This is a genomic window from Streptomyces galbus, from assembly GCF_005280195.1.
In the GTDB taxonomy this organism is placed as follows: domain Bacteria; phylum Actinomycetota; class Actinomycetes; order Streptomycetales; family Streptomycetaceae; genus Streptomyces; species Streptomyces galbus.
Genome location: NZ_SZPR01000018.1, coordinates 56,443 through 155,486, shown reverse-complemented (window position 1 = coordinate 155,486; position 99,044 = coordinate 56,443). Strand labels below are relative to the sequence as shown.

Here is a 99,044-nt window from a genome sequence, read left to right as displayed (position 1 = left end):
CGCGCTTCCCGCGGGAAGCGCGCCCCTCGGCGTGTCCGGGGACCGGGCGTCGCTCAGAGCGCGACGCCCAGCAGGGCGTCCACGGCACGGGAGACGACGCCGGGGGCGGCGGTGTCGGTGCCGCCCCGCTCGTCCTGGAGGTCCGTCCAGCGGTCCACCGCGGCCAGCGCGGCCGGGGCGTCCAGGTCGGTGGCCAGGGCGTCGCGGATCTCCTCCACCAGGGCGTCGGCGGACGGCCCGTCGGGCCGGGACACCGCCGCCCGCCAGCGGCCGAGGCGGGCCTGGGCGTCGGCGAGCACCTGGTCGGTCCACTCCCAGTCGGCCCGGTAGTGGTGGGCGAGCAGGGCGAGCCGGATGGCGGCCGGGTCGACGCCGTCGCGGCGGAGCTGCGAGACGAAGACCAGGTTGCCCTTGGACTTGGACATCTTCTCGCCGTGCAGGGCGACCATGCCGGCGTGGACGTACGCCTTGGCCATGGGGAACTCGCCGGTGAGCACCTGGGCGTGCGAGGCGCCCATCTCGTGGTGCGGGAAGGCCAGGTCGGAGCCGCCGCCCTGGACGTCGAATCCCATGCCGAGGTGGTCCAGGGCGATGGCGACGCACTCGATGTGCCAGCCGGGGCGGCCGCGGCCGAGCGAGCCGCCGTCCCAGCTCGGCTCGCCCTCGCGGGCGGCCATCCACAGCATCGGGTCGAGCGGGTTCTTCTTGCCGGGCCGGTCGGGGTCGCCGCCGCGCTCGGCGGACAGCAGCCGCATGGCGGCGGCGTCGAGGCGCGAGACCTGGCCGAAGTGGGGGTCGGACTCGACGGAGAAGTAGACGTCGCCCTCGAGCTCGTAGGCGGCGCCGAGCTCCCGCAGGCGCTCCACCAGCGGCACGATGCCGGGTATCGCCTCGACGGCGCCGATGTAGTGGCGCGGCGGGAGCATCCGCAGGGCGGTCATGTCCTCGCGGAAGAGGGCGGTCTCCTTCTCGGCGAGGGCGACCCAGTCGATGTCGTCCCGCTGGGCGCGCTCCAGCAGCGGGTCGTCGACGTCGGTGACGTTCTGGACGTAGTGGACCTGCCGCTTGGTGTCGAGCCACACGCGCTGGACGAGGTCGAACGCGTTGTACGTCGCCGCGTGCCCCATGTGGGTGGCGTCGTACGGCGTGATGCCGCAGACGTAGATGCGGGCGACGGGACCGGGGTCGAGGGTGACCAGGCCGCCGGTCGCGGTGTCGTGGATCCTCAGGTCGCGGCCCTGACCAGGCAGGGCGGGGACCTCGGAAGCGGGCCAGGCATGCATGTCATGAGCCTAACCGGACCGGAGTTCGGTATACGAACCGGTGCGGTCCGGATGACCGGGAAGGCGTTCTTGTGGATTCCTGGCGGATGTGCAGGCGGGGCAGCTGTACGGCGGTACGCACCGGTTCGGGGCGGAGGATCCCGGCTCGGGAGCTTCTGTCCGCTGGTGCGGCTATACGGGTGGCCAGGGGATCGCGGGCCACTCCCCGCCGGGCTCCGGGTGGCGGCCGGAGGACAGCAGGGCCTCGACCCGGGCGCGGGTGGCGTCGACCTCGGCGGGCGTGAGGAGGCCGGCGAGGGACGCGGTGAGGTGCCCGTCGGGCTCCAGGGCGCCCCTGAGGCCCTTGAGGACGTCCAGGGCCTCGCCGGTCAGGGGCTCCCCCGCCCAGCCCCACAGGAGGGTGCGCAGCTTGTCCTCGACGTGGAAGGTGACGCCGTGGTCGATGCCGTAGAGCCGCCCGGCGGCGGTGGGCAGCAGGTGGCCGCCCTTGCGGTCGGCGTTGTTGATCACCGCGTCGAGCACGGCGAGCCGGCGCAGCCGCTCGTCGTCGGCGTGCACGAGCAGCGCGGTGCGCCCCTCGCCGACCTCGGCGAAGCCGATGGCCTTCCAGCCCGGCCCGGGCTCCTCGGCGTCCACCAGCGCCAGCAGGTCGGAAGCCTCGTCCTCGCCGGCCACCTCGATCCAGAGCTGGCACATGCCCTCGCCGTACGGTCCGTCGCGCAGCACGGTGGGCGGCACGAGGCCCCAGCCGGTCGCCTCGGAGACGAGGTGGGCGGCGACCTCGCGGCGGGCGAGGTTGCCGTCGGGGAAGTCCCACAGGGGCCGCTCGCCGGCGACGGGCTTGTAGATGCAGTTGGCCTCGCGGCCGTCGTGGGCGACGGTGCAGTACAGGGCCGCGTTGGAGGCGTCGCTGATGCGGCCGCGCACGGTGAGCTCCCCGCGCGCGAGGAGGTCGGCGGCGGCCGGGTCGGTGGTCGTCACGCCCCGCGGCGGTATCCGTTCTGGCGCGGACATACGTGTCCTTCCGGGTCGAGCGGCAGGCTGCACAGCGGGCACGGCGGCCGGCCGGCGTTGACGACGTCGAGGGCGCGCTTGGCGAACGCCCGGGCCTGGGCGCCGGTGAGCCGGACCCGCAGCATCGGGGGCCCGTTCTCCTCGTCCTGCAGGAGCCGCTCCTCGGCCTCGGCGAGGTCCTCCTCGGACTCGGCGTCGAGCTCCACGAGGGCCTGTGCCTCGACGATCATGCGCTGTTCCTCGCCGTCCCAGGCGAGGGCCATGGTGCCGACCCGGAACTCCTCCTCGACGGGCGTCTCGAGGGGAGCGGTGTCGGGGTTCTCGGCGGGCGCCACCGCGGGGACGGCGGCGCTGCCGCCGCTACGGCGTACGACCTCGTCCAGCAGCTCGTCCATGCGCTCGGCGAGCGCTGCGACCTGGGTCTTCTCCAGGGCCACGCTGGTCACACGGGTGCCGGCGGTCGCCTGGAGGAAGAAGGTACGGCGCCCGGGCAGTCCGACCGTACCGGCCACGAAGCGGTCCGGGGGGTCGTAGAGGAACACCTGACGGGACACGTCCTGTCTCCATGGGAATCGTGAATACGTGAACGTCCATGCGTGAACGCGCGCGTGCGGACCGCTTCACCCTACTGCGGCGGACGATCACCGTGCGCCCGCGTCGCCCCCGACCGTGGCGTCCTCGGCGGGCGGCTCCTGCCGAGGCACGAGCGAGGCGAAGTCGCCGGTGTCTCCGAGGCGCACCAGGAAGGGGCGCAGCCGGGTGTAGCGGATCACGGTGACGGAGCACGGTTCCACCGAGATCCGCTGGAAGAGGTCCAGGTGGAGTCCGAGCGCCTCGGCGACGAGCGACTTGATGATGTCGCCGTGGGAGCACATCAGGTAGACGGCGTCGGCGCCGTGGTCGCGCTCCACGCGCGCGTTCCACTCGCGTACGGCCTCGGCGGCGCGGCTCTGCATGCCGCGCATGGACTCGCCGCCGGGAAAGGCGGCGGCGGAGGGGTGGGCCTGGACGACCTGCATGAGGGGTTCGTCCGTCAGTTCGGCCAGCTTGCGGCCGCTCCAGTCGCCGTAGTCGCACTCGTTGATGCGCTCCTCGGTGTGCACGGGCAGGCCCGGGCGGGCGTCGAGGAGCGGCTGGAGGGTTTCCCGGCAGCGCTGCAGGGGGCTGGTGACGACCTCGGCGATCGGGAGGTCCGCGAGCCGTCCGGGCAGCGCGGCGGCCTGTTCGAGGCCGCGTTCGTCGAGGGCGACACCGGGGGTCCGGCCGGCGAGCACGGCCGAGGTGTTGGCGGTGGACCGTCCGTGCCGGACGAGGATCAGCGTGGGCATGCCGCCCAGGGTAGGCGCACGCGGGTGTGCGCCGGCGGACCGGGGAAAGACGGACCGGGTAGGCGGACGGGAAGGAACAGCACTTCGTGATCGTGGACTGCGCCATCTACCGTGACGGGCGCCGCAGGGAGGGGCCCGGGGACTTCTCCGACGCGCTCGACGAGGCGCGGGCGGCGGGCGGCTTCGTGTGGATCGGGCTGCATGAGCCCACGGGGGGCGAGTTCGACACGGTCGCGGAGGAGTTCGGCCTGCACCCGCTGGCCGTGGAGGACGCCCTCAACGCCCACCAGCGGCCCAAGCTGGAGGTGTACGACGACTCCCTGTTCGTGGTGTTCAAGCCGGTGGTGTACGAGCCGAAGAGCGACGCGGTGTCCACCGGCGAGGTGATGGTCTTCCTCGGCGACGGCTTCGTGGTGACCGTCCGGCACGGCGAGGGCGCGCCGCTGGCGGCGGTGCGGCGCCGTCTGGAGCACGAGCCGCATCTGCTGGCCAAGGGCCCGACGGCGGTGCTGTACGCCATCGCCGACGCCACCGTGGACCACTACCTGGACGTGGCGACCGAGCTGCAGAACGACCTGGAGGAGCTGGAGGCGGAGGTGTTCTCGCCCGCCTCGGGCGGCTCGCGCAACACCGCGTCGCGGATCTACACGTTCAAGCGGCAGGTGCTGGAGTTCCGCCGGGCGACGGTCCCGCTGGCCCCGCCGCTGAGCCGGCTGGCGGGCACCGCATCGGCCAACGGCGGGGTGCCGTTCGTGAACGACAAGGCCCGCCCCTTCTTCCGCGACGTCAGCGACCACCTCACGCGCGTGAACGAGTCCGTGGAGGGCCTGGACCGCCTGGTCTCCGACGTCCTGTCGGCGCACCTGGCGCAGATGAGCGTCCGCCAGAACGACGACATGCGGAAGATCTCCGCGTGGGCGGCCATGGCCGCGGTCCCCACGATGATCGCGGGCATCTACGGCATGAACTTCGACCACATGCCGGAACTGCACTGGGTGTGGTCCTACCCGGCGGTGATCGCCCTGATGGCGGGCCTGGTGGGCTTCCTGTACCGACTGTTCAAACGCCGGGGATGGCTGTGACGGGCGTCAGGCCGTCTCGGGTACCGGGCTCGGTGGGGTGCCCAGGGCGTTCTTGATCGAGGGGGGCGTGAGGGTGGTCATGCGGCGCCAGCCCGCCAGGCGTTCCCAGGCGTGGACGGCGTGGATGCCGAGGGCGAGGAGTGCCGCCTTGGGGCGGGGCCAGTGGAGGATGCGGCCCATGTGGGACATGACGGCGAGGCTGACGTCGCGGTAGACGCGGATCTCGGCGAGGGCGCACGTGCGCAGGGTGCGCTGGATGGTGCGGCCGTGGCCGGCGCGGGCCAGGCGGAGCAGTTCCTCGTGGCAGTAGGCGAGGTGGTTGTCCTCGTCCTGGGAGATCTGCCGCACCGCGCGGCCGAGGTCGGGGTGGTCGGCGAAGTGCTTGCGCAGCAGCCGCATCTGCTCGGAGGCGCGCTGTTCGGTGACCCGGCTGTGGGCGAGGTAGGTGACGACGTCCTCGACCGTGAGCGGCTGTTCGGCCTTGAGCCTGTCGTGCGGCAGGCCGATGCCGTGGCGCTCCAGGAGCATCGTGTAGTCGGTCTCGGGCGGCACGGGGACCGGCTGCAGGCCCCGCTTGCGCAGCAGGGCGGTGAAGATGCGCCCGTGCTTGTCCTCGTCCGCGCCGTGGCGGGCGATCTTGAGGGCGAGGGCGCGCTCCGCGGGCGGGGCCAGCGCGGCGATCCGGGCGTTCTCCCAGCCGCCCTGGGCCTCGCCGCCGGCGGCGATGGAGCAGAACAGCGCGTAGGACTCGTCGTGGTCGAGGATCTCCTGGAACAGACTCTTGGCCGAAAGCATCGTCGGGGCACCTCTCCGCGTTCCGCACGGTTGCGTGGGACTCCGCGAACAACGAGTCAAGTGCGACCCGCCGCGGCCCGCAACAGCAGTGCCGGTTCGGCTGCGCCGAACGGGCGACCCGTGGGCCCCGTCCGCGGCGTAACCGCCCGCGGTCCGGCGCGTTAGGAGGGTGACGGCCGTGGCGGGGAAGACCCCCGAGCCCCCACCACGGCCGCTGAAAGCCTCCTCCCGAGGCGCCGGTCCGGGCCCGTCAGGCGAGTCCGGCCCGCTCCAGCGCCTCGACGCCCGCCCGCAGCGAGGCCAGCCGCTCGTCGAGCGTGAAGCCCGCCGGGGCCAGGGTGAGCGTGGTGACGCCGACGGCGGCGTAGGCCTTCATCCGGTCGGCGATCCGGTCCACCGAGCCCAGCAGCGTCGTGCGGTCGATCAGCTCGTGCGGCACGGCCGCCGCGGCGCCCTCCTTGTCGCCGGAGAGGTACTTCTCCTGGACCTCGGCGGCGGCCTGCTCGTAGCCCATGCGCCGGGCGAGCTGGTTGTAGAAGTTCTGCTTGGCGCTGCCCATGCCGCCGACGTACAGCGCGGTGTAGGGGCGGAAGGTGTCGGCGAGCCGGGTCACGTCCTGGTCGTCGCCGACCGCGAGCGGCACCGTCGGGCAGACGTCGAAGCCCTCCATCGTCAGGCCCGCCTTCTCGCGGCCCGCGCGCAGGTGCTTCAGCGCCGTGTCCTCCAGGTGCTCGGCGGAGGGGAAGATCAGCAGGGCGCCGTCGGCGATCTCGCCGGTCTGCTCCAGGTTCTTCGGGCCGATGGCCGCGATGTACAGCGGGATGTGCTCGCGCTGCGGGTGCACGGTCAGCTTGATGGGCTTGCCGGGGCCACCGGGCAGCGGCAGCGTCCAGTGCTCGCCGTCGTACGTCAGCCGCTCGCGGCTCATCGCGCGGCGGACGATCTCGACGTACTCGCGCGTGCGGGCCAGCGGCTTGTCGAACTTGACGCCGTACCAGCCCTCGGAGACCTGCGGCCCGGAGACGCCGAGGCCGAGGCGGAAGCGGCCGCCGGACAGGGAGTCGAGGGTGGCCGCGGTCATCGCGGTCATCGCGGGCTGGCGGGCCGGGATCTGGAAGATGGCCGAGCCGACGTCGATCCGCTCGGTCTGCGCGGCGACCCAGCTCAGCACGGTGGCCGCGTCCGAGCCGTACGCCTCGGCCGCCCAGCACACGGCGTACCCGAGCCGGTCGGCCTCGCGGGCCACGGCGAGATTGTCCGCGTCCATTCCGGCACCCCAGTAGCCGAGGTTGATCCCGAGCTGCATGGCCGCATCCCCTTACCGATCAGTAACGACGCTGTCGCGGAGACCTTAGCGCGGGGGCCCGGCGACGGGCAGACGATGTGGCGAGCGTCGCGCCCGCCGGAGGTCGCCCCACCTGCGCGGAACCGGCCCGGTCCGGCCGCGGATCCGGTTGTCCACAGGCAACCCACGGCGCACCCCTGGCCAGTAATCTCGGCGTCCATGGAGCAGAGGCATCTCGGCCGTACCGGCCTGCGCGTGTCCCGCATCGGGCTCGGCACCCTGACGTGGGGCCGCGACACGGACGAGCACGACGCCGCGGACCTCTTGAAGACGTTCTGGGAGGCCGGCGGCACCCTCGTCGACACGGCGGACGTGTACGGCGACGGGGAGGCGGAGTACCTGCTCGGGCGGCTCGTGGAGGGGCTGGTGCCGCGCCGGGACCTGGTCATCTCCACCAAGGCGGGCAGCGTGCCCGACCCCGACCGCCGCTTCGACGGCTCCCGCGGCCACCTGCTGTCGGCGCTGGACGCCTCCCTGGCCCGGCTCGGCACCGACCACGTCGACGTCTGGCACGTGCACGCCTACGACCCGTCGACCCCGCTGGAGGAGACCCTCCAGGCCCTCGACATCGCGGTCGCAAGCGGCCGGGCCCGCTACGCCGGGGTGTCCAACTTCTGCGGCTGGCAGCTCGCCAAGGCGGCCACCTGGCAGCTCGCCCAGCCGGGCACGCGCACCCGGCTGGCCAGCACGCAGATGGAGTACTCCCTCCTCCAGCGCGGCATCGAGCGCGAGGTGCTGCCGGCCGCGCTCGACCTCGGCATCGGGCTGCTGCCCTCCTCCCCGCTGGGGCGCGGGGTGCTCACCGGCAAGTACCGCGCCGACGCCCTGCCGCCCGACTCGCGCGGTGCCTCCGACCACTTCGCGCCCTTCGTGGAGCCCTACCTCGACGACACGGCCGGCCGGATCGTGGACGCCGTGTCCACCGCGGCGGACGGGCTCGCGGTGACCCCGCTCCAGGTCGCCCTCGCCTGGGTCCGCGACCGGCCCGGGGTGGCCGCCCCGATCGTCGGCGCGCGCACCGCGCAGCAGCTCACGGCGGCGTTGTCAGTGGAGGCGCTTAGTCTTCCTGACGAGATCTGCCGGGCGCTCGACGACGTGTCGGCGCCGGTGCACCGCTATCCCGATCACGACTGGAGCACGCTGTGAGCACGGAGCCGGAGACCACGGAGAGCGCCGAGCCGGGGAAGCCGGAGGACGCCGTGCGGAGCGGCACGCCGACGGACGGCGCGGGCGCGGGCGCGGCGGAAGCGGGCGGGGCGGGCGCGACGGAAGCGGACGGGGCGGACGCGGGCGCGGCGGAAGCGGGCGGGGCGGACGCGGGCGCGGCGGAAGCGGGCGGGGCGGACGCCGAGGGCTCCCCCCAGCTCAGTGAGGCCGAGGCCGAGTTGCTGGCGCAGAAGCTCGAGCGGGAGCGGATCGAGCAGCGCAAGGCCGAGAAGAAGGGTCCCATCGCCAGCGGGACCAAGCTGAGCGGCCAGGCCGCCGACCTGCTCGCCGCCGTACGGGCCGTGGAGAGCGGCGAGAAGCCCGTGGCCGCCGTGTTCGCCGAGCCGCGGCCCGCCCCGCGCCGCCCCGCGCCGGAACCGGTACGACGACCGCAGCCCGTGCCGGCCGCGCCCGCGGCGCCCGACGCCCCCGCGCCGCACACCGTGGACGGCGTGCGCCGGGTGCTGGCGGACGGGAGCGCGCCCGAGGCGCTCGCCCCGCAGGTGGCCGCCGCGCTCGGCGAGGGCGCGGAGGACCTGCTGCGCGAGGACCCCTGGCAGCTCCTGCGGGTCGCCGGGGTGCGTCCGGAGCAGGCCGACGGGTTCGCGCGGGCCCTGCTGGGCGCCGAGTGCCGGCCGGACGACGAGCGCCGGGCCCGGGCGGTGACGGTGTGGCTGCTGGAGCAGGCCGCCCTGGCCGGGCACACCGCGCTGGAGCTGTCGGCGCTCGCCACCGCGCTGGCCCGCCAGGGCGTGCCCGACGCCGACACCGCCGTGCAGAGCACGCTGGCCGAGGGCGACGCGCTGGTCTTCCAGGACGCCCTGGACGAGCCGGGCGCCCGTCCCGGCACCGCCCCGTCGGCCGCCGCCCCCTCCGCGCCGCCGGCCGCGGCGGACGACGCCGAGGGCGAGCCGGAGGACGCCGAGGAGGAGCGGCCGGTCCGGGTCCTGGTGGGGCTCGAGCGGTACGCGCTCGCGGAGGAGAGCCTGGCCGACGGCCTGGCCCGCATCGTCAACTCCCTGGCCCCTGTGTCCACGGAGCCCTCCGCCGAGTGGGAGGCGGCCGCGGCGGCGGCCTCCGGCAGCACGGCCGAGCTGATCCGCGCCGTCGCCGGGCACGGCCTGGTGCTGCACACCGGCGGCGAGGCCGCCCGCGCCGAGCCGGCCGCGCTGCTCACCGTCGCCCGCGGCCTCGGCCTGCGCGCGGTCGCCGCCTGCCACACCCCGGACGGCCGGCGCCGGTTCGCGGCCCTGCTGGGCGCCGAGGACCCTGTGGTCACCGTCCCGGGCCTGCTCGCCGGCACCGAGGGCCCCGGCCGCGACGCGGAGGGCGCCCTCGACCTCGACGTGCTGGTCGTGCTGGACGCGCCGCAGCTCGACGTGGAGAGCGCCGCGATGGTCGTGGAGTCGCTGCCCGACGGGGCGCGCCTGGTGCTCAGCGGCGACCCGGCCGTGCTGGGGTCGGCCGGGCCGGGCCGCGTCTTCGCCGACCTCCTCGCGGCGCGCACCTGCCCCCAGGTCGCCTCCCGCACCCCGGACCCCGGCCCCCTCGGCGAGCTGGTCTCGGGCGTCGGGATCGGCGAGCTGAACCAGGTCGACGCGCCCGGCAAGGAGATCGTGATCGTCCCGGTCCGGGACGCGGGCGAGGCCGTGCACCGCACGGTGCAGCTCGTCGCCGACTCGGTGCCGCGGGCCCTCGGGGTGCCCCCCGAGGACACGGTGGTGATCACCCCGGGCCACGGCGGCGCGGCCGGCACCCGCGTGCTGAACGCGGCCCTGAAGGAACGGCTGAATCCCGGTCCCGGCCGCTTCGGCGGCTTCGACCCCGGTGACCGCGTGGCCTACTCCCCCGCCCCGGGCCGTACGGTGCCGGGTCAGGTCGTGGGGGCCGACGCCGAGGGACTGCACCTGTCCTGCGCGGACGGCGCCGTCGTCGTACCGAAGGAGCGGGTCGAGCAGGCCGTGCGGCACGGGTGGGCGCTGACCGCGCACCAGGCCGTGGGCAGCCGCTGGCCGGCGGCGGTCGTCGTGCTGCCGGGAGACGCCGCGCAGGCCCTGTCCCGGCCGTGGGTGTACACGGCCTTCGGCCGGGGCGAGCGGCACCTGTCCGTGGTCCACGGGGTCGAGCAGGCCCTGCCGAGGGCGGTCGCCGAGGTCACCGCGAAGCCCCGCACGACCCGCCTGCCGGTGCTGCTGCGGACCCAGGTCCCGGCGGCGCAGTAGCCGCCGGTCCCCCGGCGGGGACGGACAGGCGAACGGCGCCGGTCACGGGGAGACCCGTGCTGACCGGCGCCGTCCACCCGGCGGCGAGGACCGCGGGACCGCTCGGCTCAGCGGTCCGCGTCCAGCGGCTCCAGGTCCTCGTCCCCCTCCAGTCCCAGCTCGCGCTCGATGTCGTCGTCCTCCTCGTCGTCCGGGCCGTCGAGCTCGTCGTCGAAGACGGCGCTGACGTCGAAGCGGCACACCACCTGCTGCGGGTCCGGCTCCTCGAACGGCGACTCGAGCCACTCACCGGGCTCGGCCGGCTCGTCCGCGGCGACCACCCAGAGCGTGGAGTCGCCCTCCTCCAGGCCGAACTCCTTGTGCCGGGAGGCGATCTCGTCCGGCTCGAACTCGCCGAACAGCAGTCCCAGCGCCCCGTGCACCGTGCGCGAGGCGCCCGCTCCCGCGCCGGGGAGCTCCTCGTCCGCGGCCTCGATGCGCTGTGCCTGGGCCAGCAGACGCTGGGGCTCGGCCACCGAGTAGTCGCGGCGGATCAGCACGCTGAGCGCGCTCGGCTCCTCCGGCCCCGCGTACGGCGGCAGGCTGTCCTCCGCGCCGGGGATCTCGAAGGGCGTGACCTCGTCGTACCGGTCGTAGAGCAGCTCGTCGTACGTTTCCGCGGCCGCGGCCAGCTCGTTGAACGCCTCGTAGACGGCGGGGTCGTCCTCCCCCGACCGGCGTTCGACCGCGGCCAGGTGGCGGTCGAGCGCGGCCTTGACCGCCTCGGCGGCGGCGCGTACCTCGGCAGCGGTGGGCTGCACAGCATCAGACATAGTGCAGACGCTATCCGTACCGGGCCCCAGACCGCACAATAGATGCGATGCCGGAATACGAATTCGTCGACGTGTACGTGCCGCGCGGGGTCTCCCGCAAGGAGGCGGCGCGTCTGCTGACCGACCACGCCGAGTACGGACACTGGGAGCTGCACCGTCTGAGCCTGATGCGGGACGGCAGCCGCAAGGTGCGGCTGCGCCGGCGGATCATCCGCCAGGTACGCGCCACGTGGTGAGCTGAGACGGCGACCGGGCCACGCACGACGGAGCGGGCCCCACCCGGGTGGTGGGGCCCGCTCCGTCGTGCCTGCGCGGGCGGCTACGCCGAGGCGCGGGCCCTGCGGTAGAGGACCGCGCCCGCGAGCAGCGCCCCCGCGCCGGCCGGCAGGGCCAGCCCCAGCGGGACGTCGCCGCCGGTGTGGGCGAGCTGGGCGCCGACGTCGCCGCGTCCGGCCGCCTGCGCGGCGGAGCCGGCCGGGGTGAGGTGCCCGGAGGGCCCGCCCTGGGACTCGACCCCGCCGCCCGGCTTGCCCGGGTGGTGCGGGTGGCCGGGCTTGCCCGGGTGGTGCGGGCCGCGGTCGCCGGGGTGCGCGGCGTCGGCGCAGTCGTTGCCCAGGACCGCGTTGCCGACGCCGATGACGCTGACGCTGTTGCCGCACACGTTGACCGGCACGTCGACCGGGACCTGGACCTGGTTGCCGGAGCCCACACCGGGCGAGCCGCCCGTGTGTCCGCCGGCCTGCGCGCCGCCGGAGCCGCCGTGCGCGCCGGAGCCGCCGCCCGTGTGGCTGCCGCCGTGACTGCCGCCTTGGTGGCTGCCGCCGTGACCGCGCGGCTTCCCGTCCGGCTGCCCGGTGTTGGTGCAGGCGTTGCCGACCGACGGGTTGAGGGCGCCGACCACGTTGACGGTGTTGCCGCAGACGTTGACCGGCACGTGCACGGGCACCTGCACGGTGTTGCCCGACAGGACGCCGGGCGAGTGGGACGTGGAGCCGGTGGCTCCCGAGTCGGCGTGGGCGTAACCGCCGGCGGCGGCGATCACCCCCGTCGCCGCCGCCATCGTCATGAGACCCTTGCGGGTGACCTGTCGCACTGCTGCATCCCTGCCTTCCCCCTGGAGAAGAATCCTGGAAAAACGCCGGTCCCGGAGCGCAGGGCGCACGCTCCGGGACCGACCGTGTGGACGAGCCCTCAGCGGGCGTGCGTCACTTGTTGAAGCAGGTGTTGCCGAAAGCGGGGTTCAGGAGCCCGATCACGTTGACCGTGTTGCCGCAGACGTTCACCGGCACGTGCACGGGCACCTGGATGACGTTGCCGGACACGACGCCCGGGGACTGCACGGCGGCACCCTGGGCACCCGAGTCGGCGACGGCCAGGCCGGCGCCCGCGAGCACCAGACCACCGGTGGCAGCCGCGGCAGCGACGATCTTCTTGATCATTGTTCCTCCTACGTCGGTAATGCGATCCCAAGTGCGGATCACGTCACCTGTAACGAGGAGGGCGTAATCGGGCTACGAGCTTATCGTCGGATTCACTCTTCCCGGCCGGTCTCGCACGGGCGCCCGATTACCTGATCATCTGTGTCCCGGACGGGGTCAGGGCGTCACGACGCGTCGATGAAGCGGTCGAGGACCCGCACGCCGAACTGCAGTCCGTCGACCGGCACGCGCTCGTCCACGCCGTGGAACATGCCCGCGAAGTCCAGCTCCGGGGGCAGCTTCAGCGGGGCGAAGCCGAAGCCGCGGATGCCGAGGTCGTCGAAGGACTTGGCGTCGGTGCCGCCGGAGAGCATGTAGGGCACGGCCTTGGCGATCGGGTCCTCGGCGAGCAGCGCCGCCTGCATGGCCTCCACCAGGGCGCCGTCGAAGGACGTCTCCAGCGCCTTGTCGGAGTGGACGTCCTCGCGGCGGACGTTCGGGCCGAGGAGCCGGTCGAGGTCGGCGAGGAACTCCTCCTCGTGGCCCGGCAGGAACCGTCCGTCCACGTGGGCGGTGGCCTCGCCCGGGATGACGTTGACCTTGTAGCCGGCGTTGAGCTGGGTGGGGTTGGCGGTGTTGCCGAGGGTCGCCCCGATGAGCTTGGCGATGCCGCCCAGCTTGGCCAGGGTCGACTCCATGTCCTCCGGGTCGAGCTCGGTGCCGAGGGCGTCGCCGAGCTCGTCGAGGAAGGCGCGGGTGGTCTTGGTGACCCGGACCGGGAACTTGTGCCGGCCGACGCGGGCGACGGCCTCGGACAGCTCGGTGATGGCGTTGTCGCGGTGGATCATCGACCCGTGGCCTGCGGTCCCGGCGACGGTGAGCTTCATCCAGTGCATGCCCTTCTCGGCCGTCTGGATGAGGTAGAGCCGCCGCTGCTCGCTGACCGTGAACGAGAAGCCGCCGACCTCGCTGATCGCCTCGGTGACGCCCTCGAACAGGTCGGGGTGGTGGTCGACGAGGTACCGGGCGCCGTAGGTGCCGCCCGCCTCCTCGTCGGCGAGGAAGGCGAGGACGATGTCGCGCGGCGGGCGGCGGCCGCTGCGCAGCCGGTCGCGCACGACCGCGAGGGTCATCGCGTCCATGTCCTTCATGTCGACGGCGCCGCGCCCCCACACGCACCCGTCGGCGACCTCGCCGGAGAAGGGGTCGTGGGTCCAGTCGGCCGCGTTGGCCGGTACGACGTCCAGGTGGCCGTGGATCAGGAGGGCGGGCCGGGACGGGTCCTCGCCCTCGATGCGGGCCACCGTGGAGGCGCGTCCCGGGTGGGACTCGAAGATCCGCGGTTCGAGGCCCACCTCGGCGAGCTTCTCGGCCACGTACTCGGCGGCGGCGCGCTCACCCGGTCCCGAGTGGTCTCCGTAGTTGCTGGTGTCGAACCTGATCAGCTCGCGGCAGAGGTCGACGACCTCGTCCTCGCCGGTGACCGTCTGGGCCGGGTCCGTGTCGCTCACGCTGCTTCCTCCCGCTGTCACTGCTGTGGGTCCCCCTCATCCTCCCTCTCCCGCACGCCGGGGCCCAAGGCCGGTCCCGGCCCGTCACACCGCGTTCACGCGGGCGGGCCGCCCGGGCGCGTCCGGCCCGTGATCGGCCACCCCGGAAAGCCTGGTAATGTTTACGTCGTCGCCGCAGGGGAAACCCCGGCCGACAGACACCTTGTCCGGGTGGCGGAATGGCAGACGCGCTAGCTTGAGGTGCTAGTGCCCTTTATCGGGCGTGGGGGTTCAAGTCCCCCCTCGGACACCAGCAGGGGCCCGACCAGTGAGACTGGTCGGGCCCTTCGTCGTCGGATGTGGGCGATCTCTCGCCGGCCGCGCGAACGGCGAGGTCAGCGGCGGGTGCCACGGCTCGACAGTCCCCCGAACGGCCGCCCTCCGGTGGCCGGTTGAACGGGCCGAAGCCACCCTCGTACTAAAATTTCCGGCTTGTTGTGAAGCTGGAGCCGGACAACCCCAGGCAGACCTGCGGGCCCCGCCAGCGCCCCGGAGGATCCCGGGTGACAGACGCGAGGACCCGATGGCCGCGATACACGGGAGCAGTGCGCTCGGCCTGCTCGACGAGGAACCGCCCGATCCCTTCCCCGGCACGGCCCGCTACACCGGGGGTCCGGCCGCCTCCCCGCGCACGCTGGTCGACGTGTTCGACGCGTCCGTGCGCGCCCACCCGGAGGAACCCGCCCTGGACGACGGCACCGGCCGGCTCACCTACCGCGCGCTGGCCGCCGAGGTCGAGCGGCTGCGGCGCCGGCTCGCGGCGGCGGGCGTCGGGCGCGGGGACCGGGTGGGGGTGCGGGTGCCGTCGGGCACCAACGCGCTCTACGTCACGATCCTCGCCGTGCTGGCCGTGGGCGCCGCCTACGTGCCGGTCGACGCGGAGGACCCCGACGAGCGGGCCGAGCTGGTGTTCGGCGAGGCGGGCGTACGGGCCGTCGTGACCGCCGGTCCCACGGTCACCGTCGTCGGCACCGGCACCGGCCCCGGGACCGGTGCCGCCCGGCCCGGCGCCGAGGACGACGCCTGGATCATCTTCACCTCCGGCTCCACCGGGAAGCCGAAGGGCGTCGCCGTGCGGCACCGCAGCGCCGCCGCGTTCGTGGACGCCGAGGCCGCGCTGTTCCTCACCGAGGAGCCGATCGGGCCCGGGGACCGGGTGATGGCCGGGCTGTCGGTGGCGTTCGACGCGTCCTGCGAGGAGATGTGGCTGGCCTGGCGGTACGGCGCCTGTCTGGTGCCGGTGCCGCGCGACCGGGTGCGCAGCGGCGCCGACCTCGGGCCGTGGCTGGTCGAGCAGGAGATCACCGTGGTGTCCACGGTGCCGACCCTGGCCGCGCTGTGGGAGCCGGACACCCTCAACGACGTTCGCCTGCTGATCTTCGGCGGGGAGGCGTGCCCGCCCGAGCTGGCGCAGCGGCTGGTGACCGAGGGACGCGAGGTGTGGAACACCTACGGGCCGACCGAGGCCACCGTGGTGGCGTGCGCCGCGCTGATGACCGGCGAGGAGCCGGTGCGGATCGGGCTGCCGCTGCGCGGCTGGGAGCTGGCCGTCGTCGACGGGGCCGGGGAGCCGGTGCCGCCGGGCGGCAGCGGCGAGCTGGTGATCGGCGGGGTGGGGCTCGCCCGGTACCTGGACCCCGCGAAGGACGCCGAGAAGTACGCGCCGCTGCCGGCGCTCGGCTGGGAGCGGGCGTACCGCAGCGGCGACCTGGTGCGGGCCGACCCGGAGGGCCTGGTGTTCCTCGGGCGGGCCGACGAGCAGATCAAGCTCGGCGGGCGGCGCATCGAGCTGGGCGAGGTGGACGCCGCCCTGCAGGCGCTGCCCGGGGTCGCGGGCGCGGCCGCGGCGGTGCGCACCGCGCGCGGCGGCAACCAGCTCCTCGTCGGGTACGTCGTCCCGCAGGACGGCTGGGACCCGGCGGTGGCCGTGGCGAAACTGCGCGCGGAACTGCCCGCCGCGCTGGTGCCGCTGCTGGCGCCCGTCGACGCGCTGCCGACGCGCACCTCGGGCAAGGTGGACCGTGCCGCCCTGCCCTGGCCGCTGGAGGGGCTGGGGAGCGGCGGCCCGGCCGAGGAGCTGTACGGCACCGAGGCGTGGCTCGCCGAGCAGTGGCACGAGGTGCTCGGCGTCCCCGTGAGCGGTGCCTCGGACGACTTCTTCGCGATCGGCGGCGGCAGCCTGGCCGCCGCCCGGCTCACCACCCGGCTGCGGACCCGCTATCCGAGCGCGGCCGTCCTGGACGTCTACCAGCACCCGACCCTGCGCAAGCTGGCCCGCCGGCTGGAGCGGTCCGCGCAGGACGACACCGCCGGCCGGACGGTCGTGCCGGTGCCGAGGCGGGCGCAGGCGGTCCAGCTGGCGCTGCTGCTCCCCCTGTTCACCCTGCTGGGCCTGCGCTGGACGCTGGCGCTCGCCGCGCTGGGCGCGCTGCTGCCGGGCTACGGGTGGCTGCCGTCGGCGCCCTGGTGGCTCCTGGCCGCCGGTGCGCTGGCGCTGTTCAGCCCGCCGGGCCGGATCGCCCTGGCCGCGGGCGGGGCACGGCTGCTGCTCCGGGGCGTGGGACCGGGCAGGTACCCGCGCGGCGGCGCGGTCCACCTGCGGCTGTGGACGGCCGAGCGGCTGGCCGAGGTCACCGGCGCGACCGCGCTGACCGGCGCCTGGCTGCAGCGCTACGCGCGGGCCCTGGGCGCGAAGGTGGGGCCGGACGTGGACCTGCACGCGCTGCCGCCGGTCACCGGCCTGCTCAAGCTGGGCCGGGGCGCGGCCGTGGAGTCGGAGGTCGACCTGTGCGGGTACTGGCTGGACGGCGACCGGCTGGAGATCGGCGCGGTGAAGGTGGGCGCGCACGCCGTGGTCGGCACCCGCAGCACGCTGCTGCCGGGTGCCCGGGTCGGCAAGCGGGCCCAGGTGGCGCCGGGTTCGGCGGTCACCGGGCAGGTCCCGACCGGGCAGCGCTGGGCGGGCGCGCCCGCGGTGGAGCTGGGGCGGGCCAAGCGCGCCTGGCCGCAGGAGCGTCCGCCGCGCCGCCGGGTCTGGGGGGCGCTGTACGGCCTGTCCGGGGCGGGTCTGGCGCTGCTGCCGGTCGTGTCGGGCGCCATGGCGCTGCTGGTGGTGAGCCGGTTCGTGGACGCCGGTGACCCGTTGCCGGGCGCGGCGCTCGCCCTGGTCCCGGCGACGTCGGCCTACGGCCTGACGTACGCGCTGCTGATCCTGGTGGCCGTACGCCTGCTCAGCCTCGGGCTGCGGGAGGGGACGCACCCCACGCACAGCCGGACCGGGTGGCAGGCGTGGACGGTGACGCAGCTCATGGACCGCTCCCGCGAGACGCTGTTCCCGCTGTACGCCGGGCTGGTGACGCCGGTGTGGCTGCGGCTGCTGGGCATGCGGATCGGGCGGGGGGCCGAGGTGTCGACGGTGCTGGCGCTGCCCAGCCTGACCACGGTGGGCGAGGGCGCGTTCCTCGCCGACGACACGCTGACCGCGCCGTACGAGCTGGGCGGCGGCTGGATGCGGGTGGGGCGGGCGCGCATCGGGCGGCGGGCGTTCCTCGGGAACTCCGGGATGACCGCGCCGGGCCGCCGGGTGCCGGACGGCGGGCTGGTCGGGGTGCTGTCGGCGACGCCGAAGAAGGCCAAGAAGGGCAGCTCCTACCTGGGGCTGCCGCCGGTGCGGCTGCCGCGCAGTGCCGCGGGCGGCGACCAGAGCCGCACCTACGAGCCGCCGGCACGGCTGCTGTGGGCGCGCGGGCTGGTGGAGCTGTGCCGGATCGTGCCGGTGTTCTGCTCGGCCGGGATCGCCCTGCTGACCGTGGCGGCCCTGTGCGCGCTCGGGGCGTGGGCGCCGTTGCTGTGCGGCGTGGTCCTGCTCGGGGCGGGTGTCGCGGCGGGCGGGTGCTCGGTCGTCGCGAAGTGGCTGCTGGTGGGGCGGCACCGGCGGGGCGAACACCCGCTGTGGAGCGGCTTCGTGTGGCGCAACGAGCTGGCGGACACCTTCGTCGAGGTGCTGGCCGTGCCGTGGCTGGCCGGTGCCGTGCCGGGCACGCCGGTGATGACGGCCTGGCTGCGCGCGCTGGGTGCGCGCATCGGGCGGGGCGTGTGGGTGGAGAGCTACTGGCTGCCGGAGAGCGACCTGGTGACCCTGGAGGACGGGGCGACCGTGAACCGGGGCTGTGTGCTGCAGACGCACCTCTTCCACGACCGGATCTTGCGGACGGATACTGTGGTCCTCCGTGAGGGTGCCACGCTGGGCCCTGGCGGGATCGTGCTGCCCGGCAGCACGGTGGGGGCCCGCGCGACGCTGGGTCCCGCGTCGCTCGTCATGGCCGCGGAGTCCGTCCCCGACGGCACCCGCTGGCTGGGCAACCCGATCGAGGCGTGGCGCCCGTGAGCGCGGGCCACTCGGTGCCGGAGGGCGGTGGACCGGCGGCACAGGGCAGCGGCACGGCGCAGGGAGCGGCAACGGCAGTGGCAGTCCAGCAGTCAGCGGGTCCGGACCCGTACTTCCCGGCGAACGGCGACGCGCGCTACCGCGTGCACCGCTACGAGCTCACGCTGGACTACCGGCCGGGCCCGAACCGGCTCGGCGGGTCGGCGCGGATCAACGCCATCGCGGGGCGAGCGCCGTTGACCGAGTTCCAGCTCAACCTGGCCGACTTCCGGATCGGCCGGGTGCGGGTGGACGGACGGCCGGCGCACTACGCGCACCGGGGCGGGCGGCTGCGGGTCCGCCCGGCCAAGCCGGTGCGGCCCGGGGCGGCGTTCACCGTCGAGGTGCACTGGTCGGGCAATCCGCGGCCGGTGAACAGCCCGTGGGGCGGGCTCGGTTGGGAGGAGCTGGGCGACGGGGCGCTGGTGGCGAGCCAGCCGGTCGGGGCGCCCTCGTGGTACCCGTGCAACGACCGGCCGGCCGACAAGGCGTCGTACCTGATCTCGGTGACGACGCCGTCGGCGTACTCCGTGGTGACGGGCGGGCGGCTGCTGACGCGGACCACCAAGGCGTCCACCACGACCTGGGTGTACGAGCAGGCGGCGCCCACGTCGAGCTACCTGGTGGGGCTGGCGATCGGGCGCTACCAGACGGTGCTGCTGGGTGACCCGGGGCCGGGCGGGGTGCCGCAGCACGCGCACATCCCGGCGCAGCTGCTGGCCGACGTCTCGCGGGACTTCGCCCGGCAGCCGGCGATGATGGAGCTGTTCCAGGAGCTGTTCGGGCCCTACCCGTTCGACGAGTACGCGGTGGTGGTGACCGAGGAGGATCTCGACGTGCCCGTCGAGGCGCAGGGGTTGTCGCTGTTCGGCGCCAACCACGTGGACGGAGCACGGGGTTCGGAGCGGCTGGTGGCGCACGAGCTGGCGCACCAGTGGTTCGGCAACAGCGTCTCGGTCGCCGACTGGCGGCACATCTGGCTCAACGAGGGGCTCGCCAAGTACGCGGAGTGGCTGTGGGCGGAGCGTTCCGGCGGCCGTCCGGCGCGTCAACCGGCTACCGCGGCGCACCGGTTGCTGTCGTCCTTGCCGCAGGACCTGCGGCTGGCCGACCCGGGCCGCAAGGCGATGTTCGACGACCGGCTCTACGAACGCGGCGGGCTGGCGGTGCACGCGCTGCGCCGCGCGCTGGGCGACGACGCCTTCTTCCGGATGCTGCGCGGCTGGACGTCCCTGCACCGGGGCGGGGCGGTGACGACGCAGACGTTCGCCGCGCACGTGGCGCGCTTCGCGCCCGAGCCGGTGGAGGAGCTGTTCGACGCGTGGGTGTACGGCACGGCGCTGCCGCCGCTGCCCGAGGACTGAGCGGGCCGGGGCCGGGGCCGGGGACGGCCGCGGTCAAGGCCGGTTCAGGGCCGGTTCGGTCAGGGCCCGTCCGGTTCGTCGGGGACAATGGTGACCATGGCCCGTCGCCCCGCCCGTACGTCCCGTCCCGCCGCCGGGCCCGCCGGCTGTCCGTGCGGGCTGCCCGAGTCCTACGACGCCTGCTGCGGGCGCTTCCACCGCGGTGAGGCCCAAGCGCCGACCGCGGAGCGGCTGATGCGGTCGCGGTACAGCGCGTTCGTGCGGGGCGAGGCGGACTACCTGCTGCGGACCTGGCACCCGGGGACCCGGCCCGCCCGCCTCGACCTCGACCCGGGGATGCGCTGGACGGGCCTGGAGATCCTGGCGACCGAGGACGGGACCGCGTTCCACTCCACCGGGGTGGTGGAGTTCCGGGCCTCCTACCGGGGCGGCGCGCTGCACGAGCGCAGCCGGTTCGAGCGGGTGGAGGGGGCCTGGGCGTACGTCGACGGGGACTTCCCCGGCGTCTGACCGCGCCGCACGCCGCCGGCCCCGCGTCCGCTACGGCGCCAGGATGTCCAGTTCCTGCAGCGCGCCGACGGTGATCTCGCGGGTGAGTTCCTCCGCGCGGGCGGCGTCGCCCTCGCGGACCGCCTCGGCGACCTGCACGTGCAGGGTGACCGCGGCCGGGTCGGGGTCCTCGAACATCACCTCGTGGTGGGTGCGGCCCGCCAGCACCTCGGCGACGACGTCCCCGAGCCGGGCGAACATCTCGTTGCCGGAGGCGGTGAGGATCACCCGGTGGAAGGCCGTGTCGTGCACCAGGTAGTCCTCCAGCCGGTGGCCGCGTGACGTGGCCACCATGCCGAGCGCGCACTCGGTCAGCGCGGCGCACTGCTCGGCCGTGGCGTTGCGGGCCGCGAGGCCGGCGGCGACCGGCTCCACCGCCGAGCGCAGCACGGTGAGCGAGCGGAGCTGGCGCGGGCGGTCGGCGCCGGCCAGGCGCCAGCGGATGACCTGCGGGTCGTAGACGTTCCACTCGGCCGGCGGGAGCACCGTCACGCCCACGCGGCGGCGGGAGGCGACGAGGTGCATGGACTCCAGGACCCGGACGGCCTCGCGCATCACGGACCGGGAGACGTCGAAGCGCTGGGCGAGTTCGTCGGTGCGCAGGACGCTGCCGGGCGGGTACCCGCCCGCCGTGATCTCGGGACCGAGGGTGTCCAGTACGCGGCCGTGCAGCCCCCTGCCCGATGTGCTCATGCACTCAGCGTACGGGGTGGATCACGGAGCCAAAAAGTCAGACTTATTCGTCACAAACTCTTGAATTCGTCGTACCTAGTGGGTTTCATCGTGGCCGACGCCGGAGGTCGGTGTCGGAGGTCGAAGAAGACAGCGAGGCACTGATGCGTACCCCCCACGTCGTCGTGGTGATGGGCGTCGCCGGCACGGGCAAGACCACCATCGGTCCCCTGCTCGCGGCCCGGCTGGGCGTTCCCTACGCCGAGGGCGACGACTTCCATCCGCAGGCCAACATCGCCAAGATGGCGGCCGGGGTGCCGCTCGACGACGCGGACCGGTGGCCGTGGCTGGACGCCATCGGCGCCTGGGCCCACGAGCGGGCCGGGCGGGGCGGGGTGGTGAGCTGCTCGGCGCTGAAGCGGTCGTACCGCGACCGGCTCAGGGCCGCCGCTCCCGGCGTGGTGTTCGTGCACCTCACCGGTGACCGGGCTCTGATCGAGGACCGGATGTCCCACCGGCGGGGCCACTTCATGCCGACCGCGCTGCTCGACTCCCAGTTCGCCACGCTCCAGCCGCTCCAGGCGGACGAGGCGGGCGTCGCCGTCGACGTCGGCGGCGGCCCCGAGGGGATCACCGAGCGCGCCGTCACCGCGCTGGACCGGCTCCCCGACCCGGCCCCGTAGGGCCGACCGGCCCGACCCCGTCGCACTCCCCCGTCGGCTCCCCTCTCTGCAAGGAAACCCGTGACCACACTCAGCGTCGAGCTGCTGGCAGCGGACCCCGTCGAGCCCCTCACCTCGGCCGGACACGCCCAGCTCGGCACAGCCGTCCTGGTGGGCATCGCCGTCATCGTCCTGCTCATCACCCGGTTCAAGCTGCACGCCTTCCTGGCCCTGACCATCGGCTCGCTCGCGCTGGGCGCGGTCGCCGGGGCACCGCTGGACAAGGTGATCACCAGCTTCACCACCGGCCTCGGCGCCACGGTCGCCAGCGTGGGCGTGCTGATCGCCCTCGGGGCGATCCTCGGCAGGATGCTGGCCGACTCCGGCGGCGCCGACCAGATCGTCGACACGATCCTCGCCAAGGCGGGCGGCCGCTCGCTGCCGTGGGCGATGGTGCTGATCGCCTCGGTGATCGGCCTGCCGCTGTTCTTCGAGGTCGGCGTCGTCCTGCTGATCCCGGTGGTGCTGATGGTCGCCAAGCGCGGCAACTACTCCCTGATGCGGATCGGCATCCCCGCGCTGGCCGGCCTGTCCGTGATGCACGGCCTGGTGCCGCCGCACCCCGGCCCGCTGGTCGCCATCGACGCGGTCGGCGCCAACCTGGGGGTGACGCTGGCGCTCGGCGTGCTGGTCGCCGTCCCGACGGTGATCGTCGCCGGTCCGCTGTTCTCCAAGGTCGCGGCCCGCTGGGTGGACGTCCCGGCACCCGACCGGATGATCCCGCAGCGCCCCTCGGAGGAGCTGGAGCGGCGCCCCGGCTTCGGCGCGACGCTGGCCACGATCCTGCTGCCGGTCGTGCTGATGCTGGCCAAGGCGCTGGTCGACATCGTCGTGGACGACCCCGGGCACACCGTGCAGCGCGTCTTCGACGTGATCGGCTCGCCGCTGATCGCCCTGCTCGCCGCCGTGCTCGTCGGCATCTTCACGCTGGCCCGGCCCGCCGGGTTCGGCAGGGAGAAGATCTCGGGACTGGTCGACAAGGGCCTCATGCCCATCGCGGGCATCCTGCTGATCGTGGGCGCGGGCGGCGGCTTCAAGCAGACGCTGATCGACTGCGGCGTGGGCCAGATGGTGCTGGAGATCTCGAAGGACTGGTCGATCCCGGCACTGCTGCTGGCCTGGCTGATCGCGGTGGCGATCCGGCTGGCGACCGGTTCGGCGACCGTGGCGACGGTGTCCGCGGCCGGCCTGGTGGCCCCGCTCGCGGCCGACATGTCCACGACCCACACCGCCCTGCTGGTCCTGGCCATCGGCACCGGCTCGCTGTTCTTCAGCCACGTCAACGACGCCGGTTTCTGGCTGGTGAAGGAGTACTTCGGGCTGAGCGTCGGCCAGACCGTGAAGACCTGGTCGATCATGGAGACCATCATCTCGGTGGTCGGGGGCGGCCTGGTGCTGCTCCTGTCGCTGATCCTCTAGCCGGTGCCGGGGCCGGCCGGGTCACTCCCGCCACAGGGGGTGCTCCCGGTCGGCCCACTCCCGGCTCACCGAGCCGGTGCGCAGACCGCGGCGGGCCTCGGGGTCGCCCAGGGCCATGCCGATGTGACCGGCGAGGACGATGCCGAGCGTCAGGGCCAGCCAGTCGTGGACGAAGGTCGCGCTGGTGCGCCACTGGACCGGGGTGAGGTGGGTGAACCACATCAGCAGTCCGGTGCCGAGCATCACCAGCGTGGCTCCGGCGGCCCAGGAGGCGTAGAGCTTCTGGCCGGCGTTGAACTTGCCCGCCGGACGGGCCTCCCGGCGCCTGTCCCGGCGCAGGGCGGCCCGCAGCCAGGTCCGGTCGTGCGCGCCGAAGCGGTTGAGCCGCCCCAGGTCGGCGCGGAACGCGCGGGAGGCCAGCCCGGCGAGGACGGGCACCGGCAGCGCCAGCCCGGCCCACTCGTGGATCCGGACGACGAGGTCACGGCGGCCGACGAGCTCGGCGAGCTGGGGGACGTACAGGCACGCGGCGGTGCCCACGCACACGCCCATGAGCAGGGCGGTGGCGCGGTGGACCCGGCGCTGGGCCGGACCGAAGCGCGGGACGCGGGTGGCGGCCGCCGGGGCGGGGTCAGCTCGTAGGGTCATCGTCGCGTCCGTTCGACCGGCCGACCCAGGCGTCGACGTCGTAGCCGCGGTCCTCCCAGTAGCCCGGCCGCACGTCCTCGGTGACGGTGATGCCGGAGAGCCACTTGGCGGACTTGTAGAAGTACATCGGGGCCACGTAGAGGCGCACCGGGCCGCCGTGGTCGTGGCCGAGGTCCTCGTCCTTCATGCGCAGGGCGACCAGGACGTCCGGCCGGCGGGCCTGCTCCAGGGTCAGGCTCTCCGAGTACGCCCCGTCGAAGCAGGTGAAGCGGACCGCGCCCGCCGTGGCCCGCACCCCGGCCGCGTCGAGCAGCGCGGACAGCCGCACGCCCTCGAAGGGGGTGCCCGGGACCCGCCAGCCGGTGACGCACTGCACGTCCCTGACCAGCCGGGTCTGGGGCAGGGCCCGCAGGTCGGCGAGGGTGTAGCGGCGCGGGCGGTCGACGAGGCCGTCGACGCTGAGGCGGTACGTCGCGGCGTTCCGGTGCGGGACCGAGGAGGTCACCGAGTAGTAGCGGAAGCCGCCGCCGTTGGGGAGCAGTCCGGTCAGGCCCGTGGGGTCCTTGTCGGCGGCGCTGCCGAGGAACGCCTCCAGGCCGCGCTGCAGCGGGGGCGCGGCGACGACGCCGAGTGCGCCGAGGCCCAGGGTGGCGAGGAAGACGCGCCGGCCGACGGGGGCGCCGCGCTCCTCGGGATGTTCGGGGTCCACGGGGTTCACGGGGTCCATTCGAGCACCCGGGGCGGGGCGGGGCCAGGGACGCGGGGTGCCCGTCAGACTTTCGTCACCGTTTCCCACCCGTCCCCCACCGGTGCGTGTGGCGTGCGCCATGGCGGTGCGGCGCCGGACACCGCAGCATGGAGCGACTGCCCGGAATGCGCCGTTGCGGGCCTCCCCCGGGCCGGTGCGGGCACGAGGACGCTACAGTCGGCCACTACGACCCGTGGCCCGGCCGGATTGATCGAGGTGCGCAGCGTGTCGGTTCTGGTTCTCGCTCTCGCCGTGAGCGCCGCGTGCTGCCTGGGTTTCGGGTTCGTCCTCCAGCAGGCCGCCGCGCAGCGGGCGCCCCTCGGTGACTTCCTGTCGCCGCGTCTGCTGCTCGACCTGATGCGGGTGCCGACCTGGCTGGGCGGCATCGCCCTGATGGTGGCCGGCATGGTGCTCGGCGCCCTCGCGCTCGGCCGGGGCGAGGTCTCCCTGGTGGAGCCGCTGCTGGCGACCAACCTGCTGTTCGCGCTCGCGCTGTCCCGGCGCCGCACCCGGCAGCCCCTCGGCCGCCAGGGCTGGACGGGCCTGTCGCTGCTGGCCGGCGGGGTGACGGCGTTCATCGTGGCGGGCGAGCCACGCGGCGGCACCGCGGTCACCAACCCGCTGCGGCACTGGCTGATCATCGGGGTGATGGTGGGGCTGGCGCTGCTGCTGACCACGTACGCCAAGCGCTCACGGCTCAGCGCGGGACCGGTGCTGCTGGCCCTCGCGGCCGGGCTGCTCTACGGCGTGCAGGACGCGCTGACCCGGGTCAGCGGGGAGCGCTTCGCGGACGGCGGGTTCACGGAACTGCTGACCGGGTGGCAGCCGTACGGCGTCCTGGTGCTCGGCGTGACCGGTCTGGTGCTGGTGCAGAGCGCGTTCGAGACGGCCCCGCTGCGCATGTCGCTGCCCGCGCTGACCGCGGCCCAGCCGCTGGCCGGGATCGCCTGCGGGGTGGGCTTCCTGGGCGACCGGCTGCACACCGACACCGGCGCCCTGGCCTGGGAGGCGGCGGGTCTCGCGGCGATCGTCGCGGGCATCGTGCTGCTCGGCCTGCACCCGGCGATGCCCCGGGGCACGGCCCCGCGCGAGCAGGTGCCCGACCTCCAGCCGCGCTGAGCGCGCGTGCTTGGATGGCCCGTATGAGCGCTGCTGACGAGATCCTCGACATCGTCGACGAGCAGGACCGGGTCGTCGCGCAGGCGCCGCGCGGACGGGCGTACGCCGAGGGCCTGCGCCACCGGTGCGTGTTCGTGCGGGCCCGGGACGCCGACGGCCGGGTCTTCGTCCACCGGCGCACCCCGACGAAGCTCGTCTTCCCGTCGCTGTACGACATGTTCGTCGGCGGGGTGGTCGGCGCGGGCGAGTCCTACGACGACGCGGCGCTGCGCGAGGCCGAGGAGGAGCTGGGGGTGAGCGGCCTGCCCCGGCCGGAGTTCCTGTTCAAGTTCCTCTACGACGACGGCGCGGGCCACACCTGGTGGTCGGCGGTCTACGAGGTCCGCTGCACCCTCCCGGTGCACCCCCAGGCGGAGGAGGTGGCCTGGCACGACTTCCTCCCCGAGGAGGAGGTCGAGCGGCGCCTGGCCTCCTGGGAGTGGGTGCCCGACGGACTGGCCGCGTACGACCGGCTCAGGGAGTTCCGGGCGGCCCGCTGACGGCACGCGGTCCGTGCGGGGCGCCCGGTAATGTCCTGGGCGTGATCGACTTCGTGCGGAACGTCCGCCTGTGGTTCGCGCCCGAGCAGGTGCGCGAGGAGGGCAGCACGCCCGACTACCGCTTCTCGCTGGCGAACGAGCGCACGTTCCTGGCCTGGCTGCGCACCGCCCTGGCTCTGATCGGCGGCGGTTTCGCGGTCGACCAGTTCCTGCCCGACCTGCGCTGGGGCTGGCGCGTGGGGCTGGCGCTCGCCCTGCTGGCGGCCGGGGTGCTGTGCTCGCTGCGCGCGGTGAACCACTGGGTGCGCTGCGAGCGGGCGATGCGGCGCGGCGAGGACCTGCCGACGTCGCGGTTCCCGGCCCTGCTCGGGGTGGTCGTCGCGGTGGTGGCCGTGGCGATGGTGGTCGTGGTGCTCGCCGGGTGGGAGGGGTGAGCCGGGGGGAGGCCGGAGCGGGGGCAGGCGGAGCGCACGGCCGCCCGACGGCCGCGGACCGGGACCCCGGGCTCCAGCCGGAGCGGACCCGCCTCGCCTGGCGGCGTACGACGCTGGCCGGCACCGTCGCCGCCGTGCTCGCGGTGCGGGCGGCGCTGCACGGCGGGGCCTCGCCGGGCACGGTCGTGGCGTGCGCCGTGTGCTGCGCGCTGTGGGTGGCCTTCCTGCTCGTGGCCCAGCGCAGGATCGTGGCCCTCGCGCGGTCGGCCCGCCCGGCGCCCCTGTCCGCCCGGCAGGCCACCGCGGCCGTGCTGTGCGCGGTGGCGCTGGCGGTGTGCGCGGCGGCGCTGGTGGTGTGAGGTCCCAGGGGGTGCCTTGTCGATCAGGGCGGATCAGGGAGCGTCCGCGCCCGCCTCAGTACCCCGTCGCTTTGGTGGGCCCCGGGTCCGGTGCCGGGTCCTCCCAGGGGACCGTGACGACGATCTTGCCGCGGGCGTGGCCCTCCTCGCTCAGGCGGTACGCGTCCGCCGCGCGCTCCAGCGGGAACGTCTGCGCCACGGGCACCGTGACCACACCCCGGTCGGCCAGTTCGGACAGGTGGGCGAGGTCGTCGGCGTCCGGGCGGACCCAGACGTAGCGGCCGCCGTAGCCGGTGACGTCGCCGTCGGCGATCGAGGCCAGCCGGCCCTCCGGGGTGAGGAGGTTCACGGACGCCTTCAGCGCGTCGCCGCCCACTGTGTCGAAGGCCGCGTCGACCCCCTCGGGGGCCAGCCCCCGCACCCGGTCGGCCAGTCCGTCGCCGTAGGCCACGGGCTCGCCGCCCAGGGAGCGCACGAAGTCGTGGTTGCGCTCGCCGGCCGTGCCGATCACGCGGGCGCCGAGGTGGCGCGCGATCTGGACGGCCATCGAGCCGACGCCGCCGGCCGCCGCGTGCACGAGGACCGTGTCGCCGCGCCCGACCTGGAGCGCCTTGGTGAGCACCTGGTAGGCGGTGAGCCCGGCCAGGGGCAGTCCCGCGGCCTCCTCGAAGGAGAGGGAGCGCGGCTTGCGGGCCAGGGTGCGCACCGGGGCGGCGACGTACTCGGCGAAGGTGCCGCGGGACAGGAAGTCCTCGCGGACGTAGCCGATGACCTCGTCGCCGGCCGCGTACTCGGTCACGGAGACACCGGGCTGGACGACGACGCCGGAGACGTCCCAGCCGGGGACGACCGGGAAGACGGCCTCCAGCATGCCGTCGAGGTAGCCCGCGCGGGCCTTCCAGTCGACCGGGTTGACCGCCGCGGCCCGGACCTTGACCAGGACGGCGTCGGGTCCGACCTTCGGGTCGCGGACCTCGCCGTACTCGAGGACCTCCGGTCCGCCGTACCGGCTGTAGCTGATGCCCTTCATGCCACCGACCCTCCGGGGTGCGCCCGTGCCGCGCAAGCCGGGCACCCGGGGGCGCGCCGTCCGCGCGGCGACCTGTCCGCCGACGCGTCCACCCGCGCCGGCCCCGTTGCAGTACCCCTCCGGGGGCGGTCCCTGCCCCCGCGGGGCCGAAAAACATAAGGTGGCCCCGATCACGTTGGGCCTGGCCACTGGACGACATACCGACCGGTCGGCATCATGAGTCGAGTTCCGTTGACCCCGCCCGTAGGAGCCCGCATGAGCCCCGATCACCCGCCCGGCCTCGACCTGGACCGGCTGCGCGCCCTGCTCGACCGCGAGCGGCCCGGTCTGGTGGGGGGTCCTCTCACCGGCCGGCTGATCGAGGGCGGACGCTCGAACCTCACGTACGCCGTCGGCGACGGCACCGCCCGCTGGGTCGTACGGCGGCCGCCGCTCGGCCACGTCCTCGCGACCGCGCACGACATGCGGCGCGAGCACCGGGTGATCAGCGCCCTGCACCCCACGAGCGTGCCGGTGCCGGAGCCGGTGCTGCTGTGCGAGGACGAGGAGGTGCTCGGCGCCCCCTTCTACGTCATGGAGTTCGTCGAGGGCACCCCGTACCGCACCGCCGACCAGCTCGCCCCGCTCGGCCCCGGGCGCACCCGCGACGCGGTGCTGTCCCTGGTGGACACCCTGGTCGAGCTGCACGCCGTGGACCCGGCCGAGGTCGGCCTCGCGGACTTCGGCCGGCCCGAGGGGTTCCTGGACCGCCAGCTCCGCCGCTGGGGCAAGCAACTCGACGCCTCGCGCAGCCGCGACCTGGCCGGCATCGACGAGCTGCACGCCGCGCTCGGCCGGGAGCTGCCCCGCTCCCCCGCGCCGGCCGTGGTGCACGGCGACTACCGGCTGGACAACGTCCTCATCGGGGACGACGACCGGATCAGGGCCGTCCTCGACTGGGAGATGTCCACCCTCGGCGACCCGCTCACCGACCTGGGCCTGCTGGTGATGTACAGCACGCCGCTGGGCCTGCCCGACTCGCCCGTGTCCACCACGGCGACGGCACCGGGACACCCCTCCCCCGAGGAGCTGGTCGAGCGGTACGCCGCGCGCTCGGGGCGGGACGTCTCCGCCGTCTCCTGGTACACGGCGTTCGCCTGGTTCAAGCTCGCCGTGATCCTGGAGGGCATCCACTACCGGTACACGCTGGGGCAGACGGTCGGGCGCGGCTTCGACCGCATCGGCGACCTCGTCCCCGTCTTCATCGACCACGGACTGACCACTCTTCAGGAAGGCTGACCGGTCATGGACTTCGCGTTCGACGCGCGCACCGAGGAGCTGCGCGCCAAGCTGCTCGCCTTCATGGACGAGTACGTGTACCCCGCCGAGGCGGTGGCCGAGGAGCAGCGCGCCCTGCTGTCCTCGCCGTGGGACACCCCGGCGGTGGTGGAGGAGCTGAAGGCCGAGGCGCGCCGCCAGGGCCTGTGGAACCTCTTCCTGCCGGACGAGGAGTACGGCGCCGGACTCACCAACCTCCAGTACGCGCCGCTCGCCGAGATCACCGGCCGCTCCCCGCAGCTCGCGCCGACCGCGCTGAACTGCGCGGCCCCGGACACCGGGAACATGGAGGTGCTGGCCCAGTTCGCCGACGAGCAGCAGAAGAAGCAGTGGCTGGAGCCGCTGCTGGCCGGTGAGATCCGCTCGGCGTTCGCCATGACCGAGCCGGAGGTGGCCTCCTCGGACGCCACCAACATCACCACGCACATCGAGCGCGACGGCGACGAGTACGTGATCACCGGTCGCAAGTGGTACATCTCCGGGGCGATGAACCCCGACTGCAGGATCTTCATCGTGATGGGCAAGACGGACCCCGACGGCGCGGACGTGCGCCGCCAGCAGTCCATGGTGCTGGTCCCCCGCGACACCCCGGGCGTCACGGTGCAGCGCGCCATGAAGGTCTTCGGCTACGAGGACCACTACCACGGCGGCCACGCCGAGGTGGTCTTCGACCACGCGCGCGTGCCGGTCACGAACCTCATCGGCGAGGAGGGCGGCGGCTTCGCCATCGCCCAGGCCCGGCTCGGCCCCGGCCGCATCCACCACTGCATGCGGCTGATCGGCATGGCCGAGCGGGCGATCGAGCTGATGTGCCGGCGGGCGGTGTCCCGGACGGCGTTCGGCAAGGCGCTGGCCCAGCAGGGCGTGGTGCACAACTGGATCGCCGACGCCCGGGTGACCGTGGAACAGCTGCGGCTGCTGGTGCTGAAGACCGCGTGGATGATGGACACCGTCGGCAACCGCGGTGCCCACACCGAGATCCAGGCCATCAAGATCGCCACGCCGCGCGCGGTCGTGGGCATCATCGACCGGGCGATCCAGCTCCACGGCGCGGGCGGGGTGAGCCAGGACGTCCCGCTGGCCGAGCTGTACGCAGGGGCCCGCACGCTGATGATCGCCGACGGGCCCGACGAGGTGCACCAGCGGTCGCTGGCGCGCCGGGAGCTGAAGAAGTACCTGTGACGGACCGGCCGGCCGGGGCCACGGGCGCCCCGGCCGGCCGTCGTCGCGTCACGGACGGTTCAGGACGGTCACGGGCGCAGCGCGCGCAGCAGCAGGTCGGCCAGGTGGTCGGCGAGGTCCTGCGGGCTGAGCGGGCCGTCGGGGCGGTACCAGGTCGACAGGTGGTGGACCGAGCCGAAGTGGTAGTCGACCACGAGGTCCGCCGGGTTGGCCGTGGAGAAGACGCCCTCGCGCTGGCCCTCCTCGATCAGCGCGCGGAAGCGTTCGTGGTAGCGGCGGCGCTCGGCGCGCACCTGCTTGTTCTTCTCGGGGCTGAGGTGGTGCATCGACCGGAAGAAGATCGAGGCGTCGTCGAGGTTGTCGATGGTGGTCACCACGACGTCCGCCGCCGCGTCGCGCAGCCGCTTCTCGACGGGCTCGTCGGCGCCGGCGAACGCGTCCAGGCGCTCCTGCTGGACGCGCAGCACGCGCGCGTAGACCTCGTGCAGGAGGTCGTCCTTGGAGCCGAAGTAGTGGTACAGCGCCCCCTTGGTGACGCCGGCGGCCTCGACGATCTCCTGCACCGAGGTGCGGTCGTAGCCCTGCTCGGCGAAGAGCCGGGTGGCGGCGGCCAGCAGCCGCTGCGGCACGGGTGTCCCGTCACCGTCCGTCGTCCTTGGCACTGCCGCCACCTGCCTTTCCGTTCGCCTTACCGGCCGTCGTGCGTGCGGGAACGCAGTTCCCGCCGGAGGATCTTCCCACTCGCCGTCTTGGGCAGGTCGGGGAGGATCTCGACCTGCCGCGGGTACTTGTAGGCGGCCAGTCTCTCCTTGCAGTACACCGCGAGTTCATCCGGGTCGGTGTCGACACCCGGGCGCAGGCTGATGTACGCCTTGACGGTCTCGCCGCGGTAGCCGTCGGGCACCCCGACGACGGCCGCCTCCCGTACCGCCGGATGGGTGTAGAGCACGTCCTCCACCTCGCGCGGCCACACCTTGAAGCCGGAGGCGTTGATCATGTCCTTCTTGCGGTCGACGACGTACAGCCAGCCCTGCTCGTCCATGAAGCCGATGTCCCCGGTGCGCAGTTCGCCGTCGGGGAAGGTCTCGGCGGTGGCGTCGGGCCGCCGCCAGTAGCCGGGGACGACCTGGGGGCCGCGGACGACGATCTCGCCCTGCTCCCCGAAGGGCACCTCCTCGCCCGTGTCGTCCACGATCCGCACGACCGTGTCCGGGCCCGGCACGCCCACGGCGAGCGTCCCGGAGACGGGGTCGACGGGTGCCTCCCGGTGGGGCGGGACGGACGCGCAGGGCGCCGTGCACTCGGTGAGTCCGTAGCCGTTGCGGATGTACGGCCCGAAGCCGGCCCGGAACTTCTCCACCAGGGCCGGCGGCAGGGGCGCGCCGCCCGAGGAGATGTTCACGAAGGACGCGAAGTGCTCGCGGGTGACGGCCGGGTGGGCGGCCAGCGCCATGAAGGCGGTGGAGGGGCCGACGGTGTAGTGCGGGCGGTGCTCGGCGAAGGCGTCGAGGACGACGCCGGCCTCGAAGCGGTACGTCAGCACCAGGGTGCCGGCGCTGTTCAGGCAGGCGCCGAGCTGGCAGACCATGCCGGTGATGTGGAACAGCGGCGCGAGCGCGTAGTAGACGGGCGCCTCGGGCAGCCGCAGGCCGGTGCGCTGGCGCTCCGCGTTGACCATGATGTTGCGGTGGGTGTTGGTGGCGCCCTTGGGTGTGCCGCTGGTGCCGGAGGTGTAGCTGATGAGCGCGATGTCGTCGGGGGCCGGGTCGCGTCCCTCGGGCGCGGGGCGCCCGGCGCGGGCGACGGCGGCGAGGTCGTCGGCGTCCCCGGCCTGCGGGAGCCGTTCGAAGGTCAGCACGCGCGGGTCGTCGCGGGTCTGGAAGTCCAGCTCGCAGGCGGTGAGCACGATCCGCACGGGCGAGTCGGCGGCGGTGGCGCGCAGGTACGACTTCCAGGCGCGGTCGGCGCAGACCAGCGCGGCCACCTCGCCGTCCCGCAGGACGTGGCCGACCTCGGCCGACTTGTACATCGGGTTGACCGGCACGACGGTCGCGCCCGCCTTCCAGGCGCCCAGCAGGGCGAGCACGAAGTGCGGGGAGTTCTGCAGCAGGACGGCCACCCGGTCGCCGCGCCCCAGCCCGCGGGCGGCCAGGTGCCCGGCGACGGAGTCGCTGAGCCGGTCCACCTCGCGGTAGGTCAGCCGTCCGTCGAAGTAAGCCAGGAAGGGCCGTTCGGGTGCCTCGGCGGCGGCCCGGCGCAGGGCGTGCACCAGGGAGTCGGCCGGGTCGATCGGGGCCCGCTGGGCGTCGTCGAGGAGGGCGAGCCAGGGCCGGGCCGCGTAGCGGGAGGCGGTCACCGGGTGGCCTCCCACTTCTGCTGGAGGTGGTTCATGCTGGTCAGCCAGCGGTCCGGCTCGGCGGCGCGGGCCTGGTAGTAGGCGGCGACCTCGGGGTGGGGCAGGATCAGGAACCGGTCCTCCGCCATGCCCTTGAGCAGCGCGTCGGCGACGTCCTGCGGTTCGATGGCGGTGGGCTTGAGCACCAGGTCGCCGGCGGTGCCGGTGGCGGAGAGCATGTCGGTGCGCACGCCCTGCGGGCAGATGGCGTGCACCTTGAGGCCCCGGTGGCGGTAGGTCAGCGACAGCCACTCGGCGAAGGCGTAGGCGCCGTGCTTGGTGACGCTGTACGGCGCGGCCCCGATCATGGTGAGCAGTCCCGCGGCGGACACGGTCGACACGAACCGCCCGTGCCCGCGCTCCAGCCAGCCGGGGAGCAGGGCGTGGGCGGCGCGGACGTGCGCCATCACGTTGACGTCCCAGGCCCGGGCCCACACGTCCTCGCCGGCGGCCTCGCTCCCGGCGGAGCCGACCCCGGCATTGGCGCAGTACACGTCGACGGTGCCGCCCAGGGCGTCGCGGGCGGCGTCGACGACCGCGGAGGCGTCGCCCGGCACGGCGGTCCCGCCGATCTCCGCGGCGACGGCCTCCGCCTTGTCCGCGTCCAGGTCGTTGACCACGACCCGGGCCCCCTCGGCGGCGAACCGGCGGGCGAGCGCCGCCCCGATCCCCCCTCCGGCTCCGGTGACGACGACTCCGGCGTTGTGCAGGGCTTCCACCATCGGTCTCCTTCGACACGACTTGCGCGCGGGCGCGGCTGTGCCGGGACAGACTAACCGGTCGGTATGTGTGAGGGAAGGGGAAGTGACCGAACCTGGGGGGTGTCCGCGATGTCGCGTCGTCCGCCCGGAGGGCGGGCCCTGCGGCGTCCGGTGCGTGCTCTCGGCGTGCCGGGCGGACGCCCGCGTACTGGCCGTACTCGGGTGTTCGCCCGGTGCGGCGAGAGTGCGTGCCGGGCGTTGCGGGGCAGGCGCGACTTCGCGGACACCCCCTCGGGGGAACAGCGCCCGTCCGGCCGGCATGCGACGACCCATCGGAGGATCCATGCACCTGTCCCGAAGAAGCCTGCTCGCCTCCACCTCGCTGGCGGCGGTCCCGGCGGCACCCCGGCACCGCGAACGCCCGCGCACCGGCTTCGAACGGCTCGCGGCGGACGGCTACGCGCTGCTCGCCGGGCAGAAGGTGGGGGTCGTCACCAACCCCACCGGCGTCACCCGGGACGCCGAGCACATCGTCGACGTGATGCACCGCGACCCCCGTGTCGGGCTGACGGCGGTCTTCGGCCCGGAGCACGGCTTCCGGGGGACCGCCCAGGCCGGCGGCTCGGAGGGCCGCTACGACGACCCGGCGACCGGCCTCCCGGTCTACGACACCTACCTCAAGAGCGGCCGGCCGCTCGCCGACGTCTTCGCCGCGTCCGGCGTCGACACGGTCGTCTTCGACATCCAGGACGTCGGCGCCCGCTTCTACACCTACATCTGGACGCTGTACGACTGCATGGAGGCGGCGGCGGCGGCCGGTCTGCGGTGCGTGGTGCTGGACCGGCCGAACCCGGTGACCGGCCGGGCGGCCACGGGTCCGGTGCTGCACCTCGAGTTCGCGACGTTCGTCGGCCGGCAGCCGATCGCCCAGTCGCACGGCATGACGGTCGCGGAGCTGGCCCGCCTGTTCAACGGCGAGTTCCTGACCGCGCCGGTGGAGCTGGACGTGGTCGCGATGACCGGCTGGCGGCGGTCGCAGTGGTACGACACGGCCGGGCTGCCGTGGGTGCCGCCGAGCCCGAACATGCCCACGCCCGACACCGCGCTCGTCTACTCCGGCACCTGCCTGTTCGAGGGGACGAACCTGTCGGAGGGCCGCGGCACGACCCGGCCGTTCGAACTGCTGGGCGCCGAGGGGCTCGACGGGCGCTGGGCCGCCGCCGCGAACGCGCTGGGACTGCCCGGGGTGCGTTTCCGGGAGGCGTACTTCGCGCCGACCTTCTCCAAGTTCCAGGGCAGGACCGTCGGCGGGGTGCAGATCCACGTCCACGACCGGGACGCCTTCGACCCGGTCCGCACCGGTGTGGCGCTGCTGGTCACGGCCAAGCGGGTGTGGAGCGGGTTCGCCTGGCGCGCGGACCACTGGATCGACAAGCTGACCGGCTCGACGTGGGTGCGCACGGCGATCGACGCGGGCGCCGGCCCCGACGAGGTGGTGGCGGGCTGGCAGGCGGAACTGGAGGCGTTCCGCCGGGTGCGGAAGGAGTACCTGCTGTACCGGTGACCGTGGGCGGCGGGCCCGTGTCCCCTGGGGGACGGGCCCGCCGCCGTCGCGCGGTGCCGGCCGGGGCGGCCGGTCAGCGGTGCGAGGTGAACTCCACGACCTGCTGGTAGGTGGGGCGGTTCTGCCAGCTGATCCGGTAGTGCTTGATGCCGCCCAGGGTGCGCTGGACGATCGAGTCGGCGCACCACTGGTCGCCCGCCGAGCACTGGTCGTCGCCCGGGTAGACCTGGGCCGCGGTCGCGCCGGCCGCCTCCTTCAGGGAGCCGATCAGCACGTCCCGGCAGGCGGCCAGGCTGCCGCCGCCGCAGTACGTCCGCGCCAGCGGTCCCCGCACGGACTGGCCGAGCACCGCGCGGATGTCCTTGTCGACATAGCTCCACCAGCCGTACTGGAACGAGCTCCCGGCGTGCGAGCCGGTCGGGCCGTGGCCGGCCGAAGGGGCCTCGTCGACGGGCAGGTTGTGCGTGAACGCCGTGTACAGGTCGCTGCCCAGGCCCGGTTGGAACTCGGCCTTCACCAGCAGCGGCCACCAGGCGTCCAGCAGCCGGATCGCGTCGGCGTTCGCGTACGTCTTGGAGCCGGCCGACGTCTCCGTGCGCAGGCCGCCCGCCGTGAGCCAGGTCTGCAGCTTGCCCACGGCCGCCGCGGCCGTGGCGTCGGTGACCGGGGAGCTGGTGATCACCTTCAGCAGGTCCGGCAGGACGTCCTCGGCGCGCAGGTCGGCGAGGGCCGCCTCGCCCATGGCCTTGACCAGCGCGGCGCGGGTGACGCCGCCGGCGGCGACCAGCTTCTTCACCCGGTCCTCCAGCAGGTTCCCGCGGTGCACGGAGCCGTCGCCCCAGGGCGCGGTCGTGTAGTCCTCGGCCTGCTTGTTGTTCCAGGAGATGTAGTAGTCCTGGTCGGTGGAGTGGGGGTGCGCCGAGGCCGGGGTGTAGGCGGCGGTGTTGGTGGCCGGGTCCCAGCCGCGCCACTCGTACGCCGGCTGCGCCCAGACCGGGAACTCCGCGTCGACGCCGCTCGCCCGCACCGGGTTGTCGCCGCTGTTGTAGTACGCGGTGTGCGCGGCGTCGGCGTAGAACCAGTTGAAGGTGTAGTTGATGTGCTGCACCGCGCCCTGGAAGCTGTCGGGGCCCTTGACGTAGTCCGGGTCGTTCAGCATCTGGAAGCCGATGATGGAGTCGGCCTCGTGCAGGTAGGAGGAGCGCAGGGTGGTGTAGGCGACCTTCTTGCCGCCGACGGTGGCCCGGTACTCGACCGGACCGTACCGGGTGCGCCAGACCCGCATCGTGTACGAGCCGGCCGCGGTGCCGTCGGCCGTGGTGGGCTTCCAGGCGTTCTTCTGCTCTACCTTGTCCATCGCCGTGCAGGTGCCGCGGTACAGGTAGTGGTAGTCGTCCTGGCACAGCTCGACCGCGTAGGTGTCGATGATGTCCTGGCCGGAGGTCGTGGCGCTCCACGCGTAGTCCTGGCCGCGTCCCAGTTCGACGTACATGCTCAGGCCCGCGAAGGAGGCGCCGCGGGCGCTCAGTCCGGGGCCCTGGATCTCCTGGAGCATGAGCAGTTGCGGCGCGAAGTAGCCGGTCTGCGGGCCGAAGACGGCGACCGGGTGGCCGCTCGCCGTGTACGTCCCGCTGACCACCAGGGCGTTGGACATGCCGCGCCGCGCGGAGGTGAGGGCGGTCGCGGCGGCCGTGCGGGACGCGGTGCTCGCGGTGGCCGTCGCCGCGCTGCCGGTGCGGTCGTACACCAGCGGTTCCTCGGCGACCGAGCCGGCGTCGGGCAGGGCCTCGCCCTGGGGGGTGTCGGGCCGGGTGGCGTAGGGGAAGCTGCGGCCGTCGTGGACGGTCAGGACGGCCTCGGGGTCGTTGCGTTCACGGAAGGACTCCCAGACCCTGGTGCCCTCGGCCACGCCGTACTTCTCCTGGGCGGCGAGCAGGGAGAGGGCGTTGTCGACCTCTCCCCCGCCGCCGGAGCCGAACAGCGCGCCGACGACCGAGGCCAGCGCCACCAGGTCGGTCACCTTGAAGTGGTCGATCGTGCCGGCGTTGGTGATGGAGTCCTTGTGGCCGGTCAGCACGTACTCGCCGGGGAAGTAGCGGCCGCTGTCGGAGGCGTCGATGTAGGCGTTGATGCCGTCGAGGTAGGCCCTGACGTCGGCGAGGGCCTGCTGACCGCGGGCGCCGTTGTTCGCCACGGCGTTGTCGATCTGCGCCTGGAGGTCGGCCTCGGTGTAGGGGGCGTTGCGCCAGAACTGCTGTTCCAGGCCCTGGTTGGAGGGCGCGCCGCCCGCGAAGCCGGTCAGCTGCCCGCGGCCCACGTGCCGGAAGACGTCCATCAGCCACAGCCGGTCCTGGGCGGCGGCATAGCCGGCGCCGAACTCGGTGCCGTAGCGCGTGGTGCCCGTGATGTGCGGCACACCCGTCTTCTTGTCGCGGACGATCGTCACGTCACCGCGCCCGGCGGGCTTCTCGGTGGAGGCGACCTGGTCGGAGGGGACGCCGAACGAGGCGTCGTTGAAGAAGGTGTTGATCGTCGCGTTGGTCAGGGAGGGGTAGCCCTTGGCCAGGTTGGCGTAGGGGCCGAGCTGGTCCTCGGCGTGCCCGGGCTGGGTGCCGAAGGCCTGGTTGAGCAGGATCTGGGCGAGGGTGGCGTTGCCGTTCTCGCCGGGCGGCAGGATGTCGGAACACTGGCCGCCGCACAGGTCGTTCGGGGCGGCGGTTCCGGCGGCCGAGGCGGCCGTCTGGGTGAGCGGGGACAACAGCCCCGCAATCAGGACGCATACCGAGGCGCTCTTCAGGAACCCGGGGAATCTGCCGGGAGTTCTCAGTCTGTCGAGGGTTGCGCGGGAGGTTCGCCGTGGCATGGGCAGCTCCTAGCGACTGGGGTGGCCGGAAGGTTACCGCCGGTATCGCACGGAGTGAAGATGAGCATGCGTCACTTTTCCAGGTCCCTACGGCGGCTTTGCGACAGCTCTTACGACGGCACGGAGATCGAGTGGAGCCGAATCGCCTGTCGGTACGTCTCTTCGACGACGTCGCGCGTCGGTGGCGCGGCGGCGCCGAAGTGACCGAAATACAGGTGCAGATGTGACGGAGGTGCAAGGCGATGGCCGGTTTCCGGAGTCTGGCGAGACAGGTGCGCGACCCGCGGTGCGATCTGGCACTGCGGCGGTACTCGCTGCGCAAGTGCCTGGAGCGGTTCGCGCCCTACGGGCACCGGGCGACGTGGGACCACCTGTGCTCGCGGGCCGGGTTCGGACCCGAGGACCGATCCCCCGACCCGGCGCGGCTCGTGGCCGCGTTGGAGGAGCTGGAGGAGGCCCGCGCGGTGTGGCTCGCGTACGAGGTGGGGTTCGCCGAGCGGCGGAGGAAGGAGAAGCACGACGGGCTGCGCAGGCCCGGCAGTGTCGACGACTGGCACCGGATGACCTGGGGCGGCTTCGGTGTGGCGTGGTGCGACGACCCGCGGGTCCACCCCCGTGAACCGCTGGCCGAGGTGCTGCGCCGGCTGATCGCCGCGCTGGAGCGGGCACCGGGCTCGTGCTGCCCGGTGTGCGACGGTGAGCGGCTGGACTGGAGGGACGACCTCGACCACGAGCCGTCCGCCGGGCCGGTCTGCGCGGACTGCGGGATTCTCGTCCCGCGGCCGGTGCTCACGCCCGGGGCGCTGGGTGCCGCCCGGCGCGGACGGCTGCTGATGTCGGCCTGACCGCACGGCGGGGGTGCGCCGGGGATGCCGCACCCCTGTTCCCCGGGACGTGTCACCATCGGGGCATGGTGCAGGTCTGTCTGAACGGAGCGCGCACGGCCGCCGACTCCCCGGCGGTGCCCCTGTCGCCCGCGGCGCTGGCCCGGTCCGCCGCCGAGGCGGTCGCGGCCGGGGCGACGGACCTCCACGTCCACCCGAAGACACCGTGCGGCCGGGACACGCTCGCGCCGGACGCGGTCGCGGCGACGCTGGAGGCGATCCGGGAGCGCGTGGACGTGCCCGTCGGCGTGACCACGGGCGCGTGGGCGGAGGACGGTCCGCCGGCACGGCTCGACCGGGTCCGCCGCTGGACGGTGCTGCCCGACCACGCGTCGGTCAACTGGCACGAGCCGGGCGCCGAGGAACTGGCCGCCGCGCTGCTCGACCGGGGCGTCGGCGTGGAGGCCGGCATCTGGTCCGGCACGGACGGCGCGGCCCGCTTCGCCGCCTCGCCCCTCGCACCGAGGGTCCTGCGCGTCCTGGCCGAGGTGACGGACCCCGGCCCGGCGACGGCCGTGCGGTCGGCCCGCCACCTGCTCGCGGACCTCGCCGCGATCCCCCACGGCCGCCCGGTCCTCCTGCACGGCGAGGAGGCGTCCGCCTGGCCGGTCCTCGGCCTGGCCGTGCGCCTCGGCCACCCGACCCGCATCGGTCTGGAGGACACCCTCGTCCTGCCGGACGGCCGACGGGCGGTGTCCAACGCTCAGCTGGTGGCGGAGGCGGTGCGCCAGTACGGGTGCGCCCAGCGGTCGTCGTAGGACAGGGCGAGGAGTCCGGCGCGCTCGGCGAGGTCGGGCTCGCCGAGGGCCCGCAGCCGGACGGGAGCGTGCGCCGCCACCCAGGAGCGCAGCGCGGCCGGCAGCTCGTCCTCGGCGTGCGGGATCCTGATCGACAAGACACCCCTGAGGGGTTCCACGGGCTGGCCCGGGCCGACTGGGGGAGCTGGCCGGTCGAACAGGCCGACGCCGTCGAGGCGTGGGTGACGGCGTGGTGGGCGGACGTGGTGCGGTCGCCCGACCCGCCGTACCCCGTCGAGGACGTCTTCGAGACCTGTGCCGTCCCGCGTGTACGGCGAGCGCAGGTGGGCGGTCTCCTCGGGAAGGCGGCACCGGCCGCAGCCGGTCTCGGTCGGGCTGGCGAAGCCGTCGAAGACGGTGTCGATGTCCGCGAGAGCCGCGGTGAGGGCGGGTGAACGCATGGGGTTCCCGTCATGACTCCGTGCGCGGCGCGTTCCTCGCGTCGGCCGAAGAGCGTGACGGTAGCAGCGGGTAATCCGGTGGTTCCAGGGATTTCGGCGGCGGGACAGTGGGGCGGACACTTCCGACGAACTGATGAACACCCCTGGGAGAAGGCCATGTCGACGCTGCGCGTCACCGCCGAAGTGCTGACCGTGCACGAGCACCCGAACGCCGATGCGCTGGAGTTGGCGCAGGTCGGGCTGTACCGCGCGGTCGTGGCGAAGGGCGTGTACCGCACCGGTGACGTGGCCGTGTACATCCCCGAGCAGGCGGTGCTGCCGGCCGGGCTGATCGAGGAGCTGGGGCTGACCGGGCGGCTCGCGGGCGGGAACGCCGACCGGGTGAAGGCGGTCCGGCTGCGGGGCGAGCTGTCGCAGGGCATCGTCTGCCGGCCGGCGGCGCTGGCGGACGTGGACCTCGCCCGGGCCGCGGCCGAGGGCACCGACTTCGCGGAACGACTCGGCATCACCAAGTGGGTGCCGCCGATCCCGCCGACCATGAACGGCGAGGTCGAGTCCGCGCCCGCGCTGCTGCCGTGGGTCGACATCGAGAACGTCCAGCGGTATCCGGACATCTTCGCTCCCGGCGAGCCGGTCGTCCTGACCGAGAAGCTGCACGGTTCGGCCTGCCTGCTCACCTACGTCGCCGACGAGGACCGGGTGTACGTCTCCTCCAAGGGCTTCGGCGCCAGGTCCCTGGCCCTGAAGGAGGATCCGCGCAACCTGTACTGGCGCGCGGTACGGGGTCACCGCGTCGCCGAGGCCGCGGCCCGGCTCGCCGAGCGGCTGGGCGCGCGACGGGTCGGTGTCTTCGGCGAGGTGTACGGGGCGGGCGTGCAGGACCTGACGTACGGCGCGGACGGGCGGCGCGACACCCTCGGGTACGCCGTGTTCGACGTCTCCGCGGAGATCGGCGGCACGGTGACGTGGCTGGACCCGGCGGAGGCGCTGGGCGGCGAACTCCCGCTGGTGCCACGGCTGTTCGAGGGCCCGTACGACAGCGCGACGGTCCTGGGGCACGCCAGTGGCCGGGAGACCGTGTCCGGCCGGGGGCTGCACCTGCGGGAGGGCGTCGTGATCCGGCCCGCGGTGGAGCGGTACAGCCCGGTGACGGGGGGCCGGGCCATCGCCAAGGCGGTCAGCGCGGCGTACCTGACGCGGAAGGGCGGGACGGAGTACGAGTGAGCGCCGGGGGTGGGGCGGGGTGCGGAACTCCGGCATCCCGCCCGCCCCTAGTCACCTTGCTCACGCCTGCGTTCCGCCATCAGGCGGGAGCCCACCAGGCGTTCGCCGAAGACGTCGTCCGGATTGGACAGCACGCAGGTGCTGAGCGACAGGCAGCCGCAGCCGATGCAGTCGGTGAGGTGGTCGCGGAGCCGGTTGAGCTGCTTGATGCGTTCGTCCAGCTCCGAGCGCCACGCCTCCGACAGGCGGGCCCAGTCCTCGCGGGTCGGGGTGCGCTCCTCGGGCAGCCGGGCCAGGGCCTCGCGGATCGTGGCCAGCGGGATGCCGACCCGCTGGGCCGCCCGGATGAAGGCCACCCGGCGCAGGGTGTCGCGGCTGTAGCGGCGCTGGTTCCCGGGCGTGCGCCGGCTGCTGATCAGGCCTTTGGCCTCGTAGAAGTGCAGGGCCGAGACCGCGGCGCCGCTGCGCGCGGACACCTGGCCGACGGTCAGCTCGTGGATCTTCTCCGGAATCTGGGGCACTCACCGGAGCCTACCCACCGCGCCGGGGCCGCCGTCCGTTGACATCGCCCCGCCACCCGAGCATGCTAAGCAGTTGCTTAGACATCGCGGAGACCGAGCGAGAGGCCGGGAACATGGCAGAACCGAGGACCTTCACCTCCCCCGACGAGCTGAAGGCGGCCGTGGGCGAGCAGCTGGGGTACACCGACTGGGTGGAGGTCGACCAGAAGCGGATCGACCTGTTCGCCGAGGCCACCGGGGACCACCAGTGGATCCACGTCGACCCGGAGAAGGCCGCCGCGGGCCCCTTCGGGACCACCATCGCGCACGGCTACCTCACCCTGTCCCTGCTCCCGCTGTTCGGCCCGCAGCTCATCAGCGTCGAGGGCGTGAAGATGGGCGTCAACTACGGCACCAACAAGGTCCGTTTCCCCGCCCCCGTGCCCGTCGGCTCCCGGCTGCGCGCCACCGCGACGATCACCGGCGTCGAGGACGTCCCGGGCGGCGTCCAGGTGGCCGTGGCCTTCAGCGTGGAGCGCGAGGGCGGCGACAAGCCGGTCTGCGTCGCCGAGTCGGTCTCCCGGTACTACCTGTAGGCCACGGCCGTACGGCACGGCGCCACGCGCACCACGCGCTACTCCGCGCCCACCATCCGCAGCACGAGGTCGGCGTACAGCGCGCCGACCTCCTCGGGGGTGCGCGGCCCGTCGACGTTGAACCAGCGGGCCACGTCGATGCACAGCGACAGCACGGCGAGCGTGGTGCCCTTGACGTCGATCACCCGGAACTCGCCCGAGGCCACGCCGTCCTCGACGATCCCGCGCACCTCGGCGTCCACCTGGCGCCGCAGCTCGAGGATCTCGGCGCGGGCGTCGGGGCCGAGCGCGTCCAGTTCGTACTGCACGACCCGGGCCGTGGTGCGCCGCCCGGCGTGCCAGCGGACGAAGGAGCTGACGGCGTCGGCCAGGCGCTCGGTGGCGGTGCCCTCGCGCCGGGCGGCCGTGCGCAGGATGTCCAGGGCCTTGTCGTGCCCGATCCGGCTGATCCGGTGGAGCAGCTCTTCCTTGGTCTTGTAGTGGATGTAGAGCGCCGCCGGGCTCATGCCGGCGCGGCCCGCGATGTCACGGGTCGTCGTCGCGTGGTAGCCGCGCTCGGCGAAGGCCTCCACGGCGGCGACGAGCAGCCGCCGGGCCGCGTCCGGGGTGACCTCTTCCCACGGCTCGATCTCGCCGCCGGCCGTCTCCTCCGCCGTACTCATCGCTCGCTCGCCCCTTCCGATGACAGAGGCACCACCATACCGCCGAAGGTGAGCGGCCGCTTAGGGCGGCCGCTCACCGCGGGGTCGGGGAGGGTTTGCGGGCGCCCCCGACCCGGTGGTGGTGTCAGAGTTTCTCGAAGGGGTCGTGCTCGGCGAGGAGCTTCTCCAGGCGGGCCTGGTCGACCCGGCTGACGATCTGCCCGGCCTCCTGCCGGTCCCGGATGACCTTGGCGAGGGTGAAGGCGGAGGTGACGAGGTAGAGGACCGCGATGGCCAGGAAACCCCGCACCCAGGCGTCGGCGTCGAGCCGGACGATCCCGACCGCGGTGGCCGCCATGGCGACCGCGAAGGAGGCGACGGCCTGCCCGTAGAAGGCGGCCGTGCTCTGCTGCTTGACCGGTGTGTCGCTCATGGCAGGAGCATCGCCGCCCGGCCGGGCGGGGCACATCCGCCCGGGTACTCAGGGGGTACTCAGAACGCGGCCCCCGTCCTCAGAAGGCCGAGACGCCGGTCAGGGCGCGGCCGATCACCAGCTTCTGGATCTGGCTGGTGCCCTCGTAGAGGGTCATCACGCGGGCGTCGCGCAGGAGCTTGCCGGCCGGGTACTCGTCGATGTAGCCGTAGCCGCCGAAGACCTGCAGGGCGTTGTTCGCGGCGCGCACGGCCGCCTCCGAGGCGAACAGCTTGGCCTTGGACGACTCGACGGCGAAGGGCCGGCCCCGGTCGATCAGGTCGGCGACCCGCCAGGTCAGCAGCCGGGCCGCGTCCACGTCGAGGGCGATGTCGCTGATCAGCTCCTGCACCAGCTGGTGGTGGGCGATCGTCCGGCCGAACTGCTCGCGCTCGCCCGCGTGCCGCACCGCCGCGTCCAGGGCCGCCTGCGCTATGCCGACGCAGCCGGCCGCCACCGACATCCGCCCCTTGGCGAGGGCCGACATGGCCACGGAGAACCCCTTGCCCTCCTCGCCGAGCAGCGCGGAGGCGGGCACCCGCACGTCCTCCAGCACCAGTTCCGCCGTCGCCTGGCCGCGCAGGCCGAGCTTGCCGTGGATGGCGCGCCGAGTCAGGCCGGGGGTGTCGGCGGGCACGAGGAACGCGGAGACGCCCTTGTGGCCGGGGGCGTCCGTGGAGCGCGCGAACAGCAGCACCACGTCGGCCCAGGTGCCGTTGGTGATGAACATCTTGCTGCCGTCGAGGACGTACGCGTCGCCGTCGCGCACCGCCCGGGTCGTGAGGTTGCCGGCGTCGGAGCCCGTGCCGGGCTCGGTCAGGCCGAAGCAGCCGACGTACGCGCCGGAGGTCAGGCCGGGCAGCCACTGCCGTTTCTGCTCCTCGCTGCCCCACGCGGCGATGGTCTTGGCGACCAGGCCCAGCGAGACGGAGACGATGCCGCGCACCGAGGAGTCGCCGCGGCCGAGTTCCTCGGTGACCAGGCAGTACGCGAGGTGGTCGCCACCGGAGCCGCCGTACTCCTCGTCGATCGTCAGGCCCAGGAAGCCGACCTCGCCGAGCTTCTTCACGATCGAACGGTCCACCTCCTCGGCCCGGTCCCAGGCGAGGGCGTGCGGGGCGACCTCGCGTTCCACGAAGTCCCGGGCGAGCCGCCGCACGGCGGTCTGCTCCTCGCTGAGCTCCAGGTTCACCACGAGATCACCCCACAGAGGTCGGGCCGGACGGCGGATCTTGAATGCCGTACTTTTAAATTAGCACTGCTAGTTTCCAGTGCGCAGCCCTACTATGTGCGCCATGGCCCGACCGCGCAAGCCCTTGCTGAGCACCGACCGGATCGTCGAGACGGCCCGGGAACTCGTGGACGCGGAGGGGCTGGCGGCCGTCTCCACCCGGCGGCTCGCGGCCGAGCTGGGGGTGAGCGGGCCCTCGCTCTACAACCACTTCCGCACCAAGGACGAGATCCTGGAGGCGGTGGCGGACTCGGTGAGCGCGCAGGTGGACCTGTCGATGTTCGAGGACGGCCGGGACTGGCGGACCGCGCTGCACGACTGGGCCGTCTCCTACCGGGCCGCCCTGCGCGACCACCCCAACATCGTCCCGGTGCTCGCACGCGGCCCCGGCCGGCGCCCGGCCGCGCTCCGGCTGGCCGACGCGGTCTACGGCGCGATGGTCGACGCGGGCTGGCCGGCCGCACAGGCGACCTCCATCGGGGCACTGATGCGGTACTTCATCATGGGCTCGGCACTCGGCTCGTTCGCCGGGGGCTTCGTGGAGGACCCGAGCGCCTACGACCCGGCCGACTACCCGCACCTCGGACAGGCCCACCTCCTGGCCGAACAGCAGGAGAAGATCGACGAGCGGGCGTTCGAGACGGGGCTGACCGCGCTGCTGGACGGACTCGTGGCGCAGTACGAGCAGGTCGCCCGGGGCCGGTGAGACCGGCACCGTCCCCGTGCCCATGCTTCGGCGGTCGCCGAAGTGTCCGTGCGCGATGCTGGGTCCATGACCACCAGGGACCCCCGGGTACCGGGCCTCGCCCGGCTGGCCGCGCTGATCGCCGACGAGACACGGGCCGCGTGCCTGCTCGCACTGCTGGACGGGCGGGCCTGGACGGCGGGTGAGCTGGCCCGGCACGCCGGCGTGGCCGCCTCCACGCTCAGCGAGCACCTGAGCCGGCTCGTCGCGGGCGGGGTGCTCGCGGAGGAGCGGCAGGGGCGGCACCGGTACGTGCGGCTCGCCGACGCGCGGGTCGCCCAGCTCGTGGAGGACCTGGCCGCGCAGGTCGCGCCCGGGGAGGCCGTACGGCCCCGGACGCTGCGGGAGGCGAGCGCCGGGTCCGCGATGGCCCGCGGCCGCACCTGCTACGACCACCTCGCCGGGCGGCTCGGCATCGCGGTGACCGACGCGCTCACGGAGCGGGGGCTGTTGCGGCAGGACACGGGGTTCGCGCTGACGGACGCGGGCGTGGAGTGGTTCGGGCGGGTGGGCATCGCGCTGGACCGGTCCGGGCGGCGCCCGCTCGCCCGCGGCTGCCTCGACTGGACGGAACGCAGGCCGCACCTGGCGGGGGTGGCGGGGGCGGCGCTGTGCCGGCATGCGCTGGAGGCGGGGTGGTGCGTGCGGGTGGGGTCCGAGCGGGCGGTCGTGGTGACGGCGGCCGGGGAGCGGGAGTTCTTCGCGGTGTTGGGGGTGTCGGTGGAGGGGGTGCGGTGAGGGGCCTGGGGTGCGGCGTCGGGGGTGGGGGTGCGGTGAGGGGCCGTGGGATGCGGCGTCGGGGGTGGGGGTGCTGGTGGTGTGCCGGGTGCGGGTGCGTGGGGGCTGGTCGCGCAGTTCCCCGCGCCCCTGAGGTGGGTCAGCCCCAGCCCGGTCGCGCAGGAACCCGCGCCCCTGAGGTGGGTCAGCCCCAGCCCGGTCGCGCAGGGCCCCGCGCCCTTAGGTGGGTCACCTCGACCTGATCACACAGGGCCCTTCGCCCTTCTTGTCCGATGTCCGCCGGGATCGAGGCGTTCCGGTGTCTACCCTTCAGGAGCATGATGCGCAGCCAGTCCGACCGGACCCGGGTTCTCGCGGCGGGGGCCGCCTGTGTCACCGTCGTGGCGTGGGCCTCCGCCTTCGTGTCGATCCGGAGTGCGGGCGGTGCCTACTCACCGGGTGCGCTGGCGCTCGGCAGGCTGGTGTCGGGGGCCGTGGTGCTGGGCGCACTGTGGGCCGTGCGGCGGGAAGGGCTGCCGCCGAGGTCCGCGTGGCGGGGCATCCTGCTGTCCGGGGTGCTGTGGTTCGGGTTCTACATGGTCGCCCTGAACTGGGGCGAGCAGCAGGTCGACGCGGGGACGGCCGCGCTCGTGGTGAACGTGGGGCCGCTGCTGATCGCGCTGCTCGGGGCCCGGCTGCTCGGCGACCCGATGCCGCCGCGGCTGCTGGCGGGGATGGCCGTGTCGTTCGCCGGAGCGGTGACCGTCGGGTTGTCGATGTCGGGCGGGGGCGGGTCCTCCGTGTTCGGCGTGGTGCTGTGCCTGCTGGCCGCCGTCGCCTACGCGTCCGGCGTGGTGGCGCAGAAGCCCGCCCTGGCGACGGCGAGCGCCCTGCAGGTGACGACGTTCGGGTGCCTGGTCGGGGCCGTGGCCTGTCTGCCGTTCGCCGGGCAGCTGGTGCACGAGGCGGCGAAGGCGCCGGTGTCCGCCACCCTCAACATGTTCTACCTGGGCGTCTTCCCCACCGCCCTCGCCTTCACCACCTGGGCCTACGCCCTGGCGCGCACCACGGCCAGCCGGATGGGCGCGACCACCTATGCCGTGCCGGCCCTCGTCGTGGTGATGTCGTGGCTGGCGCTGGGCGAGGTGCCCGGGGTGCTCACGCTGGTGGGCGGGGCGCTGTGCCTGGCGGGTGTGGCGGTGTCCCGGTCGCGGCGCCGCACGCGGGAGCGGGCCGCGGCGCGGGAGCCGCGGCCCGAGAAGGTCACCTGAGCGTCGTCAGAAGACGATCAGGGCCCTGCCTCCCTTGCCCGCGAGCATGTGGTCGAACGCCGTCGGGATGTCGTCCAGGGTGATGCGCTCGGTGACCAGGGAGGCCAGGTCCAGGCGGCCCTCGCGGATGTGGGTGGCCAGGACCGGGAGGTCGGCCGCCGGGTCGGAGTTGCCGTAGACGCAGCCGGAGAGGGTGCGGCCCCAGTGGAAGATCTCCAGGGCGTTGAAGGTGACCTGCTGGTCGGTGCCGCCGATGCCGACGACCGTGGTGCGGCCGCCGCGCCGGGTGGACTCCCAGGCGGTGCGGATCGTCACGGCGCGGCCCACGCACTCCACGGCGACGTCGACGCCCTGCTTGCCGGTGAGGGCGCGGATCTCGCGGGCGGTGTCGGAGGAGGCGACGAGGTAGTCCGTGGCGCCGGCCGCCCGGGCCAGCTCCTCCTTCTCCGGGGAGACGTCGACGGCGACGATCTTGGAGGCGCCGGCGATCCGGGCCGCCTGGAGGGCCGCGAGGCCCACCCCGCCGACGCCGAAGACGGCCACCGTCTCGCCCTCGCGGACCCGCGCCGAGTGGTGGACGGCGCCGTAGCCGGTGAGGACGGCGCAGCCGAGGAGGGCCGCGTCGGTGAGGGGGATGCCCTCGGGCAGGGGCAGGAGGCAGGAGACGGGGACGACGGTCTCCTCGGCGAACGCGGCGACGTTGAGGCCGGGGTGGAGGTCGGTGCCGTCGGTGGTGCGGGCGTACACCTCGGCGGCGCCGCTGAGCGCGTCGGCGCACAGCCAGACCTCGCCGAGCCCGCAGGCGTGGCAGCGGCCGCAGGAGGGCGCCCAGTTGAGGACGACCCCGTCGCCCGGGGCGAAGCCGGTGACGCCCTCGCCGACGGCGACGACGGTGCCCGCGCCCTCGTGCCCGAGGACGGCCGGGACGGGCACCCGCAGGGTGCCGTTGGCCAGCGAGAGGTCGGAGTGGCAGACCCCGGCGGCGGCCAGGCGGACCCGGACCTGCCCGGGGCCCGGTGCGGGCAGCTCGATCCCGGTGATGTCCAGCGGGGCGCCGATGGCGGGCAGGACGGCGGCACGTACGGCCATGTCTGGTGGACTCCCTTAGAACTGGAGGGACTTGGTCTGCAGGTACTCGGCGAGCCCGTGGGCCCCGAGTTCCCGGCCGACGCCCGACTGCTTGTACCCGCCGAAGGGCGCGAGGGGGTTGAAGCGGCCGCCGTTGATGTCGACCTGGCCGGTGTCCATGCGGCGGGCGAAGGCCACGGCCTCGGCCTCGTCGCCGGCCCAGACCGCGCCGGCGAGGCCGTAGACCGTGCCGTTGGCGATGCGCAGGGCGTCCTCCTCGTCCTCGTAGCGCAGGACGGACAGGACGGGGCCGAAGATCTCCTCCTGGGCGACCGTCATCTCGGGGGTGACGTCGGCGAAGACGGTGGGGCTGACGAAGTAGCCGCGCTCGCGCGGGGGTTCGGCGCCGCCCGCGACGAGCCGGGCGCCCTCGGCGACACCCTTCTCGATGTAACCGCGCACCCGAGCCTGCTGCTTGGCGTTGACCAGCGGGCCGATGCGGTCGCCGTACTTGGCGGCGGCCGTGCGTGCCAGCTCGACCGCCTCGTCGTACTGGTCGCGGTGGACCAGCATGCGGGTCCAGGCGCTGCACGTCTGCCCGGAGTTGGACATCACGTTGGCGACGCCGACGTTGACCGCCTTGGCGAGGTCGGCGCTCGGCAGGATGACGTTGGCGGACTTGCCGCCGAGTTCCAGCGCGACCTTCTTGATCGCGGCGCCCGCGGTCGCGGCGATGGTGCGGCCGACGGCCGTGGAGCCGGTGAAGGAGACCAGGTCCACCCCGGGGTGCTCGGCGAGGGCCTGCCCGGCGACCGGGCCGAGGCCGGTGACCAGGTTGAACACCCCGGCCGGGACGCCCGCGTCGTGGACGGCCTCGGCGAAGAGCTGGGCGACCAGCGGGGTGTCCTCGGCGGGCTTGAGGACGACCGTGCAGCCGGCCGCCAGGGCGGGGGCGACCTTCGCGACGACCTGGTGGAGCGGGTAGTTCCACGGGGTGATGGCGGCGACCACGCCGACCGGCTCGTGGAAGACGGTCGAGTTGCCGACCTTCTCCTCGAAGGCGTGGCGGGCGGCCAGGTCGGCGTAGGAGCCGGCGACGGCGATCGGGACGGCCGCGTGGACGGCCTGGGAGAAGGCCAGGGGAGCGCCGAGTTCGGCGGTGACCGTCTCGGCGATCTCGTCCTTGCGGGCCACCAGCGCGTCCCGCAGGGCGGACAGCCGGGCGGCCCGCTCGGCGGGGGCGGTGGCCGCCCAGCCGGGCAGCGCGGCGCGGGCGGCCCGTACGGCCGCGTCGACGTCCTCGGCGCCGGCCGCCGGGACCCGGGCGATCACCTGCTCGTCCACGGGGTCGACGACGTCGATCACCTCCCCGCTCAGGGCCGGGCGCCAGGCGCCGTCGAGGTAGATGCCGTCGTGTGCCTTCATCGCGTTCCCTCCGGGCGGTCCTCGTGGTCCGCACCCCAAACTAGCGGTGTTAGTTTTCTGGCACCAGGGGTGACCGGGGCGCGGACGGGCCGCTTCGGGATCACTCTTCCAGATCGGGGAGCCGGGCCGGGGTGGGGCAGATGCGCTCTCCGTGCTGGTCGAAGACGAACAGGTGGGCGACGTCGACCAGCAGCGGCACCTGCATGCCGTGCCGCAGGTCCAGGTCGGGTGTGGTGCGCACCACCAGGTCGCCGGGGAGGCGGACGTCGGCGGCCACCGGGGCCGGGTCCGCCTCGGGGGGCTCGTCCAGGACCACCACGGGGCCGGCCCGCAGACTGCCCGCGCGCTCGCGCAGCCGGTCCAGCACGGAGCCGTCGCGGCGCCGGCGGCGCGACGGCCGCGACGCCGGGCGGGGCGCCTCCAGCTCGGGGACGACGGCGGGGCGCGAGCCGGTGTCGAAGTGGACCAGCGCCTCGTGGCCCTGGAACTCGACGTGTTCGACCAGCCCGGTGATCAGCGTCTCGCCGGGCCGGGCGGTGGAGGGGTCGGCGATGCGGACCGCCTCCGAGCGCAGGCCGACGATCACCTCCCGGCCCTGCTGCACGCGCAGCAGCCTGTGGTCGACCGACAGCGGCTCGGGCAACCGCAGCGCCTGCTTGCCGAGGCTGATGGTCATGGCACCGTCGAGCGGGGCGCGGACCACCCCGCGCAGCAGGTTGATGCGCGGGGTGCCGATGAAGGCGGCGACGAAGATGTTGCGGGGCAGGGCGTAGACCTCGCGCGGGCTGCCGACCTGCTGCAGGACACCGCCGCGCAGGACGGCCACCCGGTGGCCCAGGGACATGGCCTCGGCCTGGTCGTGGGTGACGTAGACCGTGGTGACGCCGAGGTCCCGGGTGAGGTGGGAGATCTCGGCGCGCAGATGGCTGCGCAGCTTGGCGTCCAGGTTGGACAGCGGCTCGTCCATCAGGAAGGCCGACGGGTGGCGGGCGATGGCCCGGCCCATGGCGACGCGCTGCCGTTCGCCGCCGGAGAGCTGGGCCGGGAAGCGGTCGAGCAGGTCCTCGATGCCGAGCATGCGCGCGGTGGCGTCCACCCGGGGGGCCGGGTCGGCGCCGGGGGCCTCGATGCGCAGCGGGAAGCCGATGTTGTCCCGGCTGCTCATCGAGGGGTACAGCGCGAAGTTCTGGAAGACCATCGCGATGTCGCGGGCGGAGGGCAGCAGGTCGTTGGCGGGTTCGCCGTCCAGCAGCAGCTCGCCCTCGGTGATCTCCTCGAGGCCGGCGATCATGCGCAGGACGGTCGATTTGCCGCAGCCGGAGGGGCCCAGCAGGACCAGGAACTCCCCGGGTTCGATGTGCAGGGTGAGCCGGTCCACCACGCGGACGCCCTTGGCGTAGACCTTGCTCACGTCGTGCAGAGAGATGGCGCGTGTCATGAGAGTCGTCCCCGATCCAAACGACAGACCCTTGGTGCTCCGCGGTCTGGGCCGCCCCGTGCGGGTCGTACGGGGCGTATGAGTCACGGAAGTTAACGGACTGTGCGCGGCCGGGGAAGAGAGGCGACGAGGAATCGGGCGGTCCGGTCCGAGGGATGAGAAAGCGGACGCCGTGGTTCGGCGGGCCGGGGCGGTGGGGCGGCGCGGGACCGTCCCCACCGTCCGGTCATTTCACGGCGGTCAGGTGGGCGAAGACCACCACGTTGCTGGTGTAGCCGGTGCGCCGGGTGAACAGGCCCCCGCAGGTGATCACCCGCAGTTCGGCGCGCTTGGACGGGCCGTAGACCTCCTTGTCGGGGAACCCGGACTTGTCGAACACCCGCACGCGGTCCACCGTGTAGACGGCCGTCCGGCCGTCCGCGCGCCCGACCTCGATGTGGTTGCCGGGCTTCACCTCGGCCAGCGCGGCGAAGACGGCGGGTCCCGTCGTGGTGTCGCGGTGGCCGACGGCGATGGCGGTGCCGGGTGCGCCGGGGGTGGGCCCGGCCTGGTACCAGCCGACGAGCTTGGGCCGGTCGACCGGCGGTGTCGACAACTGCCGGTGGTCGTCGAGCCGCAGGCCGATGACGGGCGCCTTGATGCCCAGCGCGGGGACGCCGAAGGTGGTCGGCCGGGACGGGGGCAGCGGGGTCGCGGGGGGCTTGCCCGCGGCCTTCGCGTCCGCCCGCCCCTTGCCGCCCGCCGCGGTGCCGGACGCGGTGGCACCGGTGCTCGGGCCGGCCTTGGACCGGGACGCGGACGGCGCCGGGGAGGGGCTCGCCGTCCCGGCCGGGGAACGGCTCGCCGCGGCGCCCCGCGCGGGGGACGCCGAACCGGCCCGGGTGGGCCGCGCGCCGTCGTCGTCGGTCTCCCCGGGGAGCGGGTCCCCGCGGGCGTCGGCGCGGCCCGGGGCGCCCGCGGCCTCCGCCCGCTGGGGCACGGACGGCCGGTCGTCACCCCCGCACCGCACCCCCGCCGTCACCAGGACGACCGCCAGCACGGCCGTCCTGGTGAGGCGGAAGGCACGCGTCCGGTGCCACGGCCGGCGTCTGCGCCGAGGCCGGGTCCGTGACGTCGCGTCGTCCGCCCGCAGGACGGGCTCCGCCGCGTCCGGTGCGTACTCCCGGCGTGCCGGGCGGACGCCCGCGTACGGGCCGTACTCGGAGGTTCGCCCGGGGCGGCGGGAGCGGCTGCCGGACGCCGCGGGGCCGGGGCCGCCTCCTCCGGGCGAGGGACCCTGCGGACGCGGCCTAGGCGGCACCATGGGTGCGCCGGCGCGTCTTGCGGACGTACAGGGCGGCGCCGACCGCTACGACACCGACCCCCGCCGCGGCGGCCACCGGGCTGTAGGCGGCCGCGGTGTCGACGAGGCCGCCGCCGCCCGCGTGCACACCGCCCTTGGGGCCGCCCTGCTCGCCCTGGCCCCAGCCCGCGTCGCCCTGCTTGTCCTGGATCTCCCCGGGGCCCTGCTCGCCCTCGTGCTTGCCGTCGTGGCAGTTGACCCGGAAGACCTTCTCCTTGGGGACGCCCGCGACGATCCACGTGATCTTGTACTGGCCGTCGGCCAGCCCCAGCGGGTCGGTGTGCCCGGCGCCGCCCGCGAGCGGGATGGTGCCGGTGACGGTGGCGGCGGTGGGCAGCGGGGGCTGCGCGAGGATCGTGTACGCGATGGTCGGCAGCGTGTCGAAGTTGACCGCGTCCAGGTAGAAGCGGCAGACCAGCGGGTCGTCCTTGGAGACGCCGAAGGGCACCTGCTCGCGGTGGACCCGGATGTCACCGGCCTCGCCCTGGGCGACGGCGGCGGGCGCCGCGAGGAACGACGCGCCGGAGGCCGCGAGGGCGGTGAGGAGGACGGCGGCACCGACGCGGGAGCCGTGGGGGCGTGGAAGTGTCAGGGTGGGCATGCATTCCTCCGAGTCAGGACGATTTTCATACAAATCGCTCTTTCGCCTCGGACTCTCTGCCATGCACCCCCGCGCGTCGCGGCAGCGACGCGCGGCACGCCGTCAGATATCGCTCGTACGGCGCAGTCCCGGCCGCCCGCGCCGCTCCCCCGCCTCCGGGCGCGGCGCCGTCCCCGGCGCGCGCAGCGCCACCCCCGCCGACAGGAGCAGCAGCGCCCCCAGCAGCACGAACGGGGCCGCCACGCCCGCGAGGCCGGCGATCAGGCCCGCGCCCGCGGGGGCGGCGGCCTGCCCGAGCCGGTTGCCGGTCAGCCGCAGCGCGAGGGCGGTGGACCGGGCGTCCTCGGGCGCGGCCTGCACGACCGTCGTCATCGACAGCGGCTGCCCCACCCCGAGGCAGAAGCCCAGCACCGCGAGCATCGCGCCCAGCGCCCACACCGGCACGGGCAGCGCGACGCCCGCGCACAACAGGGCCGCCAGCGCGCAGGTCACCACCAGCAGCGCGGTGCGGCCGAGCAGCCGCAGCAGGGGCGTGAGGACCAGGCGGCAGGCGATCGAGGCCGCCGCGCGCACGCTCAGCAGGACGCCCACCACCGACGGGGCGATGCCCCGGTGCTCGCCGACCACCGGCAGGTAGGCGGTGAGGATGTCGGTCGCGGACAGCACCGACAGGCTCACCAGGATGCCGGCGGGCACGCCCCGGGTGCGCAGGATGCGGCCCACCGGGACCCGACTGCCGCCTGCGGTACGGTTCTTGGCGGCCGTGTCGTCCTCGATGCGCCACAGCGAGGTGAACGCCACCGCCGCGCCCGCCCCCGCGACCAGCAGGGCGAGCGCGCTGCTGCCGGCCCGGTCCGGCCCGCCGATCAGCCCGCCCGCGGCGATCGGCCCGGCCAGCTGGCCGAGGGAGGCGCCGATGGTGAAGTGCCCGAAGTTGCGGTCCTGTTCGTGCGGCGCGGACTGCCGGGCGACCAGTGACTGGGCGCCGATCACGAAGCACAGGTGGCCCAGCCCCATCACCCCGCTCCACAGGGCCATCGCCACGAGGGACCCGGTGAGGCCGCTGAGCGCGCAGCCCCCCGCGATGAGGACCACGCCCACCGGCAGCAGGGGCGCGCAGCGGCCGTGGTCGGTGCGCCGGCCCAGCGGGACCGCCGCGAACAGCGGGAACAGGGCGTAGACACCGGCGATGACGCCGACCGCCCGCTCGTCGGCGCCCAGCGCGAGCGCCCGGTAGGAGACGGCGGGCCGGGCCATCGACACCGCCCCCTGCGCGCAGCCGAAGGCGATGACGAGGCGGAGCAGCCAGCCGCGGTTCCCACCGGGCGCCATGGGTCTTCCTCCGTGGGGTGAACCGTCGGTGGTCCGTCGGTGGTCCGTGGGGTGTCCGGGAGGGGAGGTCAGACGATGCCGAACAGGACTGCGGCGCCGAGCACCACGAGCGAGGTCAGCGCCGCCCACTTCACCACGAACCGGGTGTGGTCGCCGAACTCCACCTTGGCCATGCCGACCAGGACGTAGACGGCCGGGACGAGCGGGCTGGACATGTGCAGCGGCTGGCCGATGATCGAGGCGCGGGCCACCTCCACGGCGGAGACCCCGTGCGCCTGCCCCGCCTCGGCGAGCACCGGCAGGATGCCGAAGTAGAAGCCGTCGTTGGACATGAAGTACGTCAGCGGGATGCTCAGCACGCCCGTCACCACGGCCATGTGCGGGCCCAGCCCGGCGGGGATGTTGTCGACCAGCCAGGTCGCCATGTGGTCGACCATGCCGGTGCCCTGCAGGACCCCGGTGAAGACGGCGGCGGCGAAGACCATGCCGGAGACGTTGAGCACGTTCTCGGCGTGCGCGGCGATGCGGGCCTTCTGGTCGGGCATGTGCGGGAAGTTGACGGTCAGGGCGAGCGCGGCGCCGAGCAGGAACAGCACCGGGATGGGCAGCCACTCCATGATCATGGCGGTGAGCAGCGCGACGGTGAGCAGCGCGTTGAACCAGTACAACCGGGGGCGCAGGGTGGCGCGGTGGGGGTCGAGGCCCTGCAAGGTGTCGTCCTCCGGCTGCCCGGACTCTCCCGGGTGCGCACCGGCGCCGGGGCCGGAGCCCGCGGCGGGGCCGCCGGCACCCGAGCCCTTCGCGGTACCGCCGGCGCCGGACCCGGCACCGACCAGCACCGTCTCCGCCTCCGGCTCCTTCTCCGCCTCCTCCACCAGGACCTCGTCCAGCGTCAGCACGCCGAGCCGCTTGCGCTCGCGGCGGCCGAGGACGTACGAGAGCGCGAGGACGAACAGCAGGCCCATGGCGAGGGCGGGGATCATCGGCACGAAGATGTCACTGGCGTCGATCTTGAGCGCGGTGGCGGCGCGGGCGGTGGGGCCGCCCCACGGCAGCGTGTTCATCACGCCGTTGGCCATCGCGGCGACGCCCGTCATCACGACCAGGCTCATCTTCAGGCGCTTGTAGAGCGGGTACATCGCCGAGACGGTGATCATGAAGGTGGTGGAGCCGTCGCCGTCCAGGGAGACGATCGCGGCGAGCACCGCGGTCCCGACGACGATGCGCAGCGGGTCGGCCCGGCAGAACTTCAGGATGCCCCGCACGACCGGGTCGAAGAGACCGACGTCGATCATCACGCCGAAGTAGACGATCGCGAACATGAGCATCGCCGCGGTCGGGGCGAGCCCGGTGACGCCGTCGAGGACGTAGTCGCCGAGCCGGGCGCCCTTGCCCACGAACACGCAGAACAGCGCGGGTATGAGCACGAGCGCCGCGATCGGCGACATCTTCTTCAGCATGATCAGGACCAGGAAGGTCGCGATCATGGCGAAGCCGAGGAGGGTCAGCATGAGTGGATACCTAACGTTCGCCCTTGAACATCCCACCTGGGGGTCGGCGGTGCGTTGACGTTAGGACCCGTCGTCCGGCGTTAACAAGACGTTGACGTGCGAGCAATAAGCGCAAAACCGCTGGTCACGGCTTTGCGCTGCTCAGCGCCTCGATCTTTTCGGCCACCGGGACCACCTCGACGGGGAAGCCGTTGAGGACCGCGTTGCCCGACAGCGGGTCCAGCAGGCTGCCGTCGAGGAGCTGGTTGACGTTGACGCCGGGCTCGGCGGAGGCGTGGCCGAGCCGGGTGCCGGGGCGGTCGTGGCCCCAGCCGTGCGGCAGGCTCACCACCCCGGGCCGTACGTCCTCGGTGACCTCCGCGGGGGCGGTCACCTCTCCCCCGGCGCCCCGGACGCGCACCGGCTGCCCGTCGCGCACACCGAGCCGCTCGGCGTCCGCGGGGTGGACGTGCAGGGTGCAGCGGTTGGAACCGCCGGTGAGGGCCGGGACGTTGTGCAGCCAGCTGTTGTTGGAGCGCAGGTGGCGGCGGCCGACGAGGACCAGCGCGGCGGGGCTCGCGGTGAGCGCCTGCCGCAGGCGGGGCAGGTCGGCGGCGATCGGCTCCGGCAGCAGCTCGACCTTGCCGCTGACGGTCTTCAGGGGCTGCGGCAGGCGCGGGCGCAGCGGTCCGAGGTCGATGCCGTGCGGGTGCTCCAGCAGCCGGGCGAGGGTCAGTCCGTCCGGCCGTGCGCCGAAGCCGTCGCCGTAGGGGCCGAGGCGCAGCATCAGGTCGAGCCGGCGCTCGGGGCCGTCCTCGCCGGTCAGCGCGGCGGCGAGTTCCTTCGGGTCCCGGCCGTGGACCGGGGAGTGCGGGTCCCCGACGGCCCGGCCGAGGGTCTGGGCGACGACCGTGTCGTCGACGGCCGAGGGGTCGGTGCCGTGCAGGCCGGTGACGGCCAGGACCAGCCGGGCCATGATCTCGGTCTCGGCCATGCGGCCGGGGGCGAGCGGCACGGCGGGGCGGTTGTAGCGGACCTGGTGGCGCACGGCCAGGGTGTTGAACGCGAAGTCGTGGTGCGGGGCTTGGGAGGGCGGCGGCGGGGGCAGAACGACGTGGGCGTGGCGGGAGGTCTCGTTGAGGTACGGGTCGACGCTGACCATGAACTCCAGCGAGTCCAGGGCCTTGTCGAGCCGGTCGCCGTCGGGAGCGGACAGCACCGGGTTGGCGGCGACGGCGATCAGGGCCCGGATCGGCTCGCCCTGCTCGGTCGCGGTGTCGATCTCCTCGGCGAGGGCGGACAGCGGCAGCTCGCCCTTGGCCTCGGGGTGCCGGCTCACCCGGGAGTGCCAGCGGCCGAGGGCGAAGCCGCGGCCGGGTCCGGCGGGCCGCGGGGTGCGGTCGGTGGCGGCTTGCGGGAAGAGCGCGCCGCCGGGCCGGTCGAGGTTGCCGGTGAGGACGTTGAGCACGTCCACCAGCCAGCTCGCGAGCGTGCCGTGCGGCACCGTGCAGCTCCCGATGCGGCCGTAGACGGCGGCGGTGGGCGCGGCGGCCAGCTCGCGGGCCAGCGCCCGGACGGTGTCCGCGTCGACGTCGCAGGCGGCGGCCACGCTCTCGGGCGTGAAGTCCGCCAGGGCGGCGCGGAGTTCGTCGAGGCCCTGGACGTGCGGCGCCAACTCCCCGAGGCGGACCAGGTCTTCCTCGAAGAGCACGTGGGCCGTGGCCGCGAGCAGCAGCGCGTCGGCGCCGGGGCGGATGGCGACGTGCCGGTCGGCGAGGCGTGCGGTGCGGGTGCGGCGCGGGTCGATGACGGTGAGGGTGCCGCCGCGGGCCCTGAGCGCCTTGAGCCGGCCGGGGAAGTCGGGGGCGGTGCACAGACTGCCGTTGGACTCCAGGGGGTTGGCGCCGATCAGCAGCAGGTGGTCGGTGCGGTCGAGGTCCGGTACGGGGATGGCGTTGGCGTCCCCGAACAGCAGCCCGCTGGAGACGTGCTTGGGCATCTGGTCGAGCGTGGAGGCGGTGAACACGCTGCGGGTGCCGAGGCCGGCGAGCAGCACCGGCGGGTAGAGGCCGCCGGCCACGGTGTGCACGTTGGGGTTGCCGAGGACCACGCCGACGGCGTGCGGCCCGTGCCGTTCGACGACCGGGCGTATCCCGGCGGCGACCGCGTCGAACGCCTCCTGCCAGGTCGCCTCGCGCAGCTCGCCGTCCCGCCGGACGAGGGGGCCGCTCAGCCGGTCCGGGTCCCCGTCGACGGCGGGGAAGGCGGCGCCCTTGGGGCACAGGAACCCCTTGCTGAAGACGTCCTCGCGGTCGCCGCGGGCTCCGGTGACCCGGGTCCCCTCGACGGTCAGGGTCAGCCCGCAGGTGGCCTCGCACAGGGGGCAGATTCGCAGGGCGGTGCGGGACACGGGTCCTCCCGGTGGGACGCGGCGACGGTGGGCGGTACGGCGGTTGCGGCGGGCACGGCGGTCATGGCGGGCACGGCCGGACGCCCGCGGCGGCGGGGACCGGCGCCGGCGCCTGGCGCGAGCATACCGACCGGTATGCATGGGCGACAGTCCCCCCGACGGCGGGCCTGCGCGAGCCCTGCGTCCGGGTCAGCCCGCCGCCCGCGGTCCCCCCAGCGCGCGCTCCAGGTACGCCCGCAGCAGCGCCCGCATCTCCGCGATGATCTTCTCGTCGCCCTCCGGGTCCCTGCGGAAGGCCAGGTGGATGAGGGTGTCGGCGGTCTCCACGGCGACCAGGAAGGTGCGGCGCAGGTCCTCGTCGACGGCACGGTCGAGGTAGCCGGAGAGCAGGGCGGCGAGCCGGTCGGCGACCCGGGTGTTGGGCTCGGCCTGGCGGGAGCCGACCGGGATCTGGTTGCCGAAGTCGACCAGGGAGAAGCCGGGCGCGGTGCGTTTCATCGCGAGGTACTCGTCGAGCACCGCGTCCATCGCCGCCCGCCAGTCGGCGCCGCCCGACGCCGTCAGCCGTTCGGTGACCCGCTCCGACCAGCGCTCCAGGTTGCGCTGGGCCAGCGCGTCGGCCATCTGCCGCTTGTTGCCGAAGAAGCGGTAGACCGAACCGATCGGGACGCCGGCGCGCTGGGCCACGGCACGGGTGCTCAGGTCGTCGTAGCCGACCTCGTCGAGCAAGGCGGCGCAGGCGTCCAGGATCCGGGTCAGGCGTTCGGCGCTGCGTCGCTGCATGGGCGCGCGACGCAGGGGGGCTGGGGGCACGGCGTTCATGATGCCGGTCCGCCGGACCCCGGTGAACCCTCCCCGGACGCGGTGATGTCCGCCGTCCTCTCCACCGGCTTGCCGTCCACCGCCCACACCGTGCCGTCGTCGGCGTACAGGCGTGCCGTGACGTGGTGGATGCCGTGCGGGAGGTAGCCGGCCGGGATGCGGTGGGCGCGGGCGCGCAGGTCGGCGACCGGGGCGTGGTCCACGTAGAGGCGGGCGAAGCCGCGGCCGGCGACGGCCCGCGCGGGGGCGCCCTGCGGGGAGAGGCGGAAGTGGCGCAGGGTGAGCCGGACGTCCCAGCTGCCGTCGGTGTCCGGCTGCACCTCGATGCCGACCTCGGGCGCCCGGGCGCCCTCGACCTGGCGGTAGTGCCGGCCGTCCTCGTCGGTGTCCTGCAGGACCTTGCCGACGGGGGCGGTGGACTCCCCGGTCCCCCGGCTCCCCGGGCTCTCCTGCCGGCCCTGCTGCTGGTTGGTGTGCCGGTCCCCACCGGAGTCGCAGCCCGTGGATCCGGTCAGGAGCAGGACACAGACCGCGAGCGCGGCGGGGAGGGCGCGCGTCCACGACATGGCGGGAGCCTAGAACACGGGTCCGACAGCCCGGATCCGCCTGAAGTCGGGTTCTCGGCGGCCGGTGATCGTCCTCCCAGAGGAGGAGGGCCGGAGCCCGTGTGCGGCCCTTGCGCGACGGAAATCGCAATCCTATGGTGTGGCACAGGAATCGGATCGCAAGGGAGCGAGCGACGATGAGCGATGGGGGCACCCCCCGCGCGGGCGGGCCGGAGCGCGAGGACGCGCGCAAGGCCGCCGAGGGGCTGACGTACCTGTCCGGCTTCGGCAACGAGCACTCCTCCGAGGCGGTGCCCGGCGCCCTGCCCGAGGGCCGCAACTCGCCGCAGCGCGCCCCGCTCGGGCTGTACGCGGAGCAGCTCAGCGGCACGGCGTTCACCGAGCCGCGGGCGCACAACCGCCGCTCCTGGCTGTACCGCGTCCGCCCCTCCGCCGCGCACCCGGCGTTCACCCGCACCGGCAACGGCGCACTGCGCACGGCGCCGTTCACCGAGACGGTGCCCGACCCCAACCGGCTGCGCTGGGACCCGCTGCCCGAACCGCCGCGGGGCACCGACTTCCTGGCCGGGCTGTGGACCCTCGGCGGCAACGGCGACGCCACCCAGCGCACCGGCATGGCCGTGCACCTCTACCACGCCGACACCTCGATGGAGCGCGTCTTCAGCGACGCCGACGGCGAGCTGCTGATCGTCCCGGAGCACGGCGGACTGCTGCTGCGCACCGAGTTCGGCCTGCTGCACGCCGAGCCGGGCGACGTGGCGCTGGTCCCGCGCGGGGTCCGCTTCCGGGTGGAGCTGCTGGACGCGACGGCCCGCGGCTACGTCTGCGAGAACTACGGCGCCCCGTTCCGCCTGCCCGACCTCGGCCCGATCGGCGCCAACGGCCTCGCCAACCCCCGGGACTTCCGGGCGCCGGTCGCCGCGTACGAGGACGTCGAGGGGCCGGTGGAGGTGGTCAACAAGTTCTGCGGCAACCTCTGGACGGCCACCTACGACCACTCGCCGCTGGACGTCGTGGCCTGGCACGGCAACCTGGTGCCGTACGTGTACGACCTGCGCCGCTTCAACGTCATCGGCACGATCTCCTACGACCACCCGGACCCGTCGATCTTCACCGTGCTGACCTCGCCGTCGGACACCCCGGGCCTGGCCGGCGTCGACTTCGTGGTGTTCGCGCCGCGCTGGCTGGTGGGCGAGGACACCTTCCGGCCGCCGTACTTCCACCGCAACGTGATGAGCGAGTACATGGGGCTGGTCGAGGGCGCCTACGACGCGAAGACCGCCGGGAAGGGCGGGTTCGTGCCCGGCGGCGGCTCGCTGCACAACATGATGTCGGCGCACGGCCCGGACCGGGAGACGTTCGACCGGGCGAGCGCGGCGGAGCTGCGGCCGCAGAAGGTCGACGACGGGCTGGCGTTCATGTTCGAGACGCGCTGGCCGGTCACGCTCACCGGGCAGGCGGCCGGCGCCGACCACCTCCAGCCGCGCTACGACGACGTCTGGCGGGGCCTGGAGCGGCACTTCCGCCCGGAAGCGTAGCGTCCCGGCCGGTTGCGCCGGAGATCCGCTCCCGGTACGGATGGCCCGTGACCTCCTTCGCCCCGGACTCGATCGTCCTGAACCGCAAGCTGCCGCTCTGGTACCAGGTGTCGCAGTCGCTGCGCGCCTCGATACTCGGGCGGTCGGCCCAGGACCCACTGCGGCTGCCCACCGAGGAGCAGTTGGCGGAGCACTACGGGGTGAGCGTGCTGACCATGCGCCAGGCGCTGAAGGAGCTGGAGGACGAGGGGCTGATCTCCCGGCACCGCCGGCGTGGCACGTTCATCGAGCCGGACGCGCGGCGCGGCGCCCCGGTCCGCCTCCTCGGCTCGGTCGACGCGATCGTGGCCCAGCAGTCCGGCATGGTCACGACCCTGCTGGGCCACGGCAACGCCCCCCTGCCGCCCGAGATCGCCGAGTACTACCCGGACCTGGCCGAGACGGCGACGTACCACCGGCTGCGCGGCGACGAGAAGACCGGCGAGCCGACCAACCACGCCCGCAACTGGGTGCGTCCCGAACTCGCCGGCCGCATCGACCCGCAGGACCTGCTGCGCTGGCCGATGACCAAGGTGCTGCGGGACGTCGTCGGGGCGGACATCGGCCGGATCACGGACACGGTCGAGGCCCGGCTCGCCGACCCGGAGACGGCCCGGCTGCTCGCGGTGCCGCTGCTCAGCCCGATCCTGCACTACACGGGCGTGACGTACGACGGGGACGGCCGGGTGCTGGACGTCGTCGTCATCCACTACCGGGGGGACCGGTTCTCGTTCACGGTGACGCTGGACGCGTGATCCGGGCGGTCACGCCGGGCGTCCTCCCGCCCCGGCGGCGGACCGCCGGGGCCGGCCGCGGGCTGCTCCCGCGCCCCGCCGGGGGCCGGGCCCCCTGCCGTACGATGCGGTGCGTGACGCACGACGACGCTCCGCTGCTCGCGGACCTCATGCCGTGGTCCGTCGCACCGCCGCGGCTGGGCCGGGGCTGGCCGGCGGCCCCCGACACGGCGTCCCTGAAAGCCCGTTGGGACGCCCTGCTGAAGGCCGACGGACCCGACCGCGAGGCGCTGTTCGAGCCGACCCGCTCCCGCACGCTCCACTCGGCGGTCGGGCAGCTTCCGGGCCGGTCCACCGGCACCGAGCCCCTCGCGCGGGCCACGGGCCCGTGCCCGGAGCCGGTGCGGGTACTCCTCGCCCCCTTCGACGAGCAGTGGCTGATCCCCGACCACCGGCTGATCGACACCGCCAGGCCGGAGTTGTGGCGGGTGGCCGACGACCGGCAGGTGTTCCTCGTGGAGCACGGCGACGGGGTGCACGCCACCTCGCACCTGCCGTTGCTGCGGCCCGGCCGGGTGCACCCGCTGTACCGGCGGCCGGGCGGCGCGGAGCCCAACCTGGCGCCCGGCCTGCTGGACCACCTCGCCGCACGCCTCGGCCGGCGCCCCGGCCCGGCGGACGTGCCCGCCTGGATCCTCGCGACGGCCCGGCCCGGCCCCGGCTCGCCCCGCCGCGTGCCGCTCACCGCCGACCCCGAGGTGTGGACCGCGGGCGTCGCACTCGGCCACCGGGTCCTGTGGCTGCTGCGCCGCGACGGCGACCGCCCCCGGCTGCCGGGCGGCCGCCGCCCCTATGTCCGCGCCCCGCTCCCGCCGCGCCCGGTGACCGTGCGCTACGACCGCGAGGAGGAGGCCCTGTACCTGGACGAGGGCCGCATCTCCCCGGTGCCGCCCGAGGCGTGGGACCACGAGACGGGCGGGGTCCGGGTCCTGGAGCAGTGGCTGGCGGCCCGGACGGCACCGGCGCCCGCGGGCACCCTGGCGGCGCTCCGGCCGGCGGCCTGGCCGCAGCACTGGACGTCGGAACTGCTGGAGCTGATCACGGTCCTGGCCCTGCTGGCGGAACTGCGCCCACGGCTGGCGGAGATCGAGGTGACCGACCCGGTCACGGCGGCGGAGCTGACGGCGGCGGGCGTCCTGCCCGTCCCGGAGCGGGCCCACCGCCCGGCGTCGGTCCTGGACCACCAGGAGGAAGGCCCGGCGGGCCAGTTCACCCTGCTGTGAGGGGGGCCGGGCGGCACGCTGCTGACAAACGCCCCGCCGACGGCCATGATCCACCCCATGGACACCGACACCACCGCCGCCGGACCGCGCGCCCACGACCCCGCCGGGGCGGGCCCCGCCCCGGAGCCGCTGCCCCTGGAGGGCGTCACCGTCGTGGCCGTCGAGCAGGCGGTGGCGGCGCCGTTCGCCACCCGGCAGCTCGCCGACCTCGGCGCACGGGTGGTCAAGGTGGAGCGGATCGACGGCGGTGACTTCGCGCGCGGCTACGACACCGCCGCCGGCGGCCTGGCCTCGCACTTCGTGTGGTGCAACCGCGGCAAGGAGTCCGTCGCGCTGGACCTGAAGGACCCGCGCGGCCTCGCCGTCGTCCGGCGCCTCGTCGCGGACGCCGACGTGTTCGTGCAGAACCTCGCCCAGGGGGCGGCGGCCCGGCTCGGCCTGGACGCGGCCACCCTGTGCGCGGCCCACCCGCGGCTGGTCGCCGTCGACATCTCGGGCTACGGCCCGTCGGGACCGTACGCGCACAAGCGGGCGTACGACATGCTCGTGCAGTGCGAGGCGGGGCTGGTGTCGGTGACCGGGACCCCGGAGCTGCCGGTGAAGGCGGGCATCCCGGCGGCGGACATCGCGGCGGCCATGTACGCCTTCTCGGGGGTGCTGGCGGCGCTGGTGCGGCGCGGGGTGACCGGGCGGGGCGGCCCGGTGGAGGTGTCGATGCTGGACGCGCTCACCGAGTGGATGGGGCACCCCCTGCACCACACGATGCACGGCGGCGCCGCCCCGGCGCGCACCGGGCTCGCGCACGCGGTGATCGCGCCCTACGACGCGTACCCCACCGCGGACGGCGGGCGGGTGCTGCTGGCGGTGCAGAACGACCGGGAGTGGCGGCGGCTGGCGGAACAGGTGCTGGGCCGGCCGGAGTCGGGGACGGACCCGGCCTTCGCGACGAACGCCGCCCGGGTGGTCCACCGGGAGCGCACCGACGCCCTGGTGGGCCGGGCGCTCGGCGCGCTCGGCACCGACGAGGCGCTGGCACGCCTCGAGGCCGCGGGCATCGCGTGCGCACGCCTGCGGGACCTGCACGAGGTGGCGGAGCACCCGCAGCTCGCGGCCCGTCAGCGGTGGCGGCAGGTGGGGACGCCGGCCGGGCCGTTGCGGGCACTCCTGCCACCGATCACCTTGCCGGGTGGGCAGGCACGGATGGGTGACGTGCCCGCGCTCGGGGAGCACACCGGAGCGGTGCTGCGCGCCGTGGGGATGACGGACGACGAGATCGCAGCACTGCGCCGGGACGGCGTGGCGGCCTGAGCGCGGACCGGGGGCGTGGCCGCCGGGCGCGGCCCGTCAGTGCCGGTGGCCGCCGAACAGCGAGCGGCGCAGTCGGCGCAGCGGGGCGAACAGCGAGACGCGGCTCACCCTCCTGCCCCGGTCGCTGCGCTGGTGCGGCCGGTCGCGGGCGGTCAGCTCCCGCATCAGTGACGTCGCCTCGACCGTCTCCCGCTGCGGTATGGCGGGACCCGCCAGCACCGAGAGGTGGCGGTCGAGCCGCGAGCTGGTCGCGCTGCTCCCGCAGGTGATCGCAGGGACCCGCGCCCTGCTGTGCATCGTTATCTGTTCCATGTCACTCCCCACCCGTACGAGTCCACCCGGCCCGGGCAGGTTAACCCTATCGCTCCCTCGGGGCACGCGTGTATCACGGTCACAGGATTCACCTTCCCCACAAGGGGGTTGACGACTCCTTTCCGGTCACTCTCCGAATCCGACCGAATCCAGGGCGAGTTGGACAACTGGCTGGCTGGTGGGCTGTGGTGACCCGCCGTCGGGTTCGACGGTCACAGCGAGTGAGGTGGCCGACGTGTCCAGACCCGTGGCGACCAAGGGCGTGTCGCCCTCGAACAGGCCCAGGGAGCGCGGTGGCCCGGCGGGACGCAGTAGCCAGAGCTGGTGGACCTTGCCGCCCGGCGGGGTGCCGTATCCGCTCAGCGTGACGACCGCCTGTCCCTCCGACGCGGAGGCGACCACGCCGATGCCACGGCCCTGCGCGTCCCGGCCGGCGGTCGCCCGGGCGTCCGGGGCGGCCAGAACGTGGGCGATCTCACGTGCCCGGGCCTGCGCCGCGTCCAGGTCGTCCTGGGTGCGGCCCGCCTGCACGGCGAAGAGCGAGGCGACGACGAGGGCCGCGGCGGCGGTGGCCGTGGCGAACGGCACGAACAGCGGTCGTGGCCGGGCCGTGCGGGCGCGCGGCGGCGGCTGGCTCCCCCAGACGTGCGGCGGCAGCCGGGGCGCGTGCTCGCGCACCGGCGCGGCGGGCTCCTGCGGGGTGACCCGCACGGCGGCGAGCACCCGGTCGCGCAGCGCGGCGGGCGGCGGCGCGGCCGTGGACCAGGCGAGCCGGACGGCGTCCTCGGCCAGCGCCCGCACCTCGGCGGCGCACCGCTCGCAGGTCCTCAGGTGCCGCTCGAAGCGGCGCCGCTCGTCGGGTCCGAGGGCGTCCAGCGCGTAGGGCGCGGCCAGCGAGTGCAGGTCCTCGCGGCGCAGCCGGTCGAGCAGGCTCATGCGGCACCTCCCAGGCAGTTGCGCAGCCGCGTGAGTCCGTCGCGCATCCGCGTCTTGACGGTGCCCAGCGGCAGCGAGAGCCGCTCGGCGACCTCACGGTACGTGTAGCCGTCGTAGTAGGCGAGGGTGACGGACTGCCGTTGCAGGGCGGTCAGCCGGTCCAGGCAGCGGCGCACCCACTCCCGTTCCAGGCCCGCCTCGACCTCCTCGGTGACGTGGTCGAAGGCGGGGTGGTGGGCCCGCTGGGCCTCGCGCTGCTCGCGTTCGCCGGCCGCGCGGGCGCTGCGCACCCGGTCGACGGCGCGGCGGTGGGCGAGGGTGAGGACCCAGGACAGGGCGCTGCCGCGGCCCGGGTCGTAGCGGCCGGCGGTGCGCCAGCACTCCAGCAGCACCTCCTGGGCCACCTCCTCCGACTGTGCCGGGTCGCGCACCATCCGGCGCACGAGGCCGAACACCGGCCCCGACACCAGTGCGTAGAGCCGCTCGAACGCCGCCTGGTCACCTCCCGCCACGAGCACCAGGAGCTCGTCCGCCTCCATGCGGTCCCCCTCTCCGCGGCCGCATCCGGCCCGTCCCGTCACACCAGGCATTCGCAACGCACACACCTCCGGACGGTGTTACGGATCGGCGGCCCCGAAAAGCGGGTCGGAGGCGGCCGGGAAAAAATTTCCCCGCCGACCAATCCGGTCCCGCGGCCTCTCCGAATGCCCGGTCAGACAGGCAAGTCGGGATCGAGGACGGACGCCATGACACCTATATCCAGGAGCGGCGCGGGACGCGGCAGCGTCGCGACCCTCATCTGCGGGGCGCTGACCGCCGGGACGCTCGCCGCCGCCGGCGTGGCCACGCTGGCCCCCGGGGAGGCGGCCGCCTCCAGCCACCGGGAGGCCCCCCTGATCTCGGGGACCCCGCAGTACGACAACACGGACCTCTACGCGTTCGTCAGCCCGGACCACCCGGACACCACGACGATCGTCGCGAACTGGATCCCGTTCGAGGAGCCCGCGGGCGGCCCGAACTTCTTCCCGTTCGCCGAGGACGCGCAGTACGACATCCACGTCGACAACGACGGCGACGCCCAGGGCGACCTGCTGTTCCGCTACACGTTCAAGACGCATGTGAAGAACGCGAAGACGTTCCTGTACAACACGGGCGCGGTCGAGAGCCTGGACGACCCCGACCTCAACGTGACGCAGACGTACGACCTGGAACTGGTCAAGCTGAAGGGCCGCAAGGAGGTGCACCGCACCAAGCTCGCGGACGACGTGCCGGTCGCGCCGTCGAACGTCGGCAAGGCGTCCATGCCCGACTACCGCAAGCTGCGCGACCAGGCGGTGTACCACCTCCCCAACGGCGCCCGGTCCTTCGCCGGCCAGGCCGACGACCCGTTCTTCCTGGACCTGCGGGTCTTCGACCTGCTGTACGGCGGTGACCTCTCCGAGGTCGGCAACGACACCCTCAAGGGCTACAACGTCAACTCGATCGCCCTGCAGGTGCCGACGGACCTGATCACCGAGTCCGCGCACCAGCCGGTGGTGGGCATCTGGTCCACGACCCAGCGCAGGAACGCGCAGGGGTACTACTCGCAGGTCTCGCGCCTCGGCAACCCGTTGGTCAACGAGGTCGTCAACCCGCTGAAGGACAAGGACAAGTTCAACGCGTCCGTGCCCGCGCAGGACGCACAGTTCCTGAAGAACGTCACCGAACCGGAGCTGCCCAAGCTCATCGAGGCGATCTACAAGATCAAGGCCCCGGCCGAGCCGCGCAACGACCTCGTCGACGTGTTCCTCAAGGGCGTCAAGGGCCTCAACCAGCCGCCGTACGGCAAGCCGGCCGAGGAACTGCGCCTGAACACGTCGGTCAAGCCGACCACGCACCCCAAGCGGCTCGGTGTCCTCGACGGCGACAACGCGGGCTTCCCCAACGGCCGCCGGCTCACCGACGACGTGGTCGACGCCTCGCTCCAGGTCGTCGAGGGCGAACTGGTCGGCTCGAAGAACGATCTGGGCGACGCCGTCGACAAGAACGACAAGGACTTCGAGAAGTCCTTCCCCTACGTCGCCCTGCCGACCGAGGGCTCGCGCGGCACCACCGCCAAGACCGACGCCGCCGTGCGCAGCCAGCTCGGTGACGCGCTCACCGGCTCCTCGACCTCGGACACCCCGCTGATCGCCGCGTCCGCCGGCGCCGGCGCGGCGGGCATCCTCCTCGTCGGCGGCGGCCTGCTGTGGTGGCGCCGCACGCGGAGCCGGGCCTACTAGACACCGCTCCGGGCCGGTCCCGACCGGCCCCCGCGAACCGGGCCGGGGAGCCTCCTGCACCTCCCCGGCCCCGGGCCGGTCTGCCAGACGCCGCCCGGCAGGGCGGAACGGCCGGACCGGCCCAGGACCGGCGCGGCCCGCGCGACGTCATCCCCCACGGCGCGGGCCGCGCCACCGGACCACCGCAGGCAGGCAGGCAGACCCAGGAGAGGGCGGAGAGGGCATGGCCCCCGAGATGAACGACGGCGACACGCACCCCGGGCGACGACCGGGCCCGTCCGCCGCTGCGGACGCCGCGGCGGAGACGGTGCCGGCACCCGGGGCCGGCCCCGACGCCGACCCGCCTCCCGTGCCGGGGAGTCACGCCGGGACCGCCGCCACCCCGGCGCCCGACGCACCCGGTGGCGATCCACGGGTCGCCGCCGTGCGGCGGGTCGGGGCCGCCGGGCGGCGGTGGCGGGCCGCGCAGCTCGGCGCCTGTGCCGCTCTGCTGGCCGTGGCGATGACCGCGGGGGCGGTCGCGGTCGGGGCCCTGCGGGACGGCGCGGGCCGGGCCGTGACCACGTCGGCGGCCGTGTCGCCGGGGCTGCTCGCCGGCGGTGACCTCGACGCGGGGGTCACCTCGCTCCAGGCCCACCTGCGCACCCAGCCGAAGGACTTCGGCAGTTGGGCCACCCTCGGGCTCGCCTACGTCGAGCAGGCCCGCACCCAGGGCGACCCGTCCCGGTACCCGCAGGCCCGCAAGGCGTTCGACACCTCCCTCGCCCTGCGCGCCGACAACGACCAGGCGCTCGCCGGCCTGGCCGCCCTCGCCGCCGCCCGGCACGACTTCCGGGGCGCCCTGACCGACGCCGACCGCGCCCTGCGGCAGAACCCCTACAACGAGCGCGCCCTGTGCTCCCGCATCGACGCCCTGGTCGAACTCGGCCGGTACGACGAGGCGTCGAAGGCGGCGCAGATCGCCGACGCCCGCCGTCCCGGCATCCCCGTCTTCACCCGCTACGCCTACGTGCACGAGCTGCGCGGGGACGTCGCCACCGCCCGCGCTGTGCTCACCCGGGCGCTCGACACGGCCTCCGGCCCGGGCGACATCGCCTACGTCGCCACGCAGCTCGGCCAACTCGCCTGGAACCAGGGCGACTACCCGACCGCCCTCGCCCACTACGCCCGCGCCCTCGCCGCCGACGACGGCTACCTGCCGGCGCTGGAGGGCCGCGCCCGCGCCCAGGCGGCGAGCGGCCGACGGGACGAGGCGCTCAAGGGGCTGGAGGCGGTCGTCGCCCGCTCCCCGCTGCCCGGCCCGCTGGTGGCCCTCGGTGAGCTGTACGAGGCCCGTGGCGGCGCCGGTGACGCGGCCCGGGCCCGCGACCAGTACGCGCTGGTCGACGCCTGGACCGCCCTCGCCCGCGCCAACGGCGTCGACGTCGACCTGGACACCGCCCTGGCCGCCGCCGACCACGGCGACCGGGCGGCCGCGCTGCGCGCCGCCCGCGCCGAGTGGGCCCGCCGCCGCACCGTGCACACCGCCGACGCCCTCGCCTGGGCGCTGCACGTCGACGGCCGTGACGCCGAGGCCCTCGGGTACGCCCGGCAGTCGACCGCCACCGGTTACCGCAACGCCGGCTTCCTGTACCACCTCGGCATGATCGAGCGGGCCACCGGCCACACCGCCGAGGCCCGCACCCACCTCACCGCCGCCCTGAAGCTGAACCCCGGCTTCTCGCCGCCGGGCGCCCGCACGGCCCGCTCCACCCTGACCGCGCTGACAGCACGTGCGGCGCGTACGGCGCCCCGGGCGACGGGGGGCGGCCGGTGAACCCCCGCCGCCTCCTCGCCTCGGCCGCGGCCGTCCTCCTGACCGGGTGCGCGCTCGCGCTCGTCCCGCCCACCACGGCGAGCGCGCACCCCCTCGGCAACTTCACCGTCAACCGCTACGACGGCCTGGTCGCCGCCCCCGGCAGGCTCCGCGTCGACCACGTCGAGGACCTCGCCGAGATCCCCGCCACCCAGGCCCGGCCCGACATCCGGCGCCTGGGCACGAGCGCCTGGGCCGCGCGGCGGTGCGCCACGGCCGCCACCGGCAGCCGCCTCACCGTGGACGGCCGCGCCGTCCGCCTCACGGCCACGGGCGCCCGTGCCGTCGTACGCCCCGGGCAGGCCGGGCTGACCACCCTGCGCGTGGAGTGCCGGCTCACCGCGCCGCTGCCCGCGGGCGCCCCCGTCGTCCTCGCCTTCCACAGCGCGGGCGCCACCACCGGGCCCGGCTGGCGGGAGATCACCGCCCGCGGCGACCGGACGACGCTCACCGCCAGCGACGTACCGACGACCTCCGCTTCACGCGAACTCACCCGCTACCCCAAGGAGTTGCTGTCCTCCCCCGCCGACACAGCGACCGCCGCGCTGCGGGTGCGGCCCGGCGGACCCGCCCTGGTGGCACAGGAGCGTGACGCGCCCGGCGCCTCCGTGCTGCCGCGGGGCGCCGACCGCTGGACGCGGGCGCTCGACGGTCTCGTGGCCCGCCACGACCTGACGCTGGGGTTCGCCGCCCTGGCCCTCGTCGTCGCGGTGGGCCTGGGCGCGCTGCACGCGCTCGCGCCGGGCCACGGCAAGACCCTGATGGCCGCCACGGCCGCGGCTCGCGGCGGCCGGGCCCGCCTCCGGGACGTCCTGCCGCTGGCCGCTTCGGTGACCGTGACCCACACCCTCGGCGTCGTCGCCCTGGGCCTCCTCGTCACCGCGGGCTCGGCCGCGGCCCCCTCGGTGATCGCCTGGCTCGGCCTGGCCAGCGGCGCGCTGGTCCTCCTGGCCGGCGCCGGTCTCCTGCGCCGCGCCTGGCGCAACCGGAAAGCCGCGCACGGCCCGTCGCACCCGCACCCCCACGACCACCCGCACCCCCACGCCGAGCCGGAGCACGCCCCGGCGCCCGCCCCCGCACCCCGCGCTCTCGCCCTGGCCGGCGCACCCACCGCACCGCGCCCGCGCCCCGCGCACCCGCACCACGGCGGAGGACACACCCACACCCACACCCACGGCGGGGTCACCCACTCCCATCCCACCGCCCCCACCCTCCGCGGCACACTGCTCCTCGGGTTCGCCGGGGGGCTGGTGCCCAGTCCGTCGGCGGTCGTCGTGCTGGTGGGCGCGGCGGCGCTCGGGCACGCCTGGTTCGGGCTGCTGCTCGTCGTGGCGTACGGCGCCGGGCTCGCCCTCACGCTCACCGCGGCGGGCTTCGCGGTGGTCCGCCTCGGCGGGCGCGTGACCCGGACCCTGGACCGGCACCCGCGCCGGACGGCCCACCCGCTGGTCAGGGCCGTACGCCGCGGCGCACCGCTGTGGTCGGCGCTGGTGGTCGTGGTCCTCGGGGCCGGACTGGTGCTCAAGGGGGCGGCATCCGTCCTCGGTTGAGCTACTTTGGGGAGGATGGCGCGGGGGCGCGAAGAGGGGGCGGCCGTGTCCGAAGAACCGGGCAGTGAGCGTCTGGTCGCCGGCCGGTACCGGCTGCTGTCCCCGCTCGGCGAGGGCGGCATGGGCACGGTGTGGCGCGCCCGCGACGAGGTGCTGCACCGCGAGGTGGCCGTCAAGGAGGTGCGCGCGCCCGCCGGGCTGCCGGCCCCGGACGTGGAGCGGATGTACGCCCGGCTGGAGCGCGAGGCGTGGGCGGCGGCCCGGGTGGCGCACCGCAACGTGGTGACGGTGTACGACGTGGCCACCGAGGACGGGCGGCCCTGGATCGTGATGGAGCTGGTGCGCGGGGTCTCCCTGGCGGACGTGCTGGACGCCGAGGGGCCGCTGTCCGCGCCGCGGGCCGCGCGCGTCGGCGCCGAGGTGCTGGCCGCGCTGCGCGCCGCGCACGCGGCGGGGGTGCTGCACCGGGACGTGAAGCCGGCCAACGTGCTGCTGTCGAACGACGACCGGGTCGTCCTCACCGACTTCGGCATCGCGACCGTCGAGGGGAGTTCCGCGCTGACGATGACCGGTGAGGTCATCGGCTCCCCCGAGTTCCTCGCGCCCGAGCGCGCGCTGGGGCGTACGCCTGGCCCCGGATCGGACCTGTGGTCGCTCGGCGTGCTGCTGTACGCGGCCGTCGAGGGCACCTCACCGTTCCGTCAGGACACCCCGCTGAGCACGTTGCGGGCGATCGTCGACGAGGAGCTGCCCGCGCCGCGGCGGGCCGGCCCGCTGGCCCCGGTGATCGAGGGGCTGCTGCGCAAGGACCCCGCCGAGCGGCTGACGGCCGAGGCGGCGGAGCGGGAGCTGCGGCTCGTCGCGGCGGGCGGTGCCCCCACGCGGTCGGGGACGGTGCGGGCCGACGCCCTGTGGGCCGCGCCGCGGCCGCCGGCCGCAGGCACCGGGCCGGTGCGCGGGCAGGGCCCCGCGGCGTACACGGCCCCGTCGGTGCCGGTGTACGCGGATCCGGCGGACGGCGAGGACGACTCCCGCCGGGACCGGCGTTCGGCGGCGGTGCTGATCGTCGGGCTGCTCGCCCTGGCGCTGGCCGTGGCCGGGCTGACGTACGCCGTGCTGCACGGCGGCGACGGCTCCCGGCCGGGCGGGGCGGCCGGCCCCACCGGGCGGACGGGTCCGGCCCCGGCGACCGGCGCGACGGGCAGGGGGCACGGGGAGGAGCCGAGCCCCTCGCCGAGCGGGACGGCCACGGGCTCCGGCACCCCGCAGTCCGTCACGGTGGTGGTCACCGGGGCGCGCACCGACTACTCCGGGGGCTGTCCGCCCGCGGCCGGGCGGGCGCCCGCCTTCACGGCGACGATCACGGTGGGGCGGCTGCCGGCCGAGGTGGACTACCGCTGGGTGACCGGCGACGGGCGGGTCCTGGAGGGCGGCTGGCGGACGCTCCGGTTCACCGAGGGCGGCGGCCGCTCGCGACAGGACCGGGTGGTCGTGACCACCGGGGTGGGCGACGGGACGTACCGCGACGCCGTGAAGGTGGAGGTGCGCGCGCCCCGGCGGGTGACGTCGAACGCGGTGGCGTTCTCGGTGGCCTGCGAGACGGAGACCCCGTCGGACGGGGCCTCCCCTTCTGCTTCGGGCTCTGCTTCGGGCTCTGCTCCGGCTGGCGCCGCGGATCAGTCGTTGGCGTTGAGCACGGGGAGGTAGCCGCCCGACTGGCCGGCCGCGGTCGGGTGGTAGGACTCGCCGATGTTCAGCCAGTTGACGCTGTGCAGCCAGGAGTCGCCGGAGCAGATCTCGTGGCCGGTGAAGGTGGAACGCACGTCACCGAAGACGAAGCCGTGGGCGGCGGCCCGGCCGGCGATGGTGACGTCGAGGTAGTCGGAGGCGTCGTTGATGGCCTTGCGCTTGGTCTCGGACAGTCCGATGCAGGTGGTGCCGAGCTGGTAGAAGCGGGGGTAGCCGAGCACGACCACGCGGGCGCCGGGGGCCTTGGAGCTGATCGCCGAGTACACGCTGTCGAGCTTGCCGGGCAGTGTCGAGGCGACGTACGCGCGGGCGGTGTTGATGCGGGAGATGCAGGTGCTGTCGGAACTGGTCACGCAGGTGGTCATGACGTCGGCGAAGCCGGCGTCGTTGCCGCCGATGCTGATCGAGACCAGGCCGGTGGAGCCGGAGAGCCCGCCGAGCTGACTCGCCAGAACTTCATCCGTTCGGGCGCCCGAGCAGGCCGCGAACGTGAACGAGGAGGGGGAGTTGGCGGCCGCCCAGAGGTAGGGGTACGCCTTGGTGCTGCGCTTGCAGTCGCCGCTGGAGCTGATGTAGCTGCCCGCGCCGACGCCGGAGGAGTAGGAGTCGCCGAGCGCCACGTAGCCGCCGGTGGCGGCGAGTTGGGATGCCTGTGCCGTGAGGGCGCCGGTGAGGGTGGCGCCGACGGCGAGGAGGACGGAGCTGACGAATGCCGCGATTCGGGAACGTCTCATGGAACCTCCCTTTAGCAGGATCTCTGCCACAACTTTGGTAGCAGCTACGCGTGTTGACAGGAAGTGTCCATGCCAAAAAACATGTCGAACGATCATCAGATGACCACACGTCAACTGGCATAGTCGGCATGTCAGGACGAAGCCGACACACCGTACGGACCGTGGAAACCGGGTGCACTCGGGGCCCGCGTGCCCGATCATGGGCGGCATGTCTGCGCACCCACACGACGCTCTGCCGATCCGGCTCAACGTCGACGACTCCGACTCGCCGTCCGACGTCGTCGACGCGCTGTTCCTCGGCCGCTTCGCGACGGGCGAGCAGCCGTTCTCGCACGCGGTGAACATCGACCGGGTGCGCTCCGGCGCGACCCTGCTGCCGCCCGACGCCCGGGTGCTGCGCGTCGCCCGCGACGACGACCGCAGCGCCACCCTCGCGGAGGGCGACGGCTGGACGCTGCTGATCTCCCGCTGGAGCCGCGGCGCCGACGTCACGGTGACCGCGACCAGCGCCGAACTGGCCGCCAAGGTGCTGGACCAGGCCACCGACGGCGCGGCGGACGAGCCCGAGCCGCAGCCGGAGAACGTGACGATGGGCTTCTGGTACGTCTCCCCGCGCCGGGGCCCGCACCGCACCACCCGCCAGATCTCCGCGGGCACCTGGGACGAGGTGCGCGAGAACTACACCGCGCCCGTGGCCGACGCGATGGACCGGCTGATGGCGACCACCCCCGAGGACATCGCCGGACGGCTGCTCCTGCTGCACGGCCCGCCGGGCACCGGCAAGACCTCCGCGCTGCGCACCCTGGCCCGCTCCTGGCGGGAGTGGTGCCAGGTGGACTGCGTGCTGGACCCGGAGCGCCTGTTCAGCGACGTCGGCTACCTGATGGACATCGCCATCGGCGAGGACGACTCCACCGGCAAGGGCCGCTGGCGGCTGCTGCTCCTCGAGGACTGCGACGAGCTGATCCGCGGCGAGGCCAAGCACACCGCGGGCCAGGCGCTGTCCCGGCTGCTGAACCTCACCGACGGCCTGCTCGGCCAGGGGCGCAACGTCCTGGTCGGCGTCACCACCAACGAGGACCTGGAACGCCTGCACCCGGCCGTGGTCCGGCCCGGCCGCTGCCTGGCGCGGATCGAGGTCGGCCGGCTCACCCACGCGGAGGCCGTGCGGTGGCTGGGCACGGACGAGGGCGTCGGCCGCGAGGGCGCGACGCTGGCGGAGCTGTACGCGCTGCGCCGGGGCACGTCCCCGACGTCCCTGCCGGAACCGCGCGGCGGCGCGGACGCGGGCCTGTACCTGTAGGTGCTTTCATGGGGCCATGCCCCTGTTCGTCGGCACCTCCGGATGGCAGTACAAGGACTGGAAAGGCGTGCTGTACCCGCCGGAGGTGCCCACGCGGCTCTGGCTGGAGGAGTACGCGACGCACTTCGCCACGGTCGAGATCAACAACGCGTTCTACCGGCTGCCCTCCCGGGAGACCTTCGCGTCGTGGGCCGAGCGGGTCCCCCCGGACTTCGTGGTCGCGGTCAAGGCCAGCCGCTACCTGACCCACATCAAGCGGCTGAAGGACCCCGAGGAACCGGTGGAGCGCCTGATGACCCACGCGGCCGGACTCGGCCCCCGCCTCGGCCCGGTCCTGCTCCAGCTCCCGCCCACGCTCCAGGCCGACCCCGCCCTGCTGGACCGGTGCCTGTCCCGCTTCCCGGCGGCCACCCGGGTGGCCGTGGAGCCGCGGCACGCGTCCTGGTGGACCCCGGCCGTGCGCGCGGTGCTGGAGGCCCGTGGTGCGGCCCTGTGCTGGGCGGACGCCCGGGCCCGCCCGACGACCCCGCTGTGGCGCACCACCGACTGGGGCTACGTCCGCTTCCACGAGGGCCTGGCCCGGCCCTGGCCGCACTACGGGCGCCGGTCGCTGGAGACCTGGCTGGACCGCATCGCCACGACGTGGCCCTCCACGGCCGACGTCCACGCCTACTTCAACAACGACCCCGGCGGAGCGGCGATCCGCAACGCCCACACGTTCGCGCGGGCGGCGAGGCGGGCGGGCCTGGACCCGACGCGCGTCGAGTTCACCCCGGCGGGCTGAGCGCCCCGCGGGTCACGGAGAGCGGTCCTCACTCCCCGTAGGCGGCCCGCAGGGCGTCGCGGACGGCCGCCAGGGCCGCCTTCCCGTCCAGGCCCAGCCGGCGGGCCCGGTCGGCGTACGCCTGGGCGGCCGCGGCCAGTTCGCGTTCCGCGGCCTGGCCCGCGGCGGCGACGTACGTGCCGTTGCGGCCCCGCGTCTCGATCACCCCGTCGGCCTCCAGCGCCCGGTACGCCTTCGCGACGGTGTTCACCGCCAGCCCCAGCGACTCCGCCAGCCCCCGCACCGTCGGCAGCCGGTAGCCCACCGGCAGCGCCCCGGAGCGCGCCTGCTCGGAGATCTGCGCGCGCACCTGCTCGTACGGCGGTGCGGCGCCCTCATCGATGTCGATCTTCAAGGTCACGCAGCGATTGTCCCGCACGGACCGGAAATTCGGAGGCGTCCGGGCGCGGACGGACGTAGCGTGCGCTGCCATGAACGTCATCGTGCGGGACCTGCGTCCCGGCGTGCGCGGCGACGCGGAGGGGTTCGCCCGCGTGCGGCGGCTCGTCCTCCCGTATCTGCTCGCCACGCCCGAGTCCGTGCTCCACGACCTCGCCCACGCCCACCCGGACGCCCGGGTGCGCCGGCTGGTCGCCGAGGAGAACGGCGAGATCATCGGCACCGCGCAGGTGGGCGTCGCCCACGACAGCCCCGAGCCGGGTGTGGGCTCCGTCAACGTGTGCGTGCACCCGGGGCGGCGGCACCGCGGCGCGGGCACACTGCTGGTGCGCGCCGGCGAGGAGCACCTGGCCGCCCACGGCGTGCGCAAGGTGTACTCCTGGGTCCTGGACGAGCCGGGGCACCGGGCGTTCGCGCAGCGGCACGGTTACCGGGCGAGCCGCCCCGCCCGCTTCCTGCGCCTGGACCTGGCCCACGCCCCGCTGCCGCCCCTGCCGGCCCCGCCGGCCGGTGTGGAGCTGCGCACCGCCGCCGAGTTCGCCGACGACCCGCGTCCGCTGTTCCGGCTGGACGCCGAGTGCGTGCAGGACGAACCCAGCGACGTGGAGGCCGAGTTGGGCGACTACGAGGCGTGGGTCGAGGAGTACTTCCGGCACCCGATGCTGGACCGGGAGCTGACCTCGGTCGCCGTGGCCGACGGCCGCGCGGTCGCCTTCAGCGTGGCCCACACCAACGGACGGACGCACTACCAGACGGCGATGACGGGCACCGCCCGCGCCTTCCGCGGCCGGGGCCTGGCCAAGCTGGTGAAGAGCCACTCCCTGCACCGCGCCCGCGCCGCCGGGTACACGTGGGCGTACACGGGCAACGACGCGGAGAACGCACCCATGCTCGCGGTCAACCGGTGGTTCGGCTACGAGATCTGCGCGACGGAGGTACGGCATGTCCGCGAACTCGCCTGAGGCCGCCCGCACGCTGGACGTCGTCCTGGTCAAGGCCGGGCGGACGAAGATCCGTTACGCGGCGGAGCTGCTGCACGACGACGGCACGCGCCTCGCGGTCCGCGCCCCCTGGGCCGGTGAGGGGGTGCGCGACTTCGGGTTCGTGCGCTTCGAGGCCGGGGACGTCTTCACCGAGTACTACTGGCGCGACCGCTGGTACTCCGTGAAGGAGGTCAGGGACGCGTCGGGCGCCCTCAAGGGCTGGTACTGCGACATCACGCGCCCGGCCGTGCTGAGCGGTGCGGAGCTGGTCGTGGAGGACCTGGACCTGGACCTGTGGCGGTCGGCCGACGGCAGCGACGTACGCCGGCTGGACGAGGACGAGTTCGAGGAGAGCGGTCTCGCCGAGCGCGACCCGACGGCCGCGTCCGCCGCGCTGGCGGCCCTGGCCGAGCTGGAGACCCGCGCCCTGGAGGGGGGCTTCGAGGCGCTCCTGCGCTGACGGACACGGACCGCGGACCACTCGCTCACACCAGCCCCACCACCGCGTACCGCTCGTCGGTCACCGCCCTCCCCCACAGCCGTGCGTCGTCCGACAGCCGCTCCACGCGCGCGTGGTCCACGAACGGCGCCAGCAGGGCGGTGAGGCGCTCGGCGGGGACGCCGACCGGGGCGACCGTCCCCCACACGCCCTCCACCAGCACGAAGCGGCCCCCGGGGCGCAGCAGCGCCCGCCAGTGGCGCAGCACGCGGGCCGGGCCGGGCAGCGTCCACAGCACGTGCCGGACGAGGACGACGTCGAAGCGCCGCTCCCCGACGGGGGGTGCCGCGGCGTCACCGCGCAGGAACACCGCGTCACGCCCGGCGCGCTTGGCGCGGGCGAGGTCGACCATGCGGGCGGAGGCGTCGACGCCGGTGACGCGGTGCCCCTGTTCGGCCGCGAGGAGCGACAGGCTGCCGGTGCCGCAGCCGAGGGGGTGTCTCGTCGGTCAGGCCGGATCAGGGAGCGGCGTCCGGTGCCGTGCATCGCAAGGCGGAGGAGGGCGGCGATGCGGAGCATCGCCAACCGACGACAACGCGGCGAGGCGCGGTGCCGGACGCCGCGAGCCCGGCCTGACCGACGAGACACCCCCTAAGTCCAGGACGTCCGCGGGGCGCTCGGGGAGCCAGGCGCGCAGCCGGTCGGCCCAGGCGGCGCGCACCCCGGGGTCGCGCAGGCCGTGGTCGGGCTCGTCGTCGAACGCGGCGGCCGCCGCGTCCCAGTCGACACGCTTCGTCGTCGTGGTGTCACCCTCGTCCGTCATGCCGCCCAGAGTGACACCCGCCACTGACATCGCGATCGTGACCGGCGCCACTGACAGCGCACCGGGCGATGAGGAACTCTCCCGAAACGGGTCTACCTCCGTGAGAACACGGAACCCGGTAGTCCCTCGAAGGAGGCAGCCATGCGCCGCGACCTCGTGCAGAAGCCCCTGAAGAAGACCGACTCCCGCCGCCTGCGCGACGAGGCCGACGAGCGCCCCGCCGGCCGCCCGGAGATCCGCAAGGACATCGCGCGCACCTGGTGGCCCGACGGGTGAGCGGCCGGCGGGCGCTCAGGCGAGCGGCTTGCGGTAGTGCAGTCGGTCGTACGGCCCCTCGGCGCGCCGCTCGACCACCTCGTAGCCGAACCGCGGGTAGATCTTCTGGTTCTCCCACATCATCGCGTTGGTGTAGAGCCTGACCTCGGGCAGCCCCAGCGCACGCGCGTGTGCCTCCACCCACTCCAGCAGCCGCCGTCCCACGCCCCGGCCGTGCGCGTCGGGGTGGACGGCGATGCTGTCGAGGAAGAGGTGGTCCGCGCGGGCCTCCACGACCACCAGGCCGACCACGGGCCGTCCGGTGACGAACACCTTCCCCGCGGCCACGTCCGCCGCGTGGTCCGCCTCCATGGGCACCGGCCGCACCCCGATGCGCGCCACGTAGGGCTCGTAGGCGGCGTCGGTCACGGCCCGCACGGCGGGGACGTCGGCGGCGACGGCGGGCCGGATCTCGTCGTTCGTCATGCCGCGCACGGTACCTACCTCAGCGCAGTCCCAACACTCCCTTAACGGCACCATAAGGATCTCCTCCACCGGCTCCCAGCAGGCGATTTCCCGGTCCCGCGGGGCTAGTTTGCTGATCACCCCCACGGGATCCAGCCCGGTTTCCAGGACCGTTCCGAGGAGTTCCGCATGTCCGCCCGCCGCCGCACCACCGCTGCCGCGCTCGCCCTGACGGGTGCCGCCCCGCTCGCCCTGACCGCGCTGTGCGCCTCCCCCGCCTCGGCGCACGGCTCGATGGGCGATCCGGTCAGCCGGGTCGCCCAGTGCTACGCGGAGGGCCCGGAGAACCCGAAGTCGGCCGCGTGCCGGGCGGCGGTCGCGGCGGGCGGCACCCAGGCGCTGTACGACTGGAACGGCATCCGCATCGGCGACGCGAACGGACGGCACCAGCAGCTCATCCCGGACGGGAAGCTGTGCAGCGCGGACAACGAGGAGTTCAAGGGCCTGGACCTGCCCCGCGCCGACTGGCCGGCGACCGGCGTGCGCGGCGGCGCGTACACCTTCAAGTACCGCGTCACCGCCCCGCACAAGGGCACCTTCAAGGTCTACCTCACCAAGCCGGGGTACGACGCGGCGAAGCCGCTCGCCTGGGCGGACCTGGACCTGGAGCACCCGGTGGCGACGGCCACCGACCCGGTCGCGTCGGGCGGCTTCTACACGTTCTCCGGCACGCTCCCCCAGCGCTCCGGCCGGCACCTGCTGTACGCGGTGTGGCAGCGCTCGGACAGTCCCGAGGCGTTCTACTCGTGCTCGGACGTGACGTTCGGCGGCGCGGCGGCGGGCGGCTCCGCCGAGGCGCCCTCGCAGGAGCAGATCGACGCCGGTGCCGACAAGTCGACGATCGAGCACCACGGCCACGGCGACGACGACGCGACCACCACGACGGACCCGACACCGGGCCATGACAGCGGTGCGGGCGCCGACGGCAGCGGCACCGGTGAGGACAGCGGCGCGGCGGGCGCGGCGGGCGCGGAGGCGGCGACGGCGGCCCCCGCGGCTCCGGCCGACGCCAACGCCCCCGCACCGGCCGGTGCGCCGCGCAGCCTCGCCGAGACCGGTGGCGACAGCAGCACGACGTACCTCGCGATCGGGGGCGCGGGCGCCCTGGCCCTCGGTGCGGCGGCGCTGTTCGCGTCGGTGCGGCGGCGGGCGGTGGGCGGCCGCCGCTGAGCGGCGGACGGGACTCCGGGGTCCGGCCGACGGCTCAGGCCGGCCGGACCCCGGCGGTGTCACCCGGGCGGGCCCGGGCGAGGCCGGGGTCAGCCGGGGTTCAGCTGAAGACGGACGCGCAGGTGGTGGCGGTGGCGTGGGCCGGGTCGAGGGCGTTGGCGACCTCGTGGAAGGCGACCCGGTCGAGCAGGCCGATCGCCAGGTGCTCGGAGAGGTCGAGCGGGCACAGGTCCTGCAGCAGGACGTTGTGGACGTCGGAGCCGCTCAGGTACTGGGTCCGCCAGGGGGTGACCACCTCGTCGTACTGGCTGGCGATGACGGTGTAGCGCACGCCCGGGACGGTGTCGCCGCCCGCGTTGAGCTTGGTCAGGAAGGCGGAGCCGACGATCTGGTCGGCGAGGCCGGGGGTGGTGGCCTTGAGCAGGTCCTCGGCGCCGGGGAAGTACGGCAGCAGGTTGGTCAGGCCGCTGAGGGTCGTGCCGTGGTTGTCGGGGGCGATGCCGACGAGGGCGTTCACCTTGGCGGCGCCGCCGAGGAACTTGAGGTAGTAGCGGGGCATCATGCCGCCCTGCGAGTGGCCGACGAGGTCGGCCTCGGCGGCTCCGGTGGCGGAGAGCACCCTGTCGACGAACGCCGAGAGCTGCGCGGCGGACTGGTCGATGGGGCCGAGGCCGTGGAAGAGCGGGACGCCGTCGAGCTGCCCGTAGTCGAGGGAGAAGACGCAGTAGCCGCGGCTCGTCAGATAGGGCGCGAGGCCCAGCCAGTTGTCGACGGAGTTGCCGAGGGTGCCGTGGACGAGGACGACGGGGCGGGGGTGCGCCGCGGAGGGCTTGCAGGAGTAGTCGTTCCAGCCGCTGGAGGGAGCGGTGGCGGCCTGTGCGGTGCCGGCGGCGGGGAGGGTGGCGACCGCGGCGGTCAGGACGAGCGCGGCGAGGGGTCTGAGCAGTCTCTTCCAGGGCAGCATCGGGTGATCTCCTTGCGGCTCAAGGGGGATGCGATGGCGGGGTGCCCTGTGATCCGGATCACGGGATGCTGTTCACTCGTCAAGTTACGGGCGAGTAGCCCACGCGTGAAGTTACGCGTCAGTAAAACTTCCGGCGATGAGCAGGCAAGCCGTGAAGTCCGGTGAACTGCCGGGAACTTCCGTGAAGTCCTGATACTCCGTCACCAGGCGGGACGAATGGGCCCCTCGGGAGCGATCCGCGCCAATCGGGCACCCAGGGCGCCGACTTCGCCCTCCCCGAGCGTGCGGACCCACTCCCCCACCACCTCGGCGGCCGCCTCCTCGGCCGCCCGGGTGCACGCCCACCCCCGCTCGGTCAGCACGACCAGCCGGGCCCGCGCGTCACCGGGGTGCGGCCGCCGCTCGGCGTACCCCTTGCGCACGATCTCGTCGACGAGCTGACTGGCCGCCTGCTTGGTCACCCCGAGGTGCGCGGCGAGGTCGGTGACGGTGGCGCCACCGGGCGCGAGGCGCGCGAAGGCGAAGCCGTGGGCGGGCCGCACGTCGACGAAGCCGCGGGCCACGACCCCCTCCTGGATGCGCTGGGTGAGGTCACCGGCCACCGCGAGCAGGGCAGCGGACAGGGCCATGGCGTCGGAGTTCTGCACACGGGTATTGAAACACCCTTGACGCATTGGTCAAGCTGCTTGACGATATGGACAAGCAGCTTGACCAAACACCCTCCCCGAACCCGACGATCCACCCTTCCCGAACCCGACCGATCGCCCTCCCTGAAGGAGACCCGTCATGCCCGTCGTCCGCTCGTCCGAGGCCGTCACCCACGAGGTGCACGGCGCCCGTTTCGTCTCGTACGCCAGTCCGCTGACCGGGAGCAGGGAGCTGTGCGCCTGGCGCGGGGAGATCCCGGCCGGCACCCGGGCCCCCGCGCACACGGTCTCCCGGGAGGAGGTCTTCCACCTGCTCGTCGGCGAGCTGCTGATGACCCTCGACGGCCGCACCGAGCGGATCGGCGCCGGGGACACGGTGATCGTGCACGCCGGCACCACCCTCGCCGTGGAGAACCCCACCGGCCACACCGCGCTGTCCTGGGTCACCACCTCGGTCGGCCTGGAGGCCGAACTGGCCGACGGCACCCGCCTGGTGCCGCCGTGGGCCAACTGACGGGGCACGGGCCGGCCGACCCGCCCGGCCGACGCGCGCCCCGCGTGGTTCACGCGGCCAGCGACCCCGGTATCACCGCGCGCGGCCCGAACTTCGCGCGGGCGCGGTCGGCGACCTCCTCGATGCGGCGGACCTTCTCGTCGACCGGGTCGAAGGTGAGCTGGTGGGCGGCCCGGTCGGCGGGGGCGAGCCCCTCGGCGCGCAGGGCGAGCGCACGGACCCGGGCCCGCTGCAGGCCCAGCGCCTCGTACAGCCCGTAGGCCGTCCTCGTCAGGTCCGCCGAGTGCGCGGTCGCCTCGGTGAGGGTGCGGCTGCGGGTGGTGGCGGACCGGTCGGCGTAGCGCACGGTGAGGGTGAGGGTGCGGCAGACCTTCTCCACGGCGCGCAGCCGGGTGCCGATCTCCTCGGCGGCCGAGAGCAGGGCGCGGCGGTGCCGGTCCGGGTCCAGTTCGTCGCGCTCGAAGGGGCGTTCGGCGACCAGGGAGCGGGAGACCCCGTTGGGGACGACCCGGCCGCGGTCGATGCCGTTGGCCTTCTCGCGCAGCTCGCGGCCCGCCTTCGCGCCGATCAGGCGCTGGAGCGTGGAGAGCGGCGCGGCGGCGACCCGGCCCAGGGTGTCCAGGCCGTACTCGTCCAGGGTGCGGGCGGTGGCGGGCCCGACGCCGGGCAGCGCGGCGACCGGCCGGTCGGCGAGGAACTCCGCGATGCCGTCCGGGTCGCCGGGCACCGCGCGGGTCAGCCCGGGCCGGGCGTCGCGCAGCGCCATGCGGGCCAGCAGCGGGCCGGGGCCGGCGCCGATCGCGCAGTCCACGCCGTGCAGGGCGAGGGCGCGCACCCGGATCACCGAGGCCAGTTCGACGGCGGTGCGGCCGAAGTAGCGTTCGGCGCCCCGCAGATCGGCCAGCGCCGTGTCCGGTGGCAGCGCCTCGACGACGGGGGTGAACTCCTCGAGCAGTGCGAGCAGCCCCGGCAGGGCCGCCTCGTGCATCGGCGGCAGCTGGAAACGTACGCAGAGGATGGTCATCCCGCACTCCCCGGACTCTGGTGCCACAACTTCCTTCCCACCGCGGGCCCTTCGCCCGCGGGGCGCAGATCCGCCCAGGGGTGCATCTCGTACCCCGTGGACATGCGGATCTTCCGTTCCTCCATCGGGTCGCGCGCCGCGGAGCCCGCGGGCGCCGGGCGGCCGTCCGACCCGGCGACGCGGGCCCGGGCCGCGCCCCCGCCGTCGGCCGGCGGGGCTCCGTCGGCGGCGGCGGGCGCCCGTGCCAGCCGGGCCGCGACCTCGTCGAGGCCGCCCTCGGCACGCAGTTCGATCAGGTCGGCGAGGTTCCAGGCGGCCGCGCCCACGACGCTGAAGCTGCGCGGCCCGCGCCGCTGCACCACTCCGCGCACCAGCAGCAGCCAGGAGTGGAAGACGGTGTGCGCGCAGGTGTCGTGGGAGTCGTCGAAGAAGGCGAGGTCGACCAGGCCGGTGCCGTCGTCGAGGGTGGTGAAGATGACGCGCCTGCCGGAGCGGATCGGCGGGGTCTGGGTGGCCGCCTTGGCGCCCGCGACCAGCACGGTCTCCCCGTTCCGCACCTCGCGCAGCCGGCGCGCGGGGACGACGCCCAGCTCGGTGAGGAACTCCCGGTGGTCGTCCATCAGGTTGCGCGAGGCGTCCATGGAGAGCACGCCGAGCTCCGCGCTCAGCCGTTCCGCGGAGGACAGGTCCGGCAGTCCGGCCGGCGCGGTCCTGCGCCCCCCGGCCAGCGGGAGCTGCCCGCCGCCCCCGCTGCGGGTGCCCCGGTGCAGCTCGGTCAGGTGCAGTTGCAGGTCGCGCCGGTTGGCGCCGAACGCGTCGAGCGCGCCGACCTGGGCGAGGCGTGCGGCGATCGGCCGGCTCGGGCGCGCCCGCTCCCAGAAGTCCAGCAGCGAGGCGTACGGCCGTCCCCCGGCGATCCGCGCGGCCTCCGCCTCGCTGATGCCGTGCACGTCGGAGAGGGCGAGCCGCAGCCCCCACACCCCGTCGGCCCCCTCCGGCCGCCCGGATCCACCGGGTCCCGCGGATTCCCCGGATTCCTTCGATTCAGACACCAGTTCGATCTGGTGGGTGACGCCGGACGCGTTCACGTCCAGCGGCAGGATCGGCACCCCGCGCCGCCTGGCGTCCGCGAGCAGCAGCCGCTTGGGGTACATCCCCGGGTCGTGGGTGAGCAGCCCGGCGTAGAAGGCGGCCGGGTGATGGGCCTTCAGCCACGCCGACTGGTACGTCGGGACGGCGAAGGCGACCGCGTGCGCCTTGCAGAAGCCGTAGCTGCCGAACGCCTCGACGATCTCCCAGGTCCGCTGAATCGTTTCCGCGTCATAGCCCCGGGCCGCCGCGTGCTGGGCGAACCAGACCTTGATCCGGGCCTGCGACCCGGGGTCGGACAGTCCGCGCCGGATCCGGTCGGCCTCGCCGCGCCCGCAGCCGGTCATGATCGCCACGATGTCGATGATCTGCTCGTGGAAGACCACCACCCCGTAGGTGTCCTTCAGCGGCCCCTCCAGGTCGGGGTGCGGGTAGCGGACCGGGGCCCGCCCGTGCCGCGCCTCGATGAACGGCCGCACCATGTCGGCGGCGACCGGGCCGGGCCGGAACAGCGAGATGTCGACGACCAGGTCGTGGAACGTGGCCGGCTGCAGGCGCCCCACCAGGTCGCGCTGGCCCGGCGACTCGATCTGGAAGCAGCCCAGCGTCTCGGTGGAGCGGATGAGCCGGTACGTCTCCGGGTCGCCGGGCGGCACCCCGTCCAGGTCGACCTTCTCGCCCGTGGCCCGCTCCACCTCCCCGACCGCGTGCGCCATCGCCGACTGCATCCGCACGCCCAGCACGTCCAGCTTGAGCAGCCCGAGGTCCTCCACGTCGTCCTTGTCGAACGGGGACATGGGGAAGCCCTCGCCGCTGGTCGGCATCACCGGCGTGCGGGACAGCAGGGAGGCGTCGGACAGCAGCACCCCGCACGGGTGCATGGCGACCCCGCGCGGCAGGGCGTCGAGGGCCTCGACCAGCTCCCACAGCCTGCCGTACCGGTCCCGTTCCCCGGCCAGCCGCTTCAGCTCGGGCAGTTCGTCCAGGGCCGCGCGGGCGTCGCGGGCGCGGATGTGCGGGAAGGACTTGGCGATGCGGTCGATGTCCGCGGGGTCCAGGGACAGGGCGGCGCCGACGTCGCGGATCGCGTGGCGGACGCGGTACGTCTCCGGCATCGCGACCGTCGCGACCCGCTCGGTGCCGAACCGGCCGATGATCGCGCGGTAGACCTCGAGCCGGCGCGCGGACTCCACGTCGATGTCGATGTCGGGCAGCACGACGCGCTCCTTGGACAGGAAGCGCTCCATCAGCAGCCCGTGCTCGACCGGGTCGGCGTGGGCGATGCCCAGGAGGTGGTTGACCAGGGAGCCCGCGCCGGACCCGCGCGCGGCGACCCGGATGCCCATCTCCCGTACGTCGTCCACTACCTGAGCCACCGTCAGGAAGTAGGAGGCGAAACCGTGGTGGGCGATGATGTCCAGCTCGTGGTGCATCCGCTCCCAGTAGGCGCGGCGGCCGGTGTAGCCGCGCCGCACCATCCCGGCGACGGCCCGGGAGGCGAGCGTCCGCTGGGCGGTGCGCCGGCCCGCGCCGACCAGGTGCGCCTCGGGGAAGTGGACGGTGCCCATGCCGAGGTCGTCCTCGGGGTCGACGCGGCAGGCGGCGGCCGTCGCCGCGGTCTGCTCCAGCAGCCGGTGGGCGGCCTCGCGCCGGAAGCCCGCGGCCGCCACGATCCGCTCGGCCGCGTGCAGCATGGCTTCCGGGTCCTTGAGCCAGGCCTCCCCGGAGTCCAGCTCCTTGGTGGGGTCGATGGGCACCAGACGCCGGGCGGCGTCCAGCACGTCGGCGACGGGGCCCTGGCCGGGGTCGGCGTAGCGGACGGCGTTGCTGAGCACGGGCCGGATCCGCTGCTCGGCGGCGAAGCCGACGGTGCGGGCGGCCAGGCGCAGCGAGCCGGGCCCGGTGCCCTCGCGCCCGTGCCAGACGGCCTCCAGGCGCAGGGCGTCGCCGTAGACCTCGCGCCAGGGGGCGAGGAGCCGTGCGGCGCGGTCGGGGCGGCCCGCGGCGAGGGCGCGGCCGACGTCGGAGCCGGGGCCGAGCAGCACGGTCAGTCCCTCGGCGTGGTTGTCGGCCCAGGCCAGCAGCGGGGTGCCGGCCGCGGGGCCGCCCGGTCCGGGCGGCCCCGCGGGTCCGGCGCCCGCGTGGGCCGCGGTGACGAGCCGGCACAGGTCGGCCCAGCCCCGGGCGCCGTCCCGGGCCAGGAAGGTGACCCGGGGGGTCGACTCGTCGACGAAGGCACCGCCGCGCACGGGGGTGCGGCGCCTGCCGCGCTCCGGGGTCCGCTCGGGCGGCTCCGGCGGGGCCACCGCGAGGTCCACCCCGAAGAGCGGCCGGACCCCCGCACCGGCGGCGGCCTTGGCGAAGCGGACCGCGCCGGCGACGGTGTCACGGTCGGTCAGGGCGAGGGCGTCCATGCCCCGCTCGGCGGCGCGCTCGGCCAGCCGTTCCGGGTGCGAGGCGCCGTGACGCAGGGAGAACCCGGAGACGGTGTGCAGATGCGTGAAACCCGGCACACGCACCTCCCGCACTCGTGAGCCCCACACGGCTCTCGAACATCAGTTCCAAACTCGCCCACCTCCACCATAGACCATTTCCCGAACATACGTACGACAACCGTTCGGGCGCCTCCCACCTGCGCAAACGCCCGTCCCCCGGGACTGTGGGGACATGACACAGACCCCCTTCCTCGACGAGGTGAAGGACGCGGTCACGCCGCGTGCCACGCTGCTGGTCCTCGGCGTGGCCGTGCTCTCGCTGCTGTTCATCACGTCCTACGTGGGCGCCCTGCACGACCCCGAGCCCAAGGACGTGCCCTTCGGGGTGGCCGCCCCCGGGGCCGCCGCGGCACAAACGGTGGCCCGGCTGGAGCGGCTGCCCGGCACCCCGCTGGACCCGCGCGCGGTGGCCGACGCGGCGACGGCCCGGCAGCAGGTCCGGGACCGCACCCTCTACGGCGCCCTGGTCGTGGACCCGGCCGGCCGCACCGACACCCTGCTGGTGGCCACCGGCGGCGGCAAGGTGCTCGCCGCCACCCTGGAGAGCCTCGTCGGCGGCCTGGAGAAGACCCAGGGGCGCACGGTGCGCACGGTCGACGTGGCCCCGGCCGAGGCCCGGGACGCCAACGGCCTGTCGGCCTTCTACGTGACCGTCGGCTGGTGCGTGGGCGGCTACCTGTGCGCCTCCGTCATGGTGGTCAGCACGGGCGCCGCCCGCTCCACCCCGCGGCGCGCGGTGATCCGGCTCGCCACGATGGCCCTGCTCGGGATCGTCGGCGGCCTGGGCGGCGCGCTGATCGTCGGGCCGGTCCTGGGCGCGCTGCCGGGCAGCTTCGCCGCGCTGTGGGGCCTGGGCGCGCTGGTCGTCTTCGCGGTGGGCGCGGCCACGCTCGCCCTCCAGGGGCTGTGCGGGCTCGCCGGCATCGGCCTGGCCATCCTGCTCGTGGTGATCCTGGGCAACCCGAGCGCGGGCGGCGCGCTGCCCCCGCCGATGCTGCCGCCGTTCTGGCGGGCCATCGGCCCGGCGCTGCCCCCGGGCGCGGGCACCTGGACGGCCCGCTCGATCGCCTACTTCCGGGGCAACGCCGTGACCGGCCCCCTGCTGGTGCTGTCGGCGTGGGCGGTCGCCGGCACGCTGATCACCCTGCTGGCGTCCCGGCTGCGCACCGGCGGGACGGCCCCGCGGGCACCCCGCCCGGCCGGCGGCCCACCGGACGGCGGGACGGCGGTCGGCGGGGCGGCGGACGCCCGGTAGCTCACGCTCCCCGCCCGGGCGGCGGGGGGTTCGCCGGGAGCTGCTGCTGGGCCCGCTCCAGGAACCGCAGCAGCTCCACCGGGAAGGGCAGCACCAGGGTGGAGTTCTTCTCGGCGGCGACCGCGACCACCGTCTGCAGCAGCCGCAGTTGCAGCGCGGCCGGCTGGTCCGACATCTCCTTGGCGGCCTCGGAGAGCTTCTTGGACGCCTGCAGCTCGGCGTCGGCGTTGATGATCCGGGCCCGGCGCTCGCGGTCGGCCTCGGCCTGGCGGGCCATGGAGCGCTTCATCGACTCCGGCAGCGACACGTCCTTGATCTCGACCCGGTCGATACGGGCCGCCGCCGCTGTACCCGATCTCGCTCTTCTGTGGAAGGAACGACAGAACGCCGTTGTCCGTCCGGGCCCCAACATCGACAGCACCGCGTGGCCCCCGTCGCAGGAAGGCGGCTCTCCAGACAGCAGCTGCCTCGCAGCTGTGAACCGACTGTCTCGCTCCTGTCTCAGTAGTTGATCAAGAAGGAGACGGGTTGGGTAAGAGTTGGCAAAGGAGTTGATGCCGCAGCTCAGAGGAAGCTCAACGCATGTCCTTCACATAACGGACATCATTTGATCGCATGGGGCAAGCGGGCTCAGGGGTGGATTGATCTCGTCCGTTTTGCTTTCGGTAAGCCGTGGTTGGATCCGTCTACCGCGAGCCTGACTAGCTCGACCGCACCATCTGCGCGACCGCATCGAGGTCGCGTTGTGATTTCAGGGGGGTTCATGGCCATCGGCCAGACCAAGCGTTCCGCGTCCCGCACGACGTGGACGGCATGCGCCGTTCTCGTGGTCGCAGCGGCCGTCGCGCCGCAGGTCGTCACACCTGCTCAGCCCGCTGCCGCTGCGGACGGGGGCTGCACCTACTCGGTTCCCACCTATGTCTGGGAGCCTGCCACCACGGCCAACATCGCTGCCAAGCGGGTTCTTCGCAAGTACATGGAGTGGGGTCCCAAGAGCTCCGATGCCGTGCTCCTGGACACGCTGAACACGGCGAGCCTGCCGATCGGGAGCAAGGTGTTCACCGGCGGCGGTGACGGCATCCTGTACGAGGCCACCGCTGGCGGTCAGGTCAAGGCGTACAGGGACAACACAGCCACCGGCGGCGACCTGCTGACCCCGGTGAAGACCTACAGCCTCAACTGGTCTTCCGCCAAGCGCATCCTGACCAACGGACAGTACTTTTTGGTCTTCGCCTCGGACGGGACCGTGGACATCTACAAGCAATCCAGTCCGGCCACAGGTGACGGCACCCTGACGCGCGTCATCAACCGCACCACGTCGTCCATCTCCACGGCGATCAGCGCAGCCGACGATGCATGGATGGTCAACTCCACCGTGCAGTGGCTCAAGGACGGCACCGTTCAGCAAAGCACCCTGCTGCCCATCGACGTCACTACGAGCACCACTGTCCGGCTGTGGGGCACCACAGAGGTCGCCACCGGTGTCGACGCTGCCCAGGCATGGGCACCCGGCCCTGGCGCCGTCAGCACCCAGTCCGTCACAGGCGACCCCGACACCACCGGACAGGTCCGCAGCTACACCACCGGCCCGTGGACCCAGGTGGACGACGACGTACGCGCCGGCATCGTCGGCGACGTCATGGCCGACGCCGGGCCCTGCCTCACCGACCCCGATCCGTCCGCCGCCCCGTACTTCGGTACGCCGCCCGACGAGACGGGCGACCCGGTTGCCGGGGACCCTGCCGGTGACACCATCGCCGCGCCGTCCCGGACGGTGACCGGCACCTTCACCCTCGGCAACGGTCAGCCCGCCCCGGGCCTGCCGGTCACCGTCACCGCACCCGACGTCGGCATCGACGCCCCGGGAGAGACGAAGCAGACCGTGGTCGGCACCACGACCACCGGTCCCGACGGCTCCTGGTCACTCACCCTGCCCGAAACCCTTCCGGGCGCGGTACAGCAGGCCAAGGAAGACAACGGCGGGGTTCTCAACCTCGAGGCTGTCACCATGGGCTCCACCACCAGCGGCACGAAGATGCTCGCCGTGGACACACTGTCCGCCATCACCGACCAGGCGGCCGTTGACACCAGCATCGCCGGCCCCGACAACGGCCACAGCGTCAAACTGATTCCCAACACCGTCGACGCCGCCAGCGACCTCAAGGACTCCTTCGCCGCCGGCACCGAGGCACAGACCTACGCGGCGAAGACCGAGAACAGCCCGGCCGTCGCCGGCGGTGATGACCCGCAGTGGCAGAGCGACACCGCCACTCTGCCGGCCGACTACGACCCGTACGACGTGAACGGCAAGAACGTGGCGGCCGAGGCCGTTCGGCCCCCCACCACGCCTATGGATTCGGGCACCTGCGACACGATCCGCACGCCCATCTCCTCGAAGATCAAGTACACAGTGGTGGGAGAGGCCCACGCCGGCTGGGACGCCAAGGCCACCTTCGAGTACGAATCCTCGATGAACACCAGCGTCGAAACGGCCGTCAAGAGCAACGGCAACTGGACCCTGGGCGGCTCCAAGGAGATCTCCCACAGCGTCAGCATCTCCGTGGGATACACAAACAAGGGGCCCTACTACGCCAAGCAGTACAGGGTCCCGATCGAGTACGTGAAGGTCAAGAACCAGCACATCTGTTCCGGCAGCGTCCGCTCCACCTGGTACAAGATCGAAGCCAAGCGCTACAAGGCGCCCGCCGGCGGAGCGCTCGGCAAGGTCGGCAAGGACGTCTCCGGTATGGACGGATCAGCCAACTTCACCCGCTCCAAGAAGGAGTTCCGCAACTACGTCGAACCCGGCGGTAACGCCCAACTGTCAAAGGGCAAGAGCATCAAGTTCGGGGGCGCCGTCAGCTTCTACGGCGTCTCCATGGGAGCCAAGACGGGCTACGACTCCAACCACAAGCAGAAGATCACCGCCGGCAACAGGCCGGGCAAGCATTGGGTTTGGGGCAAGAATGGAACTATCAGCAGTGGCCGGGCCGGAGTCTTCTACTCCAAGTAGGACTACCCGCGGCAGACGCCTCCTCCTGATCGGGCTGGTGTGCGTCGTGGCAGTCAGCGCTGCAGCCGTCTGGTTCCTGTCCCGGGACAGGTACGAAGACGGCTACCGAGTTGGCAGCGCACTCGACGGTGACATCCAGGCAGGGCTGGAGGTGACGAGTCCGCACCTGAAGGTCGGCAACGAATACTGGGTGCCCCTGCCCACGGCTGACAACGTCTCCGACCAGCCGCTGGCACTGCTGCGCGGCGAGATCACGCAGGTGCCCAAGGGACTCGAGATCATCGGCTACAAGGCCATCAGCCACGAGGACACTGACGGACACCCGCTGAGCGCCTCGCCGATCGAGGGCTCACCCGGGTTGCCCAACCTGACGAAGCTGCCCGATCACTCAAGCCGGCCGTCCCGCGTGCCGGCGCACGAACCCGGTGACATCTTCTGGGCCGCCCGGGTCCGCGTGACCGGAAAGATCACTGGCGATCTGACCGGATGCAGGTACTACTACCGGCAAGGCAGTACCCAGTTCCTGCAGGAACTGAGCTGCGTCTCCAAGCTCCGCCTCGGGCCTGCGTCGGACTGATCCACCCTTCCCGGGCTCGCATCAACACTCGTTGATGCGAGCCCGACCCCGTCACCCCGAGTCGTTGCTGGCTGGATCCTCCGGCGCCCCGAGACCCTTTAAGAGATCGACCATCTTCGGCTCAAGGCCGTCCTGTGCACTGTCCACCACTCGACGCCGTCCGGCACGACGCCCCCCAGCCTTCACACTCTCGCCACGGGCGTCGACCGTGGCCGCGATGCCGTCATGGCGCGCTCACCCTGCCTTGGAACTCCGGTGTCGTCGAAGGACACGTCAACCGGATCGCCAGATGTTCGGCCGCGCCGGCTTCGCTCTCCTGACGAAGAGGGTTCTTCTGGCCAGCTGGCCAGAGCCACCCATAGGGTGGCTGGGACGAGAGAAGATGCACCATGGATCCCCGCATACCCCGCCTGCGTCGCAAGCTGGCAGCGATCCCGTTCCAACCACTGCGCAGCCACTCCTTCGGAGAAGAGCAGCACAAGTTCCGCCTCGGTCCGAAGCTGGCAGAAGCGCGCGTCGCTGCGTTCGAGGCCGAGCACGACATCGCCCTGCCCGACGCCTACCGGCAGTTCCTCACGCACATCGGCGGTTCAGGCGCCGCGCCGTTTTACGGCCTCATGCCGCTGGAGCGCTGTTCCCTGCTGGTCATGAACCCGCGTGAGGAACCGGGGGCACCCCGCGGATTCGACGACGCAGAACCCGGGGGTCACGAACGCGACCTCTTCCTCCACGTCATCGAAATGGGCTGCACCGACGTATGCGTCATTGCGGTGACCGGTCCCCTCACCGGCCGCGTCCTCATCGGCAACAGCGAAGGGTTCTGGGGCCCCAACGTCTCCTCCGCCACCGACTTCCTCGACTGGTACGAACGCTGGCTCAACCACATGAGCGCCGGACGCGACAACCGGGCCCTCGAACTCACCTCACCCCAGCTCCGCGCCCATCCAAACCGCCATCGCATGGCCCCGAAGATCTGACTCTCCGTAACCACTCCACGGAAAGTGGGCCAGACCCAAATCCGTGAACAACTGCTGTCGCTACCCGTGAACCAAAGCCATCCAGGCCTCCGGCGCCGGTGCTGTCAATGACCGCGGGCGACACCGACACCGCCCGCCCCTCATGAGATCGAGCCGCTCTTGAAAGCTGAGCGACTGGATTCGCAGACTGGCCGACGCTGACGACTCGTTCGCCACCTCAGGCCGCATCACCGTAGACATCAATGGTGAGTCGCTGCTCTTCGGGCAAGTGCTGGGCGACCACCTCACATTCATCAGCGTGTGCTGCTGGTCCTGCGCGCCGCGTTCCTCCAGCTTCGCGTGGCCGCTCGAACGATCGCACGCTCAGTCACAGGTACCCGAGGCGAAGCAGCTGTGCCGCCACCCCACACCCCGACGTGACCGTCACCGGATCCATGGCAACTCCCTTTCAAGAGCGGCGCTCTGTGCACCGCGACGCACCCCTGAGTCGTCGTTTCCTTTGATAGACCAGGGCTTCACGATCCGTCGCGCAGTTGTACAGTCGTCCCTGATCAGCGTGCCGCGAGAAGCGGTTCCGTGGTGCCTGGAGGGATGCGCACAGATGTGGTCCATCGTCGACGACGCCGAACGAGCGCAGTGGAACGTTGTGCCGTTCGAGACTGTCGGCCCGCTTCGGTTCGGCATGAGCGTTGAGGAAATGGCCACGGCCATGAGTGCACAGGGCTTCACCGACACTCATTCTTCTATGAGCCGGCCGCACGGTGCTCTTGTTCAACGAGCTGGCTTTCGCTCCAAGGATGCTCCGCGGTACGAGGAGGCCGTCACGGCCTACATCAGAAAGTCCGGTGATCTGGCGGCCGTCGCGGTGGACGCATTGTGCGGTCCGCAGGTCTCCCTTGATGGGCTCCGGTTGGTGGGCCGGGTGCCGTCTGAACTTGCGGAACAGCTCCATGGATACTCGGAGGAGCGTGGCATGGTGCCCACGGTTTCTGTCGAGGGCGATGCAATCTCGGAAGAGCTCGGGCTGTTGGTGCGGGCCCAGCGAGCCGGCGACATCCTCCTGTCAAGGGCCTTCTTCGTTGCCAACTTCCAGGACTGGGCGTACACAGTGCACGACTGCGTGCCGGCCGATGAGTGGGACATTCGTTGACGCGGAACCAGCGGCTTGACTTCTTCATCTGGTGAGTCTGCGGTAGTTGATCAAGGTTACGGCGCGATGGCAGTGAATGCGAGGAAGTGTTCTGCCTTGCGCTCGTAGCGTCGATGCAGGCGGTGGCATCCGGCGCGCCAGTACACGGTTCTCTCGACAACCCGGCGATGTCGGCCCAGCCGTTCGGAGGACTCGACGCCCTTACGAGCAACGCGATGGCGGATGCCGCGCTTGCGCAGCCATCGGCGCAGGTGGTCGTAGTCGTAGCCTATGTCGCCGTGCGGCTTGGCCGGGCGCCGGTGCCGTGGGCCACGCCGCGTGCGGATGGGCGGGATACCTCGCACGAGCGGCTGCAGTCCGAGGCTGTCGTGCATGTTCGCTGCGGAGATGCCAAGTGACAGCTGCAGTCCGTTGCGATCCGTGATCAGGTGAATCTTCGCGGCCCCCTTTTGCCGCCCGAACGCTGACGGAGCCGATCGCACACCGCGACCAGTCCGGTTCTCCGCGGCCACCGAGTTCGTCGAGGATGACGTGGTCCGCTCCAGCAACGGCGCCACAGGCCTGTACGACTCTTTCCGCTTGAGCAAACAGGCAGGGCGCGAGGAGATGAAACAGTGCTGGAGCTCATCGGCCGCCAAGACGACCTGGTCGTCGCGATCCTTGAAGACGAGGTCGACCTCTTCACCAGCGACGAGGTCCGCGCACCAGATGAACGCTGCTCGACGACGGCTGCCGCTCGCTGGTCCTGGACACCTCCCGTCTCACGTACATCGACTCCAGCGGCATCACCGCCCTCGTGCCGCGCTCGCGCCCGCGGTGGTGCTGGAAGTGGCTGTCGACGTCGCCCGAGACGCTGCCGGACGGTGCCGCCACCCGGCCCGCCCACACCGCATCCGCACGGACATCGGCACCGCGCAGGTGCCCCGGTTTGGCGAGCCCGGGACCGATTCCGCCGGGCCGTAACCCCTGCGTCCCGCAGCCGGCCGAGCCGGAACACCACGCCCCGCTCGTACTGCTTGACGACCCGCGCCGCCGCCGTCACGTACACCCCGCCGGCGCACACCAGTGCCGCTCCGGCCGCCACCAGTTCCTCGACCATGTCGGCCCCCAGGGTCCGCGGTGCCACGGGACCAGTGCCCGTACCCCGACGGTAACCCCGGACGGCGACAAGGGGGAGCCCCCGCACGACGGTTGGCGTGCGGGGGCTCCCCGGGGTCACGGTGCCCGCCGGTCCGGCCGGTGTGCCGGGAGGCGGTCCCGGTCAGTACACGTGCACCCCGTAGGCGCTGAGCGCCTCGGTCACCGGCTGGAAGAAGGTCGTCCCGCCGGAGGAGCAGTTGCCGCTGCCGCCGGAGGTCAGGCCGTAGGCGATGCCGCTGTTGGAGTAGAGCGGGCCGCCGGAGTCGCCGGGCTCGGCGCAGACCGTGGTCTGGATCAGGCCGTAGACGACGTCGCCGCCGCCGTAGTTGACCGTCGCGTTCAGCGCGGTGACCCGGCCGCTGTGGATGCCGGTGGTCGAGCCGCGGCGGTAGACCGTGGTGCCCACGGAGGGCGTGGCCGCGCTGGTGATGTCGACGCTGCCCACGGCGCCCGACTTGGTGACCGAGGAGTTCGTGTAGCGCACGAGACCGTAGTCGTTGGTCGGGAAGCTGGAGCCGGCGGTCGTGCCGAGCGTGGTCGAGTGGGACGAGTTCGACCACCAGGTGCCCGCGCCGTCGGTGCAGTGACCGGCAGTCAGGAAGTAGTAGTTGCCGCTGTTGTCCTGGACGTTGAAGCCGAGGGAGCAGCGCCAGCTGCTCGCGTAGATGGCGTCGCCGCCGGAGATCAGCTTCTGGAACTTGCCCGCGGTCCGCTTGATCGTCAGCGCACCGGAGTTGGCGCCGGCCTTCTCCTTGATCTTCGCGATCTCGGACGGGGAGACCGTGCTGTCGACGGTGACGACGACCCGGTTGGTCTTGCTGTCGACGACCCAGGCGGTGCCCGGGACGTCGGCCTGGAGCACCGAGGAGCTGGCGCTCTTGAGCTGGGTGGTGCTGAAGGTGGTGGCGTCCGCAGCGGTCGCGTTGGGGATCGCGATCGCGGCCGCGGCCACGAGTCCGGTGGAGACGGCGATCAGCCGGGTCCGTCTCGTGATGCCGCTGGTGGGGGTGGTGCGCTTGATCCTCACGTTTCGTTCCCTCCCAGGGGAAGTCGGGGGCCCGCGTGGGGTCGGGGCCCGTGAGGCGCAGCCAGGCCCCGCCGACGTGTCCGGATTCCGAACACGCCGTGGCCCTGACAAGCGCTGAGGGGGAGTATTCGGCCGAACGGCCGGTCGGCGCAAGGGTGCCTTTCAGCCGTCAACCTTTGCCCACGCTTTGCGTGTTGGACACCCGCCGACCACCCCTGACCGGCCCCGACCCCTGACGACCGGCTCCAAGGCGGGCTTCAGAGCAGGTGGCGCTCCCCTGCGGCGACCGCGACCGGCAGCGTGTTGCCGGGCGGCGGGAACGGGCACAGGAAGTGGTCCGCGAAGGCGCACGGAGGCAACTGGGCGCGGTTGAAGTCCACCGTCGTGCGCCCTTCGGCGTCGGGCGCCCCCGGGTACAGGAACCGGAAGCGGAAACTCCCGTCACCGCTGGTCGCGTCGGCGAACACCGCCCACAGCGAGCCGTCGCCCTGCACGCTCACCGCGAGCGTGAACTCCTGCCCGTCCAGCGCGAACGCCACCTCCCCGCCGAGCCCGAGCCCCCGCTCGCGCCCGTCGGCGTTCGGCAGCCGTACGGTGCGGTCCTCGCCGTACGGGGTGAACCGCCCGGGCACCGCCCAGCGCGCCTCGTACGGCGTGGCCGCGATGCCCCGGAAGGCGCGCCGCGCCCCGGCGCCGGGGTCGTGCACCCGCACGCCCCAGAGCCCCTCGCGCACCAGCACGAGCAGCCGCCGTTCCCCGTGCCCGACCCGCACCGCGTCCACCGGTCCGGAGTCGGCCGTCAGGCGAACCTCGCCGGTGAACGGCTCGCCGTCCAGGGTCAGTCCGTCGGCCCGGTCGGCGGTGAGCACGACCGCGTCCCCTTCGGCCACCCAGATCCCGGGGATGTCCGGAATTCGCCCCTCCGGATGGTCGTCGAGCCAGTGCGTGCCGGTGACCGCCAGCGGCCCGTAGGGCGCCGTCACCGCCTCCACGCGCTGCTCGTGCCACTGCTTCCACGCGTCGGGCGCGTCCGTCGTCATCCGACCGGCCTTCCTCGAAAAGGGATCTGGACAAGAGATCTGCACAAAAGGTCTGCAAGGGATCTGCAAGGGATCTGGAAAGTAAGCGACCAGGGATCAGTGAAGGGTCGGCACGAGGGGGCGCAGCCCCAGGTGCTCCCGCAGCGTGCTGCCGGGGTAGAACGTGCGGAACAGCCCGCGGTGCTGGAGCAGCGCCACGGTGCCGTTGACCAGCCGTTCCAGATCGCGCCGGGGCGCGACGGGCACACAGAGGAAGCCGTCGACGGCGCCGTCCTTGTGCCACACGGCGATCAGCTCGGCCAGGTCGACGGGGCCGCCCCGGTACAGCGGGCCGTGCACGGTCGGCCGGGGGCCGCCCCCGCCGTGTCCGGGCTCGGCGGCGTACTCCCCGTCGCCGAGGTCCACCAGGAGCCCGGCCAGCACCCGCAGCCCGTCCGGGTCCCGGCCCAGGCCGGCGGCCCGCTCCCGCAGTTCGTCGCGCACGATCCCGGCCTGCACGGCGTCCGCGACCCGGACCACCGCCACGTCGGCGCACCGGGCGGCAGCGGCCCGGGACCCGGGCGCGGTGGCGTCGACGACCCGCACGGGCGGGGCGGGCGCGCTCCCACCGCCGCCGGCCCCGGCTCGCGGGGGTGCCCCCGGCACGCCTCCGTCGGCCCACAGCCCGGTCCGGCCCCGGTGCGCCGGGTCGACGTCCTCGACGTTCTCCCCCGGCACCGGGACGACCCCGATGCGCCGGGTCGCGGCCAGCGCCCGCGCCGCCAGCCCGGGCGGTGTCCCGTCGCCGGCCAGGGTCACGAAGTCCAGCCCGCCGCGCTCGGCGAGCCGGACCAGCTCGACCTGGGCGTCGGCGTCGCCCGCCGCGGCGGGGTCGACGGCCGCGGAGTCGACGGCGGCGGCCAGGTGCAGCAGCCCCCGGCCGTACGAGGCGCCCATGCTCACAGCACCTTCGACAGGAACGCCCGGGTCCGCTCCTCGCGCGGGGCGTCCAGCACCTGGCCCGGGGGTCCCTGCTCCACGATCCGCCCGTCGGC

Annotated in this window: 92 protein-coding genes, 1 tRNA gene and 4 pseudogenes (1 of these 97 running past the window's edge); 44 read left to right on the top strand and 53 right to left on the bottom strand. The window is 73.8% G+C overall.

The window, feature by feature from the left end; translation table 11 throughout:
- Positions 1-53: 53 nt before the first annotated feature.
- The 4 genes from mshC to E4U92_RS21865 all read right to left on the bottom strand — a co-directional run bounded on the left by mshC (position 54) and on the right by E4U92_RS21865 (position 3,625).
- Positions 54-1,283: a cysteine--1-D-myo-inosityl 2-amino-2-deoxy-alpha-D-glucopyranoside ligase gene (mshC, locus tag E4U92_RS21880; RefSeq protein WP_137302144.1), complete on the bottom strand. Its 1,230-nt coding sequence runs from the start codon at positions 1,281-1,283 to the stop codon at positions 54-56.
- Positions 1,284-1,454: 171 nt separating this feature from the next.
- Entirely contained in the window at positions 1,455-2,297 is an 843-nt protein-coding gene (locus E4U92_RS21875) for an SCO1664 family protein (RefSeq protein ID WP_137302143.1), read from the bottom strand.
- On the bottom strand, positions 2,261-2,851 hold the full coding sequence (locus E4U92_RS21870; RefSeq protein ID WP_137302142.1) for a DUF3090 domain-containing protein: 591 nt from the start codon (positions 2,849-2,851) through the stop codon (positions 2,261-2,263). Before E4U92_RS21870 ends, E4U92_RS21875 begins: the two co-directional genes overlap by 37 nt.
- A gap of 87 nt (positions 2,852-2,938) precedes the next feature.
- On the bottom strand, positions 2,939-3,625 hold the full coding sequence (locus E4U92_RS21865) for a histidine phosphatase family protein (protein ID WP_137302141.1): 687 nt from the start codon (positions 3,623-3,625) through the stop codon (positions 2,939-2,941).
- An 86-nt stretch (positions 3,626-3,711) separates the two neighbouring features.
- On the opposite strand from E4U92_RS21865, the gene corA reads away from it, so the two are divergent.
- On the top strand, positions 3,712-4,707 hold the full coding sequence (gene corA / locus E4U92_RS21860; RefSeq protein ID WP_137302140.1) for a magnesium/cobalt transporter CorA: 996 nt from the start codon (positions 3,712-3,714) through the stop codon (positions 4,705-4,707).
- 6 nt (positions 4,708-4,713) lie between these two features.
- On the opposite strand, the gene E4U92_RS21855 is transcribed toward corA, so the two are convergent.
- Both E4U92_RS21855 and E4U92_RS21850 read right to left on the bottom strand, forming a co-directional pair.
- Positions 4,714-5,502, bottom strand: a complete 789-nt coding sequence (locus tag E4U92_RS21855) for a ferritin-like domain-containing protein (RefSeq protein WP_137302139.1) — start codon at positions 5,500-5,502, stop codon at positions 4,714-4,716.
- A gap of 250 nt (positions 5,503-5,752) precedes the next feature.
- Complete coding sequence (locus E4U92_RS21850; protein WP_137302138.1) at positions 5,753-6,808, bottom strand: LLM class F420-dependent oxidoreductase; 1,056 nt, start codon at positions 6,806-6,808, stop codon at positions 5,753-5,755.
- Positions 6,809-7,006: 198 nt separating this feature from the next.
- On the opposite strand from E4U92_RS21850, the gene E4U92_RS21845 reads away from it, so the two are divergent.
- Together E4U92_RS21845 and E4U92_RS21840 are read left to right on the top strand one after the other, a co-directional pair.
- Entirely contained in the window at positions 7,007-7,993 is a 987-nt protein-coding gene (locus E4U92_RS21845; RefSeq protein WP_137302137.1) for an aldo/keto reductase, read from the top strand.
- On the top strand, positions 7,990-10,275 hold the full coding sequence (locus E4U92_RS21840) for a helix-hairpin-helix domain-containing protein (RefSeq protein WP_137302136.1): 2,286 nt from the start codon (positions 7,990-7,992) through the stop codon (positions 10,273-10,275). Before E4U92_RS21845 ends, E4U92_RS21840 begins: the two co-directional genes overlap by 4 nt.
- A gap of 107 nt (positions 10,276-10,382) precedes the next feature.
- On the opposite strand, the gene E4U92_RS21835 is transcribed toward E4U92_RS21840, so the two are convergent.
- Positions 10,383-11,087: a hypothetical protein gene (locus E4U92_RS21835; RefSeq protein ID WP_137302135.1), complete on the bottom strand. Its 705-nt coding sequence runs from the start codon at positions 11,085-11,087 to the stop codon at positions 10,383-10,385.
- 47 nt (positions 11,088-11,134) lie between these two features.
- Between E4U92_RS21835 and E4U92_RS21830 the strand changes: the two genes are divergently transcribed.
- A complete protein-coding gene (locus E4U92_RS21830; RefSeq protein ID WP_137302134.1) occupies positions 11,135-11,323 on the top strand; it encodes a DUF5703 family protein in 189 nt (62 codons plus the stop codon).
- A gap of 83 nt (positions 11,324-11,406) precedes the next feature.
- Here the strand turns inward: E4U92_RS21830 and E4U92_RS21825 are convergent, their stop codons facing one another.
- The 3 genes from E4U92_RS21825 to E4U92_RS21815 all read right to left on the bottom strand — a co-directional run bounded on the left by E4U92_RS21825 (position 11,407) and on the right by E4U92_RS21815 (position 14,016).
- The gene (locus E4U92_RS21825) at positions 11,407-12,180 is read right to left on the bottom strand and encodes a chaplin (RefSeq protein WP_137302133.1); all 774 of its coding nucleotides are present in this window, start codon (positions 12,178-12,180) and stop codon (positions 11,407-11,409) included.
- 112 nt (positions 12,181-12,292) lie between these two features.
- Complete coding sequence (chpH, locus tag E4U92_RS21820; RefSeq protein ID WP_067235126.1) at positions 12,293-12,526, bottom strand: chaplin ChpH; 234 nt, start codon at positions 12,524-12,526, stop codon at positions 12,293-12,295.
- A 164-nt stretch (positions 12,527-12,690) separates the two neighbouring features.
- Positions 12,691-14,016 carry a M20/M25/M40 family metallo-hydrolase gene (locus tag E4U92_RS21815; protein WP_137302132.1) on the bottom strand — a complete coding sequence of 442 codons (1,326 nt, stop codon included), beginning with the start codon at positions 14,014-14,016 and terminating at the stop codon, positions 12,691-12,693.
- A 204-nt stretch (positions 14,017-14,220) separates the two neighbouring features.
- Here E4U92_RS21815 and E4U92_RS21810 point away from each other — a divergent pair.
- From E4U92_RS21810 to E4U92_RS21795, 4 genes are all read left to right on the top strand, one after another.
- Positions 14,221-14,308 (top strand) — tRNA-Leu (locus E4U92_RS21810).
- Between the two features lie 270 nt (positions 14,309-14,578).
- On the top strand, positions 14,579-18,442 hold the full coding sequence (locus E4U92_RS21805; RefSeq protein ID WP_137302131.1) for a Pls/PosA family non-ribosomal peptide synthetase: 3,864 nt from the start codon (positions 14,579-14,581) through the stop codon (positions 18,440-18,442).
- A gap of 77 nt (positions 18,443-18,519) precedes the next feature.
- Positions 18,520-19,845 (top strand): M1 family metallopeptidase, encoded by a 1,326-nt coding sequence (locus E4U92_RS21800; RefSeq protein ID WP_137302130.1) that lies wholly within the window; start codon positions 18,520-18,522, stop codon positions 19,843-19,845.
- A 96-nt stretch (positions 19,846-19,941) separates the two neighbouring features.
- The gene (locus E4U92_RS21795; protein ID WP_137302129.1) at positions 19,942-20,355 is read left to right on the top strand and encodes a YchJ family protein; all 414 of its coding nucleotides are present in this window, start codon (positions 19,942-19,944) and stop codon (positions 20,353-20,355) included.
- Positions 20,356-20,385: 30 nt separating this feature from the next.
- Here E4U92_RS21795 and E4U92_RS21790 read toward each other — a convergent pair whose 3' ends face one another.
- Positions 20,386-21,087: a FadR/GntR family transcriptional regulator gene (locus E4U92_RS21790; RefSeq protein WP_137302128.1), complete on the bottom strand. Its 702-nt coding sequence runs from the start codon at positions 21,085-21,087 to the stop codon at positions 20,386-20,388.
- A gap of 143 nt (positions 21,088-21,230) precedes the next feature.
- Here E4U92_RS21790 and E4U92_RS21785 point away from each other — a divergent pair, with 143 nt between their 5' ends.
- Together E4U92_RS21785 and E4U92_RS21780 are read left to right on the top strand one after the other, a co-directional pair.
- Positions 21,231-21,749, top strand: coding sequence for a gluconokinase (locus tag E4U92_RS21785; RefSeq protein ID WP_137302127.1), 519 nt, complete (start codon positions 21,231-21,233; stop codon positions 21,747-21,749).
- 60 nt (positions 21,750-21,809) lie between these two features.
- Complete coding sequence (locus tag E4U92_RS21780; protein ID WP_137302126.1) at positions 21,810-23,207, top strand: GntP family permease; 1,398 nt, start codon at positions 21,810-21,812, stop codon at positions 23,205-23,207.
- Positions 23,208-23,228: 21 nt separating this feature from the next.
- Here E4U92_RS21780 and E4U92_RS21775 read toward each other — a convergent pair whose 3' ends face one another.
- Both E4U92_RS21775 and E4U92_RS21770 read right to left on the bottom strand, forming a co-directional pair.
- Complete coding sequence (locus E4U92_RS21775) at positions 23,229-23,855, bottom strand: cytochrome b/b6 domain-containing protein (protein WP_137302125.1); 627 nt, start codon at positions 23,853-23,855, stop codon at positions 23,229-23,231.
- On the bottom strand, positions 23,839-24,582 hold the full coding sequence (locus E4U92_RS21770; RefSeq protein WP_229862666.1) for a molybdopterin-dependent oxidoreductase: 744 nt from the start codon (positions 24,580-24,582) through the stop codon (positions 23,839-23,841). Before E4U92_RS21770 ends, E4U92_RS21775 begins: the two co-directional genes overlap by 17 nt.
- A gap of 246 nt (positions 24,583-24,828) precedes the next feature.
- On the opposite strand from E4U92_RS21770, the gene E4U92_RS21765 reads away from it, so the two are divergent.
- The 4 genes from E4U92_RS21765 to E4U92_RS21750 are packed head-to-tail and all read left to right on the top strand — an operon-like array spanning position 24,829 to position 27,054.
- On the top strand, positions 24,829-25,722 hold the full coding sequence (locus tag E4U92_RS21765; RefSeq protein WP_137302124.1) for a DMT family transporter: 894 nt from the start codon (positions 24,829-24,831) through the stop codon (positions 25,720-25,722).
- A 23-nt stretch (positions 25,723-25,745) separates the two neighbouring features.
- Positions 25,746-26,261 (top strand): NUDIX hydrolase, encoded by a 516-nt coding sequence (locus tag E4U92_RS21760; protein WP_137302123.1) that lies wholly within the window; start codon positions 25,746-25,748, stop codon positions 26,259-26,261.
- A gap of 41 nt (positions 26,262-26,302) precedes the next feature.
- Positions 26,303-26,695 carry a YidH family protein gene (locus E4U92_RS21755; protein WP_067235108.1) on the top strand — a complete coding sequence of 131 codons (393 nt, stop codon included), beginning with the start codon at positions 26,303-26,305 and terminating at the stop codon, positions 26,693-26,695.
- Complete coding sequence (locus E4U92_RS21750) at positions 26,692-27,054, top strand: DUF202 domain-containing protein (protein ID WP_137302122.1); 363 nt, start codon at positions 26,692-26,694, stop codon at positions 27,052-27,054. Before E4U92_RS21755 ends, E4U92_RS21750 begins: the two co-directional genes overlap by 4 nt.
- Positions 27,055-27,109: 55 nt before the next feature.
- Here the strand turns inward: E4U92_RS21750 and E4U92_RS21745 are convergent, their stop codons facing one another.
- Entirely contained in the window at positions 27,110-28,084 is a 975-nt protein-coding gene (locus tag E4U92_RS21745) for an NADP-dependent oxidoreductase (RefSeq protein WP_137302121.1), read from the bottom strand.
- 255 nt (positions 28,085-28,339) lie between these two features.
- Here E4U92_RS21745 and E4U92_RS21740 point away from each other — a divergent pair, with 255 nt between their 5' ends.
- Positions 28,340-29,362 (top strand): phosphotransferase family protein, encoded by a 1,023-nt coding sequence (locus tag E4U92_RS21740; RefSeq protein WP_137302120.1) that lies wholly within the window; start codon positions 28,340-28,342, stop codon positions 29,360-29,362.
- 6 nt (positions 29,363-29,368) lie between these two features.
- On the top strand, positions 29,369-30,583 hold the full coding sequence (locus E4U92_RS21735; RefSeq protein WP_137302119.1) for an acyl-CoA dehydrogenase family protein: 1,215 nt from the start codon (positions 29,369-29,371) through the stop codon (positions 30,581-30,583).
- A 68-nt stretch (positions 30,584-30,651) separates the two neighbouring features.
- Here E4U92_RS21735 and E4U92_RS21730 read toward each other — a convergent pair whose 3' ends face one another.
- From E4U92_RS21730 to E4U92_RS21720, 3 genes are read right to left on the bottom strand one after another with little or no spacing between them, the layout of a single operon-like run.
- Complete coding sequence (locus E4U92_RS21730; protein ID WP_137302118.1) at positions 30,652-31,245, bottom strand: TetR/AcrR family transcriptional regulator; 594 nt, start codon at positions 31,243-31,245, stop codon at positions 30,652-30,654.
- Positions 31,246-31,271: 26 nt separating this feature from the next.
- Entirely contained in the window at positions 31,272-32,939 is a 1,668-nt protein-coding gene (locus E4U92_RS21725) for a class I adenylate-forming enzyme family protein (protein WP_137302117.1), read from the bottom strand.
- A complete protein-coding gene (locus tag E4U92_RS21720; RefSeq protein WP_137302116.1) occupies positions 32,936-33,700 on the bottom strand; it encodes an SDR family oxidoreductase in 765 nt (254 codons plus the stop codon). The genes E4U92_RS21725 and E4U92_RS21720 overlap by 4 nt, the downstream gene beginning before the upstream one ends.
- A gap of 322 nt (positions 33,701-34,022) precedes the next feature.
- Between E4U92_RS21720 and E4U92_RS21710 the strand changes: the two genes are divergently transcribed.
- Complete coding sequence (locus E4U92_RS21710; RefSeq protein WP_137302115.1) at positions 34,023-35,243, top strand: exo-beta-N-acetylmuramidase NamZ family protein; 1,221 nt, start codon at positions 34,023-34,025, stop codon at positions 35,241-35,243.
- 73 nt (positions 35,244-35,316) lie between these two features.
- Here E4U92_RS21710 and E4U92_RS21705 read toward each other — a convergent pair whose 3' ends face one another.
- Positions 35,317-38,106, bottom strand: coding sequence for a penicillin acylase family protein (locus E4U92_RS21705; RefSeq protein ID WP_137302114.1), 2,790 nt, complete (start codon positions 38,104-38,106; stop codon positions 35,317-35,319).
- A gap of 242 nt (positions 38,107-38,348) precedes the next feature.
- Between E4U92_RS21705 and E4U92_RS21700 the strand changes: the two genes are divergently transcribed.
- Together E4U92_RS21700 and E4U92_RS21695 are read left to right on the top strand one after the other, a co-directional pair.
- A complete protein-coding gene (locus tag E4U92_RS21700; RefSeq protein WP_137302113.1) occupies positions 38,349-38,951 on the top strand; it encodes a hypothetical protein in 603 nt (200 codons plus the stop codon).
- Positions 38,952-39,016: 65 nt separating this feature from the next.
- Positions 39,017-39,748 carry a 3-keto-5-aminohexanoate cleavage protein gene (locus E4U92_RS21695; protein WP_137302112.1) on the top strand — a complete coding sequence of 244 codons (732 nt, stop codon included), beginning with the start codon at positions 39,017-39,019 and terminating at the stop codon, positions 39,746-39,748.
- Here E4U92_RS21695 and E4U92_RS21690 read toward each other — a convergent pair.
- Entirely contained in the window at positions 39,694-40,188 is a 495-nt protein-coding gene (locus tag E4U92_RS21690; RefSeq protein ID WP_137302111.1) for a hypothetical protein, read from the bottom strand. The two genes, E4U92_RS21695 and E4U92_RS21690, sit on opposite strands and share 55 nt — an antisense overlap.
- A gap of 156 nt (positions 40,189-40,344) precedes the next feature.
- On the opposite strand from E4U92_RS21690, the gene E4U92_RS21685 reads away from it, so the two are divergent.
- A complete protein-coding gene (locus E4U92_RS21685; RefSeq protein ID WP_137302110.1) occupies positions 40,345-41,412 on the top strand; it encodes an RNA ligase (ATP) in 1,068 nt (355 codons plus the stop codon).
- A 47-nt stretch (positions 41,413-41,459) separates the two neighbouring features.
- Here the strand turns inward: E4U92_RS21685 and soxR are convergent, their stop codons facing one another.
- Positions 41,460-41,933: a redox-sensitive transcriptional activator SoxR gene (gene soxR / locus E4U92_RS21680; RefSeq protein WP_137302109.1), complete on the bottom strand. Its 474-nt coding sequence runs from the start codon at positions 41,931-41,933 to the stop codon at positions 41,460-41,462.
- 113 nt (positions 41,934-42,046) lie between these two features.
- Here soxR and E4U92_RS21675 point away from each other — a divergent pair, with 113 nt between their 5' ends.
- Positions 42,047-42,508 (top strand): MaoC family dehydratase, encoded by a 462-nt coding sequence (locus E4U92_RS21675; protein ID WP_067235078.1) that lies wholly within the window; start codon positions 42,047-42,049, stop codon positions 42,506-42,508.
- Positions 42,509-42,546: 38 nt separating this feature from the next.
- Here the strand turns inward: E4U92_RS21675 and E4U92_RS21670 are convergent, their stop codons facing one another.
- The 3 genes from E4U92_RS21670 to E4U92_RS21660 all read right to left on the bottom strand — a co-directional run bounded on the left by E4U92_RS21670 (position 42,547) and on the right by E4U92_RS21660 (position 44,813).
- Positions 42,547-43,170 (bottom strand): TetR/AcrR family transcriptional regulator, encoded by a 624-nt coding sequence (locus tag E4U92_RS21670; protein ID WP_137302108.1) that lies wholly within the window; start codon positions 43,168-43,170, stop codon positions 42,547-42,549.
- A gap of 124 nt (positions 43,171-43,294) precedes the next feature.
- A complete protein-coding gene (locus E4U92_RS21665; protein WP_137302107.1) occupies positions 43,295-43,582 on the bottom strand; it encodes a YiaA/YiaB family inner membrane protein in 288 nt (95 codons plus the stop codon).
- Between the two features lie 79 nt (positions 43,583-43,661).
- A complete protein-coding gene (locus E4U92_RS21660) occupies positions 43,662-44,813 on the bottom strand; it encodes an acyl-CoA dehydrogenase family protein (RefSeq protein ID WP_137302373.1) in 1,152 nt (383 codons plus the stop codon).
- A gap of 103 nt (positions 44,814-44,916) precedes the next feature.
- Here E4U92_RS21660 and E4U92_RS21655 point away from each other — a divergent pair, with 103 nt between their 5' ends.
- From E4U92_RS21655 to E4U92_RS21645, 3 genes are all read left to right on the top strand, one after another.
- The gene (locus E4U92_RS21655) at positions 44,917-45,558 is read left to right on the top strand and encodes a TetR/AcrR family transcriptional regulator (RefSeq protein WP_137302106.1); all 642 of its coding nucleotides are present in this window, start codon (positions 44,917-44,919) and stop codon (positions 45,556-45,558) included.
- Positions 45,559-45,624: 66 nt separating this feature from the next.
- Positions 45,625-46,335: an ArsR/SmtB family transcription factor gene (locus E4U92_RS21650; RefSeq protein ID WP_137302105.1), complete on the top strand. Its 711-nt coding sequence runs from the start codon at positions 45,625-45,627 to the stop codon at positions 46,333-46,335.
- Positions 46,336-46,652: 317 nt separating this feature from the next.
- The gene (locus E4U92_RS21645) at positions 46,653-47,585 is read left to right on the top strand and encodes a DMT family transporter (protein WP_137302104.1); all 933 of its coding nucleotides are present in this window, start codon (positions 46,653-46,655) and stop codon (positions 47,583-47,585) included.
- A gap of 6 nt (positions 47,586-47,591) precedes the next feature.
- Here E4U92_RS21645 and E4U92_RS21640 read toward each other — a convergent pair whose 3' ends face one another.
- From E4U92_RS21640 to E4U92_RS21595, 10 genes are all read right to left on the bottom strand, one after another.
- The gene (locus E4U92_RS21640; protein WP_137302103.1) at positions 47,592-48,674 is read right to left on the bottom strand and encodes a Zn-dependent alcohol dehydrogenase; all 1,083 of its coding nucleotides are present in this window, start codon (positions 48,672-48,674) and stop codon (positions 47,592-47,594) included.
- 15 nt (positions 48,675-48,689) lie between these two features.
- Positions 48,690-50,078, bottom strand: coding sequence for an aldehyde dehydrogenase family protein (locus E4U92_RS21635; RefSeq protein ID WP_137302102.1), 1,389 nt, complete (start codon positions 50,076-50,078; stop codon positions 48,690-48,692).
- A 100-nt stretch (positions 50,079-50,178) separates the two neighbouring features.
- The gene (locus E4U92_RS21630; protein WP_137302101.1) at positions 50,179-51,516 is read right to left on the bottom strand and encodes an ABC transporter ATP-binding protein; all 1,338 of its coding nucleotides are present in this window, start codon (positions 51,514-51,516) and stop codon (positions 50,179-50,181) included.
- Positions 51,517-51,742: 226 nt separating this feature from the next.
- On the bottom strand, positions 51,743-52,555 hold the full coding sequence (locus E4U92_RS21625; RefSeq protein ID WP_229862663.1) for a class F sortase: 813 nt from the start codon (positions 52,553-52,555) through the stop codon (positions 51,743-51,745).
- Between the two features lie 250 nt (positions 52,556-52,805).
- Entirely contained in the window at positions 52,806-53,459 is a 654-nt protein-coding gene (locus E4U92_RS21620) for a hypothetical protein (RefSeq protein ID WP_137302100.1), read from the bottom strand.
- Between the two features lie 102 nt (positions 53,460-53,561).
- Positions 53,562-54,791 (bottom strand): MFS transporter, encoded by a 1,230-nt coding sequence (locus tag E4U92_RS21615; RefSeq protein WP_137302099.1) that lies wholly within the window; start codon positions 54,789-54,791, stop codon positions 53,562-53,564.
- Between the two features lie 68 nt (positions 54,792-54,859).
- On the bottom strand, positions 54,860-56,302 hold the full coding sequence (locus tag E4U92_RS21610; protein ID WP_137302098.1) for a CitMHS family transporter: 1,443 nt from the start codon (positions 56,300-56,302) through the stop codon (positions 54,860-54,862).
- Between the two features lie 124 nt (positions 56,303-56,426).
- On the bottom strand, positions 56,427-58,691 hold the full coding sequence (locus E4U92_RS21605; protein ID WP_137302097.1) for a molybdopterin oxidoreductase family protein: 2,265 nt from the start codon (positions 58,689-58,691) through the stop codon (positions 56,427-56,429).
- A gap of 189 nt (positions 58,692-58,880) precedes the next feature.
- Complete coding sequence (locus tag E4U92_RS21600) at positions 58,881-59,513, bottom strand: TetR/AcrR family transcriptional regulator (protein WP_137302096.1); 633 nt, start codon at positions 59,511-59,513, stop codon at positions 58,881-58,883.
- On the bottom strand, positions 59,510-60,079 hold the full coding sequence (locus E4U92_RS21595; RefSeq protein WP_137302095.1) for a hypothetical protein: 570 nt from the start codon (positions 60,077-60,079) through the stop codon (positions 59,510-59,512). Before E4U92_RS21595 ends, E4U92_RS21600 begins: the two co-directional genes overlap by 4 nt.
- Before the next feature lie 176 nt (positions 60,080-60,255).
- On the opposite strand from E4U92_RS21595, the gene hmgA reads away from it, so the two are divergent.
- The 4 genes from hmgA to E4U92_RS21575 all read left to right on the top strand — a co-directional run bounded on the left by hmgA (position 60,256) and on the right by E4U92_RS21575 (position 64,981).
- Positions 60,256-61,617: a homogentisate 1,2-dioxygenase gene (gene hmgA / locus E4U92_RS21590; protein ID WP_137302094.1), complete on the top strand. Its 1,362-nt coding sequence runs from the start codon at positions 60,256-60,258 to the stop codon at positions 61,615-61,617.
- Between the two features lie 47 nt (positions 61,618-61,664).
- Positions 61,665-62,411, top strand: coding sequence for a GntR family transcriptional regulator (locus tag E4U92_RS21585; RefSeq protein ID WP_137302093.1), 747 nt, complete (start codon positions 61,665-61,667; stop codon positions 62,409-62,411).
- A 104-nt stretch (positions 62,412-62,515) separates the two neighbouring features.
- Entirely contained in the window at positions 62,516-63,673 is a 1,158-nt protein-coding gene (locus E4U92_RS21580; protein WP_137302371.1) for a type ISP restriction/modification enzyme, read from the top strand.
- A gap of 57 nt (positions 63,674-63,730) precedes the next feature.
- Entirely contained in the window at positions 63,731-64,981 is a 1,251-nt protein-coding gene (locus E4U92_RS21575; RefSeq protein ID WP_241681781.1) for a CaiB/BaiF CoA transferase family protein, read from the top strand.
- 36 nt (positions 64,982-65,017) lie between these two features.
- On the opposite strand, the gene E4U92_RS21570 is transcribed toward E4U92_RS21575, so the two are convergent.
- The 3 genes from E4U92_RS21570 to E4U92_RS21560 all read right to left on the bottom strand — a co-directional run bounded on the left by E4U92_RS21570 (position 65,018) and on the right by E4U92_RS21560 (position 66,768).
- Positions 65,018-65,293 (bottom strand): hypothetical protein, encoded by a 276-nt coding sequence (locus E4U92_RS21570; RefSeq protein WP_137302092.1) that lies wholly within the window; start codon positions 65,291-65,293, stop codon positions 65,018-65,020.
- Between the two features lie 126 nt (positions 65,294-65,419).
- Entirely contained in the window at positions 65,420-66,229 is an 810-nt protein-coding gene (locus E4U92_RS21565) for an anti-sigma factor (RefSeq protein WP_137302091.1), read from the bottom strand.
- On the bottom strand, positions 66,226-66,768 hold the full coding sequence (locus tag E4U92_RS21560) for a sigma-70 family RNA polymerase sigma factor (RefSeq protein ID WP_137302090.1): 543 nt from the start codon (positions 66,766-66,768) through the stop codon (positions 66,226-66,228). Before E4U92_RS21560 ends, E4U92_RS21565 begins: the two co-directional genes overlap by 4 nt.
- A gap of 207 nt (positions 66,769-66,975) precedes the next feature.
- On the opposite strand from E4U92_RS21560, the gene E4U92_RS21555 reads away from it, so the two are divergent.
- The 4 genes from E4U92_RS21555 to E4U92_RS21540 all read left to right on the top strand — a co-directional run bounded on the left by E4U92_RS21555 (position 66,976) and on the right by E4U92_RS21540 (position 73,602).
- On the top strand, positions 66,976-68,490 hold the full coding sequence (locus E4U92_RS21555) for a DUF4331 domain-containing protein (protein WP_137302089.1): 1,515 nt from the start codon (positions 66,976-66,978) through the stop codon (positions 68,488-68,490).
- A 223-nt stretch (positions 68,491-68,713) separates the two neighbouring features.
- A complete protein-coding gene (locus E4U92_RS21550) occupies positions 68,714-70,306 on the top strand; it encodes a tetratricopeptide repeat protein (protein WP_137302088.1) in 1,593 nt (530 codons plus the stop codon).
- On the top strand, positions 70,303-71,895 hold the full coding sequence (locus tag E4U92_RS21545; protein WP_137302087.1) for a sulfite exporter TauE/SafE family protein: 1,593 nt from the start codon (positions 70,303-70,305) through the stop codon (positions 71,893-71,895). The genes E4U92_RS21550 and E4U92_RS21545 overlap by 4 nt, the downstream gene beginning before the upstream one ends.
- A 15-nt stretch (positions 71,896-71,910) precedes the next feature.
- Positions 71,911-73,602, top strand: coding sequence for a serine/threonine-protein kinase (locus tag E4U92_RS21540; RefSeq protein ID WP_137302086.1), 1,692 nt, complete (start codon positions 71,911-71,913; stop codon positions 73,600-73,602).
- On the opposite strand, the gene E4U92_RS21535 is transcribed toward E4U92_RS21540, so the two are convergent.
- Positions 73,572-74,378, bottom strand: coding sequence for an SGNH/GDSL hydrolase family protein (locus E4U92_RS21535; RefSeq protein ID WP_137302085.1), 807 nt, complete (start codon positions 74,376-74,378; stop codon positions 73,572-73,574). The genes E4U92_RS21540 and E4U92_RS21535 overlap by 31 nt on opposite strands.
- A 208-nt stretch (positions 74,379-74,586) precedes the next feature.
- On the opposite strand from E4U92_RS21535, the gene E4U92_RS21530 reads away from it, so the two are divergent.
- Both E4U92_RS21530 and E4U92_RS21525 read left to right on the top strand, forming a co-directional pair.
- On the top strand, positions 74,587-75,681 hold the full coding sequence (locus E4U92_RS21530) for a DUF5925 domain-containing protein (RefSeq protein ID WP_137302084.1): 1,095 nt from the start codon (positions 74,587-74,589) through the stop codon (positions 75,679-75,681).
- Between the two features lie 16 nt (positions 75,682-75,697).
- Positions 75,698-76,465, top strand: a complete 768-nt coding sequence (locus E4U92_RS21525; protein WP_137302083.1) for a DUF72 domain-containing protein — start codon at positions 75,698-75,700, stop codon at positions 76,463-76,465.
- A gap of 28 nt (positions 76,466-76,493) precedes the next feature.
- Here E4U92_RS21525 and E4U92_RS21520 read toward each other — a convergent pair whose 3' ends face one another.
- Positions 76,494-76,865: a GntR family transcriptional regulator gene (locus E4U92_RS21520; RefSeq protein ID WP_168725171.1), complete on the bottom strand. Its 372-nt coding sequence runs from the start codon at positions 76,863-76,865 to the stop codon at positions 76,494-76,496.
- A 70-nt stretch (positions 76,866-76,935) separates the two neighbouring features.
- Between E4U92_RS21520 and E4U92_RS21515 the strand changes: the two genes are divergently transcribed.
- Complete coding sequence (locus E4U92_RS21515; protein ID WP_137302081.1) at positions 76,936-77,865, top strand: GNAT family N-acetyltransferase; 930 nt, start codon at positions 76,936-76,938, stop codon at positions 77,863-77,865.
- Complete coding sequence (locus tag E4U92_RS21510; protein WP_137302080.1) at positions 77,846-78,346, top strand: ribonuclease FAU-1 family protein; 501 nt, start codon at positions 77,846-77,848, stop codon at positions 78,344-78,346. Before E4U92_RS21515 ends, E4U92_RS21510 begins: the two co-directional genes overlap by 20 nt.
- Before the next feature lie 25 nt (positions 78,347-78,371).
- On the opposite strand, the pseudogene E4U92_RS21505 reads toward E4U92_RS21510, so the two are convergent.
- Positions 78,372-78,818 (bottom strand): annotated as a pseudogene (locus E4U92_RS21505) (class I SAM-dependent methyltransferase); the annotation flags it as partial.
- A 162-nt stretch (positions 78,819-78,980) separates the two neighbouring features.
- Positions 78,981-79,148: pseudogene (locus tag E4U92_RS21500) on the bottom strand (SAM-dependent methyltransferase); the annotation flags it as partial.
- A 141-nt stretch (positions 79,149-79,289) separates the two neighbouring features.
- On the opposite strand from E4U92_RS21500, the gene E4U92_RS37055 reads away from it, so the two are divergent.
- Positions 79,290-79,424 carry a hypothetical protein gene (locus E4U92_RS37055; protein WP_137302078.1) on the top strand — a complete coding sequence of 45 codons (135 nt, stop codon included), beginning with the start codon at positions 79,290-79,292 and terminating at the stop codon, positions 79,422-79,424.
- Positions 79,425-79,439: 15 nt separating this feature from the next.
- Here the strand turns inward: E4U92_RS37055 and E4U92_RS21490 are convergent, their stop codons facing one another.
- On the bottom strand, positions 79,440-79,889 hold the full coding sequence (locus E4U92_RS21490; protein ID WP_137302077.1) for a GNAT family N-acetyltransferase: 450 nt from the start codon (positions 79,887-79,889) through the stop codon (positions 79,440-79,442).
- A 168-nt stretch (positions 79,890-80,057) separates the two neighbouring features.
- Here E4U92_RS21490 and E4U92_RS21485 point away from each other — a divergent pair, with 168 nt between their 5' ends.
- Positions 80,058-81,098 (top strand): lytic polysaccharide monooxygenase auxiliary activity family 9 protein, encoded by a 1,041-nt coding sequence (locus tag E4U92_RS21485; protein WP_137302076.1) that lies wholly within the window; start codon positions 80,058-80,060, stop codon positions 81,096-81,098.
- 100 nt (positions 81,099-81,198) lie between these two features.
- On the opposite strand, the gene E4U92_RS21480 is transcribed toward E4U92_RS21485, so the two are convergent.
- Complete coding sequence (locus tag E4U92_RS21480) at positions 81,199-82,062, bottom strand: esterase/lipase family protein (protein WP_137302075.1); 864 nt, start codon at positions 82,060-82,062, stop codon at positions 81,199-81,201.
- Between the two features lie 200 nt (positions 82,063-82,262).
- Positions 82,263-82,709 (bottom strand): MarR family winged helix-turn-helix transcriptional regulator, encoded by a 447-nt coding sequence (locus tag E4U92_RS21475; RefSeq protein ID WP_137302074.1) that lies wholly within the window; start codon positions 82,707-82,709, stop codon positions 82,263-82,265.
- A 139-nt stretch (positions 82,710-82,848) separates the two neighbouring features.
- Here E4U92_RS21475 and E4U92_RS21470 point away from each other — a divergent pair, with 139 nt between their 5' ends.
- Positions 82,849-83,223: a cupin domain-containing protein gene (locus E4U92_RS21470; RefSeq protein WP_137302073.1), complete on the top strand. Its 375-nt coding sequence runs from the start codon at positions 82,849-82,851 to the stop codon at positions 83,221-83,223.
- Positions 83,224-83,272: 49 nt separating this feature from the next.
- On the opposite strand, the gene E4U92_RS21465 is transcribed toward E4U92_RS21470, so the two are convergent.
- Positions 83,273-84,247: a DNA polymerase Y family protein gene (locus E4U92_RS21465; protein ID WP_137302072.1), complete on the bottom strand. Its 975-nt coding sequence runs from the start codon at positions 84,245-84,247 to the stop codon at positions 83,273-83,275.
- Positions 84,244-87,849, bottom strand: coding sequence for a DNA polymerase III subunit alpha (locus E4U92_RS21460; RefSeq protein ID WP_137302071.1), 3,606 nt, complete (start codon positions 87,847-87,849; stop codon positions 84,244-84,246). Before E4U92_RS21460 ends, E4U92_RS21465 begins: the two co-directional genes overlap by 4 nt.
- A 154-nt stretch (positions 87,850-88,003) precedes the next feature.
- Here E4U92_RS21460 and E4U92_RS21455 point away from each other — a divergent pair, with 154 nt between their 5' ends.
- Positions 88,004-89,086 (top strand): DUF3533 domain-containing protein, encoded by a 1,083-nt coding sequence (locus E4U92_RS21455; protein ID WP_229862661.1) that lies wholly within the window; start codon positions 88,004-88,006, stop codon positions 89,084-89,086.
- A 16-nt stretch (positions 89,087-89,102) separates the two neighbouring features.
- Here E4U92_RS21455 and E4U92_RS21450 read toward each other — a convergent pair.
- Positions 89,103-89,417: pseudogene (locus E4U92_RS21450) on the bottom strand (SPFH domain-containing protein); the annotation flags it as partial.
- Positions 89,418-89,849: 432 nt separating this feature from the next.
- Here E4U92_RS21450 and E4U92_RS21445 point away from each other — a divergent pair.
- From E4U92_RS21445 to E4U92_RS36705, 4 genes are all read left to right on the top strand, one after another.
- Positions 89,850-92,099, top strand: coding sequence for a hypothetical protein (locus E4U92_RS21445; protein WP_137302070.1), 2,250 nt, complete (start codon positions 89,850-89,852; stop codon positions 92,097-92,099).
- A 46-nt stretch (positions 92,100-92,145) separates the two neighbouring features.
- A complete protein-coding gene (locus E4U92_RS21440; RefSeq protein WP_137302069.1) occupies positions 92,146-92,676 on the top strand; it encodes a hypothetical protein in 531 nt (176 codons plus the stop codon).
- Positions 92,677-93,065: 389 nt separating this feature from the next.
- Positions 93,066-93,653: an SMI1/KNR4 family protein gene (locus tag E4U92_RS21435; protein WP_137302068.1), complete on the top strand. Its 588-nt coding sequence runs from the start codon at positions 93,066-93,068 to the stop codon at positions 93,651-93,653.
- Between the two features lie 601 nt (positions 93,654-94,254).
- Positions 94,255-94,803, top strand: a complete 549-nt coding sequence (locus E4U92_RS36705; protein ID WP_229862657.1) for a hypothetical protein — start codon at positions 94,255-94,257, stop codon at positions 94,801-94,803.
- A 56-nt stretch (positions 94,804-94,859) separates the two neighbouring features.
- Here the strand turns inward: E4U92_RS36705 and E4U92_RS21425 are convergent, their stop codons facing one another.
- The 7 genes and pseudogenes from E4U92_RS21425 to E4U92_RS21395 form a co-directional block, all read right to left on the bottom strand.
- Positions 94,860-95,360 (bottom strand): IS5 family transposase, encoded by a 501-nt coding sequence (locus E4U92_RS21425; RefSeq protein WP_229862655.1) that lies wholly within the window; start codon positions 95,358-95,360, stop codon positions 94,860-94,862.
- Between the two features lie 124 nt (positions 95,361-95,484).
- Positions 95,485-95,676: a hypothetical protein gene (locus E4U92_RS35965; protein ID WP_168725170.1), complete on the bottom strand. Its 192-nt coding sequence runs from the start codon at positions 95,674-95,676 to the stop codon at positions 95,485-95,487.
- 100 nt (positions 95,677-95,776) lie between these two features.
- A pseudogene (locus tag E4U92_RS36700) lies at positions 95,777-95,929 on the bottom strand (slipin family protein); the annotation flags it as partial.
- A gap of 135 nt (positions 95,930-96,064) precedes the next feature.
- Positions 96,065-96,970 carry a S1 family peptidase gene (locus E4U92_RS21410; protein ID WP_137302067.1) on the bottom strand — a complete coding sequence of 302 codons (906 nt, stop codon included), beginning with the start codon at positions 96,968-96,970 and terminating at the stop codon, positions 96,065-96,067.
- A gap of 257 nt (positions 96,971-97,227) precedes the next feature.
- A complete protein-coding gene (locus E4U92_RS21405; RefSeq protein ID WP_137302066.1) occupies positions 97,228-98,010 on the bottom strand; it encodes a DUF1684 domain-containing protein in 783 nt (260 codons plus the stop codon).
- Positions 98,011-98,106: 96 nt separating this feature from the next.
- Positions 98,107-98,946 (bottom strand): LLM class oxidoreductase, encoded by an 840-nt coding sequence (locus E4U92_RS21400; protein ID WP_174863969.1) that lies wholly within the window; start codon positions 98,944-98,946, stop codon positions 98,107-98,109.
- Positions 98,947-98,948: 2 nt separating this feature from the next.
- A protein-coding gene (locus E4U92_RS21395; RefSeq protein WP_137302065.1) for an amino acid ABC transporter ATP-binding protein crosses the window boundary here: on the bottom strand, positions 98,949-99,044 show its 3' portion. It continues 666 nt past the right edge of the window; only the last 96 of its 762 coding nucleotides appear in the window; its start codon lies beyond the right edge, outside the window; its stop codon occupies positions 98,949-98,951.

Bases quoted from the DNA above. Each gene is read 5' to 3' on its own strand.
- mshC (WP_137302144.1), bottom strand. From the start codon at position 1,283: ATGCATGCCTGGCCCGCTTCCGAGGTCCCCGCCCTGCCTGGTCAGGGC.
- E4U92_RS21875 (WP_137302143.1), bottom strand. From the start codon at position 2,297: ATGTCCGCGCCAGAACGGATACCGCCGCGGGGCGTGACGACCACCGAC.
- E4U92_RS21865 (WP_137302141.1), bottom strand. From the start codon at position 3,625: ATGCCCACGCTGATCCTCGTCCGGCACGGACGGTCCACCGCCAACACC.
- E4U92_RS21855 (WP_137302139.1), bottom strand. From the start codon at position 5,502: ATGCTTTCGGCCAAGAGTCTGTTCCAGGAGATCCTCGACCACGACGAG.
- E4U92_RS21850 (WP_137302138.1), bottom strand. From the start codon at position 6,808: ATGCAGCTCGGGATCAACCTCGGCTACTGGGGTGCCGGAATGGACGCG.
- E4U92_RS21845 (WP_137302137.1), top strand. From the start codon at position 7,007: ATGGAGCAGAGGCATCTCGGCCGTACCGGCCTGCGCGTGTCCCGCATC.
- E4U92_RS21835 (WP_137302135.1), bottom strand. From the start codon at position 11,087: ATGTCTGATGCTGTGCAGCCCACCGCTGCCGAGGTACGCGCCGCCGCC.
- E4U92_RS21830 (WP_137302134.1), top strand. From the start codon at position 11,135: ATGCCGGAATACGAATTCGTCGACGTGTACGTGCCGCGCGGGGTCTCC.
- chpH (WP_067235126.1), bottom strand. From the start codon at position 12,526: ATGATCAAGAAGATCGTCGCTGCCGCGGCTGCCACCGGTGGTCTGGTG.
- E4U92_RS21805 (WP_137302131.1), top strand. From the start codon at position 14,579: ATGGCCGCGATACACGGGAGCAGTGCGCTCGGCCTGCTCGACGAGGAA.
- E4U92_RS21795 (WP_137302129.1), top strand. From the start codon at position 19,942: ATGGCCCGTCGCCCCGCCCGTACGTCCCGTCCCGCCGCCGGGCCCGCC.
- E4U92_RS21790 (WP_137302128.1), bottom strand. From the start codon at position 21,087: ATGAGCACATCGGGCAGGGGGCTGCACGGCCGCGTACTGGACACCCTC.
- E4U92_RS21785 (WP_137302127.1), top strand. From the start codon at position 21,231: ATGCGTACCCCCCACGTCGTCGTGGTGATGGGCGTCGCCGGCACGGGC.
- E4U92_RS21775 (WP_137302125.1), bottom strand. From the start codon at position 23,855: ATGACCCTACGAGCTGACCCCGCCCCGGCGGCCGCCACCCGCGTCCCG.
- E4U92_RS21770 (WP_229862666.1), bottom strand. From the start codon at position 24,582: ATGGACCCCGTGAACCCCGTGGACCCCGAACATCCCGAGGAGCGCGGC.
- E4U92_RS21760 (WP_137302123.1), top strand. From the start codon at position 25,746: ATGAGCGCTGCTGACGAGATCCTCGACATCGTCGACGAGCAGGACCGG.
- E4U92_RS21745 (WP_137302121.1), bottom strand. From the start codon at position 28,084: ATGAAGGGCATCAGCTACAGCCGGTACGGCGGACCGGAGGTCCTCGAG.
- E4U92_RS21740 (WP_137302120.1), top strand. From the start codon at position 28,340: ATGAGCCCCGATCACCCGCCCGGCCTCGACCTGGACCGGCTGCGCGCC.
- E4U92_RS21735 (WP_137302119.1), top strand. From the start codon at position 29,369: ATGGACTTCGCGTTCGACGCGCGCACCGAGGAGCTGCGCGCCAAGCTG.
- E4U92_RS21720 (WP_137302116.1), bottom strand. From the start codon at position 33,700: ATGGTGGAAGCCCTGCACAACGCCGGAGTCGTCGTCACCGGAGCCGGA.
- E4U92_RS21710 (WP_137302115.1), top strand. From the start codon at position 34,023: ATGCACCTGTCCCGAAGAAGCCTGCTCGCCTCCACCTCGCTGGCGGCG.
- E4U92_RS21705 (WP_137302114.1), bottom strand. From the start codon at position 38,106: ATGCCACGGCGAACCTCCCGCGCAACCCTCGACAGACTGAGAACTCCC.
- E4U92_RS21700 (WP_137302113.1), top strand. From the start codon at position 38,349: ATGGCCGGTTTCCGGAGTCTGGCGAGACAGGTGCGCGACCCGCGGTGC.
- E4U92_RS21695 (WP_137302112.1), top strand. From the start codon at position 39,017: ATGGTGCAGGTCTGTCTGAACGGAGCGCGCACGGCCGCCGACTCCCCG.
- E4U92_RS21690 (WP_137302111.1), bottom strand. From the start codon at position 40,188: ATGCGTTCACCCGCCCTCACCGCGGCTCTCGCGGACATCGACACCGTC.
- E4U92_RS21685 (WP_137302110.1), top strand. From the start codon at position 40,345: ATGTCGACGCTGCGCGTCACCGCCGAAGTGCTGACCGTGCACGAGCAC.
- E4U92_RS21675 (WP_067235078.1), top strand. From the start codon at position 42,047: ATGGCAGAACCGAGGACCTTCACCTCCCCCGACGAGCTGAAGGCGGCC.
- E4U92_RS21670 (WP_137302108.1), bottom strand. From the start codon at position 43,170: ATGAGTACGGCGGAGGAGACGGCCGGCGGCGAGATCGAGCCGTGGGAA.
- E4U92_RS21665 (WP_137302107.1), bottom strand. From the start codon at position 43,582: ATGAGCGACACACCGGTCAAGCAGCAGAGCACGGCCGCCTTCTACGGG.
- E4U92_RS21655 (WP_137302106.1), top strand. From the start codon at position 44,917: ATGGCCCGACCGCGCAAGCCCTTGCTGAGCACCGACCGGATCGTCGAG.
- E4U92_RS21650 (WP_137302105.1), top strand. From the start codon at position 45,625: ATGACCACCAGGGACCCCCGGGTACCGGGCCTCGCCCGGCTGGCCGCG.
- E4U92_RS21645 (WP_137302104.1), top strand. From the start codon at position 46,653: ATGATGCGCAGCCAGTCCGACCGGACCCGGGTTCTCGCGGCGGGGGCC.
- E4U92_RS21640 (WP_137302103.1), bottom strand. From the start codon at position 48,674: ATGGCCGTACGTGCCGCCGTCCTGCCCGCCATCGGCGCCCCGCTGGAC.
- E4U92_RS21635 (WP_137302102.1), bottom strand. From the start codon at position 50,078: ATGAAGGCACACGACGGCATCTACCTCGACGGCGCCTGGCGCCCGGCC.
- E4U92_RS21630 (WP_137302101.1), bottom strand. From the start codon at position 51,516: ATGACACGCGCCATCTCTCTGCACGACGTGAGCAAGGTCTACGCCAAG.
- E4U92_RS21620 (WP_137302100.1), bottom strand. From the start codon at position 53,459: ATGCCCACCCTGACACTTCCACGCCCCCACGGCTCCCGCGTCGGTGCC.
- E4U92_RS21615 (WP_137302099.1), bottom strand. From the start codon at position 54,791: ATGGCGCCCGGTGGGAACCGCGGCTGGCTGCTCCGCCTCGTCATCGCC.
- E4U92_RS21610 (WP_137302098.1), bottom strand. From the start codon at position 56,302: ATGCTGACCCTCCTCGGCTTCGCCATGATCGCGACCTTCCTGGTCCTG.
- E4U92_RS21600 (WP_137302096.1), bottom strand. From the start codon at position 59,513: ATGAACGCCGTGCCCCCAGCCCCCCTGCGTCGCGCGCCCATGCAGCGA.
- E4U92_RS21595 (WP_137302095.1), bottom strand. From the start codon at position 60,079: ATGTCGTGGACGCGCGCCCTCCCCGCCGCGCTCGCGGTCTGTGTCCTG.
- hmgA (WP_137302094.1), top strand. From the start codon at position 60,256: ATGAGCGATGGGGGCACCCCCCGCGCGGGCGGGCCGGAGCGCGAGGAC.
- E4U92_RS21580 (WP_137302371.1), top strand. From the start codon at position 62,516: ATGCGGTGCGTGACGCACGACGACGCTCCGCTGCTCGCGGACCTCATG.
- E4U92_RS21575 (WP_241681781.1), top strand. From the start codon at position 63,731: ATGGACACCGACACCACCGCCGCCGGACCGCGCGCCCACGACCCCGCC.
- E4U92_RS21570 (WP_137302092.1), bottom strand. From the start codon at position 65,293: ATGGAACAGATAACGATGCACAGCAGGGCGCGGGTCCCTGCGATCACC.
- E4U92_RS21565 (WP_137302091.1), bottom strand. From the start codon at position 66,229: ATGAGCCTGCTCGACCGGCTGCGCCGCGAGGACCTGCACTCGCTGGCC.
- E4U92_RS21560 (WP_137302090.1), bottom strand. From the start codon at position 66,768: ATGGAGGCGGACGAGCTCCTGGTGCTCGTGGCGGGAGGTGACCAGGCG.
- E4U92_RS21555 (WP_137302089.1), top strand. From the start codon at position 66,976: ATGACACCTATATCCAGGAGCGGCGCGGGACGCGGCAGCGTCGCGACC.
- E4U92_RS21550 (WP_137302088.1), top strand. From the start codon at position 68,714: ATGGCCCCCGAGATGAACGACGGCGACACGCACCCCGGGCGACGACCG.
- E4U92_RS21540 (WP_137302086.1), top strand. From the start codon at position 71,911: ATGGCGCGGGGGCGCGAAGAGGGGGCGGCCGTGTCCGAAGAACCGGGC.
- E4U92_RS21535 (WP_137302085.1), bottom strand. From the start codon at position 74,378: ATGAGACGTTCCCGAATCGCGGCATTCGTCAGCTCCGTCCTCCTCGCC.
- E4U92_RS21530 (WP_137302084.1), top strand. From the start codon at position 74,587: ATGTCTGCGCACCCACACGACGCTCTGCCGATCCGGCTCAACGTCGAC.
- E4U92_RS21525 (WP_137302083.1), top strand. From the start codon at position 75,698: ATGCCCCTGTTCGTCGGCACCTCCGGATGGCAGTACAAGGACTGGAAA.
- E4U92_RS21515 (WP_137302081.1), top strand. From the start codon at position 76,936: ATGAACGTCATCGTGCGGGACCTGCGTCCCGGCGTGCGCGGCGACGCG.
- E4U92_RS21510 (WP_137302080.1), top strand. From the start codon at position 77,846: ATGTCCGCGAACTCGCCTGAGGCCGCCCGCACGCTGGACGTCGTCCTG.
- E4U92_RS37055 (WP_137302078.1), top strand. From the start codon at position 79,290: ATGCGCCGCGACCTCGTGCAGAAGCCCCTGAAGAAGACCGACTCCCGC.
- E4U92_RS21490 (WP_137302077.1), bottom strand. From the start codon at position 79,889: ATGACGAACGACGAGATCCGGCCCGCCGTCGCCGCCGACGTCCCCGCC.
- E4U92_RS21485 (WP_137302076.1), top strand. From the start codon at position 80,058: ATGTCCGCCCGCCGCCGCACCACCGCTGCCGCGCTCGCCCTGACGGGT.
- E4U92_RS21480 (WP_137302075.1), bottom strand. From the start codon at position 82,062: ATGCTGCCCTGGAAGAGACTGCTCAGACCCCTCGCCGCGCTCGTCCTG.
- E4U92_RS21470 (WP_137302073.1), top strand. From the start codon at position 82,849: ATGCCCGTCGTCCGCTCGTCCGAGGCCGTCACCCACGAGGTGCACGGC.
- E4U92_RS21465 (WP_137302072.1), bottom strand. From the start codon at position 84,247: ATGACCATCCTCTGCGTACGTTTCCAGCTGCCGCCGATGCACGAGGCG.
- E4U92_RS21455 (WP_229862661.1), top strand. From the start codon at position 88,004: ATGACACAGACCCCCTTCCTCGACGAGGTGAAGGACGCGGTCACGCCG.
- E4U92_RS21445 (WP_137302070.1), top strand. From the start codon at position 89,850: ATGGCCATCGGCCAGACCAAGCGTTCCGCGTCCCGCACGACGTGGACG.
- E4U92_RS21435 (WP_137302068.1), top strand. From the start codon at position 93,066: ATGGATCCCCGCATACCCCGCCTGCGTCGCAAGCTGGCAGCGATCCCG.
- E4U92_RS36705 (WP_229862657.1), top strand. From the start codon at position 94,255: ATGTGGTCCATCGTCGACGACGCCGAACGAGCGCAGTGGAACGTTGTG.
- E4U92_RS21405 (WP_137302066.1), bottom strand. From the start codon at position 98,010: ATGACGACGGACGCGCCCGACGCGTGGAAGCAGTGGCACGAGCAGCGC.
- E4U92_RS21400 (WP_174863969.1), bottom strand. From the start codon at position 98,946: ATGGGCGCCTCGTACGGCCGGGGGCTGCTGCACCTGGCCGCCGCCGTC.